This window comes from Enterobacter sp. 01-M-03-SI-ECC (genome assembly GCF_047530215.1).
Classification (GTDB): domain Bacteria; phylum Pseudomonadota; class Gammaproteobacteria; order Enterobacterales; family Enterobacteriaceae; genus Enterobacter; species Enterobacter chengduensis.
The window spans coordinates 1-85,156 of the sequence record NZ_JBLKDA010000023.1; the positions used below are offsets into that span (position 1 = coordinate 1).

Consider the following 85,156-nt stretch of genomic DNA (forward strand, 5'->3'; position numbering starts at 1 on the left):
CGCCTGGCTGCCAATTTCCCCGATAAGCTGCGCCTCCTCCATCCTGCGCTGCTCTTTCTCCTTATCGAAGATGGCGTCGATGCTGCCGTTTGCATTCGCCGTGTCGCGGGAGAGGGTGGCGATATCCTGCGTCTGGTTTGTGGCATCGCGAACCGCCACCGTGCCGTTTTCAATGGCCGCCCGCGTGGTGCCCTCCGCGCTGCCGCTGCTGTCCGCCCCGACCAGCAGGTTGCTCGCCATGTTCCCGGCGAACTGCCCCGCGATGCTGCCGCCGGTGCTGATGCCCGCGCTCTGGTGCTCCACGTCGTATTCGGCGGTGTTGTGGATATCCCGCCAGCCGAGCGTCCCGGTGTCGAGACGGTTGTTATCCGCCGTGGCGGTGGAGGCGATAACCGCGCCGTCGAGCTGCGTGTGGCCGCCCACCGTGATGTCGAACCCGCCGGAGCCCGCGAAGATGCCGGTCTGCTCCTTCACGGAGGCATAGTCGCTGTCCATCCTGTCGCGGCTGTAGTTAACGCTGGCCGAGCCGCTCATGGTGCCGAAGGTGAAGCTGCCGCCCGCGCTGGCGTTCTTCTGGCTGCTGTCGTAGCTGTCGGTGTCCTGCTCGCTGGCGAGGGTCAGGTTACGCCCGATGTCGGCCACGACGGTTTTGCTGCGTCCTGCTGTTCTTCCTAACCAGCGAATTATTTAAAATGACAATTTAACAATTTTGATATCGCTATCCCCTAAACCCATTTAATTTTAACAGATTAGCAATAACAAAAATCGTGCCAGTAAAAGAGCCAATAGCACAGCCGATTTTAATGATTTTTAATATCTCGATTTTTGTTAAATCAAAAGAACCCGTAAGTATCCAAACTAAAATGTCTACCGACAGGGCTATGCATAAAAATGTAAAGGTAATTCCCATTACACATACGATAAATAGGATAAGAAGATTTAATATTTTCTCATTAATATATTTCATTTAAACTTATCCACAATGAATGGTTCAAGTTTTTTGCCGCCATATTCGGAGGAGAAAGAGGCTCCAATGTCACCGAAATTACTAGGAATATTGCTTGGTGTCATTTCTTTTGAAATACCATAATCCCCTTTCACTTCAGTAAACTGTCTCAGGTCAGCATTAAACTTCGGATCCCAGCCACCTTTCCACCAGTTTGCCCCAGCATTAACGCTCCAAGAAAGTCCTTTACCAATGCCGTAACCAATACCCGCACCGGCACCATTGATAAGCGCGCCCGACAGAGGATCTTTATTGTCAATCCAGTTACCCAGCGCACCACCTGCCGCATTCCAGCCTACGGTACCTGTAATTCCATTCCCCATACTGAATACGTTTACCCAACCAGCGATGGCGACATTCGCCGGGTCAATTGCGCCATCTACCCAGTAGCTGACCCCGGCATTAGCGCCAGCGCCAAGCCCCCACATTACCTGAGCACCACCGGGCAATAACGCCACACCACCGCTTGCCAGTGCCAGTCCGACGGCATCCCGTTCATTCATTGCTTTCTGACAGCTTGCTGACGATGGTGCATCTGCACAGCTTGCCATATCAGTTCCGTGCTGTTGTAACCACGCAACCTGTGCATCCTCACTCCCGGCCATCAGGTTGTTCTCAACCACCGTCTTCCCGGACTGCGCCCCCGCAATGGCGCTTGCCGTACCGTCTCCCGCCACTCCGCCCGCTATCCCTGCGGCAAGGGTTGCCAGGGCGCTGATGGTCTGCTTTTCACTTTCGCTCAGCGCAGTAACATCCTTCCCGTACATCTCCAGCGCAATACCACCCGCCAGCTCCCCGGCGGCGGCACCCGCTGCGCCAGCCAGCGCGTCTTTGCCCTGCATCGCGGCCAGCACCGCATTCGCCACCGCGTGGGCGGCGGCTTTTTCCATCCCGTCGTCCAGCCCGGAACGGTGCCCGATAATCTCCGCCACGTACGGTGCGGCGGCTCCGGCCAGCGCGGCGGTCATGTCGCCGCCCGCCAGCCCCTGAGCCGCAGCGGTGGCCGCCTGAATGGCGCGCTGCATGTCGCTGCCCGTGCCGTACTCTGCCTGCGCGTCACGGTAGGCCTGAGTGTCTTTCAGCTGGTCGGCGGTCATCTCCGGATGTACCTTACGCGCTTCCTCCAGCGCGTTTATTTCGCCCTGCGTGCGGGCAATATCCGCCGCCTGGCTGCCAATTTCCCCGATAAGCTGCGCCTCCTCCATCCTGCGCTGCTCTTTCTCCTTATCGAAGATGGCGTCGATGCTGCCGTTTGCATTCGCCGTGTCGCGGGAGAGGGTGGCGGTGTCCTGCACCTGATTCGCTTTATCACGGACAATCACCGTGCCATTTTCAACCGCAGCCCGCGTGGTGCCCTCCTCGCTGCCGCTGCTGTCCGCCCCGACCAGCAGGTTGCTCGCCATGTTCCCGGCGAACTGCCCCGCGATGCTGCCGCCGGTGCTGATGCCCGCGCTCTGGTGCTCCACGTCGTATTCGGCGGTGTTGTGGATATCCCGCCAGCCGAGCGTCCCGGTGTCGAGACGGTTGTTATCCGCCGTGGCGGTGGAGGCGATAACCGCGCCGTCGAGCTGCGTGTGGCCGCCCACCGTGATGTCGAACCCGCCTGAGCCCGCGAAGATGCCGGTCTGCTCCTTCACGGAGGCATAGTCGCTGTTCATCCTGTCGCGGCTGTAGTTAACGCTGGCGGAGCCGCTCATGGTGCCGAAGGTGAAGCTGCCGCCCGCGCTGATGTTCTTCTGGCTGCTGTCATAGTGGTCGGCGTCCTGTTCGCTGGTAATGGTCAGGTTACGCCCGATATCGGCCAGCACGCTCTCCCCGCTGACCTGCGCTCCGGTGAGACTCGTATCGCGGCCGCTGACGATGCTGAGGGTCTCGCCCGCGTTAACCGTGGTTTCGCTATGGGTGAGGGTGGTGCCGTTCTCCTTACCTTTCCCGGCATTCACGCTGGCGGAAACGTTGATGCCCGCGCCGCCGGAGCCGTAGCCGATACCGACGCCCGCGCTGCTGCCGTGGCTCTCGTTTTTGCCGTCGAGCGTGGCGGTGTTCAGCGCGGATATCAGGTTCACGTCCCGGCTGGCCTGTAGCCACAGGTCGTTCTGCGCATCAATCTGGCTGCCGTGAACCAGCAGGTCGCCGTCGGTTGCCACCACGGTGAGGTTATTCCCGGCGGTGAGGCTGCTGCCTTTTGCGGTGGCCTGCGTGCTGGTCTGCGTGGATTTCGACGACTGGCTGCCGTAGGAGAGGCTGATGCCGACGGTATTGTCGTTGCCCTTCTGGTTGCCGGTGGCCTGGTCGAGCATGACGGACTGCGCGCCCTGTCCGAGGGTCAGCGCGCCTTTCACCGCCTGCAGGGCGGCGAGGCGGTCGTTATCGGTCTCTCTGGCCTGCTTCAGGGTGCTCACGCTGCTGTCCAGCGCACCGCCCGCCGCGCCGGAGAGCGCAAGGGTCAGGCCGGAGGATTTCTGCTCGACGGTGTGGGTCTGCGTGCCGCTCTCCGTGGCGGCGGTGATGCTGACGTTTTTCCCGGCGAGCGTCATGTCCTGCGCGGCAATCAGGTCCGAGCCGTGGACGCTCAGGTCGCTGCCCGCGCTCAGCGTGACGCTGCCGTTCACGGAGCCGATGGTGCTGCCGCGATGGGTGGTGTCCTGCGCGGTGTCGGTGACCTTCAGGCTCTGGCTGCCGTAGCTGACGCCGATGCCGCCCGTGCCGGAGAAGCCGGATTTTTTCTCCTGGTGCTGATGGCTCTCCTGGCTGTGCTCTTCCGCCGTGGTCACGGTCAGGCTGTTGCCCGCCGCCAGCCGGACATCGTTATCGCCCACGATATCGCTGCCCTGTACCCGCAGGTTATTGCCCGCCTGCAGGGTGACGCTGTCGCCGCTGAACAGGGTGCCCTGGGCGGTCTCGCGGTTCACCACATCGTGCGTGGTCACAGTTTTTTTCGACAGCGCGCCGCTGCTGCCGGTGGACTGATGGTGCGACTCAAGCGTGCTGCTGTCGGTGGCGGCGGTGACGGCGATGTCGCGGCCCGCGCTGACGCCGAGGCTGCTGCCCGCCTCCACGGTTGCGGCCTGCGCATTCACGTCGCGGCCGGCCATCATCAGGATATCGCCTCCGCCGGCCACCTCGCTGCCCGCCTGTTGCGTGACGGACTGCTTCAGCCAGTTATTTTTATCCCACATCAGGTTATCGCTGGCGGAGGTGGTGACGGTGGTGAGGGTCAGATCCCGCCCGGCATTAAGCACCGTCTGGCTGTCGCTGCCGCGGTTAACGACCTGCGCGCCGGTCAGGGTGAGATCGCGCCCGGCGTTCAGCACCAGCTTGCCGTCATCGCCCTGGACGTAGATCCCCGCCACGCGCTCCACGGTGGTGCGCTCAAAACTGTTTTTCCCGCTGCTGCTCTGTGCGCTACGGGTGGTGGTGGTGAGGCTGATGTCGCGCCCGGCGGTGGCCAGCACGGAACGGTTGCCGGAAATCGTGCCGCCGGTGTTGCTGATGTCCGTGCGGGCGAACAGGCTGACGTCAGCCCCCCGTATCGTTCCGGCTTTGTTGGTGATGTTGTCGGCGCTGAGCTGCACCGCGTCACGGCCATGAATGGTACCGCTGTTGACAAGGTCACGGTTCAGGTTCATCGCCACGTTCTGGCCGCCCATCAGCGCGCCGGAGCCGTCGATGTCGCCAGGCTGTACGCGAACATACACCTGCGGGACCATCACGGTTTGCCAGCTGCCGTCGGCAAGCTGAACGCGGGTGTTGACCAGCCAGACCATGTCCTCCGTCAGCAGACTCATCTGTTCGGCGGTGAGCGCCACGCCCGGGACAAGCTGATGCGCCTGCCCGAAAGCAATGCCCGCATCCATCAGCGCCCTGAACTGGGTCTCATCGTCGCGGTAGTCGCCCAGGTAGCGGCCGCCGGTGAGGGCGATGATCTGCTCGCGCACCAGACGCTGCTCGTAATAGCCGTCGCCAAGACGCTTGTGCACGTTGTCCGGGTCCGTCGTGAACGCATTCTGCATATAATCACTGCCGAGCCACGTCTTGTTGTTGGTGAAGCGGGGATCGGTTTCGATCAGGTAATGCGCATCCGGATCCGGCAGGGTGTTAAACAGGCTGCTATCCGGCAGACGAATGTCCGGCCCGGCGGCACGCACCACCACGTCCTGCGCATCGCTGGCGGGCGTTTCAATCCATTTGCCCGGCGCATTGCCGGAGGGCAGGGCAGGGGAATTTGGTGAGGTGGTGTCCACACCTACCGCCAGGCTACCCGTCCCGCTGAGCGTGGCATCTGTGTTGTGGGCGGTGGCGGGTGAAAGGGTCATGCCGCTGCCATCGGCCTGGCTGTTGCCTTCCATTTTGCCCGGCGACAGGGTGATCGACTGGATCACCACAGGCGGGGCGTAGTCCGAGGTGCTTTTTCCCTGCGAGTCGCCGCCCTTTCTGGATTTACGGCTGTAGTGCGTGACCGAGCCTGCATCGGTGATCCACCGGCTGCCTTCCGGCATCACGTTATCCACCGAATCGGCGAAGATCCCGAGCATTCCCCCCGCCACAATCTGGCTTTTATCGTTCAGCACCTGATTTGCCGTAATCAGCATATTGCCGCCGGAGAGGATTTTGCCCGGGTCGCTCTCGGCAATCACCTCTTCTTCAATGGTGCGGGTGTAGCTGTACTCGTAAAAGTTGTCGTTGTTGGCTCCGGTATCGTCCGGGGTGTTGAGATTCAGAAGACTGTCGGCCGAGTTGCGGTCGACGAACACGCCGTCAGCATTGGCATCCCAGCGGATGGGCGATCCCTTTTGCTGGTACTCGTGGATCTGCTCCGTGGAGATGAGCGCCACTTCGGTGCTGAAATGGTCGTTGATGTTGTTGAGGTGGCCGACGGAGAGCGCCATGTCACCAGAGGATTCAATGGTCGCGCTGTGGTTGTTGAGGGCTTGCGCCTGCCCGATGGCGAAGCCGTCGCCGTCCACGCGCCCGCCGATGGCCATCGCTCCGTCGCTGTAGATCAGCGCGTGGTCGCGGTTGTTGATTGTCTGTGCGCCGATGTCCACGCGCTGGCGTCCGGCGAGGGTTGCCGCCGTTCCGTCCTGGGCGAGGTTATTGAGCGTTGTCGCCTGAATCGACAGGTGATCGCCGTAGATGCGGCCGGTGCCCGCGTTCGTCAGGGTTTCGGCACGCAGCCAAGTCTGGCTGCCGTCAATAAGACCGGCATTACTGAGGCTCGAGGAGAGGGTCAGCCAGGTCGCTCCGGCGGCGATCTCGCCGGACGCGGCGTTGAACAGGCTGGCGGCGCTGAGATCCAGTTTTGCACCCGCCAGCAGGTTGCCGCTGTTGGTCACGCTGCCTGGCGTGGTGAAGGTCATGCTGCCGTTGGCAATCACATCACCTACGTTGTTAAAGCTCTGCTGCGTGTGAATCGCCATATCGCCGAGCGAGAGGAGCTGACCGTCTCCGGTTAGCGCGTCGGCTTCAAGCGTGACGTTTTCCCCACCAATAACGACACCGTCAGCGTTGAGAAGCCGCAAAGCCGCGCCGCTCAGCGACAGCGCGCCCCCAGCGGACAGCTCACCCTGCGTGTTATCGAGGGTTTCGGCATTGGCGATCGATAACGTATTGTCCGCCCGCGTCGCTCCCTGAGCGTTATCGAACTGCTGGCTGTGGATATTCACATCCAGCCCTTCAATGCCCTTGTCGTCGGCCTGCGTATTGCGGTTGATCAGCGAGGCCGCGTTGAGCGTCACCGTTGCGCCACTGCGTATCAGGCCCAGCGTGTTGTCGATCGCCCCCGTTACGGCGTTCACCGCCAGCTCACCGAGAGACTGAATCTGCCCGTCCTGGTTATCAAGACGATTGAGGTTGAGGGTCATCTCCTGCTCACCCACCAGACGCCCGCCGGAACGGTTATCCAAAGAGGTTGCCCGCAGCGTGAACTCTCCTTTTGCGCCCAGCGTGCCGTTCTGGTTGTTCAGCGCGGCGGTGGCGAGCTGCATGTCCGCCAGGCTGTAAATCGTCCCCTCGCGGTTATCCAGCTGGTAGCCGTGGGTATCAAGAACGAGCCCGCTGCCCTGAATGACCCCCTGACGGTTGTCGGTATCGCTGCGCGTGGCAAGCGTCAGCGTATCCAGGGCATACAGCGTCCCGGCGATATTGCTGAAGCGCGCGACGTCCAGCGTCGCCTGTTTTTCGGCGAGCAGTATGCCCGCATCATTTTGCAGATTGCTCGTGGTTAGGATCAGGTTTCCCTGGCTAACGATGCCGCCCGTGTCCCTGCTGTTGCGGTTGCTGATACCTTCAACGGCCAGCGTGAGATCCCCTCCGCTCTGAATCAGCCCGCTGCTGTCGTTGTCCAGATGCTGCGCCGTGACGGCAAGAGCGCCCTGGGCGGCAATCATCCCTTTCTGGTTGGCGATCCGGGTGGCGTCTATCCGCGCGTCTTCACCGGATACCAGCGTACCTTGCGTATTCTCCAGCGACCCGGCATGAAGATTCAGCGCGCCTGCGGCGCTCAGGGTACCGTTGCGGTTCTCCACGTCCGTGGCCCTTACGACGGCTTCTTTCGCGCTGGCCAGCATGCCAAGCTGGTTGCTGATGCTGCCGGCGTTAACGTTCAGGGTGCCAACGCTGACGATACCGCCGGTCGTCAGGGTATTGTCGTTTGACAGGCGGTTCCCGTGGGTGTCGACGATCGTGTCCGCCCCGGACTGAATTAACCCTTCGTCGTTATTCAACCCTGCGCTGTCCAGCGTCAGGGCATCGCGGGCGGCAATTGTCCCGCCGACGTTAGTCAGCGCCTTGCGGCTGGTCAGCCCGATGCGGCCGTGTTCCGCGCTGATAAAGCCGCTGCTGTTGTCCAGAGTGTCGGCGCTCATGCTGATGCTGCCTGCCGCAGCCAGTTCGCCCTCGCGGTTGTCCGTCAGGCCAGCCGTTTTTATCGTCAGGGCGCTGTCGGCATCGGCGGCAACGATCTGGCCTTTGCGGTTATCCAGCGACGCGGCGTTGACGTTGACCGTGGCGTTGGCGGCAATCACGCCTTCACGGTTATCGATGCTGTCCTGATGGCCCAGCGTCAGCGCCCGCCTGCCGCTCTGGCTTATCTGGCCTTTCTGGTTGTTCAGGCGTTTTGCCGTGAGCGTGAGCTGGTCTGCGGCGATCAAGCCGCTGCTGTTATCCAGCGTGCCGCTTGTCGTGACGCTGAGGGCGTCATTCGCGATGACTTCCGCACCGGCGGTACTGAGGTTGCCTTGGCCGGCGTTAAGGGTAATGACGTTGGCCTGCGTTATGCTGCCTGATGCATCCAGCCCCTGACCCGTGGCCCTGATGTCGCCACCCGCCACATTCAGTCCATGCATCTCAAGTTTACCGCTGGCGGTGAGCGTCAGATCGCCGTCGCGGCCCGTGGTGCCATCGGGCTGCACGCCTGCGGCCAGCGTGCCGGTGCTGGCGATCGTTTTGCCCGTCAGGCTGACGTTGCGCTGTGCTGCGAGAGAGCCGCTGTTGTGTACGGCGTCGGTGGCAGAAAGGGCTACGTCAGCGGAAGACCAGATTGCGCCGCTGTTTTCAATACGCCCGTCGGCGGAGAGGGTGACCGTCCCGGCTTCCGCGCCGATATTGCCCGCGTTGCGCACGCCAACACCTTTTTCCGTCCCGATCAGACGGATTTTTCCGGCGTACATGCCGCCGACCTGGGAAACGTCCAGCGCCATGACGGGTTTTGCCGCACCGTTATCCGCGAGGGCGGTCACCTTTTCATGCGCCGCATCCACCGCGTTGCGCCCGGTGGTAACGCGTAAATCCTGCGCGTGAATCGCCGCATTCACCTGAACTGCCCGGGCGATGATATCGGTATGCGCCTGCCCGGAGGCGTCCAGCCCGTTGCCGTTCACGGTAATCTCACCGCGATCCACCTGATACCCGGTTATCCGGCCATCCTGCATCTGCACGGTGCCGGTCGTCAGCGTGGCGCGCCCGGCGTTGATAAAGCCGCAGCCGTCGCAGGTGATGCCCGACGGGCTGGCAATGACCACGTCGGCCTTTTGTCCAGCCACCTCAATGTAGCCGTTGAGCTGGCTCGGGTTGCGTGCGTTCACCTCGTTGAGGATGACTGTAGCTTCGCCTTTCGCCAGCCACGGGTTAGCGGTCACCATGCCGCCGAGTTCGGTGGCGGTATTTTTGTGGGAGTTGTTGAGGATGACCCCGCCCTGGCCGACGTCGAACTGGCTGTAGGTGTTGCGGGAAACGCCGCCTGCAGACGGGGTCTGGATATTCACCTGCGTTGTGCCGTTAGCGCTGCTGATGACGGTGGGCTGCTGCTTACCGGGCGCGGAGGCGTCCGCCACAATCCCGGCAGCCTGCACCGTCACTGCGCCAGAGGCCAGCCACAGCGCAAGGCTGAGCGCTCCGATGCGGCAGACAAGACGCTGAAGCGCGTGCCCGATCCCGGAGGAAGGCGACCCGCCCGAACAGCCGCGCGCCAGCTCGGAAACGACCATCAGCATGCCGCGGGCTTTATTAAAGACGATACGGTACAGACGTTTATTCATGGTGAAATCCTTTTTATTTTTATCCGTGCAGCGGGTGCGTGTGTTTCCAGTTCAGCAGCGCTTCGCGCGTGACCTGCCTGCCATAAAACGTTTTGATACGGCGGCCTTTCTCATTGCCGCGATGCCACAGAAAGCGCGCAACGTGGTGCGGAAAAATCTCCTCACGTACCAGGCGAAACAGGGCTTCCGCGTGCCCAAAAGGGGCAATAAAATCGCGAAACCACATCCGATCGCCGTTACACCAGTCCTCTTCCGGCAGGACGACCGTCTCCTGGGTGAGATAGCGGCGTTCGGCTTCTTCGCTCATCCATGCCCAGCTCAGGAAAAAGATCGGGCGTCCTTTCTCCTCTACCAGCACGTACTGCTGGCGTTTAATAATGGGCAAGAGCACCACGGGCAGGACGTGCAGCGGCGCGTCACGGTGGTTAAGGGAATGCATCCAGAGCCAGACCGACGCGCCCAGCACTTCGGCTTCACTCAGCGCGACGTTCTGGAGCAGCGGACAATGAACCGTCAAATCGCCATAGCGCATGCTCAGAAATCCATGTTGAGGTTGAAGCCGAAGGTTGCCGGGCTGGTTTTAAAACCGTCCGGGCGGGAGAACGGCACGCCCGCGAAGGCGTCGTATCCCACTTTCCAGAGCGCACCGCGCAGGCCCGCAGCGCCACCGGCCAGATGGTTACCCGTCAGGTACTCCGTGCCGTTGCCCGCGACCTCGCCGTAGTCGGCAGCCAGATAGAACTCAGTTCCGGCAAGCGGGGTCTGCCAGGAGAGATCGTTTCGAACCAGCCAGCCGCGATCGGCGTTTAGCGTGCGTTCGCCGTCAAAGCCGCGCACCGTCCAGCGCCCGCCGATGGCGAACTGATCCTGTGAAGTGAGCGGGGTGTTGCTGGTCTGACGCTGCCAGGCCACGTCGTAACGGAAGTGCTGTGCGCTGAGCGCAAACGGCAGGCTCAGGCGCGCGTTGGTGCGAAGAATTCGGCCCAGCGCGGTGGCTTCATCGAACGTCTCTTCGGGGGCTGGCTGGGCGCCAAACCAACGCGTGCCGCGCTGATAGCTGACGCCAGCATCAAGCGTGGCGGGGCCGATATAGTGGCGATGCTGAAGCCCGGCCTTCCAGGAGGAGACGTGGCGGCGCTGAACTTCCACCTCCGTGTCGTTGATGTAGTTTTTCGTTGTCCGGCTCTCCACGTCCCAGGTGAACGTGGTTTTTTGGGCGCTGCTGCGATGCAGAACCCGGCTGGCCTGTGCCACCAGACTCTGGCTTTTGCCGCTGTAACGAATGTCGCCGTTTAGCCCCGCCACGCTCTGGTGATAGTGGTAATCGCTGCCGGTAACGGAAAATGCCCACCAGCCCACGGGAACTGACCAGTGGGCGCTGAGGTTTTGGTTGCCTTTTTCCGGCCCCGTTTGCAGGTCATGGTTAATGGAAAACCAGAAGAGATCGCTCAGCGCCAGCGGATTATCCAGCGAAAGCGTTAGCCCACCCTGATAGCGACCCGTTGACGACGAGCCAGAATCATCAAGCGACAGGCCAAGCCGCCAGAATTTGCTCTGCTGGCGGGTAATCACGATATCGCTCTCACCCGGCTGTTCAGCCGGAACGATATCCATCTCAACCTGGACGGTGGGTAAACGCTGGAGGTTCTCCAGACCCTGCTCGATATCCCGCAGGTCCAGTAGGCTACCGTCATGTGCCGGAAACGCGCTGTAAAGCCATAACCCGCGGCTGCTGCTATCGGTCAATGTGACGTGGCGGATTTTCCCCGGGATAACGGCCAGCGCTAAATGGCCACTTTTTAAATCCTGAGCGGGAGCCAGCACGCGCGCGGTCGTCCAGCCGTGGGCGATCAGCCGGTTTTGCAGCAGGCTCATCACGCGGTTGATACCCCGGGCGCCCAGGCACTTCCCGACGGCCTGATTCGCCATGCGCTGCAGCGGCACCCAGTGTGGGAGCGCGTCCTGTCCCGTCAGAGTGACGTCGTGGATCGTAAAGCAGGGCGTTTCGGCGGCAAATTCGCCGCTTTCGTTACTGGCTGCCGGAGATTGCAGCCGGACGTCAGGCGCCTGGGGCGTCAGTTGGGTTTCCAGCGCCTGCTGACGCTGCTGTTGCAGGATAAACGGCTCATCACCCGGCGCGGCGCTGACGGCCGATGAAAGGCTGAGAACAGCACAGACAAAAAAGCCGGTGCGCGTCGTTGCGACCGGTCGAAATTCCCTTTCCAACACTTTCCCTTACAGAATGTAATGTTTTCTTGCAGGGGATCGTGACGAACTCGCCGCGAGTTTTCTACGCGTAGCGGCTAAATAAAATCTGAAAGTGGGGTTAAGTGCGGTATCGGACTAAAGTAGAGATGGCCGGCCGGGCAAGCTGATGCCGCCCGGCACGGTTACGGGAGATTACTCCCCTTCACCCGGGAACAGGAACGGGTTGATCGAGCTGCGGGCAAAGCCCTCCTGCTCCATTTTGGCATCCAGAATCAGCGAGGCGAGATCGTCGGCCACCGCTTCGACTTTCGGGTCCTTTTCCTGATACAGAATCTTCAGGTAAGTGCCGCAGTCGCCGCAGCTTTCGGCTTTCACTGCCGCATCTTCATTTTCCAGCGACCAGTAGTTGAGATCGCGGGTCTGCTCGCAGTTGCTGCACTTTATGCGCACCACGTGCCACTCGGTTTCACACAGGTTGCAGTGCAGGTAGCGCAGCCCCTGCGTGGTGCCGATCTGCACCATGCTCGATACCGGCATGGAGCCGCAGACCGGGCAGAACTGGCGCGCCTCGCCGTATTCGGCGCGGGCTTTGCCGGGGATCAGGCTGGCCATTTGCGCCCAGTAAAGCGACAGTGCCGCCCAGATAAACGGCGCCTTATCGCTGCTGACCAGCGAGAAATCGGAGGCAAACAGCGCGCTCGCCATCTCTTCCAGCTCCAGGTCAGAGGCTTTTTCCAGATTTTCGATCACCGCCAGCGCGGTGCCGCTCATCTCCGGCTTCAGCTCGGCAATCAGCGAATGCAGCAGCTTTTGCCAGTGCTTGTCGCGCGGCAGGACGTGAATGTCCAGCGGCGGCTTGCCCTGGGCGTTGGCTTCTTTGATGCGCGCGGTCAGGTCCATTTGCAGCGGGTGGTCATACAGCACCACTTCCTGCGCGTGGGCAACCAGCGCGGCAAAACGCAGAAAATCGCCCAGCGGGTTGTTCTCTGCCAGCTCGCGCAGGCGCTCTGCGCGGCGGTTGTAGAGGTTCTTGAGTCTGGGGAATAACAACGGCGGAATATAATCCGCCGTGCGTTTCTCGCTCGACCCCAGCTCATCTTGCGGGATTATGCGAATACTCATTCAGATGACTTTTCCTGTTTCTGGCGGACTTCACGGTACCAGCGCGGGTGATGTTTCTTCGCCCACGTGCTGGTGACCCAGCCTTCCACCATCGCGGTAATGGTGCCTTTCACCCAGAGGGCGGCGTAGATATGCACCATGATAACCACAATTAACGCTACTGCGGCAAATGAATGCAGCATCAGCGCGAATCGGATCACCGGGATTGAGAAAGCAGGCGCAAAGTACGGACGCCAGATGATCACGCCGCTCACCAGCAACAGGACCAGGAAGATAATCGCCGCCCAGAATACGCATTTCTGGCCGAAGTTATAACGCCCGGTGTCACCCACTTCCTCGTTGACGACGATCTTACGAATATTCTTCGCCCAAAAGATATCATCCCGATTGATTAGGTTATGGTGCCAGTAGCGGAAAAACATGATGATGAACGACGCGAACATGATGACGCCCACAAACGGGTGCAGAATGCGCGCCAGCTGTGGTGTCCCCATGATCTGCATCAGCCAGTTGAAGGATGGGAAGAAGAATCCCAGCCCGCTTATCGCCGCCAGCATGAAGCAGAAGGCGGTGACCCAGTGGTTGATGCGTTCCGGCGCGGTATAGCGCACGATGGTGTCACGTTTTCTCATTTGCGCACCTCGTCTTTCTCTTCATGCAGGTTGTCGTCTTCCTCTTCCGCGCGGTTCGGACCCACGCCGACGTAGTGGAAGATGCTCGCTGCAAAGGTTGCAGCAAAGCCCACCGCGGCCAGCGGTTTCCAGATGCCTTTCCAGAACTTCACGGTGGCGCTGATTTCCGGGTTCTCCGGCAGGCCGTGATACAGGTTCGGCTTGTCGGCGTGGTGCAGCACGTACATGACGTGCGTACCGCCAACCCCGGCCGGATCGTACAGGCCCGCGTTGTCATAACCACGGGTTTTCAGCTCGCCCACGCGCTCTGCCGCCAGCGTTTTCATATCCTCTTTAGAACCAAAGTGGATAGCGCCGGTTGGGCAGGTCTTCACGCATGCAGGCTCCTGGCCGACGGTAACGCGGTCCACGCACAGCGTGCATTTGTAGACGCGGTTGTCTTCCGGGTTCAGACGCGGTACGTCGAACGGACAGCCCGCGATGCAGTAGCCGCAGCCGATGCACTGTTCGGACTGGAAGTCGACGATGCCGTTGGCATACTGAATGATAGCCCCTTCTGACGGACATGCCTTCAGGCAGCCCGGATCCGCGCAGTGCATACAGCCGTCTTTGCGGATAAGCCATTCCAGCTTGTCGTTCTGCTCCACTTCCGAGAAACGCATCACCGTCCAGGACTTGGCGGTCAGGTCCGCCGGGTTGTCGTACACCCCGACGTTGTGACCCACTTCGTCACGCAGATCGTTCCACTCCGAGCAGGCCACCTGACAGGCTTTACAGCCGATGCAGGTGGTCACGTCGATAAGCTTCGCCACCTCCTGCTGGTGGTCCCGCGCCTGAGGCGCGGGCGTGAAACTATTTGTCGCGGAACGACGGATAATGTCTTGAGATTGATAAGCCATAGGTCGTCTCCGTTACACCTTTTCCACGTTCACGAGGAAGGCCTTAAACTCCGGCGTCTGCGTGTTTGCATCGCCGACGAACGGCGTCAGGGTGTTCGCAATGAACCCTTTCTTCGCCACGCCCTCATAGCCCCAGTGAATCGGAATACCGATGGTATCCACCTGCTGGCCGTGAACGTTCAGCGTGCGAATACGCTTGGTCACCACCGCCTTGGCTTTAATGTAGCCGCGGTTAGAGGAAACCTTCACGGTATCGCCGTGGGCGATGCCGAGCTTGTTCGCCAGCTTCTCGCCGATCTCCACAAACTGTTCCGGCTGCGCGATGGCGTTAAGCAGCGCGTGCTTGGTCCAGTAGTGGAAGTGCTCGGTCAGACGGTAGGTGGTGCCCACGTACGGGAACTTGTCCTTTTTACCCAGCGTTTCAAAGTCGCCCTTGAAGATACGGGCTGCTGGGTTAGAGACCACGTTCGGGTGCAGCGGGTTGGTACCCAGCGGCGTCTCAAACGGCTCGTAGTGTTCCGGGAACGGCCCTTCTGCCATCTTATCAATGGCAAACAGACGTCCCATCCCTTCAGGCTGCATGATAAACGGCCCAACGTCGCTGCCCGGTGCGGCAGTGCTGTAGTCCGGAATATCCACGCCACCCCATTTCGCGCCGTCCCACTTCAGCAGCTGACGCTTCGGATCCCACGGGTTGCCCTGTGGGTCAGCGGAGGCACGGTTATAGAGAATGCGGCGGTTGAGCGGCCACGCCCATGCCCAGCCCAGCGTATTGCCGAGGCCCGACGGATCGGCGTTATCGCGGTTGGCCATCTGGTTGCCTTTCGGCGTCCAGCTACCGGCAAAGATCCAGCAGCCGCTTGACGTGGTACCGTCATCGCGCAGGTGCGCGAAGGTGCTGAGCTGATCGCCTTTCTTCGCCAGCACGGTGCCGGTGGCCGGGTCGATAACGTCCGCCAGCGCCTTACCGTTGCTCTCCATGGCCACTTCTTCCGGCGCAGGGTTTTCCGGCGTCGAGTAGTTCCAGGTCATGTTCAGAACCGGTTCCGGGTTCGCGCCGCCTTCTTCCGCATACATCTTACGCAGGCGCAAGAAGATACCGGCCAGGATCTCGCCGTCGTTCATGGCGATGCCCGGGGCGTCCGCGCCTTTCCAGTGCCACTGCAGCCAGCGTCCGGAGTTAACGATAGACCCGTTCTCTTCCGCGAAGCAGGTGGACGGCAGACGGAACACTTCGGTCTGAATCTTCGACGGATCGACGTCGTTCGATTCGCCGTGGTTCTGCCAGAAAGTTGAGGTCTCGGTATTGAGCGGGTCAATTGTCACCAGGAACTTCAGCTTCGACAGAGACTCAACAACCTTGTTCTTGTTCGGGAACGAGGCCACCGGGTTAAAGCCCTGGCACAGATAGCCGTTCACTTTGCCCTGGTGCATCATCTCGAAATACTGCAGAACGTCGTAGCCCTTGTCCCACTTCGGCAGCCAGTCAAAGCCCCAGCTGTTTTCCGCCGTCGCTTTGTCGCCGAAGAACGCTTTCATCATCGAGACGAAGAACTTCGGATAATTGCCCCAGTAGTTCACCTGGCCTTCCAGCAGCGGTTTAGGCGTGCTGGCCGTCAGGTAGGTTTGCAGGTCGGTCTGCTTCTCGCTTGGCAGGTTCATATAGCCCGGCAGGCTCTGAGACAGCAGGCCGAGGTCGGTCAGACCCTGAATGTTGGAGTGACCGCGCAGGGCGTTCACGCCGCCGCCTGCCATCCCCATGTTGCCGAGCAGCAGCTGAACCATCGCCATGGTACGGATGTTCTGCGCGCCGATGGAGTGCTGCGTCCAGCCGAGGGCGTAGAGGAACGACGCGGTTTTGTCTTTCGCGCTGGTTTCGGCGATCAGCTCGCACACCTTCAGGAAGTCCGCCTTCGGCGTACCGCAGATGTTTTCCACAACCTCCGGCGTGTAGCGGGAGACGTGCTCTTTCAGCAGGTTCCACACGCAGCGCGGGTGTTGCAGGGTGGTGTCGCGCTTCGCAAAGCCTTTCTCATCCAGCTCGTAGTTCCAGCTGGTTTTGTCGTATTTGCGTTTTTCGGCGTCGTAACCGCTGAACAGGCCATCTTCGAAGTGGTAATCCTCACGCACGATCAGGCTGGCGTTGGTATAGGCTTCGGTGTATTCGCGGTTATATTTTTCGTTGGTCATCAGGTACAGCAATACGCCTGACAGGAAAGTGATGTCAGTACCTGAACGAATAGGGGTGTAGAAATCCGCCACTGACGCCGTACGCGTAAAGCGGGGATCGATCACAATCAGTTTCGCACCGTTGTGGATTTTGGCTTCCATCGCCCAGCGGAACCCGACAGGGTGCGCTTCAGCGGCGTTACCGCCCATCACCACAATAAGGTTGGCGTTCTTGATGTCGACCCAGTGGTTGGTCATCGCACCGCGACCAAATGTTGGAGCAAGACTTGCTACCGTTGGTCCGTGTCAGACACGCGCCTGGTTGTCGACCGCGAGCATACCGAGTGCGCGCGTAAATTTCTGGGTTAAATAACCGGTTTCGTTGCTGGAGGCAGAGGCACACAGCATCCCGGTGGAGAGCCAGCGGTTGACCGTAACGCCGTCGGCGTTCTTCTCAACAAAGTTGGCATCGCGATCTTCTTTAATGTGTTTTGCGATGCGGTCGAACGCCTCTTCCCAGCTGATCTGCTGCCATTTGTCGGAGCCTGGCGCGCGGTATTCCGGGAATTTCAGGCGGCTTTCGGAGTGGATGAAGTCCACCAGACCGGCCCCTTTCGGGCACAATGCGCCGCGGTTAACCGGATGGTCCGGGTCACCTTCGATATGGAAAATAGACGCTTTGGCGTTTTTAGCACCGTCGCCGAGGCTATACATCAATAGCCCGCAACCGACAGAGCAGTACGTACAGGTATTACGGGTTTCACGGGTGCGCAGCAGCTTATACTGCCGCGTTTCCGCCAGCGCTACGCCGGGGGCAAAGCCCAGCGCCGCTGCCGTGGTGCCTGCCATACCGCCAGCGCAGATCTTAAAGAACTGCCTTCTGCTGACCTGCATGGGTCACTCCTTGTTTCGACATTGCTTACATATGTAGTTTTGACTTCGCGGTTGAGAATTGACCGCAAAGGAAAAAATTTGGGTTAATCCCTCAATTCCACGAGGGATATCATCAGAATACCACAATGTCGGTATAGCTGTTCTAATGGCGTTAATACAAAGTGAACGTATTATCACCATGTTGATTATAAAGTGTGATATCGATCACATTAACCGCTCGGCATGTTAAAGCGATGTAGCCGGTGTCAGGTTGCACCCCTGCTAAATGAGTAGGAGAATGGTTGTCGAAAAGTTGATCCATACTATGCGTAAAGCCTGTGGTTTATGCTGCAATAGCAGGCTCACCTCCGTGGTTGTTCAGGAATACCGCCGTGTCTAAACAAAACCGTGCTACCCATCCGTCGCCACTGCCTGCAGGCATTGTGGAACTGTCGGTACGCAGACCGCCCAACATTACCCGCGCCACGCCCGATTTTCTGGCGGAGGAAGTGCCCGTTGCGCTCGTTTACAACGGTATCTCGCACGTGGTGATGATGGCTTCGCCGAAGGATCTCGAACTGTTTGCCATCGGCTTTTCCCTCTCGGAAGGCATCATCGAGCGTCCGCAAGACATCTACGGTATAGACGTGGTCCAGGCCTGCAACGGTCTTGAAGTGCAAATCGAACTCTCCAGCCGTCGCTTTATGGGGCTGAAAGAGCGCCGCCGCGCGCTGGCCGGGCGCACCGGCTGCGGCGTCTGCGGCGTTGAGCAGCTCAATGATATCGGCAAACCCGTTGCGCCACTGCCGTTTACCCAGACCTTTAATCTGGCAAACCTCGACCCTGCGCTTGAGCATCTCAACGACGTGCAGCCCATCGGCCAGCTGAGCGGCTGCACGCACGCGGCGGCGTGGGTGTTACCGTCGGGAGAGATTGCCGGTGGGCATGAAGACGTGGGCCGCCACGTGGCGCTGGATAAGCTGCTCGGTCGCCGGGCGCGTGAAAGCGAGCTCTGGCAGCAGGGCGCGGCGCTCGTTTCCAGCCGGGCCAGCTACGAGATGGTGCAAAAATCGGCCATGTGCGGCGTGGAAATTTTGTTTGCAGTCTCGGCGGCGACCACGCTGGCGGTGGAGGTCGCGGAGCGTTGCAACCTGACTCTGGTGGGCTTCTGCAAGCCGGGTAGGGCGACAATTTATACCCATCCACAGCGATTGCATGTTGATCAATAATTTTGAATGATAATAGCAAATCCTTCCGCTTTTAGTTGTTCGCGATGAGGTCTAGTATTTATCTCATCAAGGCACGGTGCCTTACCTAAACAACTTAATGAAAGGGTTTATATCATGAAAAGCATCAAAACTTTTGTCGCTGTTATCGCTCTGGCTACTTCTTTCGGTTCTTTTGCTGCGCAGACCGTCACCGCAACCGCCTCTACCATTGATGGTGCAGAAGCGAAAATCGCGGCGCAGGCTCAGGAAGCAGGTGCGTCCTCTTACAAAATTACCCAGGCATTTACCGGTAACCGCGTACACATGACCGCTGAACTGAACAAATAAGCCAGCCGTCACACCGTCGAAAGAGCGCCCCCGGGGCGCTTTTTTAGTTTATGCCCGCCACGCGCAGCAGCGCGGTTACCACTGCCGCCGCCACGATCACCACAATTAACGGCATTTTCCGCCAGGCTAAAAACACCGCAAACGCCACGCCCAGCACGCGCGCCATGCCGGCGAAGTGTTCGCCTTCATAAAACGTGGTCGCCAGCGCCACGGAGAACAGCAATACCGTTGCCGCATCTGACAGCAGCGCCTGAGAGCGCTCTGACAATGCCAGCCTGCTGCCCAGCTTCGCCCCGCCAAGGCGCATTAGATAGGTTCCCGCAGACAAAATGGCGATGCCGAGAATAAAAAAGGTCATATTTTCCATTATTTTTTCCTCGCAGCGAGACCGAGTAAAGAGAGCAGCACCGGCAAACCCACCGGGGCGAACGGCACGGCGGCCAGAGATAATACGGCGCCGCTGCAGGCGCGGATGAGCGTGGTACGGTTTTTAAACGCGGGAACCACTAGCGCCAGAAGAATGGCGGGAAATACCGCGTCCAGCCCGATGGTTTCCGGATCCGGGAGCAGTTTACCGACCATCGCCCCCAGCAGAGCCCCCAGCGGCCAGATAATCGCCACGCCTAAGCCGCATAGCCAGTACGCGGCTTTGCGCTGTTCAGGCGTTTTTTGCGACAGGCCAAACACCACGCTTTCGTCGTTCATGATGTGGCAGCCCAACAGGCTCAGACCACGCTTGCCCACCAGTTCCCGCACCGTCACGCCAAACGGCACGTGCCGCGCGTTGACCAGCAACCCCGCCGCCGCGGCCGCCAGCGGGTTACCGCCGCTTGCCACAATGCCGATAAACATGAACTCGGACGCGCCCGCCAGCACGGTAATGGAGAGCACAAACGGTACCCAGACCGGAAAGCCGTAGGCCATCGCCAGGGAGCCGTAGGACATGCCGACCACGCCGACCGCGAGGCAGACCAGAATGATTGCTTTTATGGTGTCGCCTTTCAGGCAGGAGAGATGATGCTTCATACAATTTTAGCCATATCGAACGTGTTTCCATTATAATGAACGCAACAGAACTGTTTTTCAAGACGAACGATTCGTTCGATTTATAGAACAAAAAGGGCCGTTATATGACGCAGCCAATCAGCGTGATCGCCAAAAGCCTGGTGCGAGAACGCCTGCGAACCGGGCTTTCACTGGCGGAAATAGCTCGCCGTGCCGGGATCGCGAAATCGACGCTTTCACAGCTGGAATCCGGCAACGGTAACCCTAGCCTGGAAACGCTGTGGTCGCTCTGCGTGGCGCTGGATATTCCTTTTGCCCGCTTGTTTGAGCCGCAGCTGCCAACCACCCAGGTGATCCGCCGTGGTGAAGGGACGAAAGTGGTCGCCGGACAGGCAAACTATGAAGCCATATTGCTGGCGGCGTGTCCACCCGGCGCCCGGCGCGACATCTATCTGCTGCTCACCCAGCCGGGGGCAGACCGTATCTCCCAGCCGCACCCGCCGGGGTCAGTTGAACACATCATTGTGACGCAGGGACGTGCGATGGTCGGTTTGACCGACGCAGCGGAAGAGCTGGGGCCGGGAGATTACATCTGTTATCCCGCCGATCGGCCGCATATCTTTAAGGCGCTGGAGCCAGACACGCACGCGCTGCTGGTGGCGGAACAAAATTAACGTAGATACGGAAAATCATGTCGCTTAAAGCCATTGCCAAAGAGCTGGGCCTCTCCATTACCACCGTCAGCCGCGCCCTCAACGGCTATGACGACGTCTCTGCTGAAACGCGCGCCCGCGTGGAAGCTGAGGCTCAGCGCCGTGGTTACCGACCGAACACCTTCGCCCGCCGCCTGAAGATGGGCAAAATAGACGCCGTCGGGCTGGTGTTTCCCGTCCATCCTGTTCCGCTCAATAACAGCGTATTTATGGACATGGTCGGCGAAATTAGCCACGAACTGGCGCGACATGAGATCGACCTGCTGCTCATCGCCGACGACGATCTGGCGGATAAGCACAGCTATATGCGCATGGTGCAAAGCCGGCGCGTGGACGCGCTGATTGTGGCGCATACGCTGGATCGCGATCCGCGTCTTGAGCAGCTGCAGGCCGCCGGGTTCCCTTTCCTGGCGCTCGGGCGCAGCCAGCTGCCGCAGCCGTACGCGTGGTTTGATTTCGACAACTATGCCGGTACGTACAAGGCTACCCGCTGGCTGATTGAGAAAGGTCATCAGCGCATCGCGCTGCTCGGCGAAAGCAACAATCAGGCATTTATCACCCAGCGTCGTCAGGGCTATCTGGACGCCCTGCGGGAAGCCGGGCTTTCCAGCGAATGGCTGCGCGCTATGCCGCCGTCGCGCCGCGTGGGGTATGCCACCACGAAAGAGCTGCTTGCCCTGCCGCAGCCGCCCACGGCCATCATTACTGACTGCAACACCCACGGCGACGGGGCGGCGATGGCGCTCGCGCAGCTGGGGCGTTTATCCGGCGACAACGCCGTGTCGCTGGTGGTCTACGACGGCCTGCCGCAGGACAGTATCGTCGATATCGACGTGGCATCGGTGATCCAGTCCACCCGTCAGGGCGTCGGAAAACAGATTGCCGACATGGTGCGCCAGCTGATTAACGGCGACGATATTGCGCAGCTTCAGGTGCTATGGCAGCCGGAATTCTCCCCCGGGCAGACGGCCTGAATATCTCCATTTTCTAAACCCGATCACAAATCCGAAACGTTTTGGTTTGTATCCGAAACGTTTCGGATCAAAACTCAAGGCATCCCATGACAGGAGATGTCTGATGCAAGATTCTATATTACGACTTGAAAGCGCGACGGTGGATGTGGTGATAAAAACGCGCCCGTTCGCCGAAATTATTTACTGGGGGCCGCATCTTCAGCACTTTTCGCCGCAGAATGCTGAAACCCTTTCCCGGCCCGTTGCTAACGGCAGGCTGGACGTTGACTCCCCGGTTACGCTAATGGCTGAGCTCGGGCACGGCCTGTTTGGCTCGCCGGGTATCGAGGGGCATCGACAGGGGCTGGACGGCTCCCCGGTGTTCACAACCACGCAGGTACAGCAGGAACCCAACACCCTGACAATTACCGCTGAAGATAACTACGCGGGCCTTCGTCTGACCAGCGAGCTGGCGCTGGACGCCAGCGGCGTGCTGGTGGTGCGTCACGGCTTAACGAACCTGAAAGCAATCCCCTGGCAGGTTGACCGCTTTGCCGTTACGCTGCCGGTGGCCGAGCGCGCCCGGGAGGTGATGGCCTTCCACGGACGCTGGATCAGAGAGTTCCAGCCGCACCGCATAAACCTTGAACACGACAGCTTTGTAATTGAAAACCGCCGGGGTAAAACCTCCCACGAACACTTCCCTGCACTGATAGCCGGTACGTCGTCGTTCAGCGAAATGCAGGGCGACGTCTGGGGCGTGCATCTGGGCTGGAGCGGGAACCACCGCCTGCGCGCGGAGGCGAAAACCGACGGTCGCCGTTATATTCAGGCCGAAGCGCTCTACCTGCCGGGGGAAATGACCATTGAAGAGGGAGATACCCTCTGGACGCCGCGCCTCTATGCCAGCTACTCCGCGCGGGGCCTGAACGGCATGAGCCAGCAGTTCCACCGCTACCTGCGCGACAACGTCATCCGCTTCCCGGAAAGCAAGCCGCGTCCGGTGCACCTCAATACCTGGGAGGGGATCTATTTCAACCACGATCCGGACTACATCACGCGCATGGCCGACGAGGCCGCCGCGCTGGGCGTGGAGCGCTTTATTATTGACGACGGCTGGTTCAAGGGCCGCAACGACGACCATGCCGCGCTGGGCGACTGGTACCTGGATGAGAAAAAATACCCGAACGGCCTGAAGCCGGTGATTGATCGCGTCAAACGTCTCGGCATGGAGTTTGGCATCTGGGTTGAGCCGGAGATGATCAACCCGGATTCCGATCTGTATCGCGCCCATCCCGACTGGGTGCTGGCGCTGCCGGGCTACGCCCAGGCGACCGGGCGTCATCAGCTGGTGCTCAACCTCAACATCCCGCAGGCCTTTGATTATCTGGTGGAACGCATGAGCTGGCTGCTCGGCGAGCATGCGATCGACTACGTGAAGTGGGACATGAACCGCGAGCTGGTGCAGCCGGGACACAACGGTAAAGCCGCCGCGGACGCCCAGACCCGTCAGTTTTACCGGCTGCTGGACGTGCTGGGCGAGCGCTTCCCGCACGTTGAGTTCGAATCCTGCTCTTCCGGCGGCGGGCGCATTGATTACGAAGTGCTCACCCGCAGCCACCGCTTCTGGGCGTCCGACAATAACGACGCGCTGGAGCGCAGCACCATCCAGCGCGGCATGAGCTATTTCTTCCCGCCGGAGGTGATGGGGGCGCACATCGGTCATCATAAATGCCACGCCACCTTCCGCCAGCACAGCATTGAATTCCGCGGCCTGACGGCGCTGTTTGGCCATATGGGGCTGGAGCTGGATCCGCTCACCGTTGATGAGAAGGAGCGCGAGGGGTATCGGCATTACGCCGCGCTGCACAAGCGGTGGCGCGAGGTGATCCACCGCGGTACCCAGTGGCGCGTTGATATGCCGGACGCCACCACGCTGGTGCAGGGGGTGGTGAGCGAAGATAAGGCGCAGGGGCTGTTTCTGGTCAGCCAGCTCGCGATGCCGGACTACAGCCTGATGATGCCGCTGCGCATGGCGGGGCTGGAGGCCAGCGCGCAGTACCGCGTCGCGCTGCTCGATCACCCGAATATTCAGGTAACGGGCGAAGGCGGGCACACCATGCGCAAGCTGCCGGCGTGGATGGAAACACCGCAAACGGTGAGCGGGGAGTGGCTGATGCAGGCGGGTATTGCGCTGCCGATTCTGGACCCTGAAACCGCCATTTTGATTGGCGTGGAACGCGTGTAAAGGTGATGGGCCGGGAAACTGGCCCTCCGTTGAGGATAAAAATAATGAACACAACAACCTGTACCCACAAAGACAACCCCAATTTCTGGATCTTCGGGCTGTTCTTCTTTCTCTACTTCTTCATCATGGCCACCTGCTTTCCGTTCCTGCCGATCTGGCTGTCGGACATCATCGGCCTGAATAAAACCCATACCGGGATTGTTTTCTCCTGCATCTCGCTGTCGGCAATCGCGTTCCAGCCGGTGCTGGGCGTGATTTCGGACAAGCTGGGGCTGAAAAAGCACCTGTTGTGGATTATCTCGGTGCTGCTGTTCCTGTTCGCACCGTTCTTTCTGTACGTCTTCGCGCCGCTGCTGAAGACCAGTATCTGGCTGGGGGCGCTGAGCGGCGGGTTATATATCGGCTTTGTCTTCTCGGCGGGATCGGGAGCAATCGAGGCCTACATTGAACGCGTGAGCCGCAACAGCTTCTTCGAATACGGCAAGGCGCGCATGTTTGGCTGTCTCGGCTGGGGCTTGTGCGCGTCGACGGGCGGCATCCTGTTCGGCATCGATCCGTCGTACGTTTTCTGGATGGGGTCGGCGGCCGCACTGCTGCTGATGCTGCTGCTGGTGGTCGCGAAGCCGAAGCCCAACCAGACGGCGCAGGTAATGAACGCCCTGGGGGCCAACCAGCCGCAGATCACGGCCAGAACCGTCTTTAACCTGTTCCGCCAGCGCAGAATGTGGATGTTCATTCTGTACGTGATTGGCGTCGCCTGCGTGTACGACGTTTTCGATCAGCAGTTTGCCACCTTCTTCAAAACGTTCTTCGCCACGCCGCAGGAAGGCACTCGCGCCTTTGGTTTCGCGACGACGGCGGGTGAAATCTGTAACGCTATCATCATGTTCTGCTCGCCGTGGATCATTAACCGCATCGGCGCGAAGAATACGCTGCTGATCGCCGGAGTGATTATGGCGACGCGCATAATCGGCTCGTCGTTTGCCACTACCGCCGTGGAGGTCATTGCCCTGAAGATGCTGCACGCGCTGGAGGTCCCGTTCCTGCTGGTGGGCGCCTTTAAGTACATCACCGGGGTGTTTGATACCCGTCTGTCGGCGACGATCTATTTGATTGGCTTCCAGTTCGCGAAACAGTCGGCGGCGATTTTCCTTTCTGCCTTTGCCGGGAATATGTATGACCGGATCGGCTTCCAGGAGACGTACCTGATGCTGGGCTGTTTCGTACTGGCAATTACGGCGGTGTCGGCGTTTACGCTGAGCAGCAGGCGTGAGATGGCGGCAGGCAATAAGGCGGTAGAAGTCCATTAACGTCCTGAACCTGTTCACCATTTTAGCGTTGGTCAGAAAATGAATAACCTTATAAAAACTACGGCATTGATAATCATTTTCAATATCATTTAATTAACTATAATGAACCAACTGCTTACGCGGCATTAACAGCTGTGCCGCCCGACAATAATGGAGAGGATTATGAGTTATACACTGCCATCCCTGCCGTATGCCTACGACGCACTGGAACCGCATTTCGACAAGCAGACGATGGAAATCCATCATACTAAACACCACCAGACCTACGTGAACAACGCGAACGCCGCGCTGGAAAGCCTGCCTGAGTTCGCTAACCTGTCTGCTGAAGAGCTGATCACCAAGCTGGACCAGCTGCCTGCGGATAAAAAAACCGTTCTGCGCAACAATGCGGGCGGTCACGCTAACCACAGCCTGTTCTGGAAAGGCCTGAAAACCGGTACCACCCTGCAGGGCGACCTGAAAGCGGCTATCGAGCGCGATTTCGGTTCCGTTGACAACTTCAAAGCGGAATTCGAAAAAGCCGCTGCTACCCGTTTCGGCTCCGGCTGGGCGTGGCTGGTTCTGAAAGGTGACAAGCTGGCGGTGGTGTCTACCGCTAACCAGGACTCCCCGCTGATGGGTGAAGCGATTTCTGGCGCATCCGGTTTCCCAATCCTGGGTCTGGACGTGTGGGAGCACGCTTACTACCTGAAATTCCAGAACCGTCGCCCGGACTACATCAAAGCCTTCTGGGACGTGGTGAACTGGGACGAAGCAGCAGCGCGTTTCGCCGCTAAAAAATAAGGTTGCATTGACGCCTGTGAGAAGCGAGTCTGATGACTCGCTTTTTTTGTATCTGCATAATGGAGGCAGCGATGCATTACCCGGTGAATGTATTTACAGGCAAGGTCAGGGAGTACGACGGCAGCCGCCCGAGCGCCATCGCCAAAATTCAGGTCGACGGCGAGCTGACGTTAACCGAGCTTGGGCTGGCGGGCGACGAGCAGGCCGAAAAGAAAATCCACGGCGGGCCGGAGCGCGCGCTGTGCCACTATCCGCGCGAGCACTATCAGCACTGGAAAGCGGAGTTCCCGGAGCAGGCGGATCTCTTCGTAGCCCCCGCGTTTGGTGAGAATCTCTCCACTGAAGGGCTCACCGAAAAGAACGTATTTATCGGTGATATCTACCGCTGGGGCGATGCCCTGATTCAGGTGACGCAGCCGCGCTCGCCGTGCTTCAAGCTCAACTTCCATTTCGGCATTCATGACATGTCGGCCCAGATGCAAAGCGCGGGCAAAACCGGCTGGCTGTATCGCGTGGTACAGGCAGGGCAGGTTTCAGCGGACGCGCCGCTCGAGCTGGCGTCACGCCTGAGCGAGGTATCTGTGTATGACGCCTGCGCCATCGCCTGGCATATGCCGTTTGATGACGAGCAGTATCACCGCCTGCTGTCGGCGGCCGGGCTCTCGACAAGCTGGACCAGAACGATGCAGAAGCGGCGTTTAAGCGGCAAGATCGAGGATAATTCGCGGAGATTGTGGGGAAAATAGTCTTCCGTGGACAGTAGGCCGGGTAAGGCGAAGCCGCCACCCGGCTTTTTTATTGGCATCTGAGCGTGAATTTGCCCGGTGGCGCTGCGCTTACCGGGCCTACAATCACTGGTGTGTTACGAACGCTTATACAGCGGCAGCCACAGCGTTAACCGCAACCCGCCCAGCGGGCTGTCGTCGGCTTTCACCCAGCCGCGGTGCTGCTGCATGGCGGTTTCAACAATCGCCAGACCCAGCCCCGTGCCGCCAGATTCCCGGTCGCGCGCCTCGTCGGTGCGGTAGAACGGACGGAAAATCTGCTCGCGGTCTTCCGGGCTGACGCCAGGGCCGTCGTCATCGACAATGACGGTGATCCCGTCTTTATCCACCGAGAACGCCACCTCAATCTTCGTGTGCGAGTAGCGCAGGGCGTTACGCACGATGTTCTCCAGCGCGCTTTCCAGCGCGTTAGGGTTTCCGTACAGCGGCCACGGGCCCGGCGGGAAGTTGACGGTAAAGGATTTACCCATCTGTTCCGCTTCGAACGCCGCGTTGTCCAGCACTTCATGCCACAGGTGATTGGCTTTCACCGTTTCGCTGACCAGCGCGTTTTTCTGCTGATTACGCGACATGACCAGCAGGTCGTTGATCATGCTGTCCAGCCGGTGAGCTTCCGTTTCAATGCGCTCCAGCTCTTTGCTCTCACCGCTGCGGCGGCGCAGCAGGGCGGTGCCGAGCTGCAAGCGCGTAAGCGGGGTACGCAGCTCGTGCGAGATATCCGACAGCAGACGCTGCTGTGCGGTCATCATGCGATCGAGAGCGCTGACCATCTGGTTAAAACTGGTCCCGGCGGCAAGAAACTCCTGCGGTCCGGCTTCCAGTTCAGGGTGCTGTCGCAGGTTACCCTGCGCCACCTCATCGGCAGCATTTTTCAGCTTACGGGCCGGTTTTGCCAGGCTCCACGCCAGCCATAACAGCAGCGGCGAGCTGACCAGCATGGTGACAATCAGCAGCAGGAGAGGGCGGTCAAACAGCAGGTTGATAAAATCGGACTGGGAACTGCTCGCCGGACGTATCAGGTAGAGCTGATAGTTATCCTCGCCGTCTCGGACGGAGAAAGGCCCCACCATCTCTACGCGGCCATATTTCTTCTTCTGGGGATGATCGGCGTTATCCGCCTGGCCAATGAAGTTACGGATAATCTGCATTTCATTGCGATCGGCCCCAATGACGCGGCCTTCGCTGGTCACCAGCAGCAGGCGTTGTCCGGGCGGCGCCCACTTGTCGATAGCGCGAAACAGCCTGCGCCACCACATCAAATCGTTTGGCGGATCGTTTGCCAGCTCGGCTTCCACGTGCTGCTCGATCATCACGCCCTGACGTTGCTCGCTGTCGAGAAGCTCCGTCATCTGGCGTGAGTCGAGTTTTGGCAACATCAGTACGAGCATTAAAACCAGTGCCAGCGTCAGCCAGAAGATGGCGAAGATGCGGGCGGTTAAGCTTCCTATCATGAAGCGGAAACCATCAGATAGCCGCGACCACGCAGGGTTTTAAACCATGGGTGACCGTCTTTACGCTCCGGCAGCTTACGGCGCAGGTTAGAGATGTGCATGTCGATGGCGCGGTCAAACGGGGTGAGGCGCTTGCCCAGCACTTCCTGGCTCAAATGTTCACGCGATACCACCTGGCCCAGATGCTGTGCCAGGAGATACAGCAGGGTGAACTCCGTGCCGGTCAGTTCCAGCGTCTGGCCATCAAAGCTCGCTTCCTGACGGCCCGGGTTCAGGCTCAGGGAGTCGACTTCAAGGGTAGGTGAGCTGTTGTCGCTATTTTGCTGCTGCTCGCTCCAGTGGGAACGACGCAGGATCGCGCGAATACGGGCCACCAGTTCACGGTCGTTAAACGGCTTCGGTAAATAGTCATCCGCGCCCAGCTCAAGGCCGAGTACGCGGTCGAGTTCGCTGCCGCGGGCGGTCAGCATGATAACGGGCGTCTGGTGTGTCTGGCGAAGCTCTTTCAACGTATCAATGCCGTTTTTCTTCGGCATCATCACGTCGAGCAAAAGTAAATCGATGCTGTCGTCAAGGAGACTCAGCGCCTGCTCGCCATCGTGGGCAACCAGGACGTTGAAACCTTCCATGTCGAGCAACTCCTTCAAAAGGGATGTGAGCTCTCGGTCATCATCAACTAACAGGATTTTATTCATTGTTTAAATACCTCCGAGGCAGAAATTACGACATCAAGGCTGTCTAATCCATGACTTTACGTTGTTTTACACCCCCTGACGCATGTTTGCAGCCTGAATCGTAGACTGTCTCTCGTTGAATCGCGACACGAAAGATTTTGGGAGCAAGTGATGCGCAAAGTTACCGCTGCCGTCATGGCCTCAACGCTGGCGTTCAGTGCGTTTAGCCAGGCTGCTGTAGCTATCAACGGCGATAACGGTCCCTCACCAGAGGGCGCAACGCAGCTCAGTAGCCAAAGCCATATGTTTGACGGCATAAGTTTAACCGAACATCAGCGTCAACAGATGCGAGATCTGATGCAGAGGGCACGACACGACCAGCCCCCTGTTAATGTTAGCGAAATGGAGACAATGCATCGCCTTGTCACCGCAGAAAATTTTGACGAAAGCGCTGTACGCGCTCAGGCCGAAAAAATGGCACAGGAGCAGGTTGCCCGCCAGGTCGAGATGGCGAAGGTCCGCAACCAGATGTTCCACCTGCTAACGCCGGAGCAGCAAGCGGTTTTGAACACCAGACATCAGCAGCGCATGGACCAGCTGCGTGAGGTTGCACGGATGCAGCGAAGCTCAGAAGCGACGTTTTTCAGTAGCAATAGCAGTACCCGTAGTAACCAGTAACCCTGTTTTCCTTGCCATAGACACCATCCCTGTCTTCCCCCACATGATGTGGGGTTTTTTTTTGCCTGCCATTCTGATTTGTTAACCGTTTATTCATCCTTCGACTCCTCATGCTTCCGTTATAATAGCGGCATGACATGACAGGAGCGTTTATGAATCAATCCTATGGAAGACTGGTAAGCCGGGCCGCAATGGCCGCGACGGTAATGGCGTCGTGTTTGCTGGTCATCAAGGTTTTCGCATGGTGGTATACCGGATCGGTGAGTATTCTGGCGGCGCTGGTGGACTCGCTGGTGGACATTGCCGCCTCGTTGACCAACCTGCTGGTCGTGCGTTACTCGCTGCAGCCGGCGGATGAAGAGCACACGTTTGGGCACGGTAAAGCGGAGTCGCTGGCCGCGCTGGCGCAAAGTATGTTCATTTCTGGTTCTGCGCTTTTCCTGTTTCTCACCGGTATTCAGCACCTCGTTTCGCCGACCCCGATGAACGATCCCGGCGTCGGCGTAATTGTGACGGTGGTGGCACTTATTTGCACACTTGTTCTGGTAACGTTCCAGCGCTGGGTTGTTCGCAAAACGCAAAGCCAGGCCGTACGGGCGGATATGCTTCATTATCAATCTGATGTTATGATGAATGGGGCTATTCTTATTGCGCTCGGTATGGCCTGGTATGGCTGGCATCGCGCCGATGCGTTGTTTGCGTTAGGGATTGGTATCTATATTTTATATAGCGCCCTGCGGATGGGGTATGAAGCGGTGCAATCACTGCTTGACCGCGCCCTCCCGGACTCAGAACGTAATGAAATTTTTTCTATTGTGACCGCCTGGCCCGGCGTCAGCGGTGCGCACGATCTTCGAACGCGGCAGTCAGGGCCGACCCGCTTTATTCAGATTCACATTGAAATGGAAGACAACCTGCCACTGGTACAGGCTCACGTGATTGCTGAGCAGGTCGAGCAGGCGATTTTGCAGCGTTTTCCTGGTTCTGACGTCATCATTCACCAGGATCCCTGCTCGGTTGTACCCGGACAGGTTGGACTTTCGTAATTGGTTGTAAAAAAGTGAGCCAGGCCAGCATTTTGTGTATAAATTACCGCCATTTGGCCTGACCTGAATCAATTCAGCCAGAAGGGATTGATATACTATTTGCAGTATTCGTTGGTCGATAAGTTTCTTCCGGCAACAGATTTCAATTTTGCATTCCTAAGTTCAGAGGTAGTCATGATTAAGAAAATCGGTGTGTTGACAAGCGGCGGTGATGCGCCGGGCATGAACGCGGCAATTCGCGGTGTTGTCCGCGCAGCGCTGACGGAAGGTCTGGAAGTTTTTGGTATCTATGATGGTTACCTGGGTCTGTATGAAGACCGTATGGTTCAGCTCGACCGTTACAGCGTGTCTGACATGATTAACCGTGGCGGTACCTTCCTTGGGTCTGCACGCTTCCCGGAATTCCGTGACGAACGCATCCGTGAAGTGGCTATCGAGAACATGAAGAAACGCGGTCTGGACGCCCTGGTAGTTATCGGCGGTGACGGCTCGTACATGGGTGCAAAACGTCTGACCGAAATGGGCTTCCCGTGCATCGGTCTGCCGGGCACTATCGACAACGACATTAAAGGCACTGACTACACCATCGGCTTCTTTACTGCACTGGGAACCGTTGTTGAAGCCATTGACCGCCTGCGTGACACCTCGTCTTCTCACCAGCGTATCTCTATCGTTGAAGTGATGGGCCGTTACTGCGGTGACCTGACGCTGGCGGCAGCGATTGCGGGCGGTTGCGAATTTATCGTGGTACCAGAAGTTGAATTTAGCCGTGAAGATCTGGTGGCCGAAATCAAAGCGGGCATCGCGAAAGGTAAAAAACACGCGATCGTGGCGATTACCGAGCACATCTGTGACGTTGACGAGCTGGCGAAGTACATTGAAGCCGAAACCAAACGCGAAACCCGCGCGACCGTACTGGGTCACATCCAGCGCGGCGGTTCCCCTGGTCCTTACGACCGTATCCTGGCGTCCCGCATGGGCGCGTACGCTATCGATCTGCTGCTGCAGGGCCACGGCGGCCGCTGCGTCGGTATTCAGAACGAAAAACTGGTTCACCATGACATCATCGACGCGATTGAAAACATGAAGCGTCCGTTCAAGGGTGACTGGCTGGACTGCGCGAAAAAACTGTACTGATCGGCTGTGTTGCCTGGTGGCGCTGCGCTTACCGGGCCTACAAAAGCACGATTCGTAGGCCGGGTAAGGCGTAGCCGCCACCCGGCTTTTTAATGCGCGCACGCTTTTTATTCCACTACGTTATAGCCAATCTTTTTTTATTCTTTAATCATCGATTCTGTTTCTGGCACGCTGCATTCATCAAAACACTACATAAGAGAGCTGGGCGATGAATAAATGGGGCGTGGGTTTTACATTATTGCTGGCATCGACCAGCGTTCTGGCTAAGGATATCCAGTTACTGAACGTGTCATACGACCCGACGCGTGAACTGTACGAGCAATACAACAAGGCGTTTGCGGCGCACTGGAAGCAGGAAACCGGCGATAACGTGGTGGTTCGCCAGTCTCACGGCGGCTCCGGTAAGCAGGCGACCTCCGTCATCAACGGTATTGAAGCCGACGTGGTGACCCTGGCGCTGGCCTACGATGTCGACGCCATCGCCGAGCGTGGCCGCATCGATAAAAACTGGATCAAACGCCTGCCGGATAACTCCGCGCCATACACCTCGACCATCGTCTTCCTGGTGCGTAAAGGGAACCCGAAACAGATTAAAGACTGGAACGACCTGGTCAAACCGGGCGTGTCTGTGATTACCCCTAACCCGAAAAGCTCCGGCGGCGCTCGCTGGAACTATCTGGGCGCGTGGGGCTATGCGCTGCACCACAACAACGGTGACCAGGCCAAAGCTCAGGAATTCGTGAAAGCCCTGTATAAGAACGTTGAAGTACTGGACTCCGGCGCGCGCGGTGCAACCAACACCTTCGTCGAGCGCGGCATTGGTGACGTGCTGATCGCCTGGGAAAACGAAGCCCTGCTGGCGACCCACGAGCTGGGTAAAGACAAATTCGAGATCGTGACCCCAAGCGAATCCATCCTCGCAGAGCCGACCGTTTCCGTGGTCGACAAAGTGGTAGAGAAGAAAGACACCAAAGCGGTAGCGGATGCTTACCTGAAGTATCTCTACTCGCCAGAAGGCCAGGAAATTGCGGCGAAAAACTTCTATCGTCCACGCGATGCGGCTGTCGCGAAGAAATACGAAGGGGAATTCCCGAAACTGAAGCTTTTCACCATTGATGATGTGTTCGGCGGCTGGACGAAAGCGCAGAAAGAGCACTTCTCTAATGGCGGCACCTTCGACCAGATTAGCCAGCGCTAATCCTTAGCCTGCGACACGATGACCCGGCGTGAGAAATCCGCCGGGTTTTTTATTTGGTCATCATTTTGCGTTACTCTTTTGCCTCTATTGAAAACAGGGAACGCGTTGTGAAAAAAATTATCGTATTGATCCTTATTGTCATCGCCCTTGCCGCGGGCGGCGTGTACTGGATGAAGGCGGGTAATCCGAATGCGTTGCGTCATATCGTTCTCGACCAGTGCGTGCCGAACCAGATCCAGAATCGTAACCCGGCGCCGTGTGCGCAGGTGAAAACGGATGCAGGGTATGTGGTATTTAAGGATCGCAACGGCCCGCTGCAATACCTGCTGATGCCAACATACCGCATCAACGGCACCGAGAGCCCGCTGCTGACCGAAGCGCACACGCCGAACTTTTTCTGGCTGGCCTGGCAGTCGCGCAGCTTTATGACCCTGAAGCGGGGATCCGAGGTGCCTGACAGCGCCATTTCGCTAACGATTAACTCGCCGACAGGGCGCACGCAGAACCATTTTCATATTCATATTTCCTGTCTGCGTCCGGACGTGCGCGAGAAGCTCAACGCGGCGCAGGGAGAAATCAGCACCCAGTGGCTGCCTCTTCCCGGAGGGCTGGAAGGGCATGAGTATCTTGCCCGTCGGGTGACGGAGAATGAACTGGTTCAGCGCAGCCCGTTTATGATGCTGACAGAAGAGCTGCCGGAAGCGCGCGACCATATGGGGCGCTTCGCGCTGGCGATGGCGCAGCAGTCGGATGGTTCGTTTGTATTGCTGGCGACCGAGCGTAACCTGCTCACCCTTAACCGCGCGTCGGCTGAGGAACTGCAGGATCATCAATGCGCTATCCTGAACTGACCCCACCATAAATAGCGTTTACTCGCCATGCCTGTCACCGTAGACTTGCTGAAAAATTCTACAGGAGACAGGTATGTCGCTCTGGTTAACGCATCCTCTACTGCTGCCCTCCCTGATTGTTGGCGTCACCATCGTGCTGTGGGCGACGTCGCTATTACCGGAATTCATCACCGCGCTGCTGTTCTTTACGGCGGCGATGACAGCCAGAATCGCCCCGCCGGAGGTGATTTTTGGCGGTTTTGCCTCGTCGGCCTTCTGGCTGGTCTTCAGCGGGTTCGTGCTCGGCGTGGCGATCCGCAAAACCGGCCTGGCGGACAGGGCCGCCCGGGCGCTGTCGGCAAAGCTGACCGACTCCTGGGTGTTAATGGTAGCGAGCGTGGTGCTGCTGAGCTACGCGCTGGCGTTTGTGATGCCGTCGAACATGGGACGTATTGCGCTGCTGATGCCGATTGTCGCGGCGATGGCGAAACGCGCCGGCATCGCCGACGGCTCCCGCGCCTGGTTTGGCCTGGCGCTGGCGGTGGGGTTCGGGACCTTCCAGCTTTCGGCGACGATTCTGCCCGCTAACGTCCCTAACCTGGTGATGAGCGGCGCGGCGGAAGGCTCGTACGGCATCCACCTCAACTATGTCCCGTATCTGCTGCTGCATACGCCGGTGCTGGGCATTCTGAAAGGCCTGATCCTGATTGGCCTCATCTGCTGGCTATTTCCCGGCAGCCCGAAGCCGCCGAAGGAACAGGCGCCGTCTGAGCCCATGGGGCGGGACGAGAAGCGCCTCGCCTGGCTGCTGGCGGTGGTGCTGGGCATGTGGGTGACGGAGAGCTGGCACGGCGTGGGGCCCGCGTGGACGGGGCTGGCGGCGTCGGTCATCGTTATGCTGCCGCGTATCGGTTTTATCACCGGGGAAGAGTTTTCCGCCGGGGTAAATATGCGTACCTGTATCTATGTGGCAGGCATTCTTGGGCTAGCGATCGTTGTGACGCAAACCGGCATCGGAACGGCGGTGGGCGAGGCGCTGCTGCGCATTATGCCGCTGGATGCAGAGAGACCCTTCACCAGTTTCCTGGCGCTGACCGGCATTACCACCGCGCTTAACTTCATTATGACCGCCAACGGCGTTCCGGCGCTGTACACCACCCTGGCGCAGAGTTTTTCGGATGCGACCGGCTTCCCGCTGCTGTCGGTGATCATGATTCAAGTGCTGGGCTATTCCACGCCGCTGCTGCCGTATCAGGCATCGCCGATTGTGGTGGCTATGGGCTTAGGAAAGGTGCCTGCAAAGGCGGGGATGGTGCTCTGTCTGGCGCTGGCGATTGCAACCTATCTGGTGCTGCTGCCGCTGGATTATCTGTGGTTTAGCGTGCTGGGACGGCTGTAAAAAAGCCCGGAAGCGCTGGCGCTTACCGGGCCTACAGAACCGCAGGGCGGGTTAGCGAAGCGCCACCCGCCACAAAACATAAGGGCAATTACGCCTGTTTAGCCGCTTCTGCCGCTTTAACGATCACCGCGAAAGCGTCCGCTTTCAGGGATGCACCGCCAACCAGCGCGCCATCGATGTCTGGCTGAGTAAACAGCTCCGCAGCGTTGGAAGCGTTAACGGAACCGCCGTACTGGATGATCACTTGCTCAGCGACTTTCGCGTCGGCTTTCGCAATGTGGTCACGGATGAATTTGTGAACCGCCTGAGCCTGCGCAGGAGTTGCAGATTTGCCGGTACCGATCGCCCAGACTGGCTCGTAAGCGATAACCGCGCCTTCGAACGCTGCCGCGCCCTGGGTTTTCAGCACCGCGTCGATCTGACGTGCGCACACTTCTTCAGTTTTGCCCGCTTCGTTTTCCGCTTCGGTTTCACCGATGCACAGAACCGGGATCAGACCCTGCTCTTTCAGCACGGCAAATTTCTTCGCGATGAACTCGTCGGATTCTTTGTGGTAGGTGCGACGCTCGGAGTGGCCGATGATGATGTATTTCGCGCCGATATCTTTCAGCATTTCAGCGGAAGTTTCACCGGTGAACGCGCCAGACAGGTTAACGTCAACGTTCTGCGCGCCCAGAATGATGTGGCTACCGTCAGCAGCACGTTTAGCCAGATCCAGATACATATCCGGCGGAGCGATAGCAACCGCGCAGCCCGTCACGCCAGCCAGCTCTTTACGCAGGTTCGCAACCAGTTCGTTTACCATGTGGCGGCTGCCGTTCAGTTTCCAGTTACCCATCACTAAAGGATGTCGCATTTCAATTCTCCACGCTCAATAAGCGAATTAAGGAATATGGCCACCCTGTCGGGCAGCATGGTCTGTGAATCAGTATAGAGATTTTCCCTCGAAAGGCTTTGCTTTTCGTCATTAATTCGCCCCGCCGAGGGTGTCAGAGAGTGCCAGCTTAATCGGTTCAACAGCGAAGGTCAGTCCTTTTTCGCCGTTGTCCGCCACCACATAGCGGATTGCGCCTTCTGTCGTGGCGTAGTACCGCTTGTTTTTACCGGCGGTCAGCAGCTTTTGCAGCTTTTGCTGGCTTTGCTTTTTCGTCAGCGCGGGCGTAAACGCCTGCAAAACCGCGCTCATGTATTCCAGCGCCTTCGCTTTTGCGGCTTTCTGCTCTGGCCCCTGAATCGGCAGCCAGGTGATTTGCATACTCTTGATTTTTAACGTTCCGCGCTCCAGCGCCGTGGACGCGTATAAATTTTCGTTAATCTTGCTTGCCGCGCGGGTCAGCGTCGGCGTGTCGCGGGAGCCGTCAATGGCGCGAAACTCATCCAGCGGCAGGGTGGGGTTAGCCTGATTAAAGGCTTCACGAAACTGGCTGATGGACTGGTCGAACGACGGCGCGCCCGCCAGCAGATACGGTGCGGTGGTCGGGGCAGCGGTTTCGGCGGCGTGCAGGGGATAACCGACGCCGAGCAGCGCTAAACACAGGAAGAGAGAACGTGCCGAACTTTTCATCAACATTGCCCCTGGCCGTAAGTGCTCATGATTAAAACGATATCTGGGCGGCTTGTCAAAAGGTCACAACTCCAGGGTAAAATGCGGGCTATACGATAATAAGGAACCTTACATGACCATACAGCAGTGGCTGTTTTCGTTCAAAGGGCGTATTGGACGCCGTGATTTCTGGATCTGGATAGTGACGTGGGTTGTCGCCATGCTGCTTCTGTTTTTTGTGGCGTACAATGCCTGGCTGAGCACGCAGACGGCGGCGTTTGCGCTGGTCTGTTTACTGTGGCCAACGGCGGCTGTCGTTGTGAAAAGGCTGCACGATCGCGGCCGTTCCGGCGCGTGGGCATTTCTGATTATTCTGGCGTGGATGCTGGTGGCGGGAAACTGGGCGATGCTGCCGTCCATCCTGCCGTGGGTCGTGGGCAGGCTGCTGCCGTCGGTCATCTTCGTCATGATGATTGTCGATCTGGGCGCGTTTATCGGCACCCAGAGCGAAAACAAATACGGTAAAGACACCCGTGAGGTGAAATACCGCTGATCACCAGTAGTGTTCGGCGGTCATATGGCCCGGTCGGCGACGAAGGTGCTTCGTCATCTGCCGGGTGTCCTTCAGAAGCTGCTGCGTGTCCCGAACCATCTGCGGGTTACCGCACAGCATGACGTGGCTGGTTTCAGCCGTCATCGGCAAGCCTACTGCCTCTTCCAGCGCGCCGCTCTCAATTAACGCCGGCACGCGACCGGTTAGCGTACCTGCAACGGTTTCGCGGCTCACCACCGTCTGAATCTTTAACTTTCCGCCATAACGCTGTTCCAGCGCCTGCATCTGCGGCAGGTAGCTGAGGTCTGCGGCGTAGCGCGCGGCGTGAACCAGCACGATGTTTTTAAAGCGCTCAAGGTCTTTGCCATATTGCAAAATGGAGAGGTACGGACCAATGGCCGTGCCGGTCGCCAGCATCCAGAGCGTGTCGCAGTCTGGGACCTCTTCGAGCACAAAGAAACCCGCCGCTTCGCTGACAATTTGCACATCGTCGCCGGGCTTAAGGGCGGCGAGGCGCGGGCTGAGCTTACCGTCCGGGACGGTAACGAGATAGAACTCGAGATCAGGGTTATCCGGCGCGTTAACGTAAGAGTAGGCGCGCTGCACGCGTTCGCCGTCGACATCCAGCCCCAGCTTCGCAAACTGCCCGGCCTTAAACGGATGGACGGGAGCATGCAGGGTGAGACTAAATAGCGCATCGGTCCAGAACTCTATCTTTTTGACTTTACCTGTTACCCAGTCCGCCATGATCTTCTCCTGTGCTGTTTCTCTGTTCTATCTTCTGTTCTTGTGGAGATAATTTCCAGCCCGTCAGGGCCGGAAAGCTCTATCGATCAAACGGTTTAGAGAATGTGCGCCTGCACGTCCGGATCTTTGCGGTCGAGATAGTGGATGGACTGAATGCGGCGAATGGTGCGCGACTTGCCGCGGATCAGCAGCGTTTCGGTGGTCGCCATATTGCCCTTGCGGGTGATGCCGTCCAGCAGATCGCCTTTGGTGATGCCGGTCGCCGAGAAGACCACGTTGTCGCTGCGGGCCATTTCGTTCAGCGCGAGAACCTTATTGGCCTCGATGCCCATCGCTTCGCAGCGTGCCAGCTCGTTTTCCCCAATACGGCGGTTCTCTTCGCTGTCGCCTTTCACCTCATGCCGGGGCAGCAGACGCGCCTGCATATCGCCGTCCAGCGCGCGGATCACCGCCGCAGAGACCACACCTTCCGGCGCGCCGCCGATGCCGTAAAGCACGTCCACTTCGCTGTCCGGCATGCAGGTCAGGATCGAGGCGGCAACGTCGCCATCCGGAATAGCAAACACCCGCACGCCGAGCTTTTGCATCTGCGCGATGGTGGCGTCGTGGCGCGGTTTTGCCAGAATGGTTACGGTGAGTTCGCTAAGTGGTTTGCCCAGGGCTTTGGCGACGTTGTGCAGGTTCTCTTCCAGCGGCAGGCTGAGGTCGATAGCGCCCTTCGCGCCGGGACCGACAATCAGTTTTTCCATGTACATATCCGGCGCATTAAGGAAGCAGCCTTTGTCGCCGACGGCCAGCACTGCCAGGGCGTTGGCCTGACCCATCGCCGTCATGCGCGTGCCTTCAATCGGGTCCACGGCGATATCCACCGCATCGCCTTTGCCGGTACCGACTTTTTCACCGATATAGAGCATTGGCGCTTCGTCGATCTCGCCTTCGCCGATCACGATGGTGCCGTCGATGTTGACCTGGTTAAGCACAATGCGCATGGCATGGACGGCCGCGCCGTCTGCGGTATTTTTGTCACCGCGACCCAGCCATTTATAGCCTGCGAGGGCGGCCGCTTCGGTGACGCGGGAAAACTCGATAGAAAGTTCACGTTTCATGAGGTACTCGTGCAATCAAAAGGAATTGCACGAAGTTTATCACAGAGTGGGTAAGGTGCGGTCTGTACTCCCCTCACCTTAACCCTCTCCCCAAAGGGGCGAGGGGACTAAAAACACCCTCTCCCCTTTGGGGAGAGGGCCGGGGTGAGGGGGACTTACTCGTCGTGCTCTTCCCACGCCAGGGCGCGTTTCACCGCTTTTTTCCAGCCGCTGTAGCGGACGTTACGCTCGGTGGTTTCGATGCCCGGGCGGAATTCGCGTTCGATTACCGCTTTTTCCTGCAGCTCGTCGAGATTCTGCCAGAAGCCTACCGCCAGACCGGCAAGGTACGCCGCGCCCAGCGCCGTGACTTCACGCACTTCAGGACGCTCAACGCGGGTGCCCAGAATGTCGGACTGGAACTGCATCAGGAAGTTATTCGCCACCGCGCCGCCGTCCACGCGCAGGGCGTGCAGACGAATGCCGGAGTCCGCCTGCATCGCTTCCAGCACGTCGCGCGTCTGGTAGGCGATGGATTCCAGGGTGGCGCGAATAATGTGGTTCGAGTTGACGCCGCGCGTCAGGCCGAAAATCGCGCCGCGTGCATACGGATCCCAGTACGGTGCACCCAGGCCGGTGAACGCCGGCACCACGTACACGCCGTTAGTATCCTTCACTTTGGTCGCGAAATATTCGGAGTCGAAGGCATCGCTGATCAGCTTCATCTCGTCGCGCAGCCACTGGATGGACGCGCCGGCCATGAACACCGCACCTTCCAGGGCGTAGTTCACTTCGCCGCGCGGACCGCAGGCGATGGTGGTCAGCAGGCCGTTTTCTGATTTCACCGCTTTCTCGCCGGTGTTCATCAGCATAAAGCAGCCGGTGCCGTAGGTGTTCTTCGCCATCCCTTCCTTGACGCACAGCTGGCCGAAGAGGGCCGCCTGCTGGTCACCGGCGATACCGGCGATAGGAATACGGGTGCCGCCTTTACCGCCGATGTTGGTCTGGCCGTACACTTCTGAAGACTTACGCACTTCAGGCAGCATCGCGCGCGGAATGTCCAGCGCGTCCAGCATCTTGTCATCCCACTCCAGGGTGTTGATGTTGAACAGCATGGTACGCGAGGCGTTAGTGTAGTCGGTGACGTGAACGCGTCCCTGGGTCATCTTCCAGATAAGCCAGGTATCGACGGTACCGAACAGCAGCTCGCCGCGTTTAGCACGCTCGCGTGACCCTTCCACGTGGTCGAGGATCCACTTCACTTTTGTGCCGGAGAAGTACGGGTCGACCACCAGGCCTGTTGCGCTACGGATATAATCTTCCATACCCTCGCGCTTCAGTTTTTCGCAAATTTCTGAGGTACGACGACACTGCCAGACGATAGCGTTGTAAATAGGCTTACCGGTTTCGCGCTCCCAGACAACGGTGGTCTCACGCTGGTTGGTGATACCAATCGCGGCAATCTCGTCGGAACTGATATCGGCTTTCGCCAGCACTTCCACCAGCGTGGAGCTTTGTGATGCCCAAATTTCCATCGGGTCGTGTTCTACCCAGCCTGGACGGGGATAAATTTGCTCAAATTCGCGCTGTGACACGCTGACGATATTCGCGTCATGATCCATTACGACAGCGCGGGAGCTGGTAGTGCCCTGGTCGAGCGCAACGATATATTTTTTTTCGGTCATGGTATGTGTCCCGTAGTCAGATTACAGCGAAGCTTTTTGTTGTGCGGTAGAAGTCGTTTCCTTCTCCTCTTCCACACAGGTGTCGCACGGTAGGTGGCGACCAATCAATTTGCGGTAGCTAAATGCACCCAGCGCAGCCCCGACAACCGGCGCAAACAGCGGTACCAGGAAGTAAGGAATGTCTTTGCCTCCGGTGAAGGCAACGTCGCCCCAGCCTGCGATAAACGCGAAGGCTTTTGGTCCAATATCACGTGCCGGGTTCATCGCAAACCCGGTCAGCGGGCCCATGGAGGCGCCGATCACCGCAATCAGCAAACCAATCAGCAGGGGGGCCAGCGGGCCGCGCGGAATGCCGTTTCCGTCGTCGGTCAGCGCCAGGATAACGCCCATCAGAATAGCGGTAATCACCATTTCAACTGCGAACGCCTGCACAAAATTGATATGTGGGTTAGGGTAGGTTGAGAAGATGCCTGCCAGATCCAGACTTTCGACGCTGCCGCGTACCATATGATGCGTCTGTTCGAAGTCGATGAAAAGATTGTAATAAAGCCCGTAAACTAACGCCGCTGCGCAAAACGCGCCGGCAAACTGAGAAAGAATGAAAGGAACAACTTTGCGTCCGTCGAAGCACGCGAACAGCCACAGTGCGATAGTCACCGCCGGGTTAAGATGTGCGCCAGACACCCCTGCAGTCAGGTAGATGGCCATCGCCACGCCCAGACCCCAGATGATACTGATTTCCCACTGACCAAAACTGGCACCCGCCACTTTCAGTGCAGCAACACAGCCCACTCCGAAGAATATCAACAACCCGGTACCAAGGAACTCGGCAATGCACTGGCCTTTTAAGGTTGATGTCTGACTCATAATCGGAATCCTGAAGAAATTGATGTTTATTGTTAGCATGGCCGCCCGTGACAGCCACGATGCCCTGTAGACATAGTGTTAATTTATCGTTAACGAGCAAAAACGAGAAATATCGAAATCAAAATGTGTGGTCTGCGTCAATAAAATGAGCGTTTTCGCGCCATAAAGCACATTTTTGCATCAGTACAAGAATGTGAGCTGAATCATTTCATTAACGAATCAGTTAACAATTTAGGGGTATATGACGCGAACACACCAGGACCAGACCTAAAAGTGTTGCAAACCGCGATCTGCGCGGTGTGTCGCTGGACACAGAGCGCCGCGCTCCATACAATCGACGGTATATGTCGTGCGCGTTTATGTTAAAGCGTCGCCTTGCAATTCAGGAGAGGTAGCATCATGTCTTTAGAAGTGTTTGAGAAACTGGAATCGAAAGTACAGCAGGCGATTGACACCATCACCCTGCTGCAGATGGAAATTGAAGAGCTGAAAGAGAAGAACAACAGCCTGGCTCAGGAAGTTCAGAACGCTCAGCACGGCCGCGAAGAACTGGAGCGCGAAAACAATCAGCTGCGCGAACAGCAGAACGGCTGGCAGGATCGCCTGCAGGCGCTGCTGGGCCGTATGGAAGAAGTCTGATTCCCTTAGGGATTACTGAACAGGCCGGGTAAGGCGAAGCCGCCACCCGGCTTTTTTTATGCCAGTAATAAAAAAGGCCGCCAACGGCGGCCTTCCGGTTAAAGGTTGCTTTACGGTTGTGAATACACCTTTCCCAGGACCGATGCCCATTTGCGAGATGGCGGAAAGGGACGCAGCATCATAGTTAACATCAGCCTCGCCGTTTAGACGTGCAAATAAAATTAAGATTTTATAAAGGGTCTAAGGGATTGCCTGCCGCTTATTGAGGGGTATGATAAACGTCCCTGGTGTGGAGCTGTAAATCCTCCCAACGGACCGCGAATCCCGAGGGACAAAAAAACCGCCACATTGCTGTTGGCGGTTTTTTTATGGTCCACGCTGACGGTTTTATTACTCGATATCCAGCGGATCTTCCGAAAGGATAATGCCGGTATTATCGGCGTAGAGATGGTCGCCGGAGAAGAAGGTCACGCCGCCGAAATTGACGCGCACGTCGCTTTCGCCGATGCCGTCACCCGCCGCCCCTACCGGTATGGCCGCGATGGCCTGAATCCCGATATCGAGGTCTTCCAGATCGTCCACCTGGCGCACGGAACCGTACACCACAAGGCCTTCCCACTCGTTTTGCACGGCAATGCCGGCCAGCTCTGCATCAATTAATGCACGGCGCACGGAGCCGCCGCCGTCAACGACCAGAACGCGGCCTCGGCCATTCTGTTCGAGCAGATCGTACAGCAACCCGTTGTCCTCGAAACATTTCACCGTGACGATTTGACCGCCAAACGACGACCGCCCACCAAAGTTGGAAAACAGCGGTTCAACGACGTTGACATCTTCCTGGTAGATGTCACAAAGCTCGGAGGTATCGTATTTCATAGGTTTAACGCTCAGTTGCTGCGAATGTGTTCAGTATATCGTGCGAAATGCGTTGTTGGCAAAATCATCAATTGTTAATTGATATTTGTCAGCTAATGAAGCGTCTGGCTTAAGACAATCCCGATGACGAACAACAGGTTAGTCAGCAGCGCGCCTTTTACCGTGCGCTCCAGCATCGGCGGCATAGCAGCCGGGCTGAGTTCACGCATCACAAAGCGGGCCTGCTTTATCAGCAGCGGCGCGGCAAGTACAAATAGCCAGCCCCACAGGCTGTGCAGGGAAATCAGGTTAAACAGCGCCAGACACACCAGCGCGCCCATGAGCAGGCAGGCATGGTAGCGGCGCGCATTCACCGGCCCCAGACGCACCGCCAGGGTGTTTTTACCGTTCTCGCGATCGCTGTCGATGTCGCGCAGGTTGTTGATGTTAAGCACCGCCGTCGCCAGCAGACCGCAGGCGGTCGCGGGCAGGAACAGGGCAGGGATCACCGTATGCGCCTGCAGGTACCAGCTCCCCATCACGCTCAGCCAGCCGAAGAACACCAGCACGGAGATATCCCCGAGCCCAATATACCCGTAGGGACGCGTGCCGACGGTGTAGGTAATGGCCGCGATAATGGCCAATAAGCCCAGCACCAGGAAGCCAATAAAATCGCTGGGGGTCTTAGACGCCACCGTCACCAGCGCCAGGCCGGATACGCAGATCAGCACCACGGTGATAATCAGCGCGCGTTTCATCTGCGCCTGCGTTATCACCCCTTTCTGCATTCCGCGCAGGGGACCAATGCGGTCCGGCTTGTCGCTGCCCTTTACCGCATCGCCGTAGTCGTTGGCGAGGTTGGAGAGGATTTGCAGCAGGCCGGCGGTAATCAGTGCCAGCGCGGCGACCAGCGGGTCAAAATACCCCTGCCACCAGGCAAGGGCCGTGCCGACGATAATCGCGGCAAAGGCCAGAGGAAGTGTTTTAGGGCGCAGACTTTCGAGCCACGCCTGAGTACGGCTGATGTCAGTCATAAGTAGTTAGCCAATAAAAATGGGGGCATTAGCCCCCATTAAACGTGATGAGAATCCAGTAACCGCGATTATAGGATAAAACGGCTCAGATCTTCATCTGCCACTAACGCATCCAGATGTTTACTCACATATTCTGCGTCAATGGTAACGGTTTGACCGTTCAGGTCGCTCGCGTCGTAAGAGATATCCTCCACCAGGCGTTCCAGCACGGTATGCAGACGACGCGCACCGATGTTCTCGGTGGTTTCGTTCACCTGCCATGCGGCCTGAGCAATCCGTTTGATACCGTCTTCGGTGAACTCGAGGTTCACGCCTTCGGTTGCCATCAGCGCTTTGTACTGTACGGTCGCAGAGGCGTTTGGCTCGGTCAGGATACGTTCGAAATCTTCGGTGGTCAGCGCCTGCAGCTCAACGCGGATCGGCAGACGGCCCTGCAGTTCCGGGATCAGATCCGACGGGCTGGCAACCTGGAACGCACCTGAAGCGATAAACAGGATGTGGTCCGTTTTCACCATGCCGTGCTTGGTGGAGACGGTGCAGCCTTCAACCAGCGGCAGCAGGTCGCGCTGTACGCCTTCGCGGGACACGTCCGGGCCGGAGCTGTTGCCGCCGCGCTTACAGATTTTGTCGATTTCGTCGATAAATACGATGCCGTGCTGCTCAACCGCGTCGATAGCGTCCTGCTTCAGCTCTTCCGGGTTCACCAGCTTCGCCGCTTCTTCTTCAATCAGCTGCTTCATCGCGTCTTTGATTTTCAGCTTACGCGCTTTTTGCTTCTGGCCGCCCAGGTTCTGGAACATGGACTGCAGCTGGCTGGTCATCTCTTCCATGCCAGGAGGCGCCATGATCTCCACGCCCATTGGCGCGGCAGCGAGATCGATCTCAATCTCTTTGTCGTCCAGCTGGCCTTCACGCAGCTTTTTGCGGAACGCCTGACGCGCGGCGGACGGTTCCGCCTGCTGCTCTGCCTGGCCCCAGTTGTTTTTTGCCGGTGGGATCAGCACGTCGAGAATGCGCTCTTCGGCCATCTCTTCCGCGCGATAGCGGTTTTTCTCGATCGCCTGGACGCGCACCATCTTGATCGCCGAGTCGGTCAGATCGCGGATGATGGAGTCCACTTCTTTACCCACATAGCCCACTTCGGTGAACTTGGTGGCTTCAACTTTGATGAACGGCGCGTTGGCCAGCTTCGCCAGACGACGGGCGATTTCGGTTTTACCGACGCCGGTCGGGCCGATCATCAGAATGTTTTTCGGCGTCACTTCGTGGCGCAGCTCTTCGTCGAGCTGCATACGGCGCCAGCGGTTACGCAGCGCAATCGCCACGGAACGCTTGGCGTTATCCTGGCCGATAATGTGTTTGTTCAGTTCGCTGACAATTTCGCGTGGGGTCATTTCAGACATGGGAGATCCTTACGCTTTGGAATTCAATTCTTCGATGGTGTGGTTGTGGTTGGTATAGATGCAGATATCACCTGCAATATCCAACGCCTTCACCGCGATATCGCGCGCGTTCATGTCGGTATTTTCCAACAGCGCGCGGGCTGCAGCCTGGGCATAAGGGCCGCCAGAGCCGATGGCAATCAGGTCATTTTCCGGCTGAATAACGTCACCGTTACCGGTGATGATAAGCGAAGCGGTTTCATCGGCTACGGCCAGCAGCGCTTCGAGCTTGCGTAGCATGCGGTCGGTACGCCAGTCTTTTGCCAGCTCTACGGCCGCTTTCACCAGATGGCCCTGGTGCATTTCCAGTTTGCGTTCAAACAGTTCAAACAGCGTGAAGGCGTCCGCCGTGCCGCCTGCAAAACCGGCGATCACTTTGTCGTTGTAGAGACGGCGCACTTTCTTCACGTTGCCTTTCATGACGGTATTACCCAGCGTGGCCTGGCCATCACCGGCGATTACCACTTGGCCGTTACGGCGTACACTTACTATTGTTGTCACGAGCAGACCCCCTGGTTACAGAATCGGGAAACAGAAGCCCTGAGCCTGTGCTCAGGGCTGAATTAAATGATAGATGGGGGAGATTTTGGGGGTTTCAACCCCCGGAGGCGAGTCGAATGCAGTTTGTGTGGCCGGCGACTTTCAGGCGTGAAAGGGTGCCATCGGCATTTTCTTTGCCTTTGACCGGGCCAATCACCACGCGATTCCAGCCGTTATTGGTGGTAATACGCGAATCAAACCCTTCAAAGGCCAGCTGTGCGCGTACCGTTTCCGCCTGTTCGGCACCTTTGAACGAACCGCACTGCACCATCCAGCGGCGTTCGTCTTTTTTCTCCGACGTCTGCTTCGGCGCTTCGGTCTCTTTGGTGACCGGCGCGGCCTGCTGCGTTTTCGGCTGCTGCGCGGTGGTATGCGCTGGCGTCTGGAGCAGATCCTGATACGGCTGAGCCGCCTGTTTCTGCGGCTGCGCTTTCGGCTGCTGTTGGACAGGCTGAGACTGCACCGTACGCGTCGGCTGCTGGTATGGCTGTTCCGTTACCCGCGGCTGTGCTTTCGGCTGCTGCACCGGCTGAGTTTGCGCCCACTGCTGCTGTTGCTGTTGCTGTTGCTGAATCTGCTGTTGCGCCTGGCGTCGCTGCAGCGTTTGCTGGCGCTGTGCTGGCGTCTGCTCATTCCACGGCACTTCGTTCAGCTGCGTTGGCTGCTGGCGCATATCGGCCTGCATTTGTGCCAGCAGCTGACGCTGTTCATCCGTCAGCTGATTCGCATTCTGCACTTCACCACCTGCAGAAGGTTCGGTTGGCGCACGCACCCCAGGCTGGCGGCTTTCCAGCTCTTTGATGTAGCGCCAGCGCTCTTCAGGCTTAGGTGGAAGGCCATTCCCGGCAACCTTGCTGGCCTGAAGCGCCTCAGACTCTTCTTTTTTATGGTGCGTGATAAAGTACAGGCCACCAATAAAGGCGACGACTACAGCCGCAGCAATAGCGACCATTGCTGGCGATACAGCAGGCAGGTTACGTTGCTTTTTCCTTGAGCTACTCTTTTTGCGTCGCGAAGGTGCCGGCTGGCCGCGACGTACATAATCTCGTTGTGCCACTATCGTTTCGCTGTATTTATTCGTTCGTCAGTCCGCCATGTTACTTAAGCGGCGGGGCTTTGACCAGATAAGGGTATCCGAAAGACGTTTACTTTAAGTCAATGCCTGAGTCGTGCCGCGGACAATCAGCTCGCAGTCCAGCAACCGCGAGCCGCTGCTAACTGTTTGACCATGAAGCTGATCCAGCAGAAGCAGCATCGCTTCACGACCGATTTGATAGCGCGGCTGAGCGACCGTAGAGAGCGGCGGATCGCAAAATTCTGAAAGCGAAATATTGTCGAATCCGATGATAGACAGATCTTTCGGTACCCGCAGGCCGCGGCGTTTGGCGTAGGATAAGGCGCCCAGCGCCATCACGTCGCTGTGACAAAATACGGCGGTTGGCGGTTCAGGCAGGTCCAGAAGTTTCTCCAGCGCTTGCCCGCCCGCGGCGAAGGTGAAGTCACCGCGCGCAATGTAGTGCGGATCGACGGTGACGCCGGTACGGCGCAGCGCCTGAACGTAGCCCTGGAGGCGGTAGTGGCACAGAGGCATCTCCTCCGGCCCGGCAATGCAGCCAATGCGCTTATGCCCCAGCTCCTGGAGATAGTTTACGGCGTTGAATGCGGCGGTGAGGTTATCAATGTGGACCGTCGGCAGCTCCAGCTCTGGCGCAAACTCGTTGGCCATGACCATCGGGGGTAGATTGCGCTGCTCTTCAATGCTGGCATCAAACGGCAGGCGAGAGCCAAGCAGCAGCATGCCGTCGATCTGCTTGGTGATAATGAGGTCGATGAAGGTTTTTTCCTGCTGGTTCTGGTGGGCGCAGTCGCCAATCAGCACCAGGTATCCCTGTTCCGCCGCCGTGACTTCAATACCGCGGATGATCTCGCTAAAGAAGGGGTCACAGATGTCCGGCACAATCACCAGGATGGTGCGCGACTCGTTGCGTTTGACGTTACGCCCCATCGCCTGCGGGAAATAGCCCACTTCAAGCGCCGCCTGCTCTACGCGGTTACGGGTCGCCTGAGAGACTTTATCCGGGTTCATTAATGCGCGGGATACGGTTGCCGTAGAGACCTGTGCTTTCTGTGCAACGTCTTTCATGGTCGCAGTCGCAACCTCTTTCCTGGACTTCAACGTCTTCTCCTCGCCTGAACACCGAACTTCTGACGTCACCATTTTTACAGATAGTGAATGGAATCGGTTACAGAATTTTCATAAAAAGTGTGAGGAGCGTTAAATTTTTCGATCCAGCTTCAGCCTTCGATGGGATCGACGTCCAGTACCCACTTCACTTTTCGCGCTTCAGGCAGGGTGTTGATGAGCGCCAGCGTGCCGCTGACGATGTGCTGCAGGCGAACCCGTGACGGATGCTGAAGTAAGATTTGCCAGCGGAAACGCCCGCCGCGCTTCGGCGCAAGGGCGGGCACCGGGCCCAGGATCCACAGCTGATTATCTACCAGCGGGCTGGCCTGCAGAAGGTTTCGCAGCTGCTGCAGGAAAAGCGGGGCCTGCTGGTTGTTGTGATCTTCCGCGCGGATGATGACGTGGCTGGTCCACGGCGGCAGCTGCAGGGTCTGGCGTTCGGCCAGCGCCTGCTCGGCAAAGGCGTCATAGCCTTTGTGCAGCAGGGTTTGCAGCAGCGGGTGCTCGGGGTGGTGCGTTTGTAACACCACTTCACCCTGTTTGCCGGCGCGACCGGCACGCCCTGCCACCTGGGTGTAAAGCTGGGCGAAGCGCTCGGCCGAGCGGAAATCTGCCGAGAACAGCGCGCCGTCCACGTCCAGCAGGGCGACCAGCGTCACGTCCGGGAAGTGGTGGCCTTTGGCCAGCATCTGAGTACCAATCAGGATGCGCGCGCCACCGCGATGCACTTCCGCCAGCTGCTGTTCGAGCGCGCCTTTGCGGCTGGTGGTGTCCCGATCGATACGCGAAATTGGCACGTCCGGGAAGAAGGGACCCAGCGCCTGTTCAAGCTGTTCGGTTCCCAGCCCCACCGGCACGATATGCGTAGAACCACATGACGGGCACTGGCGCGGCACCGGCCGCTGGCTGTCGCAGTGGTGGCAGCGCAGATGACGCTGGGCCTGGTGGAAGGTGTAGTAGTGGTCGCAGCGCGGGCACTCGGCGATCCAGCCGCAGTCGTGGCACAGCAGGGCGGGGGCAAATCCGCGCCGGTTGAGGAACAGAATGACCTGATTCCCCGCCTGCAAATGCTGGCGCATACGGGTAATCAATGCGGGTGCCAGCCCCGCCTGCACCTGCTGGCCTTTCAGATCCAGCACGTGCTGAACGGCCGGACGGGCATTCCCCGCGCGGCGCGTCAGGCGCAGCATGTGGTATTTACGCTGGCGCACGTTGTGCAGCGTTTCGAGGGCAGGCGTGGCGGAGCCGAGAATAATCGGAATCTGCTCACTGTGCGCGCGGTAGACCGCCAGATCGCGGGCGTGATAGCGCCACCCTTCCTGCTGTTTATAGGAGCTGTCATGCTCTTCGTCGATCACGATCACGCCAAGATTTTTAAACGGCGTGAACAGCGACGAGCGGGTGCCGATCACGATCGCCGCTTCGCCGTTTTTCGCTTTCAGCCACGCGCTGAGGCGTTCGCTGTCGTTCAGGCCGGAGTGCAGCACCTCAACCGGCGCGTTAAAGCGTTCGCGGAATCGGGCGATGGTTTGCGGCGTCAGGCCAATTTCGGGCACCATCACCAGCGCCTGTTTACCCTGCGCGAGCACGTTTTCCAGCACGCTCAGGTAAACTTCCGTCTTGCCGGAGCCGGTGACCCCGGCCAGCAGCCAGGCAGAAAAATGGTCGGAGGCGCTATGAATCGCACCCACGGCGGTGGCCTGCTCGGTGTTCAGACGCAGCCGATCCCCTGAAACGGAGAAATTTTCCCGCCAGTCGTAAAGGGAAGGCGCTTTGCTGGCCAGCTCGCTCAGCCCTTTCTTTCTTAATGCCTGTAGCGCCGTTTCGCTGACCTCAAGCTCGTCGACCTGATGCCGCCAGATTTTCCCCTGGCGCAGCGCCGCCAGCGCCTGCTGCTGTTTTTGCGAGCGCTTGAGGCTGTTAATATCGACCGCCTGACCCTGCTCGGTCGCAAACCAGTACCACATCGGCGCGTGGCTGGCGCTCTTGCCCTGGCGCAGCATGATCGGCAGCGCGTGGAACAGGACGTCGCCAATGGGGTGATGATAATAATCCGCCGCCCACAGCAGCAGTCGCCAGGTGCTGGTGGAGTAAACCGGCTCGCTGTCCAGCACCTCAACGACCGATTTCAGTTCGTTAAGCGGCAGCTCGCTTTTATCGCTGACGGACACCACGATTCCCACGCGCTGCTGTTTGCCAAACGGCACGGTCACGCGACAGCCCGCTTTGACGCTCATGCTGTCAGGCAGCAGATAGTCAAAGGTGCGGGGAAGCGGAACGGGCAGGGCAACGTGAGCGACGGGCATCGAATCTTCCTGACTTGAAAAGTGGCGCGTTAGTATACACATTAGTGAAAGCGGCGTGCGGATCAGTTTGCATACACTGGTTAAATTCTGTATGATTCGCCGCCTTTGGTGTAGATTATGCCAGAGAAATTACATTCAACATCGCGTGGTGTCTGGCGTTAGGGCTGGAAGAGCGACGCGGCCTTAACTGAGGTTCTCCCATGAAAAAAGATATTCACCCGAAATACGAAATGATTACTGCAAACTGTTCTTGCGGTAACTCTATCCAGATCCGCTCTACCGTGGGTCACGATCTGAACCTGGACGTGTGCGGTAAATGCCACCCGTTCTACACTGGTAAGCAGCGTGATGTTGCAACCGGTGGCCGTGTTGACCGCTTCAACAAGCGTTTCAGCATCCCGGGCGCTAAATAAGTTTCCCGAAAAAAAGGCACCGCAAGGTGCCTTTTTTGTATCCGCTTCTCAGTATTCCCACGTATCCGGGTCAATACCCAGTTCACGCATGATCACCTTCGCCTCTTCCGGGATTTCATCACTACGCTCTTTGCGCAGATCGTCATCGTTCGGCAACGGTTGACCGGTAAACGCATGCAGAAACGCTTCGCACAGCAGTTCGCTGTTGGTTGCGTGGCGCAGGTTGTTCACCTGACGACGCGTACGTTCATCGGTGAGGATCTTCAACACCTTCAGAGGAATGGAAACCGTAATTTTCTTTACTTGCTCACTCTTCTTACCGTGCTCAGCGTATGGGCTGATATATTCGCCGCTCCATTCAGCCATGAGATACCTTTAATCCTCTCAGTCATTTATCTAAAGGTGCAAAACCTGTAACCACCCGTTTTGAACCGCAATCTTGCCTAGTTTACCGTAGAGACGATACCGTGGCACGGATATTGCCGCTGCAGCGTGCACTAAAGCATATAATTTTAACGGCTATTTGCGCATTGCTCAATCTATACGCAAAGAAGTTTAGATGTCCAGATGTATTGACGTCCATACTTTCAGTGTTTACTCTGGTGCCTGACTTTTCACCTCATTCGCCAGGAAGCCCTCACCATGACGCGTAAACAGGCCACTATCGCAGTGCGTAGCGGATTAAATGATGACGAGCAGTACGGCTGCGTTGTCCCGCCGATTCATCTTTCCAGTACCTACAATTTCACCGGATTTAATGAACCCCGCGCGCACGACTACTCGCGTCGTGGCAACCCTACGCGTGACGTGACCCAGCGTGCGCTGGCCGAACTGGAAGGTGGCGCAGGCGCCGTATTAACCAATACCGGGATGTCCGCCATTCACCTGGTGACTACCGTGTTCCTGAAGCCTGGCGATCTGCTGGTCGCGCCGCACGACTGCTACGGCGGCAGCTATCGTCTGTTTGATAGCCTGGCGAAACGCGGCTGCTATCGCGTGCTGTTTGTCGATCAAAACGACGAACAGGCGCTGAAGCAGGCGCTGGCAGAGAAGCCGAAGCTGGTTCTGGTGGAAAGTCCAAGCAATCCATTGTTGCGCGTTGTCGATATTGCGAAAATTTGTCAGCTCGCAAGGGATGCGGGAGCGATAAGTGTAGTGGATAATACGTTCCTCAGTCCGGCCCTTCAGAACCCACTCGCACTGGGTGCCGATCTGGTATTGCATTCATGCACTAAATATCTGAACGGCCATTCTGACGTGGTAGCGGGCGTGGTGATTGCTAAAGATCCGGAAGTTGTCACCGAACTGGCATGGTGGGCCAATAACATTGGCGTCACCGCGGGAGCCTTCGACAGCTATCTGCTGCTGCGCGGCATCCGCACGCTGTCGCCGCGCATGGACGTGGCGCAGCGCAATGCCCAGGCGATTGTCGACTTCCTGAAAACCCAGCCGCTGGTGAAAAAGCTGTATCACCCGTCGCTGCCGGAAAACCAGGGGCACGAGATTGCCGCGCGCCAGCAGAAAGGGTTTGGCGCGATGTTAAGTTTTGAACTGGACGGTGACGAGCAAACGCTGCGTCGCTTCCTGAGCGGGCTGTCATTGTTTACGCTGGCGGAATCCTTAGGTGGGGTTGAAAGCTTGATCTCCCACGCCGCGACCATGACGCACGCAGGAATGGCACCCGAAGCACGTGCCGCCGCCGGGATTTCTGAGACGCTGCTGCGGATCTCAACCGGTATTGAAGATTCTGAAGATTTAATTGCCGATCTGGAAAATGGCTTCCGGGTCGCAGCCAAGGGGTAATCATGAGTGTGATAGCGCAGGCAGGGGCGAAGGGTCGTCAGCTGCACAAGTTTGGTGGTAGTAGTCTTGCTGATGTGAAATGTTACCTGCGTGTCGCAGGGATCATGACGGAGTATTCACAGCCGGGTGACATGATGGTTGTCTCGGCGGCGGGCAGCACCACCAACCAGTTGATTAGCTGGCTGAAACTGAGCCAGACCGATCGCCTCTCTGCGCATCAGGTGCAACAGTCCTTACGTCGTTACCAGAGCGAGCTGATTGCCGGCCTGCTGCCTGCAGACGTGGCGGACGGGCTGATCAGCGCCTTCACGCATGACCTTGAGCGTCTGGCGGCCCTGCTGGACAGCGGTATTACCGATGCGGTGTATGCCGAAGTGGTGGGCCACGGTGAAGTGTGGTCCGCACGCCTGATGGCGGCCGTGCTGCAACACCTGGGCGTGGACGCCGCCTGGCTCGACGCCCGTGATTTCCTGCGTGCCGAACGCGCCGCGCAGCCGCAGGTTGATGAAGGCTTGTCCTACCCGCTGCTGCAACAGCTGCTGGTGCAGCATCCGGGTAAACGTATTGTCGTCACCGGCTTTATCAGCCGCAGCAACGCGGGTGAAACCGTGCTGCTGGGTCGTAACGGTTCGGACTACTCGGCAACGCAAATCGGTGCGCTGGCGGGCGTGTCACGCGTCACCATCTGGAGCGACGTGGCCGGTGTGTACAGCGCGGACCCGCGTAAGGTGAAAGATGCCTGCCTGCTGCCGCTGCTGCGTCTCGACGAAGCCAGCGAGCTGGCGCGTCTGGCCGCGCCGGTACTGCACGCGCGTACCCTGCAGCCGGTGTCCGGCAGCGATATCGATCTGCAGCTGCGCTGCAGCTACACCCCGGATCAGGGCTCCACGCGCATTGAGCGCGTGCTGGCGTCCGGTACCGGGGCGCGTATCGTCACCAGCCACGACGACATCTGCCTGATTGAGTTCCAGGTGCCCGCGGGCCAGGACTTCAAGCTGGCGCATAAAGAGATTGACCTGGTGTTAAAGCGTGCGCAGGTTCGCCCGCTGGCCGTTGGCGTTCACAACGATCGCCAGCTGCTGCAGTTCTGCTATACCGCGGAAGTGGCGGACAGCGCCCTTAAGATTCTGGATGAAGCGGGCCTGCCGGGCGAGCTTCGCCTGCGTCAGGGGCTGGCGCTGGTAGCGATGGTGGGCGCGGGCGTCACCCGTAACCCGCTGCACTGCCACCGCTTCTGGCAGCAGCTGAAAGGCCAGCCGGTGGAGTTCACCTGGCAGTCGGAAGAGGGCATTAGCCTGGTGGCCGTGCTGCGTAAAGGGCCAACCGAAAGCCTGATTCAGGGTCTGCACACCTCGCTGTTCCGCGCGGAAAAACGCATCGGCCTGGTGCTGTTTGGTAAAGGCAACATTGGTTCCCGCTGGCTGGAGCTGTTTGCCCGCGAGCAGGTGACGCTTTCGGCGCGTACCGGGTTTGAATTCATTCTCGCAGGCGTGGTGGACAGCCGCCGCAGCCTGCTGAACTACGAAGGGCTGGACGCCAGCCGGGCGCTGGCCTTCTTTAACGATGAAGCGGTCGAGCAGGATGAAGAGTCGCTGTTCCTGTGGATGCGCGCGCACCCGTATGACGATCTGGTGGTGCTGGACGTTACCGCCAGCGAACAGCTTGCCGATCAGTATCTTGATTTCGCCAGCCACGGTTTCCACGTTATCAGCGCCAACAAGCTGGCGGGGGCAAGCAGCACCGATAAATACCGTCAGATCCACGACGCGTTCGAAAAAACCGGTCGTCACTGGCTCTATAACGCGACCGTTGGCGCAGGCCTACCGGTCAACCATACCGTGCGTGACCTGATTGAAAGCGGCGACAGCATTCTGGCGCTGAGCGGTATCTTCTCCGGCACGCTCTCCTGGCTGTTCCTGCAGTTTGACGGCACCGTACCGTTCACCGACCTGGTGGATCAGGCGTGGCAGCAGGGCTTAACGGAACCCGATCCGCGCGTTGACCTTTCCGGCAAGGACGTGATGCGTAAGCTGGTGATCCTGGCGCGTGAAGCCGGTTACGACATCGAGCCGGATTCCGTCCGCGTCGAATCGCTGGTGCCGGCCGGCTGCGAACAAGGTTCTGTGGACCATTTCTTTGAGAATGGTGACGAGCTTAACGAGCAGATGGTGCAGCGTCTGGAAGCGGCGAACGAGATGGGGCTGGTGCTGCGCTATGTGGCGCGCTTCGAGGCCAACGGAAAAGCGCGCGTCGGCGTCGAGGCGGTGCGCCCTGAACATCCGCTGGCGGCGCTGCTGCCGTGTGATAACGTTTTCGCCATCGAAAGCCGCTGGTATCGCGATAACCCGCTGGTGATCCGCGGTCCTGGCGCCGGGCGCGACGTTACCGCTGGAGCAATCCAGTCCGACATCAACCGCCTGGCTAAGCTGCTGTAATTCCGCTTGTTCCCTCTTCCCGTGGGAGAGGGTTAGGGTGAGGGCATCACACCGCACTCACCCCGTCATGAATTTCCCTCATCTTTCCTGAGCAAACCTCACCGTTATTGTTGATTATTTATGTTGACGTCCTTCCGCTTTTCCGTCATTTTTACATCTGGACGTCTAAACGTATAGAAGTTCACAACACAACAGACAACGACATGCGATTGATAGAGGTAAGGTATGAGCTTTTTTCACGCCAACCAGCGGGAAGCACTGAATCAGAGCCTGGCCGAAGTAAACGGCCAGATTAACGTCTCTTTTGAATTTTTCCCGCCGCGCACCAGTGAAATGGAGCAAACCCTGTGGAGTTCTATCGATCGTCTCAGCAGCCTGAAGCCGAAGTTTGTCTCAGTGACCTACGGTGCGAACTCCGGCGAGCGCGACCGTACGCACAGCATCATTAAGGGCATTAAAGACCGTACCGGTCTGGAAGCCGCGCCGCACCTGACCTGTATCGACGCCACCCGCGACGAGCTGCGTGCCATCGCCCAGGATTACTGGAATAACGGTATCCGTCATATCGTTGCGCTGCGCGGCGACCTGCCGCCGGGGAGCGGTAAGCCGGACATGTATGCCGCCGACCTGGTCGGTCTGCTGAAAGACGTGGCGGACTTTGATATCTCCGTTGCCGCTTATCCTGAAGTGCATCCGGAAGCGAAAAGCGCCCAGGCCGATCTGCTTAACTTGAGGCGCAAAGTGGACGCGGGCGCAAACCGCGCCATCACCCAGTTTTTCTTCGATGTAGAAAGCTACCTGCGCTTTCGCGACCGCTGCGTCTCCGCGGGCATCGACGTTGAAATTATTCCGGGGATTCTGCCGGTTTCTAACTTCAAACAGGCGAAGAAATTCGCCGATATGACCAATGTGCGCATTCCGCTGTGGATGTCAAAAATGTACGAAGGGCTGGACGATGACCCGGAAACGCGCAAGCTGGTGGGCGCAAATATCGCGATGGACATGGTGAAGATCTTAAGCCGTGAAGGGGTGAAGGATTTCCACTTCTACACGCTGAACCGCGCGGAAATGAGCTATGCCATTTGTCATACCCTGGGCGTTCGTCCGGCGTAAAAAACACAAAGCCCTTGTAAATTAGAGGGCTTTTTAATCAAACAGATAGTTAAAAGGTATTAACTATCGAATCTGTGGATTATTTCAACTATATCTTATTGCTAGTGGTGTATATCGTAACGGTAACACTGTAAAAGGGAGCATAGCGATGAGCACGTCAGACGAGACCAATAAAGCGGCATCAGTCGGCAAATGCCCGTTCCATCAGGGCGGCGTCGATCACAGCGCGGGCGCAGGTACAGGCAGCCGCGACTGGTGGCCAAAACAACTCCGCATCGATCTTCTTAACCAACATTCCAATCGTTCGAACCCGCTGGGTGAAGACTTCGACTACCGCAAAGAATTCAGCAAGCTTGATTACTCCGCCCTTAAAGGCGACCTCAAAGCACTTTTAACCGACTCCCAACCGTGGTGGCCTGCCGACTGGGGCAGCTATGCGGGCCTGTTTATCCGCATGGCGTGGCACGGCGCAGGCACCTATCGCTCCGTTGACGGACGCGGCGGGGCAGGACGCGGTCAACAGCGCTTTGCGCCGCTGAACTCCTGGCCGGATAACGTCAGCCTGGACAAGGCGCGCCGCCTGCTGTGGCCTATCAAGAAAAAATACGGACAAAAAATTTCCTGGGCTGACCTGTTTATCCTCGCGGGTAACGTCGCCCTGGAGAACTCCGGCTTCCGTACCTTCGGTTTTGGTGCCGGACGTGAAGACGTTTGGGAACCGGATCTCGACGTGAACTGGGGTGATGAAAAAGCCTGGCTGACCCATCGTGACCCGGAAGCGCTGGCGAACCGCCCTCTGGCGGCCACCGAAATGGGGCTGATCTACGTGAACCCTGAAGGGCCAAACGCCAGCGGTGAACCGCTGTCAGCGGCGGCAGCGATTCGCGCGACCTTCGGCAACATGGGCATGAACGACGAAGAGACCGTGGCGCTGATCGCGGGCGGCCACACCCTCGGTAAAACCCACGGTGCGGGTGAAGCCACGCACGTCGGCACCGACCCGGAAGCGTCACCGATTGAAGCGCAGGGCCTGGGCTGGGCGAGCACGCACGGCTCGGGCGTTGGCGCAGATGCCATTACCTCCGGTCTGGAAGTCATCTGGTCGCAAACCCCGACCCAGTGGAGCAACTACTTCTTCGAGAACCTGTTTAAATACGAATGGGTGCAAACCCGCAGCCCGGCGGGTGCGATTCAGTTCGAAGCCGTGGATGCGCCGGAAATCATGCCCGATCCGTTCGACCCGTCGAAAAAACGCAAGCCAACGATGCTGGTCACCGACCTGACGCTGCGTTTTGACCCGGAATTCGAGAAAATTTCCCGCCGCTTCCTGAACGACCCGCAGGCCTTCAACGAAGCCTTCGCGCGCGCGTGGTTCAAGCTGACCCACCGCGATATGGGGCCAAAATCGCGTTACCTTGGCCCGGAAGTGCCGAAAGAAGATCTGATCTGGCAGGACCCGCTGCCGCAGGCGGTGTTCAATCCGTCGAAAGAAGACATTGAGAGCCTGAAGGCGGAAATTGTGGCCTCCGGTCTCTCCGTGAGCGAACTGGTTTCTGTTGCCTGGGCGTCAGCGTCAACCTTCCGCGGGGGCGATAAGCGTGGCGGTGCCAACGGCGCGCGTCTGGCGCTGGCACCTCAGCGCGACTGGGACGTGAACGCCGCGGCGGTTCGCGCGTTACCGGCTCTGGAAGCCATCCAGCGCACCACCAACAAAGCCTCCCTGGCCGATATCATCGTGCTGGCGGGCGTGGTTGGCGTTGAGCAGGCGGCGAAAGCGGCAGGCGTTTACGTCAACGTGCCCTTCACGCCGGGCCGCGTTGATGCGCGTCAGGATCAGACGGATATCGAGATGTTTAACCTGCTCGAACCGATTGCCGATGGCTTCCGTAACTACCGTGCGCAGGTGGATGCATCCACGACGGAATCACTGCTGGTTGATAAAGCCCAGCAGCTGACGCTGACCGCACCGGAACTGACGGTGCTGATTGGGGGTCTGCGCGTACTGGGTACCAACTTTGATGGCAGCAAGAATGGCGTGTTCACCGACCGCGAAGGCGTGCTGAGCAATGATTTCTTCGTAAACCTGCTGGATATGAATACCCAGTGGAAGGCGACCGATGAATCCAGTGAGCTGTTTGCCGGAAGCGATCGCGCCAGCGGTGAAGTGAAATATACCGCCACCCGCGCCGATCTGGTCTTCGGTTCTAACGCCGTCCTGCGCGCGCTGGCAGAGGTTTACGCCAGCGATGATGCGCATGAGAAGTTCGTCCGTGACTTTGTTGCCGCATGGGCGAAGGTGATGGATTTGGATCGGTTTGACGTGAAGTAACCCTTGTGCCGGGTGGCGGCTACGCCTTACCCGGCCTACAAATTCAAGTGCCATGTAGGCCGGGTAAGCGCAGCGTCACCCGGCTTTTTTATTACTCCCACTCCTGCAGGAATCGCTGTCCATACTGGTCGGCCACCAGCAGCGCCGCATAGACCTGATCCGGCGTGACGCCGCCCGGCATGTTGTGGATGGTTTCTCCTTCCGCGCAGGACGCTTCGGCGATCAGACGCATTTTGGCAGGAATATCTTCTTTGATGTTCAGCTGTGCCAGCGTAATGGGCAGCCCGACGCTGTGGCAGAGCGCCGCGACGGTCTCTATTTCTTCTACCGGCGCGTTTTCCAGCACCAGCTGCGTCAGCGTACCAAACGCCACTTTCTCGCCATGATAGAAGTGATGCGCGTCCGGCACTGCCGTCATGCCGTCATGAATAGCGTGTGCCGCTGCCAGGCCACCGCTTTCAAAACCGACACCGCTGAGATAGGTGTTGGCTTCGATGATGCGTTCCAGCGCAGGCGTTACCACATGCTGTTCCGCCGCCAGCATCGCTTTTTCACCCTCTTCAACCAGCGTGTTGTAGCACAGCTCGGCCAGAGCTAACGCCGCCTGGGTGCATTTACCTCCGGCCATGGTAGTCGCGCCGCTGCGCGAGCAGGCGCGCGCTTCAAACCACGTCGCCAGCGCATCGCCAATCCCGGCGGCAAGCAGACGTGGTGGCGCACCCGCCACCACTTTCGTATCCACAATGACCATGTTCGGGTTGTGCGGCAGCATCAGGTAGCGATCGAACTCACCGCTGTCGGTATAAATGACGGAAAGGGCGCTGCAGGGCGCATCGGTGGAGGCGATAGTCGGCGCAATGGCGACCGGCACGTCCATAAAGTGGGCCAGCGCTTTGGCGGTATCCAGCGTTTTACCGCCGCCAATGCCCAGGACCGCCAGGCAGTCGGCGCTGTCGGCCAGTTTTTTCAGTCGATCGATTTCATTTTGTGAGCATTCGCCACCAAACGGCGCGATTTCGGCATGCAGTTCGGCATTTTTAAAACTCTGACGCAGGGTCTCTTCGGCAAAGCCCAGCACAAATTTATCGCCGACAACCAGCCAGCGGTTGGCCAGGGGTTTCAGATAGTCGCCGAGACGGGTGAGCACATCAGCGCCCTGGATATATTTTCCCGGCGATTGAATGATACGGTCCATAACAGTTCTCCCTTAGAGGTTGAGGTTACCAAACGCGTTTTTCCAGTCCTGCTCGAACTTCTCTATGGCTGACTCTACCGCTGGCGTGCCGAGCATTTGTTGCGCTACGTCTAAAGGAAGCGTGATTGCCTCGCATCCCGCCAGCAGGCAGTCCAGCGCCTGCCGCGGTGTTTTAAAGCTGGCAGCCAGCACGCTGCTTTCCGGCGCGTGCAGTTCCAGCAGGGATTGCAGCTCCTGGACCATGCGAATGCCGTCGCCGCCCTGAGCGTCAACCCGGTTGACATACGGCGCGACATATTTCGCCCCTGCGAGTGCGGCAAGCAAGCCCTGTGCCGCGCTGTAAACGGCGGTCCCCAGCGTGGTTATCCCCTCTTTTTTTAACGCCTTAATCGCGATAAGCCCCTGAGCCGTCACCGGGATTTTTACCACGATGCCCGGGATGGCGTTACTCAGACGTTTGGCCTCTGCCACCATGCCTTCGGCATCGCGGCTCATGGTTTGAGCAAACAGCGTGCCGTCCGGTCCAATGGCTTTTTGCAGACGCGGCAGCACATCCCAGATGGATTCACGGCTGGCGGCAATGATGCTCGGGTTGGTGGTGACGCCCGCAATGGGAAAAATGTGCGCCAGACGTTCTACTTCCGCCACGTTGGCGGTATCCAGGTACAGTTCCATTACTCTTCCTCGTTTTACAGTTCTAATTCGTGTTGTAACAGGGAAGCAATCGCCTCCCCGGAACTGGCGTTAACCAGCGCGTTGCGAAAATCTTCATGCATGATGCGGCGGGCCAGGCGGGAGAAAATACGCATATGCTGATCGCCCGCAGCGTGTTTGTTCAGCGTCAGCATGATGATGAATTGTGCTTCTTCCTCTCCCCACACGACGGGGGCTTTCAGGCGCGCCACGCTGATGGTGGATTGCTCAATGTGTTCCGATTTGCTGTGCGGGATGGCAAAGCTAAAGCCAAGCCCGGTGGAGAACACGGCTTCGCGCGCCCACAGATCGGCCTCCAGCTTGCGGGGGTAGCGGCAACGTCCTGCAAGCAGCAGGTTATCGGTCATCCCTTTCATGACCTCTTCTTTGCTATTCCAGTCGTTGTCCAATGAAATGCAGCGAGGTGTGACCAGCGGCGTGTCCTGGTGGTTCATGCGGAACTGCGCCAGCAGGTGTTCCACTTCAAGCGACGTTCGACACGCCATGGCCTGGTTCAGCAGCTGGCGGCAGGCGCGGCTATCAAGCTGTGCCAGCCGCGCTTTGGTTGCCGGAATGGCAGGCGACCCCATGCTCAGTTCGTCCAGGCCCAGACCCACCAGCAATGGCAGCACCGAACCTTTTGCACCCAGCTCGCCGCACAGGCCAATCCATTTCCCCTGGCGATGGACGGCCTGTACCGCGTAGTCCAGCGCCCGCAGGAAGGCCGGGTTCAGGCTGTTGTAGTGGCGTGTGACTTTGGCGTTGTCGCGGTCGACGGCCAGCAGATACTGCGTCAGGTCATTGCTGCCGATGCTAAAGAAATCAATCTCCTCACAGCACTGATCGATGATAAACATCACCGAAGGCACTTCCAGCATGATGCCGAGCGGAATTTTTTCATCAAACGGGATATGTTCAGCCCGGAGCTGCTGTTTCGCTTCGGCGAGCTTCTCTTTGACCCACAGGATCTCTTCCATGGAGGAGATCATCGGGATCATGATCTTCAGTTTGCCGTGAGCAGAGGCGCGCAGGATCGCCCGCAGCTGGGTGGTGAAAAGCACCGCATATTCTTCGTAAATACGAACCGCGCGATAGCCGAGGAACGGATTATTTTCGGCCGGGATATTCAGGTACTCCACCGGTTTATCGCCCCCGATATCCATGGTGCGCACGATAATGCTGCGCCCGTTTGCACTTTCCAGCGCCTGACAGAAAATGTTGTACAGCTCGTTTTCCCCAGGCGCGCTGGTACGGTCCATGTAGAGCATTTCGGTGCGAAACAGGCCAACACCCTCGGCGCCGTTTCCAAACGCAGCCTGCGCTTCAACCGCGTGGGCGATATTCGCGGCAACCTCAACGCGCAGGCCATCGGCGGTTCTGGCTTCCCGGTCAAGCCAGATGCGCTGCTGCTCGCGTAGTGCCTGTTGTACCCGTGCTTCCTGTTGGTAGTAGCGCGCCACCGCATCGCTGGCATTGACCACCACCGCACCGGCATTGCCGTCGATAAATACGGGTTTATTGCGCCACTGCAGCAGGCTTTCACTGTCGACACCCACCAGGGTCGGAATATTAAAGGAACGTGCAAGAATGACGGTGTGCGAGGTTGTTCCGCCGCTTTTTAACAGCAGCCCCTTAAGCAAGGTTTTATCGAGTTCCAGAAACTGGCCGGGCGTAAGATCGTCAGCCAGACAGACGCTCTGCTGGGTGAGCTGTCCCGGTGTTGGGAAGCGTTGTTCACCATAAATCTGTTGTAAAAGTTGATAGCAGACATCGCGTACGTCCAGCACGCGTTCCCGCAAGTAGCTGCTGCTGGAACGCGAGAACACGTCGCAGAAATGGTTGGCTGTAGCGACTGTCGCCTGCGCGCAGCTTAGCCCCTGGCTCACGCCCGCAAGCAGATGCTGGCGCAGTGAGGCATCCGTTGCGAGCGATCGGTGTGCGTCGAGAATAGCGCCGGCGGTGCTGTCGCTGTCCAGCGCACGCAGCTCAATATTTTTTACCAGCAGGGTGAGGCCGTTATCCAGCGCTGACTGTTCTTCCTCTACGTTTTTCGCGTCGGGTAAATCCGTCAGTGCATTGAGATCCAGCGAGGTCAGCAAGGTCAACACACCCTCGGCACTCCCGCTGCAAACGGACAGGGCACGAAAAAGCGTTGGATTAAGGCGCGCGAGAGATTCTGGCAGCGGATCGCGCTCAATATTGATGGCTTCTGCGAGCGGCGCATCACAGTGTGGAAACACTTCCCGAAGCCATTGTTCCAGCTGTTGATGGGCGCTTTGCTCATCTTCACCGTAGATCACCAGACGACAGGCGTCGCCTGCCAGCGTATCGGTGCCAATAAGTGACAGTGCGCTCTTGGCGTTCCCTTTGCGATCGGTGCGCAGATTATGCCACTCGATGTGCGAGATAAACGTGTTGCACAGCGTCTCCACGTGACTTGCCGGACGCGCGTGAACACCGTTGGGCAATTCACAGGTAAATTCCACTACCAGAGCCATACACACTCCTGAAACCAGTCATCATTCATTGGGTAACAGCATACGAGCGTGTTGATGACGCGCGCCATGTGACAAATCTGCCAAAAGCTGGACAAATGTAATATCACCTGAAAAGTGAGATTTAACTCACAGGTTGTGGCGGTTTGTCTTATACGTACCCCATGCTCGAAATGTCGAGGCGGATCGCATTTTTATTTCCATATTACAAAAATCCAGTAAATGGCCTTTTTGTCTCCTGTCCGCCGTCTTCCTGATTGCCTATTGTTTGCCACAACATCTTTATGGTTTTAGGCCAGGAGCGACATATGAAAGAGTTGGTGCATATTCTCAAGAACACGCGGCAGCATCTGATGACCGGGGTGTCGCACATGATCCCGTTCGTGGTGGCGGGCGGTATTTTGCTGGCGGTTTCGGTCATGCTGTATGGCAAGGGCGCGGTCCCGGATGCAGCAACCGATCCCAACCTCAAAAAGCTATTCGATATCGGTGTGGCGGGGTTAACGCTGATGGTGCCTTTCCTCGCCGCCTATATTGGCTATTCCATCGCAGAGCGCGCCGCACTTGCTCCCTGCGCAATTGCCGCGTGGGTCGGTAACAGCTTCGGGGCGGGTTTCTTCGGCGCCATTATTGCCGGGATCCTCGGTGGGATTTTGGTCTGGTATCTGAAAAAACTGCCGGTCCCGAAAGTGCTGCGCTCCGTCATGCCTATCTTCATCATCCCTATCATCGGCACCTTTGTTACCGCAGGCATCATGATGTGGGGGCTGGGTGAACCTGTTGGCGCGCTGACAACCGGCTTAACCCAGTGGCTGCAAGGGATGCAGCAGGGCAGCATCGTCGTGCTGGCCATCATCATGGGGTTGATGCTGGCCTTCGACATGGGCGGCCCGATTAACAAAGTCGCCTATGCCTTCATGCTGATCTGCGTTGCTCAGGGCGTCTACACCGTGGTGGCGATTGCGGCAGTCGGCATCTGTGTGCCACCGCTGGGATTGGGCCTGGCGACGCTGATTAACCGCAAGAATTTTACCGGTGAAGAGCGTGAAGCGGGCAAGGCCGCATTAGTGATGGGCTGTGTGGGGGTCACCGAAGGGGCCATTCCGTTTGCGGCGGCCGATCCTCTGCGTGTCATTCCTTCCATCATGCTGGGATCCGCATGTGGCGCAGTGACGGCTGCCGTAATGGGCGCGCAATGCTATGCCGGATGGGGCGGGCTCATCGTTCTGCCTGTGGTGGAAGGCAAACTGAGCTACATCGCGGCGGTCGCGGTAGGGGCTGTGGTGACGGCCATTAGCGTCAACGTGCTGAAGAGTATTGCCCGGAAGAGTGCAAAACAGGTCGAGGAAAAAGAAGACGACCTGGATCTGGATTTCGAAATTAACTGAGTGAGGAAGAGAACATGGCCCGAATTATCGCAGTAACCGCATGTCCGTCAGGCGTTGCCCATACCTATATGGCAGCCGAAGCGCTGGAAAGCGCTGCTAAAGCCAAAGGCTGGGAAGTGAAGGTTGAAACTCAGGGGTCAATTGGTCTGGAGAACGAACTGAACGCTGAGGATATCGCCGCAGCGGATGTGGTGATCCTGACCAAAGATATTGGCATTAAATTTGAAGAACGTTTTGCCGGGAAAACTATCGTGCGCGTCAACATCAGCGACGCGGTAAAACGCGCCGACGCCATCATGAACAAAATTGACGCTCACCTGGCGCAAACCGCCTGACGCTCTCCCGCCCTTCGGGGCGGGCTCGTTTTCCGTTACAGGAGTTCCCTCATGACGAATCGTACCCAGCGTTTGAAAGATGCACTTTTTGCCAGTCCGCGTGAAATCTCGCTTGAGCGAGCGTTGCTCTATACCGCCAGCCATCAGCAGACGGAAGGCGAGCCGGTTATCCTCAGGCGTGCTAAAGCCACGGCGTACATTCTTGACCATGTGAACATCGCGATTCGTGATGAGGAACTGATTGCCGGAAACCGGACCGTTAAACCGCGTGCGGGCATTATGTCTCCTGAGATGGATCCGTACTGGCTGCTTAAGGAGCTGGACCAGTTTTCCACGCGTCCACAGGACCGCTTCGATATTAGCGAAGAGGATAAGCAGATCTACCGTGACGTGCTCTATCCCTATTGGGAAAAGCGGTCGATGAAGGATTTCATCAATAGCCAGATGACGGATGAGGTGAAAGCCGCTGTAGGAACGCAAATTTTCAGCATCAACCAGACGGACAAAGGGCAGGGGCATATCATTATTGATTACCCGCGCCTGCTCAATAACGGCCTGAGTACGCTGGTGAAGGAAATGCGGGAACACTGCGCCCGCGATGCGCATAACACGTTCTATGCCTCCGCGCTGATTCTGCTTGAAGCGGCCCAGCGTCATATTCTGCGCTATGCCGCGCTGGCTGAAACGCTTGCCACCGTCTGCGATGAGGCTCCACGGCGTGAAGAATTACGGAAGATTGCCGAAATCTCGCGCCATAACGCGCAGCATAAGCCACAGACGTTCTGGCAGGCGTGTCAGCTGTTCTGGTATATGAACGTCATTTTGCAATACGAATCTAACGCCAGCTCGCTTTCCATTGGCCGCTTCGATCAATACATGCTGCCCTTTTATCAGGCTTCGCTATCACAGGGCGAAGAGCCCGCGTTTCTGAAAGAGATTCTGGAATCGCTGTGGGTGAAGTGCAATGACGTGGTGCTTTTACGCTCGACCAGCAGCGCCCGCTATTTTGCCGGGTTCCCGACCGGGTATACCGCGCTGTTGGGCGGTCTGACGGAGAACGGGCGTAGCGCGGTGAATGTGCTTTCCTTCTTGTGTCTGGATGCCTACCAAAGCGTTCAGCTTCCTCAACCGAACCTCGGCGTGCGGGTCAACGAGCTTATCGACCGGCCTTTCCTGCTTAAAACGGCGGAGACGATCCGCCTGGGCACCGGCATCCCGCAGATCTTTAACGATGAAGTGGTGGTGCCTGCCTTCCTCAATCGTGGGGTGTCGCTGGAAGATGCGCGCGACTACGCGGTGGTTGGCTGTGTAGAACTGTCGATTCCGGGTAAAACCTACGGTCTGCACGATATTGCGATGTTTAACCTGCTGAAGGTGATGGAAATCGCGATGCAGGAGAACGAAGGCAACGCAGCGCTGAGTTATGAAGGTTTGCTGGAGCATATTCGCGCCAAAATTAATCACTACATTGCGCTGATGGTCGAGGGGAGCAATATCTGCGATATCGGCCATCGCGACTGGGCTCCGGTGCCGTTGCTCTCTTCTTTTATCAGCGATTGTCTGGAAGCGGGTAAAGACATCACCGACGGTGGCGCGCGCTATAACTTTTCTGGCGTGCAGGGGATCGGGATAGCGAATTTGAGCGACTCGCTGCATGCCCTGAAAGGGCTGGTTTTTGAACAGCAGCGCTTAAGTTTTGATGAATTGCTAGCCGTATTGAAGGCCAACTTTGCCACGCCTGAAGGCAAAAAAATCCGCGCCCGGTTGATCAGTCGATTCGAAAAATACGGCAATGATGTTGATGATGTCGACAACATCAGCGCTGAACTGCTGCGCCACTACTGTAAAGAGGTTGAAAAATACCGGAACCCGCGCGGTGGGCTGTTCACGCCGGGTTCTTATACCGTATCGGCACATGTGCCGCTGGGGGCGGTGGTGGGAGCAACGCCCGATGGCCGCTTTGCCGGAGAACAGCTGGCCGACGGTGGACTCTCGCCGATGCTTGGGCAAGATATGCAGGGTCCGACGGCGGTACTGAAATCGGTAAGTAAGCTGGATAACTATCTGTTATCTAACGGTACGCTGCTAAACGTTAAGTTCACCCCCGCGACGCTGGAAGGCGACGCCGGGCTGCAAAAGCTGGCGGATTTCCTGCGCGCTTTCACCCAGCTTAAATTGCAGCACATCCAGTTCAACGTAGTGAACGCGGATACGCTGCGTGAGGCGCAACAGCGTCCGCAGGATTTTGCCGGTCTGGTGGTGCGCGTTGCCGGATACAGCGCCTTCTTTGTTGAGTTATCGAAGGAGATCCAGGATGACATTATCCGCCGTACAGCGCATCAGCTGTGACGAGGTTGAAACACGCGCCGAGGTGGCGCGTATTTTCAATATCCAGCGCTACTCGTTGAATGACGGCCGCGGCATCCGTACGGTGGTTTTTTTTAAAGGCTGCCCTCACCGCTGCCCGTGGTGTGCTAATCCGGAGTCGATCTCACCGAAAATCGAGACGGTGCGAAGAGAGAGTCAATGTCTTCACTGTGCCCCCTGTCTGCGTGACGCTGATGAATGCCCGTCAGGTGCCTTCAGGCATATCGGAAGGGATGTGACCCTTGATGAGCTGGAAAACGAGGTGATGAAAGATGATGTCTTCTTTCGTTCCTCGGGAGGCGGGGTGACGCTTTCGGGTGGGGAAGTGTTGATGCAGGCACCTTTCGCGACACGTTTTCTACAGAGGCTGCGTCGTTTCGGCGTGCATACGGCCATCGAAACGGCAGGCGATGCGCCTTTGTCCCGGCTAATGCCGCTGGCCCGCCAGTGTGATGAAGTGCTGTTTGATTTGAAGATCATGGACTCGGAGCAGGCCCTGGCAATGGTGGGAATAAATCTTCCGAGAGTGCTGGATAATTTCCGCCAGCTGGTGGCTGAGGGGATAAACGTCATTCCTCGCGTCCCGCTTATTCCTGACTACACGCTCAACGAAACGAATATGGCGCGCGTATTGGCTTTCCTGGTACCTTCAGGAATACGGCAACTGCATCTATTGCCTTTCCATCAGTATGGGGAGCCAAAATACCGCTTGCTGGGAAAGGAGTGGGGAATGCGGCAAACCATCCCTCCGACGGAAGAGGAGGTGTCAGCGATGCGGCAACTGGCTGAGCGCGAAGGCTTCAACGTAACCCTGGGAGGCTAAGCAATGACAGCGATCGCTGGACGTCATCTGGTGGCGGTGACCGCGTGCGTCAGCGGCGTCGCACATACCTATATGGCTGCCGAACGGCTGGAAAAGCTCTGCCAGCAGGAGAAGTGGAGCGTTAACATCGAGACTCAGGGAGCGCTGGGCGTTGAGAACGAGCTTAATGAAGAGGACATCCGGCGCGCCGATGTTGTACTGCTGATTACCGATATCGACCTGGCGGGCAGTGAACGTTTCGATCATACGCGCTACGTGAAGTGCGGTATTAACGCCTTTTTACGCGACCCACAAAAGGTGATGGGGGCGGTGCGTAGAATGCTATCCGCGCCGCAGCATACTCAGGTTATTCTGGACTAGCGGCCTTGCCGGTGAGCTGGCTGTGATACTGGCGACGGTATTCAGACGGCGAACGCTCCGTGTTTTTACGAAATAACCGACAGAAATAGTTGCTGTCGACAAATCCGCAGGCATGCGCCACCTCTTTCACTTTTAAATCATACCCTTTCAGCAGCTGGCGCGCGTGTTCCAGCCGGGTATGCGTCAGGTATTCATTGAAACCCACTGCGCCCGTTTTCTGGAACAGATGCGACAGGTAGTTTGGGGAAATATAAAACGCCTGCGCGACGGATTCCCGGGTAAGCGGAGTGGCGTAGTGTTCATCAATATAAACCCGAATGGCTTCAAACAGAGCCTGACTGCGGGAGGCGGTTTGGATCTGACTACCCAGCAGGTCGACGCAGTGGCTAAGCAGGCTGGCGATAATCAGCCGCGCGGTTTGCTGCTCGTGTGGCTGCATCTGCATTTCGTGGAGCGTCTGTAAGAGTAGCGATCCAATACGGGGACCACGGCGGGCAACGTGCTGCTTCGCCAGGTTTCGCACGTCTACACCGTCCCAGTGCAAAAGGCTAAACCCGAGCTGCTGTTTGCCAAACAGGATGCTCAGCGTTGTTGCCGATGCTTGCCATTGTGGATTATTCCAGCCGCCAGCCGGGACGTATAACACATCACCCTGCTGTAAAACGCAGTCAGCCAGGTCTTTCATTGACCCTTCGATCACGATCTCCAGACGTGGAAAATCAACCTGCAAGGCAAGTTCGGGGGCGGAGGTCGCGGAGTTTGCAAAATGCACCTGACGCAGCGGCGTTGTGCTGTTGATCAGGTCAGTCAGGATGCTGGTAATGTCGTGGTGCATGGTGGATACCAGGTATTGCCGGGTGGCGCTAACGCTTACCCGGCCTACTTAACGTAGGCCCGTGCAAGCGCAGCGCCGCCGGGCATAAAGCATTAGCCGGTGTTACGCATACCCGCCGCAACGCCCGCAATCGTCACCATCAGCGCCTGTTCAACGCGCGGATCCGGCTCTTTGCCTTCTTCTTCCGCGAGACGCGAGCGGTGCAGCAGCTCTGCCTGCAGGACGTTCAGCGGGTCGGTGTAGATATTACGCAGCTGAATAGACTCGGCAATCCACGGCAGGTCCGCCATCAGGTGCGAGTCGTTGGCGATGTCCAGCACCACTTTGATGTCGCCTTCCAGCAGTTCGCGCAGCTCTTTACCCAGCGCCCATAGCTCGGGCTTCACCAGACGCTGGTCGTAGTACTCCGCCAGCCACAGGTCCGCTTTCGAGAAGACCATTTCCAGCATGCCCAGGCGGGTAGAGAAGAATGGCCAGTCGCGGCACATGGTTTCCAGTTCGTTCTGTTTACCGTCTTCCACCACTTTTTGCAGCGCGGCACCGGCACCCAGCCAGGCGGGCAGCATCAAACGGTTCTGTGTCCAGGCGAAGATCCACGGGATTGCGCGCAGAGACTCTACGCCACCGGTTGGGCGACGCTTCGCAGGACGCGAGCCCAGCGGCAGTTTACCCAGCTCCTGCTCAGGGGTGGCTGAACGGAAGTAAGGCACGAAATCTTTGTTTTCACGCACGTAGCCGCGGTACAAATCGCAGGAGATCGCCGACAGTTCGTCCATGATATGGCACCAGGAGGCTTTCGGCTCCGGCGGCGGCAGCAGGTTGGCTTCCAGGATCGCGCTGGTATAGAGCGACAGGCTGCTGATGGTCACTTCCGGCAGGCCGTACTTGAAGCGGATCATCTCGCCCTGCTCGGTGACGCGCAGGCCGCCCTTCAGGCTTCCCGGCGGCTGCGACAGCAGCGCTGCGTGCGCAGGCGCGCCGCCGCGGCCAATGGAGCCACCGCGTCCGTGGAACAGGGTCAGTTCAATACCGGCTTTCTCGCAGGTTTTGATCAGTGCGTCCTGCGCCTGGTACTGCGCCCAGGATGCCGCCATCACGCCCGCATCTTTCGCGGAGTCGGAATAGCCAATCATTACCATCTGTTTGCCCTGAATAAAGCCGCGGTACCAGTCGATATTCAACAGCTGGCTCATGACGTCGTTGGCATTGTTCAGGTCGTCGAGGGTCTCAAACAGCGGGGCGACAGGCAGAGCGTAGTCGATTCCCGCTTCTTTCAGCAGAAGGTGAACGCCCAGCACGTCGGACGGGGTCTTCGCCATGGAGATCACATAGGCGGCCACCGATCCTTTCGGTGCGTCCACGATCGCTTTACAGGTGTTGAGCACTTCGCGGGTGTCGTTGCTTGGCTCCCAGTTGCGCGGCAGCAGAGGGCGCTTCGAGTTCAGCTCGCGGATCAGGAAGGCCTGTTTGTCGGCTTCAGACCAGCTCTCATAGTCGCCGATGCCGAGATAGCGGGTCAGCTCGCCCAGCGCTTCGGTATGGCGGGTACTTTCCTGACGGACGTCGATACGCACCAGCGGCACGCCGAAACACTTCACGCGGCGCAGGGTGTCGAGCAGTTCGCCATTGGCGATGATGCCCATCCCGCACGCCTGGAGTGATTTATAACAGGCGTAAAGCGGCTCCCAGAGCTGTTCGTTCTGGCTGAGCAGACCTTCTGGTTTTGGCAGGCGCTGGCCTTTGAGGCGCGCTTCCAGCCAGGCCTGAGTGGCCATCAGCTGACCGCGCAGCTTTTTCATCAGGAAACGGTACGGCTCGCTGGCGCCTTCTTCACCGGCCAGCGCGCGCAGCTCCGGCGTCGCTTCAACCATCGACAGCTCGGAGATCAGCACCTGAATGTCTTTCAGGAACAGGTCGGTCGCTTTCCAGCGGCTCAGCAGCAGGACGTGACGGGTGATTTCCGCAGTCACGTTCGGGTTGCCGTCGCGGTCGCCGCCCATCCAGGAGGTGAAGCGTACCGGCACGAAATCGACCGGCAGGCGGTAGCCCAGGTTCGCTTCCAGCTGTTCGTTCAGCTCGCGCAGGTAGTTCGGTACCCCTTCCCACAGGCTATTTTCCACCACCGCAAAGCCCCATTTGGCTTCGTCGACCGGGCTTGGGCGATGCTTACGAATCTCATCGGTGTGCCAGGACTGGGCAATCAGCTGGCGCAGACGGCGCATCAGCTGGTTGCGTTCGTAGTCGGCAATGTCTTTGTTATCCAACTGCTTCAGGCAGTTGTTCACTTCCACCATTTTGTGGATCAGGGTGCGACGGGTGATTTCCGTTGGGTGAGCGGTGAGTACCAGCTCCAGCGAAAGGGACTCCACCGCTTTTTTGATGGTGGCTTCGTTGAGATCGGGCTGGTCTTTCAGTTTACGAAGGGTGCGGGCAATGACTTCCGGGTTGCTGGCCGCTTCGCCGTTTGGCGAAATGCTGTGGTACTGCTCAGCGGTGTTGGCCAGGTTCAGGAACTGGCTGAACGCGCGTGCAACGGGCAGCAGCTCGTCGTTAGAGAGATTCTGCAACGTGGTCAGCAGCTCCTGACGACTGGCCTCGTTACCGGCACGGGAAGATTTAGAGAGCTTGCGGATGGTTTCAACGCGATCGAGGATATTCTCCCCCAGCGCATCTTTGATGGTATCTCCAAGCACTTTGCCGAGCATACTGACATTACTACGCAACGCGGAATATTGTTCGTTCATAAAAACCCAGTCACCCCATCATTTTTGTTTATGCCCAGGCGAAAATCTTCTGGCCATTATTTTGTCATCTCCCTTTATAAAGCCACGTAAAACCCCCGTCGTCAATTGCTGCGAAAACGGTTCAGCAAACGAATAAATGTGGGCAATTTACGAAATTTAATTCGCATTGCGTCAGATAAGAGATGCTTATGGGAATGTGACGGAGATCGCGGGATTTACTCCCCTCACCCTGCCCTCTCCCCAAAGGGGAGAGGGTGTTCAAATTCCCTCTCCCCTTTGGGGAGAGGGTTAGGGTGAGGGGCAGTTTTTAATGCCAGCAGAAGTGATGCACAACCTGGGTAATTAGTTCGCGGGTGGGCTTGATGAAGCGGGTCTCCAGATATTCATCCGGCTGATGCGCCTGGTTGATGGAGCCCGGGCCAAGGACCAGCGTCGGGCACAGCGTCTGAATAAACGGCGCTTCGGTGCAGTAGTTCACCACGTCGGTTTTCTCGCCGAGCAGTTTTTCCACCACTTCAACCAGCTGGTGGTCCGGCGGGCATTCGTAACCCGGGATCGGCGGATGCAGTTCGAAAACCGTCAGGCGGCCCGGCCAGCGCTCGCTCACCGGAGCCAGGGCTTCATTCAGCAGGCCGTCGAGATCGCTCAGGGTCATGCCCGGCAGCGGACGGATGTCCATATGCAGTTCGCAGCAGGCGCAGATACGGTTGGAGGCATCGCCGCCGTGCAAGCTGCCGAGGTTTAGCGTCGGATACGGCACGGTGAACGCCTCGTAGTGATAACGCTCTTTCAGCGAGTCGCGCAGGGTCATGATGCGGCCAATGGCGTCATGCATCAGCTCGATCGCATTGACGCCGCGCGCCGGATCGCTGGAGTGGCCGGACTGGCCCAGCACGCGCACGGCGGTAGAGATATGGCCTTTGTGCGCGCGAATAGGCTGCAGAGACGTCGGCTCGCCGATGATGGCGCAATCCGGACGAATTGACGTGTTTTCAGAGAAGTAGCGCGCGCCCGCCATGCTGGTCTCTTCATCGGCGGTCGCCAGGATATAGAGCGGTTTTTTCAGCTTCGTCACGTCCACGTCACGCAGCGCGTCGAGGATAAAGGCGAAGAAGCCTTTCATGTCGGCGGTGCCCAGACCATAGAGCTTGTTGTCGTGCTCGGTCAGGGTGAAGGGATCGCGCGTCCAGCGGCCATCGTCAAACGGCACGGTGTCGGTATGACCGGCCAGCAGCAGGCCGCCCGCTCCGGTTCCGGTGCTGGCCAGCAGGTTAAATTTGTGGCGGGTTCCGGGAACGGGCTGAACCTCAACGTTAAACCCAATATCGCTAAACCAACCCGCCAGCAGATTGATTAAAGACTCATTGCTCTGATCCAGCGCTTCTTCCGTTGCGCTGATGGACGGTGTGGCAATCAGGGCGCGGTAGATCTCGATAAATGGCGGTAAGTTCATTTTCATTGTTGACACACCTTAGGTCGTGATAGTATCAATATTCATGCAATAAATGTGAATAAAAATACATTAACGTTGAGCATAAAGGAACCCGATGTTGAATACGCTGATTGTAGGCGCTAGCGGTTATGCGGGCGCAGAGCTTGTAAGCTACGTAAATCGCCACCCTCATATGACCATAACCGCTTTGACCGTGTCAGCGCAAAGCAATGATGCAGGAAAGTTAATTTCCGATTTGCATCCGCAGCTTAGGGGCATTGTTGACCTGCCGCTGCAGCCGATGTCTGACATCAGCGAGTTTACCGACGGCGTCGACGTGGTGTTTTTAGCCACCGCGCACGAGGTCAGCCACGACCTAGCGCCGCAGTTCCTGGCGGTCGGCTGCGTGGTGTTCGACCTCTCCGGCGCGTTCCGCGTTAACGACGGCGCGTTCTACGAAAAATATTATGGTTTCACCCATCAGCACCCGGATCTGCTGGAAAAAGCGGTCTACGGCCTGGCGGAGTGGAGCGCAGACAAGCTGAAAGAGGCGGATTTGATTGCCGTGCCGGGCTGCTACCCGACGGCGGCGCAGCTTTCCCTGAAGCCGCTGATCGATGCAGGGCTGCTGGATCTGAACCAATGGCCGGTGATCAACGCGACCAGCGGCGTGAGCGGTGCGGGGCGTAAAGCGGCAATCTCGAATAGCTTCTGTGAAGTGAGCCTTCAGCCGTACGGCGTGTTTAATCACCGTCATCACCCTGAAATCACGACGCACCTGGGCGCGGACGTCATTTTCACTCCGCATCTGGGCAGCTTTCCGCGCGGGATCCTCGAAACTATCACCTGTCGCCTGAAGCCGGGCGTGACCAAAGAGCAGGTGAGCGAGGTCTTCACGCAGGCGTATGCGGATAAACCGCTGGTGCGCCTGTACGACAAAGGCGTCCCGGCGCTGAAAAACGTGGTCGGCCTGCCGTTCTGCGACATCGGCTTTGCCGTGCAGGGCGAGCATCTCATCGTGGTGGCCGCAGAAGATAACTTACTCAAAGGCGCTGCCGCACAGGCAATGCAGTGTGCAAATATTCGTTTCGGTTTCCCGGAAACGCAGGCTCTTATTTAAGGTGTGATGATGAACCCATTAATTATCAAACTCGGTGGTGTACTGCTGGACAGCGAAGAAGCGCTGGAGCGTCTGTTTACCGCGCTGGTGAACTATCGCGAATCACACCAGCGTCCGCTGGTCATTGTGCACGGCGGCGGCTGCGTGGTGGATGAGCTGATGAAAGGGCTCAACCTGCCGGTGATCAAGAAAAACGGCCTGCGCGTCACGCCTGCTGACCAGATCGACATCATTACCGGCGCGCTGGCGGGCACGGCGAACAAAACGCTGCTGGCGTGGGCGAAGAAGCACCACATTGCCTCCGTTGGCCTCTATCTGGGCGATGGCGACAGCGTAAAAGTGACCCAGCTCGACGAAGCGCTCGGCCACGTTGGACTGGCGCAGCCGGGTTCGCCTAAGCTGATTAACACGCTGCTGGAAGGCGGTTTCCTGCCGGTGGTGAGCTCTATCGGCGTGACCGAAGCGGGCGAGCTGATGAATGTTAACGCGGACCAGGCGGCAACCGCGCTGGCGGCAACGCTGGGTGCGGACCTGATCCTGCTCTCCGACGTGAGCGGCATTCTGGACGGTAAAGGCCAGCGCATTGCGGAAATGACGGCAGAGAAAGCCGAACAGCTGATCGCGCAGGGTATTATTACCGATGGCATGATCGTCAAAGTGAACGCCGCGCTGGATGCGGCGCGCACGCTGGGCCGCCCGGTGGATATCGCCTCCTGGCGTCACGCGGAGCAGCTCCCGGCGCTGTTTAACGGCACGCCGATTGGCACGCGTATTCTGGCTTAAGATTTACTGCCCGGCGGCGCTCTGCTGGCCGGGCCTACAAGACCGTAGGCCGGGTAAGCGAAGCGCCACCCGGCGGAACTAACGAATAAAGGAAGCATGTTATGGCACTTTGGGGTGGGCGTTTTACACAGGCAGCGGATCAGCGGTTCAAACAGTTCAATGACTCTTTGCGCTTCGACTATCGCCTGGCCGAACAGGATATTGTCGGCTCTGTGGCCTGGTCCAAGGCGCTGGTGACGGTGGGCGTACTGACCGCAGACGAACAGTTACAGCTGGAAGAGGCGCTGAACAATCTGCTGGAAGAGGTGCGTCTGGATCCGCAGCAAATCCTGCAGAGCGACGCCGAAGATATTCACAGCTGGGTGGAAGGCAAACTTATCGACAAAGTCGGTCAGCTGGGTAAAAAGCTGCATACCGGCCGTAGCCGTAACGACCAGGTCGCTACCGATCTGAAGCTGTGGTGCAAAGATACCGTTGGCGAACTGCTTGTAGCCAACCGTCAGCTGCAGACCGCGCTGGTGGAGACCGCGCAGAACAATCAGGACGCGGTGATGCCGGGCTATACCCACCTGCAGCGCGCGCAGCCGGTGACCTTTGCCCACTGGTGCCTGGCCTACGTTGAGATGCTGGCGCGTGACGAAAGCCGTCTGAAGGATACCCTCAAGCGTCTGGACGTCAGCCCGCTGGGCAGCGGCGCGCTGGCCGGTACGGCGTATGAAATCGACCGCGAACAGCTCGCAGGCTGGCTGGGCTTTGCCTCCGCCACCCGCAACAGCCTGGACAGCGTTTCTGACCGCGACCACGTGCTGGAGCTGCTTTCCAATGCGTCTATCGGGATGGTGCACCTGTCGCGCTTTGCCGAAGACCTGATCTTCTTTAACTCCGGTGAAGCCGGTTTTGTTGAGCTGTCTGACCGCGTGACCTCAGGCTCGTCCCTGATGCCGCAAAAGAAAAACCCGGACGCGCTGGAGCTGATCCGCGGGAAGTGTGGCCGCGTACAGGGCGCGCTGACCGGCATGATGATGACCCTGAAAGGGCTGCCGCTGGCGTACAACAAAGACATGCAGGAAGACAAAGAAGGGCTTTTCGACGCGCTCGACACCTGGCTGGACTGTCTGCACATGGGCGCGCTGGTGCTGGACGGCATTCAGGTGAAACGTCCGCGCTGCCAGGAAGCGGCGCAGCAGGGCTATGCGAACTCTACCGAACTGGCGGATTATCTGGTGGCGAAAGGCGTACCGTTCCGTGAAGCGCACCACATTGTGGGTGAAGCGGTAGTAGAAGCTATTCGTCAGGGTAAACCGCTGGAAGATCTGGCGCTGGCCGACCTGCAGAAATTCAGCGCGGTGATTGGGGAAGATGTATATCCGATTCTGGCGCTGCAATCCTGCCTGGATAAGCGTGCCGCGAAAGGCGGCGTGTCGCCGAAGCAGGTGGCGCAGGCGATTGCGGATGCGAAAAACCGCCTGATTTGATGCCTGAAACGTCGGGTGGCGGCTTCGCCTTACCCGACCTACAAAACCCAAGCCCAACCCTGAGTTGGGCTTTTTTACGCAAAAAAAAAGCGGACCACGGGGTCCGCAAAAGTTCACGTTGGCTTTAGTTGTTCGAGTTTTGAGAGAAACTCGCTGACGGTGCGGGGACGTCAAGGGTCAAACACGTGCCGCCTCGTCTATGTGGTGTATTATTCAACAGAATGCTTGATAGGGATAATCGTTCGTTGCTATGCTATCTATCGCCATGAACTATCGTGGCGACGGAGGATGAATAATGAATATTCGTGATCTTGAATACCTGGTAGCGTTAGCCGAGCATCGCCACTTTCGCCGCGCGGCAGATTCCTGCCACGTTAGCCAGCCCACGCTGAGCGGTCAGATCCGCAAGCTGGAAGACGAGCTGGGCGTGATGCTGCTGGAGCGCACCAGTCGTAAGGTTCTGTTCACACAGGCAGGTCTGCTGCTGGTGGATCAGGCGCGTACCGTGCTGCGCGAGGTCAAAGTGCTCAAGGAAATGGCAAGCCAGCAGGGGGAGGCGATGTCCGGCCCGCTGCACATTGGCCTGATCCCAACCGTTGGCCCGTACCTGTTGCCGCACATCATTCCGATGCTGCACCAGACGTTCCCGAAACTCGAAATGTACCTGCACGAAGCGCAAACCCATCAGCTGCTGGCGCAGCTGGACAGCGGCAAGCTCGACTGCGCCATTCTGGCACTGGTCAAAGAGAGCGAAGCGTTTATTGAAGTGCCGCTGTTCGATGAGCCGATGATGCTGGCGATCTACGAAGATCACCCGTGGGCGAACCGCGATCGCGTGCCGATGGCCGATCTGGCGGGTGAAAAGCTGCTGATGCTGGAAGACGGCCACTGCCTGCGCGATCAGGCAATGGGCTTCTGCTTTGAAGCGGGTGCTGATGAAGATACCCACTTCCGCGCAACCAGCCTTGAAACGCTGCGTAATATGGTCGCGGCGGGAAGCGGTATCACGCTGCTGCCTGCGCTGGCGGTGCCGCGCGAGCGTAAGCGTGATGGCGTGGTCTATTTGCCGTGCATTAAGCCGGAGCCGCGTCGCACTATCGGCCTGGTCTATCGTCCGGGATCACCGCTGCGCAGCCGCTATGAGCAGCTGGCAGAGGCCATCCGCGGTGCGATGGATGGCCATTTTGACAGCGCGTTAAAACAGGCGGTTTAAGCCGTTCAGCGCGGCGACCCGATAGGCTTCCGCCATGGTCGGGTAGTTAAAGGTGGTGTTAACGAAGTACTCAATGGTGTTACCGCCGCCTTTCTGCTCCATTATCGCCTGGCCGATATGAATGATTTCCGCCGCGCGTTCGCCAAAGCAGTGAATGCCGAGGATCTCTTTCGTTTCGCGGTGGAACAGGATCTTCAGCGTCCCCACGCTCATCCCCACGATTTGCGCCCGCGCCAGATGTTTAAACTGCGCGCGACCCACCTCGTAAGGCACCTTCATTGACGTCAGCTGCTGCTCGGTTTTGCCGACAGAACTGATTTCCGGAATGGTATAGATACCCGTCGGAATATCTTCGATCAGGTGCGCCGTTGCTTCGCCTTTTACCAGCGCCTGAGCGGCAATGCGGCCCTGGTCATAAGCGGCTGATGCCAGGCTTGGGTAGCCAATCACGTCGCCAACCGCGTAAACGTGCGGCAGGGCGGTCTGGTACATGCTGTTGACCTTAAGCTGACCACGGCTGTCGGTTTCAAGCCCGATATTTTCCAGCTGCAGGGAATCGGTGTTGCCGGTGCGACCGTTGGCGTACAGCAGGCAGTCTGCTTTCAGCTTTTTGCCGGACTTAAGGTGCATAATCACCCCGTCGTCACAGCCTTCAATCTTCTCGTACTCTTCGTTGTGGCGAATCACCACGCCGCTGTTCCAGAAGTGGTAGGAGAGGGAGTCTGACATCTCCTGATCGAGGAACGCCAGCAGGCGGTCGCGGGTGTTGATCAGGTCAACTTTGACGTCCATTCCGCGGAAGATCGACGCATATTCGCACCCAATGACCCCTGCGCCGTAGATAATGACGTGGCGGGGTTCATGGTGCAGGCTCAGAATCGAGTCGCTGTCGTAGACGCGCGGGTGCGAGAAGTCCACGTCGGCCGGATGATACGGGCGCGAGCCGCAGGCAATCACAAATTTTTCAGCGGTGATGGTTTCAACCGACCCATCGTGGCATTCGAGTGCCAGGGTGTGTTCATCCACAAAATGCGCGTTACCCTGCAAAATCTCACAGTGGTTACGCTCATAAAACCCCTGACGCATGCGCGTCTGCTGGTTAATGACGGTATCCGCGTGGTTGAGGATGTCGGCAAAGGAGGAACGAAGAAGTCGGGAGTGGTCGCTGTAAAGAGGGTTCTGGTTAAATTCGATAATGCGGCTGACGGCGTGGCGGAGGGCTTTCGAAGGGATGGTGCCCCAGTGCGTGCAACCGCCGCCGACATTATGGTAGCGCTCAATGACCGCTACTCTGGCTCCCTGTTTCACCAGACCCATAGCAGCACCTTCGCCGCCGGGGCCGGAACCAATAACTATTGCGTCGTAATCGTAGGAATGTGGCATGGCAAGGCTTACCTGTTCTTATACATAAAAGCAACAGAATCATAACATCATTGCCAGGGTAACCCAATTATCGTTGTGCTTTTTTCCGGCAGTGGAGCACAAACCGCACGTAAACAATCATTCACAAAGCCAGGCAAACAGATTAATTTTATTCTCTGGTATAGTGCCGGCAGGCCTTTGGAAGGATTCAACTATCGTGATGGGCGTAAGAGCACAACAAAAAGAGAAAACCCGGCGTTCGCTGGTGGAAGCCGCATTCAGTCAACTGAGTGCTGAGCGGAGTTTTGCCAGTTTGAGCCTGCGCGAAGTCGCACGCGAGGCCGGGATTGCGCCAACGTCCTTCTATCGTCACTTCCGTGACGTGGATGAGCTGGGCCTGACCATGGTCGACGAAAGCGGGCTGATGCTGCGCCAGCTGATGCGCCAGGCGCGTCAGCGTATCGCGAAAGGGGGCAGCGTGATCCGCACCTCCGTGTCGACCTTTATGGAATTTATCGGCAATAACCCCAACGCGTTTCGTCTGCTTCTGCGCGAGCGTTCGGGCACATCGGCGGCGTTTCGTGCCGCCGTTGCGCGTGAAATTCAGCACTTCATCGCGGAACTTGCCGACTATCTTGAACTCGAAAACCATATGCCGCGTGCGTTTACTGAAGCACAGGCCGAGGCGATGGTGACGATTGTTTTCAGCGCGGGTGCCGAAGCGCTGGATGTCAGCATTGAACAACGCAAGCAGCTCGAAGAGCGACTGGTATTGCAGCTCAGGATGATCTCCAAAGGCGCGTACTACTGGTATCGCCGTGAACAAGAGAAACTGGCACATCAAACCGAAGAGTGAAGGTGAGTAATGAAACAGTCAGGTCAGGATAAAGGGACGCTGTTGCTGGCATTGATCGCTGGCTTATCCATTAATGGAACGTTTGCCGCTATTTTTAGCTCAATTGTTCCATTTTCGATTTTCCCGCTTATTGCGCTGGTGCTGACGGTGTACTGCCTGCATCAACGTTACCTGAACCGCACCATGCCGGTGGGGTTACCGGGGCTGGCCGCCGCCTGCTTTATTCTGGGCGTATTGCTCTACAGCACGGTGGTGCGCGCGGAGTATCCGGATATCGGCTCTAACTTCTTCCCTGCTGTGCTGTCTGTTGCGCTGGTGTTCTGGATTGGCTCACGCATGCGTAGCCGTAAGAGCCAGTTGCCGGAGTAATGAATTATTTGTTGTAGGGCAGGTAAGCGAAGCGCCACCTGCCAAAAAAGCCGGATGGCGCTACGCTTATCCGGCCTACAGATCACCGTGCGGTAAGTAAAACGCCGCACTCCATATGGTGCGTATACGGGAACTGATCGAACAGCGCCAGACGTTCAACCTTGTGCGTCTGGCCTAATGTTTCGAGGTTCTTGCACAGCGTCTCCGGGTTACAGGAGATGTACAAAATACGCGGATACGCCTGCACCATCTTCTCGGTTTCGCTGTCCAGCCCACTGCGCGGCGGGTCGACAAAAATCGTCTCACACCGGTAGCTCTTGAGATCGATCCCTTCCAGGCGGTTAAACTGGCGCACGCCGTTCATGGCCTGCGTGAACTCTTCTGCGGCCATACGAACGATCTGCACGTTGTCGATATGGTTAGCGGCAATGTTGTACTGCGCGGCGGCAACCGACGGCTTGGCGATTTCCGTCGCCAGAACGCGATCGAAGTTACGCGCAAGCGCCAGCGAGAAGTTGCCGTTACCGCAGTACAGCTCAAGCAGATCGCCCGTTGACCCTTCCGTCGCCTTCAGCGCCCACTCCAGCATCTGCACGTTCATCGCGGCGTTCGGCTGGGTGAAGCTGTTCTCGACCTGACGATACACCATCTCTTTACCCGCCACCGGCAGGCGCTCGTCAATGTAATCCTGATCCAGCATGATTTTGGTTTTTGTCGCGCGGCCAATCAGGTGAACGTTGATGTTCCGCGCGCGCAGCGCATCGCGCAGGGCTTCTGCCTGCTCGCGCCATTCGTCGGTCAGGGCTTTGTGGTACAGCAGGGAGACAATCGCCTGATTGCTTTGCGTGGTCAGGTAGTCAATCTGGAACAGCTTGTTACGCAGTACCGGATTGTTGCGCACGCCGTCCATTATCAGCGTCATCAATTGGTTAATGAGCTCGCTCGCCGCCGGAAAGCTGTCCACGCGAATGCGGGATTTCGTTTGCTGATCGAAAATGATGTGGTACAGGTCGTCACCGTCGTGCCAGATGCGGAACTCGGCGCGCATGCGGTAGTGGCTGACGGGGGAGCGGAACACCTCGGGAACGGGCGCGTTGAACGGCGTCATCATACTTTGCAGACGGACAACTTTTTCGGCCAGCTGCGCGTCGTACTGTTCTGTCGGGAGGTGTTCTGGGGTCATGATGCGTCCTGAGTGATAATGAATTACGCGGGGATTGTAGGCATTGTTCAGGGGATGTCCAGATTTAATGCCCAATAGCTGTCTGGACATCCATACGTGTCTAATTGTAGCATTCTGTTTCCGGTCTCCTGAGAGTGAAAAGGGAATCCAGTGTAAATCTGGAGCTGACGCGCAGCGGTAACGACTGGCGGGATGAGCGTTGTAGACACTGTGAAAATGGGAAGTCTTCATCCATATATAGCCACCTAGCCCGAAGACCTGCCGGGATCACGTCGCATTTGGTTTCATCATCGCGTGCTATCGATGAGGCCTGCGGCATCCTTCTTATATTGTGGATGCTTTAACAATGATTAAAAAAGTATCGCTGCTGACGGCACTGTCCGTCACGGCATTTTCGGGCTGGGCGCAGGATGGCGCAGACTCGTTGGTGGTGACGGCAAATCGTTTTGAACAACCTGAAAAAACTATTCTGGCTGCAAACACGGTTGTTACGCGTGCCGATATTGACCGCTGGCAATCAACCTCGGTCCTCGATGTTATGCGTCGCCTGCCCGGCGTGGATACGGCGCAAAGTGGCGGGATGGGGCAACTCTCTTCTCTCTTTATCCGTGGCACCAACTCCAGCCACGTCCTGATCCTTGTTGATGGGATCCGCCTTAACCAGGCGGGCGTTACGGGGTCGTCCGATCTCAGCCAGTTCCCCATCGCTCTGGTGCAGCGTATCGAATATGTTCGTGGACCGCGTTCGGCGGTATACGGCTCGGACGCGATCGGCGGAGTCGTAAACATTATCACCACTCGCGCGAAGGACGGTACCACGCTGAATGCAGGCGTAGGCTCGCACGGTTACCAGAATTATGGCGGCAGTACTCAGCAAACATTGGGCGACAGCACGCGCGTCACGCTGGCGGGTGATTACACCTATACCAAAGGGTTTGATGTGGTTGCGGACGGCAACAATGGTGGCCTTGCCCAGACCGACCGCGACGGCTTTATGAATAAAACGCTTTATGGCGCACTGGAACACGCATTCTCAGAGCAGTGGAGCGGTTTTGTTCGCGGATTTGGCTACAGCAACCGTACTGCCTATGATGGTTACTACAGCTCATTTACCCCTGACGTTCTGGTCGATACCCGCCAGCTCTATAGCCAGACCTGGGATGCAGGCTTGCGCTTCAACGATGACATCTTCCATTCACAGCTGCTCACCAGCTATAGCCACAGCAAGGACTATAACTACGACCCAAATTTGGGCCGCTACGATTCAACAGCCACGCTGGATGAAATCAAACAGTACAACGTCCAGTGGCTCAACTCTGTTGATGTGGGGCATGGGAACATTGGCGCGGGCGTTGACTGGCAGAAGCAGAGCACCGAGCCGGGTACAAACTACGTGACCAACGGCTATGACCTGCGTAACACCGGCGTTTACCTGACGGGGTTGCAGCAGTTTGGTGATGTCACTCTGGAAGGGGCGGTTCGTAGCGATGACAACTCTCAGTTCGGCCGCCATGGCACATGGCAAAGCAGTGCAGCGTGGGAGTTCGTGGAGGGTTACCGTTTCGTTGCTTCTTATGGTACGGCCTATAAAGCACCGAATCTGGGGCAACTCTATGGCTTCTATGGCAATGACCATCTTGATCCCGAAGAGAGCAAACAGTGGGAAGGCGCGTTTGAAGGCCTGACGGCAGGCGTGAGCTGGCGCGTATCCGGCTACCGTAATGACGTTGATAATCTCATCGACTTCAATAATAACCTCCAGCAATATTACAACGTCGGTAAAGCACGCATCAAAGGCGTGGAAGCGACAGCATCGTTTGATACGGGCCCGTTGACGCATACGGTCGGCTACGACTATGTGGATGCCCGTAATGCCGCAACTAACGAACTTCTGGACCGTCGCGCTAAGCAGCAGGTGAAATATCAGCTCGACACGCAGATCTATGATTTCGACTGGAGCCTGACTTATCACTATCTCGGTACGCGTTACGACACTGACTTTGGTACTTACCCGTCTGAGAAAGTGAAAATGGGCGGTGTCAGCCTGTGGGATGTCGCCGTTTCATATCCTGTCACCTCACACCTCACAGTTCGTGGTAAAATAGCCAACCTGTTCGATAAAGATTACGAGACAGTTTATGGCTACCAAACTGCAGGACGGGAATACACCTTGTCTGGCAGCTACACCTTCTAATCCGCGTCCCACCGTGCTGGTGTTTGATTCCGGCGTCGGTGGGCTTTCGGTCTATGATGAGATTCGGCATCTCCTGCCGGATCTCCATTACATCTACGCTTTCGATAACGTCGCTTTCCCGTACGGGGAAAAGAGCGAAGATTTTATTGTGGAGCGCGTGGTTGAAATCGTCACTGCGGTACAAAAGCGCTATCCCCTTGCGCTGGCCGTTATCGCCTGTAATACGGCGAGCACCGTTTCCCTTCCTGCCCTGCGTGAAAAATTCCCGTTCCCGGTAGTGGGCGTCGTTCCTGCGATAAAGCCTGCCGCGCGTCTGACGGCGAACGGCATTGTGGGGTTGCTGGCTACGCGTGGCACGGTAAAGCGTCCTTATACCCGCGAGCTAATCGACCGTTTCGCTAACGAATGCCAGATTGCGATGCTCGGCTCGGCTGAGCTGGTGGAGATGGCAGAAGCGAAACTGCATGGCAAGGCGGTATCACTCGACGAGCTGCGCCGTATTCTTCGTCCGTGGCTGCGGATGCCCGAACCGCCTGATACCGTTGTGCTGGGCTGCACCCACTTCCCGCTATTACAGGATGAGCTATTAGAGGTGCTGCCGGAGGGGACTCGTCTGGTCGATTCCGGCGCGGCTATTGCCCGTCGTACGGCCTGGCTGCTGGAACACGAAGCGCCGGATGCAAAATCTGCCGATGCGAATATCGCGTTTTGTATGGCCATCACGAAAGAGACTGAGCAACTTTTGCCCGTTTTACGTCGTTATGGCTTTGAAACGCTCGAAAAACTGGCGCTGTAGCACGGTTTTGAGCAAAAAAGAGACGGTTGAAAGTTTTTTTTAAAAGAGGGGTTGTCAACGTCTGAGAACTCCCTATAATGCGCCTCCACTGACACGGAACAACGGCTTACAGGCCGCCGGGTTAGCGGGGTTCAGAGATGAACGCCAACAGAGAAAAGCGAAAATAAACGCTTGACTCTGAAGCGGGAAAGCGTATTATGCACACCCCGCGCCGCTGCGAAAAGCGAAGCGGCACTGCTCTTTAACAATTTATCAGACAATCTGTGTGGGCACTCAAAGTGACATGGATTCTTAACGTCGCAAGACGAAAAATGAATACCAAGTCTCTGAGTGAACATACGTAATTCATTAC

Annotated in this window: 68 protein-coding genes, 1 pseudogene and 1 riboswitch; of the genes and pseudogenes, 34 read left to right on the forward strand and 35 right to left on the reverse strand. The window is 57.9% G+C overall.

Annotated features, from left to right (window positions below; genetic code table 11):
• From ACMWKK_RS18890 to fdnG, 9 genes and pseudogenes are all read right to left on the reverse strand, one after another.
• Window positions 1–672, reverse strand: a pseudogene (locus ACMWKK_RS18890) (hemagglutinin repeat-containing protein); the annotation flags it as partial.
• 46 nt (window positions 673–718) lie between these two features.
• On the reverse strand, window positions 719–967 hold the full coding sequence (locus tag ACMWKK_RS18895) for a hypothetical protein (RefSeq protein ID WP_112781948.1): 249 nt from the start codon (window positions 965–967) through the stop codon (window positions 719–721).
• On the reverse strand, window positions 964–9,543 hold the full coding sequence (locus ACMWKK_RS18900; RefSeq protein ID WP_284948528.1) for a hemagglutinin repeat-containing protein: 8,580 nt from the start codon (window positions 9,541–9,543) through the stop codon (window positions 964–966). The genes ACMWKK_RS18895 and ACMWKK_RS18900 overlap by 4 nt, the downstream gene beginning before the upstream one ends.
• 19 nt (window positions 9,544–9,562) lie before the next feature.
• A complete protein-coding gene (locus ACMWKK_RS18905; RefSeq protein ID WP_112780339.1) occupies window positions 9,563–10,075 on the reverse strand; it encodes a toxin-activating lysine-acyltransferase in 513 nt (170 codons plus the stop codon).
• A 2-nt stretch (window positions 10,076–10,077) separates the two neighbouring features.
• The gene (locus ACMWKK_RS18910; protein ID WP_201746556.1) at window positions 10,078–11,769 is read right to left on the reverse strand and encodes a ShlB/FhaC/HecB family hemolysin secretion/activation protein; all 1,692 of its coding nucleotides are present in this window, start codon (window positions 11,767–11,769) and stop codon (window positions 10,078–10,080) included.
• A 174-nt stretch (window positions 11,770–11,943) separates the two neighbouring features.
• Entirely contained in the window at window positions 11,944–12,873 is a 930-nt protein-coding gene (gene fdhE / locus ACMWKK_RS18915) for a formate dehydrogenase accessory protein FdhE (protein WP_025912306.1), read from the reverse strand.
• Window positions 12,870–13,505: a formate dehydrogenase cytochrome b556 subunit gene (fdoI, locus tag ACMWKK_RS18920; protein WP_008501832.1), complete on the reverse strand. Its 636-nt coding sequence runs from the start codon at window positions 13,503–13,505 to the stop codon at window positions 12,870–12,872. Before fdoI ends, fdhE begins: the two co-directional genes overlap by 4 nt.
• On the reverse strand, window positions 13,502–14,404 hold the full coding sequence (fdxH, locus tag ACMWKK_RS18925; RefSeq protein WP_010436855.1) for a formate dehydrogenase subunit beta: 903 nt from the start codon (window positions 14,402–14,404) through the stop codon (window positions 13,502–13,504). Before fdxH ends, fdoI begins: the two co-directional genes overlap by 4 nt.
• A gap of 12 nt (window positions 14,405–14,416) precedes the next feature.
• Window positions 14,417–17,467, reverse strand: coding sequence for a formate dehydrogenase-N subunit alpha (gene fdnG / locus ACMWKK_RS18930; protein ID WP_139156881.1), 3,051 nt, complete (start codon window positions 17,465–17,467; stop codon window positions 14,417–14,419).
• Between the two features lie 371 nt (window positions 17,468–17,838).
• Between fdnG and fdhD the strand changes: the two genes are divergently transcribed.
• Complete coding sequence (gene fdhD, locus ACMWKK_RS18935) at window positions 17,839–18,675, forward strand: formate dehydrogenase accessory sulfurtransferase FdhD (RefSeq protein ID WP_112780336.1); 837 nt, start codon at window positions 17,839–17,841, stop codon at window positions 18,673–18,675.
• Window positions 18,676–18,789: 114 nt separating this feature from the next.
• Window positions 18,790–19,002, forward strand: coding sequence for a DUF1471 domain-containing protein (locus ACMWKK_RS18940; RefSeq protein ID WP_008501827.1), 213 nt, complete (start codon window positions 18,790–18,792; stop codon window positions 19,000–19,002).
• A gap of 43 nt (window positions 19,003–19,045) precedes the next feature.
• Here the strand turns inward: ACMWKK_RS18940 and ACMWKK_RS18945 are convergent, their stop codons facing one another.
• Together ACMWKK_RS18945 and ACMWKK_RS18950 are read right to left on the reverse strand one after the other, a co-directional pair.
• Window positions 19,046–19,369, reverse strand: a complete 324-nt coding sequence (locus ACMWKK_RS18945; protein WP_045329505.1) for an AzlD domain-containing protein — start codon at window positions 19,367–19,369, stop codon at window positions 19,046–19,048.
• Window positions 19,369–20,028: an AzlC family ABC transporter permease gene (locus tag ACMWKK_RS18950; protein ID WP_032644337.1), complete on the reverse strand. Its 660-nt coding sequence runs from the start codon at window positions 20,026–20,028 to the stop codon at window positions 19,369–19,371. The genes ACMWKK_RS18945 and ACMWKK_RS18950 overlap by 1 nt, the downstream gene beginning before the upstream one ends.
• A gap of 104 nt (window positions 20,029–20,132) precedes the next feature.
• Here ACMWKK_RS18950 and ACMWKK_RS18955 point away from each other — a divergent pair, with 104 nt between their 5' ends.
• The 6 genes from ACMWKK_RS18955 (at window position 20,133) to yiiM (ending at window position 26,760) form a co-directional block, all read left to right on the forward strand.
• Window positions 20,133–20,681 carry a helix-turn-helix domain-containing protein gene (locus ACMWKK_RS18955; protein ID WP_045329506.1) on the forward strand — a complete coding sequence of 183 codons (549 nt, stop codon included), beginning with the start codon at window positions 20,133–20,135 and terminating at the stop codon, window positions 20,679–20,681.
• Between the two features lie 17 nt (window positions 20,682–20,698).
• On the forward strand, window positions 20,699–21,694 hold the full coding sequence (locus tag ACMWKK_RS18960) for a LacI family DNA-binding transcriptional regulator (protein WP_112780335.1): 996 nt from the start codon (window positions 20,699–20,701) through the stop codon (window positions 21,692–21,694).
• Window positions 21,695–21,797: 103 nt separating this feature from the next.
• Window positions 21,798–23,921, forward strand: coding sequence for an alpha-galactosidase (locus ACMWKK_RS18965; RefSeq protein ID WP_112780334.1), 2,124 nt, complete (start codon window positions 21,798–21,800; stop codon window positions 23,919–23,921).
• Window positions 23,922–23,965: 44 nt separating this feature from the next.
• Entirely contained in the window at window positions 23,966–25,231 is a 1,266-nt protein-coding gene (locus tag ACMWKK_RS18970) for an MFS transporter (RefSeq protein ID WP_112780333.1), read from the forward strand.
• Window positions 25,232–25,393: 162 nt separating this feature from the next.
• The gene (gene sodA / locus ACMWKK_RS18975; protein WP_004203668.1) at window positions 25,394–26,014 is read left to right on the forward strand and encodes a superoxide dismutase [Mn]; all 621 of its coding nucleotides are present in this window, start codon (window positions 25,394–25,396) and stop codon (window positions 26,012–26,014) included.
• Window positions 26,015–26,085: 71 nt separating this feature from the next.
• Window positions 26,086–26,760: a 6-hydroxyaminopurine reductase gene (yiiM, locus tag ACMWKK_RS18980; RefSeq protein WP_045329508.1), complete on the forward strand. Its 675-nt coding sequence runs from the start codon at window positions 26,086–26,088 to the stop codon at window positions 26,758–26,760.
• A 116-nt stretch (window positions 26,761–26,876) separates the two neighbouring features.
• Here the strand turns inward: yiiM and cpxA are convergent, their stop codons facing one another.
• Together cpxA and cpxR are read right to left on the reverse strand one after the other, a co-directional pair.
• Window positions 26,877–28,250, reverse strand: a complete 1,374-nt coding sequence (gene cpxA / locus ACMWKK_RS18985) for an envelope stress sensor histidine kinase CpxA (RefSeq protein ID WP_045329509.1) — start codon at window positions 28,248–28,250, stop codon at window positions 26,877–26,879.
• Window positions 28,247–28,945: an envelope stress response regulator transcription factor CpxR gene (cpxR, locus tag ACMWKK_RS18990; RefSeq protein WP_112780332.1), complete on the reverse strand. Its 699-nt coding sequence runs from the start codon at window positions 28,943–28,945 to the stop codon at window positions 28,247–28,249. Before cpxR ends, cpxA begins: the two co-directional genes overlap by 4 nt.
• A gap of 150 nt (window positions 28,946–29,095) precedes the next feature.
• On the opposite strand from cpxR, the gene cpxP reads away from it, so the two are divergent.
• The 6 genes from cpxP to ACMWKK_RS19020 all read left to right on the forward strand — a co-directional run bounded on the left by cpxP (window position 29,096) and on the right by ACMWKK_RS19020 (window position 35,212).
• A complete protein-coding gene (gene cpxP, locus ACMWKK_RS18995; protein WP_045329510.1) occupies window positions 29,096–29,602 on the forward strand; it encodes a cell-envelope stress modulator CpxP in 507 nt (168 codons plus the stop codon).
• 152 nt (window positions 29,603–29,754) lie between these two features.
• Window positions 29,755–30,648, forward strand: coding sequence for a CDF family cation-efflux transporter FieF (gene fieF / locus ACMWKK_RS19000; RefSeq protein WP_112780331.1), 894 nt, complete (start codon window positions 29,755–29,757; stop codon window positions 30,646–30,648).
• A 174-nt stretch (window positions 30,649–30,822) separates the two neighbouring features.
• Entirely contained in the window at window positions 30,823–31,785 is a 963-nt protein-coding gene (gene pfkA, locus ACMWKK_RS19005; RefSeq protein ID WP_045329512.1) for a 6-phosphofructokinase, read from the forward strand.
• Window positions 31,786–31,993: 208 nt separating this feature from the next.
• Entirely contained in the window at window positions 31,994–32,983 is a 990-nt protein-coding gene (locus ACMWKK_RS19010) for a sulfate ABC transporter substrate-binding protein (RefSeq protein WP_045329513.1), read from the forward strand.
• Window positions 32,984–33,090: 107 nt separating this feature from the next.
• Window positions 33,091–33,834 carry a CDP-diacylglycerol diphosphatase gene (locus ACMWKK_RS19015; RefSeq protein ID WP_112780341.1) on the forward strand — a complete coding sequence of 248 codons (744 nt, stop codon included), beginning with the start codon at window positions 33,091–33,093 and terminating at the stop codon, window positions 33,832–33,834.
• Between the two features lie 73 nt (window positions 33,835–33,907).
• Entirely contained in the window at window positions 33,908–35,212 is a 1,305-nt protein-coding gene (locus ACMWKK_RS19020) for an SLC13 family permease (protein ID WP_112780330.1), read from the forward strand.
• A gap of 88 nt (window positions 35,213–35,300) precedes the next feature.
• On the opposite strand, the gene tpiA is transcribed toward ACMWKK_RS19020, so the two are convergent.
• Both tpiA and ACMWKK_RS19030 read right to left on the reverse strand, forming a co-directional pair.
• On the reverse strand, window positions 35,301–36,068 hold the full coding sequence (tpiA, locus tag ACMWKK_RS19025) for a triose-phosphate isomerase (protein ID WP_003862019.1): 768 nt from the start codon (window positions 36,066–36,068) through the stop codon (window positions 35,301–35,303).
• A 111-nt stretch (window positions 36,069–36,179) separates the two neighbouring features.
• Window positions 36,180–36,776: a DUF1454 family protein gene (locus ACMWKK_RS19030; RefSeq protein ID WP_045329518.1), complete on the reverse strand. Its 597-nt coding sequence runs from the start codon at window positions 36,774–36,776 to the stop codon at window positions 36,180–36,182.
• A gap of 112 nt (window positions 36,777–36,888) precedes the next feature.
• On the opposite strand from ACMWKK_RS19030, the gene ACMWKK_RS19035 reads away from it, so the two are divergent.
• Complete coding sequence (locus ACMWKK_RS19035; protein WP_112780329.1) at window positions 36,889–37,308, forward strand: DUF805 domain-containing protein; 420 nt, start codon at window positions 36,889–36,891, stop codon at window positions 37,306–37,308.
• Here ACMWKK_RS19035 and fpr read toward each other — a convergent pair whose 3' ends face one another.
• The 4 genes from fpr to ACMWKK_RS19055 form a co-directional block, all read right to left on the reverse strand.
• Window positions 37,309–38,055, reverse strand: a complete 747-nt coding sequence (gene fpr, locus ACMWKK_RS19040) for a ferredoxin--NADP(+) reductase (RefSeq protein WP_112780328.1) — start codon at window positions 38,053–38,055, stop codon at window positions 37,309–37,311.
• 95 nt (window positions 38,056–38,150) lie between these two features.
• A complete protein-coding gene (glpX, locus tag ACMWKK_RS19045) occupies window positions 38,151–39,161 on the reverse strand; it encodes a class II fructose-bisphosphatase (RefSeq protein WP_112780327.1) in 1,011 nt (336 codons plus the stop codon).
• A 155-nt stretch (window positions 39,162–39,316) separates the two neighbouring features.
• The gene (gene glpK, locus ACMWKK_RS19050) at window positions 39,317–40,825 is read right to left on the reverse strand and encodes a glycerol kinase GlpK (RefSeq protein WP_045329525.1); all 1,509 of its coding nucleotides are present in this window, start codon (window positions 40,823–40,825) and stop codon (window positions 39,317–39,319) included.
• Window positions 40,826–40,846: 21 nt separating this feature from the next.
• The gene (locus ACMWKK_RS19055; RefSeq protein ID WP_014885705.1) at window positions 40,847–41,692 is read right to left on the reverse strand and encodes an MIP/aquaporin family protein; all 846 of its coding nucleotides are present in this window, start codon (window positions 41,690–41,692) and stop codon (window positions 40,847–40,849) included.
• Window positions 41,693–42,091: 399 nt separating this feature from the next.
• Here ACMWKK_RS19055 and zapB point away from each other — a divergent pair, with 399 nt between their 5' ends.
• Window positions 42,092–42,331, forward strand: a complete 240-nt coding sequence (gene zapB, locus ACMWKK_RS19060; protein WP_010436935.1) for a septal ring assembly protein ZapB — start codon at window positions 42,092–42,094, stop codon at window positions 42,329–42,331.
• Window positions 42,332–42,721: 390 nt separating this feature from the next.
• Here zapB and rraA read toward each other — a convergent pair whose 3' ends face one another.
• The 7 genes from rraA to priA all read right to left on the reverse strand — a co-directional run bounded on the left by rraA (window position 42,722) and on the right by priA (window position 50,693).
• On the reverse strand, window positions 42,722–43,207 hold the full coding sequence (gene rraA, locus ACMWKK_RS19065; RefSeq protein WP_023309687.1) for a ribonuclease E activity regulator RraA: 486 nt from the start codon (window positions 43,205–43,207) through the stop codon (window positions 42,722–42,724).
• Between the two features lie 92 nt (window positions 43,208–43,299).
• Window positions 43,300–44,220, reverse strand: coding sequence for a 1,4-dihydroxy-2-naphthoate polyprenyltransferase (menA, locus tag ACMWKK_RS19070; RefSeq protein WP_161656423.1), 921 nt, complete (start codon window positions 44,218–44,220; stop codon window positions 43,300–43,302).
• A gap of 68 nt (window positions 44,221–44,288) precedes the next feature.
• Window positions 44,289–45,623, reverse strand: coding sequence for an HslU--HslV peptidase ATPase subunit (hslU, locus tag ACMWKK_RS19075; protein WP_406542914.1), 1,335 nt, complete (start codon window positions 45,621–45,623; stop codon window positions 44,289–44,291).
• A 9-nt stretch (window positions 45,624–45,632) separates the two neighbouring features.
• On the reverse strand, window positions 45,633–46,163 hold the full coding sequence (gene hslV / locus ACMWKK_RS19080; RefSeq protein WP_045329529.1) for an ATP-dependent protease subunit HslV: 531 nt from the start codon (window positions 46,161–46,163) through the stop codon (window positions 45,633–45,635).
• A gap of 94 nt (window positions 46,164–46,257) precedes the next feature.
• A complete protein-coding gene (ftsN, locus tag ACMWKK_RS19085) occupies window positions 46,258–47,259 on the reverse strand; it encodes a cell division protein FtsN (RefSeq protein WP_112780325.1) in 1,002 nt (333 codons plus the stop codon).
• A 93-nt stretch (window positions 47,260–47,352) separates the two neighbouring features.
• Window positions 47,353–48,378 carry a DNA-binding transcriptional regulator CytR gene (gene cytR, locus ACMWKK_RS19090; protein WP_112780324.1) on the reverse strand — a complete coding sequence of 342 codons (1,026 nt, stop codon included), beginning with the start codon at window positions 48,376–48,378 and terminating at the stop codon, window positions 47,353–47,355.
• Between the two features lie 119 nt (window positions 48,379–48,497).
• The gene (gene priA / locus ACMWKK_RS19095; RefSeq protein ID WP_112780323.1) at window positions 48,498–50,693 is read right to left on the reverse strand and encodes a primosomal protein N'; all 2,196 of its coding nucleotides are present in this window, start codon (window positions 50,691–50,693) and stop codon (window positions 48,498–48,500) included.
• 200 nt (window positions 50,694–50,893) lie between these two features.
• Between priA and rpmE the strand changes: the two genes are divergently transcribed.
• Window positions 50,894–51,106, forward strand: coding sequence for a 50S ribosomal protein L31 (rpmE, locus tag ACMWKK_RS19100; RefSeq protein WP_003862040.1), 213 nt, complete (start codon window positions 50,894–50,896; stop codon window positions 51,104–51,106).
• A 48-nt stretch (window positions 51,107–51,154) separates the two neighbouring features.
• On the opposite strand, the gene metJ is transcribed toward rpmE, so the two are convergent.
• Entirely contained in the window at window positions 51,155–51,472 is a 318-nt protein-coding gene (metJ, locus tag ACMWKK_RS19105) for a met regulon transcriptional regulator MetJ (protein ID WP_006179183.1), read from the reverse strand.
• 276 nt (window positions 51,473–51,748) lie between these two features.
• Here metJ and metB point away from each other — a divergent pair, with 276 nt between their 5' ends.
• From metB to katG, 4 genes are all read left to right on the forward strand, one after another.
• Complete coding sequence (gene metB, locus ACMWKK_RS19110; protein ID WP_112780322.1) at window positions 51,749–52,909, forward strand: cystathionine gamma-synthase; 1,161 nt, start codon at window positions 51,749–51,751, stop codon at window positions 52,907–52,909.
• 2 nt (window positions 52,910–52,911) lie between these two features.
• Window positions 52,912–55,344 carry a bifunctional aspartate kinase/homoserine dehydrogenase II gene (locus ACMWKK_RS19115; RefSeq protein WP_045329537.1) on the forward strand — a complete coding sequence of 811 codons (2,433 nt, stop codon included), beginning with the start codon at window positions 52,912–52,914 and terminating at the stop codon, window positions 55,342–55,344.
• A gap of 225 nt (window positions 55,345–55,569) precedes the next feature.
• A complete protein-coding gene (metF, locus tag ACMWKK_RS19120; RefSeq protein ID WP_045329539.1) occupies window positions 55,570–56,457 on the forward strand; it encodes a methylenetetrahydrofolate reductase in 888 nt (295 codons plus the stop codon).
• Between the two features lie 148 nt (window positions 56,458–56,605).
• Complete coding sequence (gene katG / locus ACMWKK_RS19125) at window positions 56,606–58,786, forward strand: catalase/peroxidase HPI (RefSeq protein WP_112780321.1); 2,181 nt, start codon at window positions 56,606–56,608, stop codon at window positions 58,784–58,786.
• 91 nt (window positions 58,787–58,877) lie between these two features.
• Here the strand turns inward: katG and gldA are convergent, their stop codons facing one another.
• The 3 genes from gldA to ptsP are packed head-to-tail and all read right to left on the reverse strand — an operon-like array spanning window position 58,878 to window position 63,172.
• A complete protein-coding gene (gene gldA / locus ACMWKK_RS19130; RefSeq protein ID WP_112780320.1) occupies window positions 58,878–59,981 on the reverse strand; it encodes a bifunctional L-1,2-propanediol dehydrogenase/glycerol dehydrogenase in 1,104 nt (367 codons plus the stop codon).
• Window positions 59,982–59,993: 12 nt separating this feature from the next.
• Window positions 59,994–60,656: a fructose-6-phosphate aldolase gene (gene fsa, locus ACMWKK_RS19135; protein ID WP_112780319.1), complete on the reverse strand. Its 663-nt coding sequence runs from the start codon at window positions 60,654–60,656 to the stop codon at window positions 59,994–59,996.
• 14 nt (window positions 60,657–60,670) lie between these two features.
• Window positions 60,671–63,172, reverse strand: a complete 2,502-nt coding sequence (gene ptsP, locus ACMWKK_RS19140; protein WP_112780318.1) for a phosphoenolpyruvate--protein phosphotransferase — start codon at window positions 63,170–63,172, stop codon at window positions 60,671–60,673.
• A 305-nt stretch (window positions 63,173–63,477) separates the two neighbouring features.
• Between ptsP and ACMWKK_RS19145 the strand changes: the two genes are divergently transcribed.
• Genes ACMWKK_RS19145 through ACMWKK_RS19165 form a run of 5 tightly spaced genes read left to right on the forward strand, consistent with a single transcriptional unit; the run spans window position 63,478 to window position 68,442 of the window.
• On the forward strand, window positions 63,478–64,557 hold the full coding sequence (locus tag ACMWKK_RS19145; RefSeq protein ID WP_112780317.1) for a PTS fructose transporter subunit EIIC: 1,080 nt from the start codon (window positions 63,478–63,480) through the stop codon (window positions 64,555–64,557).
• A 14-nt stretch (window positions 64,558–64,571) separates the two neighbouring features.
• On the forward strand, window positions 64,572–64,892 hold the full coding sequence (locus tag ACMWKK_RS19150; protein WP_045329550.1) for a PTS fructose-like transporter subunit IIB: 321 nt from the start codon (window positions 64,572–64,574) through the stop codon (window positions 64,890–64,892).
• Window positions 64,893–64,943: 51 nt separating this feature from the next.
• Complete coding sequence (locus ACMWKK_RS19155) at window positions 64,944–67,241, forward strand: formate C-acetyltransferase (protein WP_112780316.1); 2,298 nt, start codon at window positions 64,944–64,946, stop codon at window positions 67,239–67,241.
• On the forward strand, window positions 67,207–68,082 hold the full coding sequence (locus tag ACMWKK_RS19160; protein ID WP_112780315.1) for a [formate-C-acetyltransferase]-activating enzyme: 876 nt from the start codon (window positions 67,207–67,209) through the stop codon (window positions 68,080–68,082). Before ACMWKK_RS19155 ends, ACMWKK_RS19160 begins: the two co-directional genes overlap by 35 nt.
• A gap of 3 nt (window positions 68,083–68,085) precedes the next feature.
• On the forward strand, window positions 68,086–68,442 hold the full coding sequence (locus ACMWKK_RS19165) for a PTS fructose-like transporter subunit IIB (protein ID WP_045329555.1): 357 nt from the start codon (window positions 68,086–68,088) through the stop codon (window positions 68,440–68,442).
• On the opposite strand, the gene ACMWKK_RS19170 is transcribed toward ACMWKK_RS19165, so the two are convergent.
• From ACMWKK_RS19170 to argE, 3 genes are all read right to left on the reverse strand, one after another.
• Window positions 68,429–69,277, reverse strand: coding sequence for a helix-turn-helix transcriptional regulator (locus tag ACMWKK_RS19170; protein WP_112780314.1), 849 nt, complete (start codon window positions 69,275–69,277; stop codon window positions 68,429–68,431). The two genes, ACMWKK_RS19165 and ACMWKK_RS19170, sit on opposite strands and share 14 nt — an antisense overlap.
• A 92-nt stretch (window positions 69,278–69,369) precedes the next feature.
• Complete coding sequence (ppc, locus tag ACMWKK_RS19175; protein ID WP_047716320.1) at window positions 69,370–72,021, reverse strand: phosphoenolpyruvate carboxylase; 2,652 nt, start codon at window positions 72,019–72,021, stop codon at window positions 69,370–69,372.
• A gap of 307 nt (window positions 72,022–72,328) precedes the next feature.
• Window positions 72,329–73,480, reverse strand: a complete 1,152-nt coding sequence (gene argE, locus ACMWKK_RS19180; protein WP_112780313.1) for an acetylornithine deacetylase — start codon at window positions 73,478–73,480, stop codon at window positions 72,329–72,331.
• Window positions 73,481–73,568: 88 nt separating this feature from the next.
• Between argE and argC the strand changes: the two genes are divergently transcribed.
• The 4 genes from argC to oxyR all read left to right on the forward strand — a co-directional run bounded on the left by argC (window position 73,569) and on the right by oxyR (window position 78,044).
• On the forward strand, window positions 73,569–74,573 hold the full coding sequence (gene argC, locus ACMWKK_RS19185) for an N-acetyl-gamma-glutamyl-phosphate reductase (RefSeq protein ID WP_112780312.1): 1,005 nt from the start codon (window positions 73,569–73,571) through the stop codon (window positions 74,571–74,573).
• Window positions 74,574–74,579: 6 nt separating this feature from the next.
• Complete coding sequence (argB, locus tag ACMWKK_RS19190) at window positions 74,580–75,356, forward strand: acetylglutamate kinase (protein ID WP_088475254.1); 777 nt, start codon at window positions 74,580–74,582, stop codon at window positions 75,354–75,356.
• A 101-nt stretch (window positions 75,357–75,457) separates the two neighbouring features.
• Entirely contained in the window at window positions 75,458–76,831 is a 1,374-nt protein-coding gene (gene argH / locus ACMWKK_RS19195) for an argininosuccinate lyase (protein ID WP_112780311.1), read from the forward strand.
• A 295-nt stretch (window positions 76,832–77,126) separates the two neighbouring features.
• On the forward strand, window positions 77,127–78,044 hold the full coding sequence (gene oxyR, locus ACMWKK_RS19200) for a DNA-binding transcriptional regulator OxyR (RefSeq protein WP_025758848.1): 918 nt from the start codon (window positions 77,127–77,129) through the stop codon (window positions 78,042–78,044).
• On the opposite strand, the gene sthA is transcribed toward oxyR, so the two are convergent.
• Window positions 78,027–79,427 (reverse strand): Si-specific NAD(P)(+) transhydrogenase, encoded by a 1,401-nt coding sequence (sthA, locus tag ACMWKK_RS19205; RefSeq protein ID WP_008501785.1) that lies wholly within the window; start codon window positions 79,425–79,427, stop codon window positions 78,027–78,029. The two genes, oxyR and sthA, sit on opposite strands and share 18 nt — an antisense overlap.
• Before the next feature lie 196 nt (window positions 79,428–79,623).
• Between sthA and fabR the strand changes: the two genes are divergently transcribed.
• Both fabR and ACMWKK_RS19215 read left to right on the forward strand, forming a co-directional pair.
• Window positions 79,624–80,262, forward strand: coding sequence for an HTH-type transcriptional repressor FabR (fabR, locus tag ACMWKK_RS19210; RefSeq protein ID WP_008501784.1), 639 nt, complete (start codon window positions 79,624–79,626; stop codon window positions 80,260–80,262).
• A 9-nt stretch (window positions 80,263–80,271) separates the two neighbouring features.
• On the forward strand, window positions 80,272–80,631 hold the full coding sequence (locus ACMWKK_RS19215; RefSeq protein ID WP_008501783.1) for a YijD family membrane protein: 360 nt from the start codon (window positions 80,272–80,274) through the stop codon (window positions 80,629–80,631).
• An 82-nt stretch (window positions 80,632–80,713) separates the two neighbouring features.
• Here the strand turns inward: ACMWKK_RS19215 and trmA are convergent, their stop codons facing one another.
• The gene (trmA, locus tag ACMWKK_RS19220; protein ID WP_112780310.1) at window positions 80,714–81,814 is read right to left on the reverse strand and encodes a tRNA (uridine(54)-C5)-methyltransferase TrmA; all 1,101 of its coding nucleotides are present in this window, start codon (window positions 81,812–81,814) and stop codon (window positions 80,714–80,716) included.
• 104 nt (window positions 81,815–81,918) lie between these two features.
• Window positions 81,919–82,095: riboswitch (cobalamin riboswitch) on the forward strand.
• A 65-nt stretch (window positions 82,096–82,160) separates the two neighbouring features.
• Here trmA and btuB point away from each other — a divergent pair.
• Both btuB and murI read left to right on the forward strand, forming a co-directional pair.
• Complete coding sequence (gene btuB, locus ACMWKK_RS19225; RefSeq protein WP_045329569.1) at window positions 82,161–84,008, forward strand: TonB-dependent vitamin B12 receptor BtuB; 1,848 nt, start codon at window positions 82,161–82,163, stop codon at window positions 84,006–84,008.
• On the forward strand, window positions 83,953–84,804 hold the full coding sequence (gene murI, locus ACMWKK_RS19230) for a glutamate racemase (protein ID WP_045329571.1): 852 nt from the start codon (window positions 83,953–83,955) through the stop codon (window positions 84,802–84,804). Before btuB ends, murI begins: the two co-directional genes overlap by 56 nt.
• Window positions 84,805–85,156 lie beyond the last annotated feature (352 nt).

Coding starts and splice junctions, on each gene's coding strand:
- ACMWKK_RS18895 (WP_112781948.1), bottom strand. CDS start 967: ATGAAATATATTAATGAGAAAATATTAAATCTTCTTATCCTATTTATC.
- ACMWKK_RS18900 (WP_284948528.1), bottom strand. CDS start 9,543: ATGAATAAACGTCTGTACCGTATCGTCTTTAATAAAGCCCGCGGCATG.
- ACMWKK_RS18905 (WP_112780339.1), bottom strand. CDS start 10,075: ATGCGCTATGGCGATTTGACGGTTCATTGTCCGCTGCTCCAGAACGTC.
- fdhE (WP_025912306.1), bottom strand. CDS start 12,873: ATGAGTATTCGCATAATCCCGCAAGATGAGCTGGGGTCGAGCGAGAAA.
- fdoI (WP_008501832.1), bottom strand. CDS start 13,505: ATGAGAAAACGTGACACCATCGTGCGCTATACCGCGCCGGAACGCATC.
- fdxH (WP_010436855.1), bottom strand. CDS start 14,404: ATGGCTTATCAATCTCAAGACATTATCCGTCGTTCCGCGACAAATAGT.
- ACMWKK_RS18940 (WP_008501827.1), top strand. CDS start 18,790: ATGAAAAGCATCAAAACTTTTGTCGCTGTTATCGCTCTGGCTACTTCT.
- ACMWKK_RS18945 (WP_045329505.1), bottom strand. CDS start 19,369: ATGGAAAATATGACCTTTTTTATTCTCGGCATCGCCATTTTGTCTGCG.
- ACMWKK_RS18950 (WP_032644337.1), bottom strand. CDS start 20,028: ATGAAGCATCATCTCTCCTGCCTGAAAGGCGACACCATAAAAGCAATC.
- ACMWKK_RS18955 (WP_045329506.1), top strand. CDS start 20,133: ATGACGCAGCCAATCAGCGTGATCGCCAAAAGCCTGGTGCGAGAACGC.
- ACMWKK_RS18960 (WP_112780335.1), top strand. CDS start 20,699: ATGTCGCTTAAAGCCATTGCCAAAGAGCTGGGCCTCTCCATTACCACC.
- ACMWKK_RS18965 (WP_112780334.1), top strand. CDS start 21,798: ATGCAAGATTCTATATTACGACTTGAAAGCGCGACGGTGGATGTGGTG.
- ACMWKK_RS18970 (WP_112780333.1), top strand. CDS start 23,966: ATGAACACAACAACCTGTACCCACAAAGACAACCCCAATTTCTGGATC.
- sodA (WP_004203668.1), top strand. CDS start 25,394: ATGAGTTATACACTGCCATCCCTGCCGTATGCCTACGACGCACTGGAA.
- yiiM (WP_045329508.1), top strand. CDS start 26,086: ATGCATTACCCGGTGAATGTATTTACAGGCAAGGTCAGGGAGTACGAC.
- cpxA (WP_045329509.1), bottom strand. CDS start 28,250: ATGATAGGAAGCTTAACCGCCCGCATCTTCGCCATCTTCTGGCTGACG.
- cpxR (WP_112780332.1), bottom strand. CDS start 28,945: ATGAATAAAATCCTGTTAGTTGATGATGACCGAGAGCTCACATCCCTT.
- cpxP (WP_045329510.1), top strand. CDS start 29,096: ATGCGCAAAGTTACCGCTGCCGTCATGGCCTCAACGCTGGCGTTCAGT.
- fieF (WP_112780331.1), top strand. CDS start 29,755: ATGAATCAATCCTATGGAAGACTGGTAAGCCGGGCCGCAATGGCCGCG.
- pfkA (WP_045329512.1), top strand. CDS start 30,823: ATGATTAAGAAAATCGGTGTGTTGACAAGCGGCGGTGATGCGCCGGGC.
- ACMWKK_RS19010 (WP_045329513.1), top strand. CDS start 31,994: ATGAATAAATGGGGCGTGGGTTTTACATTATTGCTGGCATCGACCAGC.
- ACMWKK_RS19020 (WP_112780330.1), top strand. CDS start 33,908: ATGTCGCTCTGGTTAACGCATCCTCTACTGCTGCCCTCCCTGATTGTT.
- tpiA (WP_003862019.1), bottom strand. CDS start 36,068: ATGCGACATCCTTTAGTGATGGGTAACTGGAAACTGAACGGCAGCCGC.
- ACMWKK_RS19030 (WP_045329518.1), bottom strand. CDS start 36,776: ATGAAAAGTTCGGCACGTTCTCTCTTCCTGTGTTTAGCGCTGCTCGGC.
- ACMWKK_RS19035 (WP_112780329.1), top strand. CDS start 36,889: ATGACCATACAGCAGTGGCTGTTTTCGTTCAAAGGGCGTATTGGACGC.
- fpr (WP_112780328.1), bottom strand. CDS start 38,055: ATGGCGGACTGGGTAACAGGTAAAGTCAAAAAGATAGAGTTCTGGACC.
- glpX (WP_112780327.1), bottom strand. CDS start 39,161: ATGAAACGTGAACTTTCTATCGAGTTTTCCCGCGTCACCGAAGCGGCC.
- glpK (WP_045329525.1), bottom strand. CDS start 40,825: ATGACCGAAAAAAAATATATCGTTGCGCTCGACCAGGGCACTACCAGC.
- ACMWKK_RS19055 (WP_014885705.1), bottom strand. CDS start 41,692: ATGAGTCAGACATCAACCTTAAAAGGCCAGTGCATTGCCGAGTTCCTT.
- zapB (WP_010436935.1), top strand. CDS start 42,092: ATGTCTTTAGAAGTGTTTGAGAAACTGGAATCGAAAGTACAGCAGGCG.
- rraA (WP_023309687.1), bottom strand. CDS start 43,207: ATGAAATACGATACCTCCGAGCTTTGTGACATCTACCAGGAAGATGTC.
- menA (WP_161656423.1), bottom strand. CDS start 44,220: ATGACTGACATCAGCCGTACTCAGGCGTGGCTCGAAAGTCTGCGCCCT.
- hslU (WP_406542914.1), bottom strand. CDS start 45,623: ATGTCTGAAATGACCCCACGCGAAATTGTCAGCGAACTGAACAAACAC.
- priA (WP_112780323.1), bottom strand. CDS start 50,693: ATGCCCGTCGCTCACGTTGCCCTGCCCGTTCCGCTTCCCCGCACCTTT.
- rpmE (WP_003862040.1), top strand. CDS start 50,894: ATGAAAAAAGATATTCACCCGAAATACGAAATGATTACTGCAAACTGT.
- metJ (WP_006179183.1), bottom strand. CDS start 51,472: ATGGCTGAATGGAGCGGCGAATATATCAGCCCATACGCTGAGCACGGT.
- metB (WP_112780322.1), top strand. CDS start 51,749: ATGACGCGTAAACAGGCCACTATCGCAGTGCGTAGCGGATTAAATGAT.
- ACMWKK_RS19115 (WP_045329537.1), top strand. CDS start 52,912: ATGAGTGTGATAGCGCAGGCAGGGGCGAAGGGTCGTCAGCTGCACAAG.
- metF (WP_045329539.1), top strand. CDS start 55,570: ATGAGCTTTTTTCACGCCAACCAGCGGGAAGCACTGAATCAGAGCCTG.
- katG (WP_112780321.1), top strand. CDS start 56,606: ATGAGCACGTCAGACGAGACCAATAAAGCGGCATCAGTCGGCAAATGC.
- gldA (WP_112780320.1), bottom strand. CDS start 59,981: ATGGACCGTATCATTCAATCGCCGGGAAAATATATCCAGGGCGCTGAT.
- fsa (WP_112780319.1), bottom strand. CDS start 60,656: ATGGAACTGTACCTGGATACCGCCAACGTGGCGGAAGTAGAACGTCTG.
- ptsP (WP_112780318.1), bottom strand. CDS start 63,172: ATGGCTCTGGTAGTGGAATTTACCTGTGAATTGCCCAACGGTGTTCAC.
- ACMWKK_RS19145 (WP_112780317.1), top strand. CDS start 63,478: ATGAAAGAGTTGGTGCATATTCTCAAGAACACGCGGCAGCATCTGATG.
- ACMWKK_RS19150 (WP_045329550.1), top strand. CDS start 64,572: ATGGCCCGAATTATCGCAGTAACCGCATGTCCGTCAGGCGTTGCCCAT.
- ACMWKK_RS19155 (WP_112780316.1), top strand. CDS start 64,944: ATGACGAATCGTACCCAGCGTTTGAAAGATGCACTTTTTGCCAGTCCG.
- ACMWKK_RS19160 (WP_112780315.1), top strand. CDS start 67,207: ATGACATTATCCGCCGTACAGCGCATCAGCTGTGACGAGGTTGAAACA.
- ACMWKK_RS19165 (WP_045329555.1), top strand. CDS start 68,086: ATGACAGCGATCGCTGGACGTCATCTGGTGGCGGTGACCGCGTGCGTC.
- ACMWKK_RS19170 (WP_112780314.1), bottom strand. CDS start 69,277: ATGCACCACGACATTACCAGCATCCTGACTGACCTGATCAACAGCACA.
- ppc (WP_047716320.1), bottom strand. CDS start 72,021: ATGAACGAACAATATTCCGCGTTGCGTAGTAATGTCAGTATGCTCGGC.
- argE (WP_112780313.1), bottom strand. CDS start 73,480: ATGAAAATGAACTTACCGCCATTTATCGAGATCTACCGCGCCCTGATT.
- argC (WP_112780312.1), top strand. CDS start 73,569: ATGTTGAATACGCTGATTGTAGGCGCTAGCGGTTATGCGGGCGCAGAG.
- argB (WP_088475254.1), top strand. CDS start 74,580: ATGATGAACCCATTAATTATCAAACTCGGTGGTGTACTGCTGGACAGC.
- argH (WP_112780311.1), top strand. CDS start 75,458: ATGGCACTTTGGGGTGGGCGTTTTACACAGGCAGCGGATCAGCGGTTC.
- oxyR (WP_025758848.1), top strand. CDS start 77,127: ATGAATATTCGTGATCTTGAATACCTGGTAGCGTTAGCCGAGCATCGC.
- sthA (WP_008501785.1), bottom strand. CDS start 79,427: ATGCCACATTCCTACGATTACGACGCAATAGTTATTGGTTCCGGCCCC.
- ACMWKK_RS19215 (WP_008501783.1), top strand. CDS start 80,272: ATGAAACAGTCAGGTCAGGATAAAGGGACGCTGTTGCTGGCATTGATC.
- trmA (WP_112780310.1), bottom strand. CDS start 81,814: ATGACCCCAGAACACCTCCCGACAGAACAGTACGACGCGCAGCTGGCC.
- btuB (WP_045329569.1), top strand. CDS start 82,161: ATGATTAAAAAAGTATCGCTGCTGACGGCACTGTCCGTCACGGCATTT.
- murI (WP_045329571.1), top strand. CDS start 83,953: ATGGCTACCAAACTGCAGGACGGGAATACACCTTGTCTGGCAGCTACA.